A 110369-nucleotide genomic window follows, 5' to 3' on the forward strand; every position below is an offset into this window, starting at 1 on the left:
GTGCAGTCCGGCTACACCATCGGTGATCGCGTGCTGCGTCCGGCCATGGTCGGTGTCGCCAAGGGCGGCCCCAAGCATGTCGCCGAGGCTCCGGCGGAGCCCGGCCCGGTCAACGAGCAGGCCGAGAAGGACGCGTAGGCAGCGAATAGCGAATAGGGAGTAGCGAATAGGGAATTGGCGGGTAATGTGGCTGTAAAGCCGGGGTGCCTGCAATGTTCTTCTTTTATTCGCTACTCACTACTGCCTATTCGCTCCCTTCATGAATCCGCTGCTCTACCTCGACTATGCCGGCGTGGCGGTGTTTGCCGCCACGGGCGCGCTTGCCGCCTCGCGCAAAGAGCTCGACGTCATCGGCTTCCTGTTCCTGGCGAGTTTCACCGGAATCGGCGGCGGAACGGTCCGCGACGTCATCCTTGGCTTGCCGGTGTTCTGGGTGGTCAACCCGGCCTATGTGCTGGTCTGCGCCGCGATCGCGGTGCTTGTCTTCTTCACCGCTCATCTTGTCGAATCCCGCTACAAGCTGCTGCTCTGGCTCGATGCCCTGGGCATGGCCGCCTATGCCGCCATCGGTGCGGCGAAAGGCCTGGAAGCCACCGGCTCGCCGACGGTTGCCATCATCATGGGCATGCTGACGGCGACCTTTGGCGGCATCCTGCGCGACCTGCTCGCCGGCGAGCCGTCGGTCCTGCTCAAGCCCGAGATCTATGTCTCGGCGGCGATGGTGGGGGCAGGCATCTACACGCTGGCCGAGCTCGCCGACCTGCCGCCCGAGGTGTCGGCGGTCGTCGCCTTTGTCGCCGCCTTCATGGTGCGTGGCGGTGCGCTGAAATTCGGCTGGACCTTCCCGGCCTATCGCAGCCGCCCCGGGCGGAGGCCGGAAGACATTCCATGATCTTCGGAGCTATACCTGCCCGCGAGGCTGGCTCTACTATGCCTAGGGAAGGCAGAGGACAGCATCCATGCAGCATCGAGTAGTGGTCGTCGGCGCGGGCTTCGGCGGTCTGGAAGTCGTCAAGGCGCTGGCCGGCGCGCCTGTCGGCATCACCCTCATCGACCGGCGCAACCATCACCTGTTTCAGCCTCTGCTCTATCAGGTGGCCACCGCCTCGCTGGCGACATCGGAGATCGCCTGGCCGATCCGCTCGGTGGTGCGGGACAGGCCCGAGGTTACGACGGTGCTGGCGAATGTGACGGGCGTCGATGCCGCGCGCCGGCACGTGTTGCTCCAGGACGGCAAGACGGTGCCCTACGACACGCTGGTGCTGGCGACCGGTGCCCGCCACGCCTATTTCGGCCATGACGAATGGGAGCCTTTCGCCCTTGGCCTGAAGACCCTCGAGGATGCAACGACCATCCGGCGGCGCATCCTGATGGCGTTCGAGCAGGCCGAGCGCGAGACCGACCCAACCAGGCAGGCGGCGTTGCTGACCTTCGTCATCGTCGGCGCCGGTCCAACCGGCGTGGAAATGGCCGGAACGATCGCCGAGCTGGCGCGGGACACGCTGCGGCGGGAGTTTCGCAACATCGACACCGCCAGGGCCCGCGTCGTGCTGATCGAGGCCGGACCGCGGGTGCTGGCAGGCTTTCCCGACGATCTCTCGGACTACGCCCTTCGTTCGCTGCGCAAGCTCGGCGTCGAGGTCGAGCTCGGTCGCGCGGTTTCCGACTGCACGGCTGACAGCGTCGCCTATGGCGACGTTCGCCTGGCCACCAGAACCATCATCTGGGCCGCCGGCGTGCGCGCCTCGCCCGCCGCCGAGTGGCTGGATGCGCCGGCCGACAGGGCAGGGCGCCTCGAGGTGATGCCCGACTTGACGGTGACCGGTCATCCCGACATTTTCGCCATTGGCGACGTGGTGACGGTGGTAGGCCCGACCGGCAAGCCCGTGCCGGGCATTGCGCCTGCCGCCAAGCAGGAGGGCAAGCATGTCGCCGGCATCATCAAGGCACGGATGGGCGGCAAGACCGAGCCAATGCCGTTTCGCTATCGCCACCAGGGAAGTCTTGCCCAGATCGGCAAACGGCGCGCGGTGATCGACTTCGGTCGCATCAAGCTGCGCGGCGCATTGGCGTGGTGGTTATGGGGTGCCGCCCATATCTACTTCCTCATCGGCTCGCGCGCCCGGTTGAGTGTGGCAATCAACTGGCTCTGGATTCATGCCCGCAACCAGCGCAGCGCACGGCTGATCACCCAGGGCGAGGCCGCCGACCTGTCGCTTGGCAAGGAGGCCGAGCCGCCCGCGCCAGGCAGGATTAGCTGACGCTGCCCGCGCCGATCGTGAACCACGCCTCAAACGCCACAGTTTGCCAGCCGGGTTCCCGTCCTACGTTTCGGTAAAAGCGGCCAGGTTTTCGAGCGAAGAGGCGATGCCCTCGCGATGGTCGTCCTCGCCGATTCCCGGCGGCACATCCTCGCACCGGACAGTGACTTTTGTGCCGCCTTTGACGGGCTCCAGCAGGGTGACGATCCGCATGCTCCCGGCAAAGGCGGGGTCATCCGATTCGAACGCGATGAGCTCGACGACGTGGCTGTTGGGCACCAGCTCGACGAAGCGGCCCTCGAAGACGTCGGCGCTGTCGGTGGTCTTGCCGTGCGAACCGGCACCTTCGTAGATGAAAGCCATGCGAAAGGTGCCGTCTTGGCGGGGTTCGAAGGCCAGGATTTCGGCCCGCATGCCCTTTGGCGGACGCCAGCTTGCCACGGCTTCCGGGTCCACCAGCGCGCGATAGATAACCTCGGGCGGAGCCTTGATGATCCTTGACCCGATATCGGTCCGCCGGGTCTCCCGGGTATTCGTCATCCTTCGTCCCCTCCGTCTCCCCGGCCGTTCAGGCCGTCGCTTGCCGTGCCTTGACCAGGCTTTTGGGCGCCTGCATCAGCCAGGCGCGTTCAAGCCGTGTCCTCAACTGATCGAGCGGGATGTCGTGGACGCGGACCAGCATTGCCGGCCAGCCCTTGTAGTGGGCGGTCTCGAAATAGAGATGCGGATCGGCCTCCATCAGCATCTCCTTCTCTTCCAGCGCACACATCACCGCGACCGTGTCGGCATCCTTGACGCGGCAGAGGAATTTCTTGCGGACGTGAAGAGACGGCGTGCCGTAGGACGTGCCCTCAACCACCTCCGCCAGCCCCTCGGCCGCTGCGCGCAGCTTGTCGAAGGCGGGCTGGAGGTTGTCGGCCATGATGCTAAGCGGCGAAGCGCTGCGTTTCACCGCCATAGTAATTGATGTAGCGGGTGCCGATTTCCTTGACCGGCATGACGACAAAGACGTCGACGGTGCCGAAATCATGGTCGATGACGCAGCCGTCGCCGATCTTGGCGCCGACGCGCAGATAGCCCTTGACCAGCGGCGGCATGGCCGTGATCGCCGCCTTGGCATTGACCGCCTCGATCGGCATCAGGTCCATCTGGCAATAGCGCCCGGCGACCGCGCGCACGTCCCAGTCGGCGCTGGTGCGGCAGTGATGGGCGAGATAGGTCAGCGCCTCGGCATGTGCCGCCGGCACCGTGCCGTGGAACGAGGCGCAGCCGGTCATGACGTCGATGTCGTAACGGTTGAGATAGGCCCAGATGCCCTGCCACAACGCCTCGATGGTCCGCTTCGAGCGGTATTCCGGCAGCACGCAGGAGCGGCCGAGTTCCAGGAAGCGCTGGCCGGGATGGCGGGCGATCAGCTTGTTGAGCTCGAATTCGTCGTCGGAGTAGAAGCCGCCGGCTTCAGTAGCGCGTTCCTGGCGCAACAGGCGGTAGGTGCCGACGATACGGCGATGCTCGGGGCCGTTGATCGAGGTGTCGAAGACGAGAAGATGGTCGCAAATGTCGTCGAACCGGTCGGCATCGCGTCGGTCGATCGAGTGCAGCGCCTGCTTCCTTGCACCGAGTTCGTCGAAGAACACGCGATAGCGCACTTCCTGGGCCGCCGCGATCTCTGATTCGTTGCGGGCGAGGCGAACCTCCAGTGTTCCGATCCGTCCGAGCGGCGCTTCAGGCAACAGAGGTTTGGAAGGCACGGTCACCTTGGCGCCATTGGCTTTCTGAGTGTCACTGTCCGGCAAGGCTGTATGCACGGGTGATTCTCCTTCGAGCCATCCCTCCTGGCGCGGGGATACGGTGTCGGTGCTACAGGATTGTGACAGTATCGTGATCGACCCGCCCGGGCAAGACTTGGTCGGGCGGCAAGAGAGCCTAGCCGGCTAGGAAAATCAGGCAGTTGTAGTTCAGGCTGCCGCCCGTTGCTCGACAAGGTTGATCAGTACGTCGGGGTCGAGTGGCTTGGTGACAAAGCCGCTGGCGCCATGGGCAAGCACTGCATGGCGGGTCTTTTCCTGGCTGTCGGCCGACAGGACGAGGATCGGCACCGCGGCAAGGCCATGCTGTTCTTCATGCCTGCGGATGGCCGAAATCGCGTCCAGCCCGTCCATCACCGGCATGTGCATGTCCATCAGCACGACGTCATAGCGGCGCTTGCGGGCGGCCCCTGTCACGGCTTCGACGGCGGCCTTGCCGTTGCTGACGACGTCGACCCGGTGACCCGCCTTCAACAATGCCGCACGGGCCAGCATGGCATTGATCTCGTTATCTTCGGCGATCAGCACCGAAAGCCCCTGCAGGTGGCGGCTCGCAGCCGGCTTTGCCGCGGCGCGGCGGCTGGTCGGCTGCGGCTGCAGTCCATTTTGGTTCGCCAAGAGCACACGGAGCAAGGTCTCGGCGCGCACCGGCCTGGCAAGGAAGGTCGAGTAGCCGCTGGCGCGCAATTCGCCCAGCAGGCCGCGGTCGGTAGGCGCAATCAGCGTCACGGCCTCGCTCGCCGCGAAGCCGTTCTCGCGCAATTGCCTGAGCACCCGGCCGTCGTTTTCTTCCATCGCCGCATCGACGAGGATCGCATTGCAGCCGTCGGAAATGGCGGCTGCCTGTTCCGGGGTGACGACGACATTGGCGCGACCGCCATGGGCGCGGATGGTGTCGGCGATCGCTTCGGCCTCGGTGGCGTTCCTGGACAGGATCACGGCGCAGCGGCCGGCCAGGACATCGGTTTTGGCCGGCGTTCCGTCGGTGGCGCCATAGGCGGGCAGGTCGAAGAAGAACTCCGAGCCTTCGCCGGGCATGCTCCTGGCGGCGATGGTGCCGCCCATCGACATGACCAGCCGCTTGGAGATGGCAAGACCGAGGCCGGCGCCGCCATGCGAGCGGGTGGAGGTGCCGTCGCCCTGCTCGAACTCCTCGAAGATGCGCTCCATGTCCTCGGCGCGCAGGCCGGCGCCGGTGTCGGTGACAGTGAAGCGGATCCTGCCGGGGTGTTCGTCGCCGGTCCGCTCGACCGTGAGGCGCACGCCCCCGGCGTCGGTGAACTTGATGGCGTTGCCGATCAGGTTGAGCAGCACCTGGCGCACGCGGCCGGGATCGGCGGTGATCATCTGCGGCACGTCGGGTGCGACGTGGCAGCCAAGGCCGATGCCCTTGCCGTAGGCGCGCGCGGCCAGCAGTTCGACCACGTTGTCGGCGATCTCGCGCGGCGACATCGGCTGCGGCTCTGGGTCGAACCGGCCGGCCTCGATCTTGGAATAGTCGAGCAGGTCCTCGATCAGCGCGAGCAGGGCGCTTGCCGATGTCGAGATTGCGCCGACATAGGTGCGCTGCTCGGGCGAAAGCTCGGTGTCGTGGAGCAGCTTCGCCATGCCCATGATTCCGTTCATCGGCGTACGGATTTCGTGGCTGACGGTGGCGAGGAAGCGTGACTTGGCCTGGCTCGCATATTCGGCGCGCTCGCGTGCGCTGATCAGCGCCGTTTCGGCGCGCTTGCGGGCGGTGATGTCGCGGGCGATGGCCCGGTGCGACACGGCGTTGCTGGTCTTGTCGCGCACCGACAGCTCGATCCACGAGAACCAGCGCACCATGCCCGCCGAGCGGATGCCGACATCGGTCGAGCTCAGGCACTCCCCCTCCGAGAAGGCGGCATCCGGCACCACGCCGACATCTACGCCGATTTCAGACAGGGTGCGGCCGGCGAGGTCGCGCTGGTCCTGCCCGATAAGCTCGGCGAACACCTTGTTGGCGTAGACGATGCGGCCGTCGCGGTCGCGGTGCACGACCAGGTCGCCGAGCGCGTCGATGAGACCGCGGAAACGCTCCTCGCTTTCCTGCAATTCCCACATGCGGTCGGCGAGCGTTTCGATCTCGGCGCGGCTGCGCGAGGCGTTTTCGCTGATCGCTTCTGCGGCACGTTCACGCTCGCCCAGGCTACGGGCGAGCAGCACCAGGCCGCTGAGGCCGGCCGCAAGCAGGCCGATGCTGATGAACGCTGGCGCACCGGTCAGGTGGGAAAGGCCGGCAAGGACGAGCACGGCGACCAGGGTGGTGAAGTAGAGGCCGCGCGGCGGCTCCTTCAGCAGTTCCGGCGCCAGCGGTGGCGGCGAGATGATGCGACGGTGCGACATCGCGGCGCCGGCGCCGATATCGGCGGCACCTTGCGTCGTCGTTCCTTCCGCGGTCTTGGACTCCGTCATCATGGCGGAATGCTAGCGCGGAGAGCTTAGGGAAGATTTGGGCGGATAGTTCGAATTTTAGCGGTCGCGCTTTTTGGCTGTGACCGTGAGAACTACTGGACGTAGCTCTTGTAGACGTAGCCGCGCTTGCCGTTGAAAACGATTTCGCACCATTGCGTGCACGAGACCACTTCGACGGCGGTCTTGGCGGGTATGACGCCCAGGACCGCGCCACCTTTCTGGGGCTTGGCGCGCATGTTCACCGAGCGTTTGACCGTGCCGCCGCGCGTGCCCTCGGTGGTCTTTATCTCGGCCTGGAGCGCCTTGACGGCTGAGGTCTCGCCGGGATCGGTCTCGGCGTGGGTTTCGGCCAGCGCGAGTGGTGCGGTTTCGCTGAGATCCCTTGCGATCACCTTTTCGGCGCCGGGGATTGCCGGCATCGCCTCGAGCGGCTGGGTCGCGCCTGCGGCCACGACCTGCGCCCAGCGCGGATCGGCCGCCAGCGGCATGTCGGACGCTTCCGACGCGGACGCTTCCGAAACCAGGATCGAACTGCGCGAGGTGGCAACCCGCTCCTTGCGGCCGGTTGGTTCGGCTGTAATGGTTGTGATCTTTTCTTTTGCCGGCTCGGCAGCGGCCTGCTGGATCTCCTGCACCGCGTCGACGGACTGCTGGCCCATATGCGGGAGGATGAACAATGCAGAGACGGCGGTGACGCTCATCAGCGCGGTCATGGCCAGGACGCCGCAGACCAGGCCACGGTTAGGCGCGTTCTCGCGCCACGAGGCTGTCTCGGTCTTTGTGAACATCATAGCGGAGCGCGGCTGATTCGCTGCGCCCAACCCGAAGGGCATTTTCACAAGCAACTCTCCACTCAGGCCCCAAGCGCTCGCAATATCGAGCGTCCCCACCTGTCGTTTCGACCCGCAAATCTTCGCCACGTGGCCGCAAGACAGTTTAGGCGGTGCCTTTCGGCCCGTCCGCCGAACGCACCATGATCACCGATTGTGGCAGAGCTTGGACCCGATTGCGACCTTCGTCAAAAAATTCTTAACCGCTAAATGAAGTCTGTGGGAAAATTCCGTCTAACTTCACGTAGAGATAACTGAACGTAAGACAACTTGATCCGGCCCGGATTGGCGGTGCGACGGCAGAATTATTCGTCGGATGGGGCCGCCTGGTGGCGACTGCGCCGCCACGCCAGGAACTCGTCCAGCACGACCAGTGCTGCGCCGACCGAGATGAAAACGTCGGCAAGATTGAAGATGGCGAACGACCACACCGGCGTGTGGAACAGGATGTAGTCGATGACGTGGCCGTAGACGGTGCGGTCGATCAGATTGCCCAGTGCCCCGCCGACGATCAGCGCGAAACCGAAGCGGGATATGATCTGCGCCGGGGTCGTGCGGATGGCCAGGTAGCTCACGAAGGCGATGACGATGCCGGTCAGCACGATGAGGCCGGTATCGCCGACGTTTGAGAACATCGAAAAGGCGATGCCGGTATTGTAGGTGCGGTAGAGCGCCAGGAACGGCAGCACGTCCACTTTCTCGTGCATGACGAGCATGGTCTCGACGAGCAGCTTGATCCACTGGTCGAGTGCGACGGCGAGTATCGTCACGAGCCCATAGAATGCGGCTGGCTTCACATGGGGCTCCTAAAGCTTCAGGGCGTTGCGCCGGATCTCGAACAGCATGACGCCGGTGGCCACTGCCAGGTTGAGCGAATCGGCGCGGCCCGCCTGCGGGATGCGCAGCAGCTTGTCGCAGCCATTGGCCAGATTGTCGGGCAGGCCCTGCTGCTCGTTGCCCATCATCAGGAGCACCGGGCGGTTGCCGAAATCGACGGAACGATAGTCGACCGCGCCCTTGAGGTGTGTGCCGGCGACGGTACCGGGGAAATCCTTGCGCCAGGCGAGGAAGCCCTCGGGGGTGGTCTTGGCGACCGGCACGGCAAAGATCGACCCCATCGTCGCGCGCACGGTTTCGAGCGAGAACGGGTCGGTGGTTTCGCCGACCAGGATCACGCCTTTGGCGCCGACGGCATCGACGGTGCGGATGACGGTGCCGAGATTTCCCGGGTCGCGGACCCGGTCCAGCGCCACCCAGACGTCATTGCTGTGCGGGCGAATGTCCTTGAGCGGCACGAAGCGCTGCGTGAACACGCCGACCACCGCCTGCGGATTGTCGCGCCGGGTGATCGCCGTAAGCACCTTTTCGGAGACCTCGAGCACGTCGCCGCCCAAGGCGACGGTGCGCGCCGCGACTTTCTCGACGGCCTGGTTGCCCAGCGCCGACTTGGCGAAGATCAGCGTCTTGATCGTCCAGCCGAGATCGAGCGCGTCGATGACCAGCTTCAGGCCTTCGGCCATGAAGGCGTTCTGCTGGTCGCGGAATTTCTTGAGCGCCAGGGCCTTGATGTCCTTGACCAGCGGATTGGCCAGGCTCGTCACTTCCTTGACGCGGCCGGGCGCCCCGGTGCGGTGTTCGCTCATTGGGCTACCCAGCGCGAGAAAAGCGATGTGGACAGGGCTCGGCCGGCCGACTTCTCGCGGATGACCAGTTCGCCCGATTCGATGGTGCCGCCCATGCCGGCGAAGGTGTCGCGCATCAGGGCATGGATGGCGAAGAACGAGGCGCGGATCGAATAGGCCGTCAGCACCACTGCCAGCGGCTTCGGCGTCAGGATCGAGCGGCAGATGTCGGTCATGGCGGGCAAGCTCTCGAACAGTTGCCACACCTCGCCCTTGGGGCCGCGGCCATAGGCCGGCGGATCGAACAGGATGATGTCGTAGCGGCTGCCGCGGCGCTCCTCGCGCTCGACGAACTTCATCGCGTCCTCGCAGATCCAGCGGATCGGCTTGTTGGCGAGGCCTGCCATCTCCTGGTTCTCGCGGGCCCAGCCGATGGCCTTCTTGGAGGCGTCGACATGGGTGACTTCGGCGCCGGCGCGTGCCGCGACCAGCGAGGCCACACCGGTGTAGCCGAACAGGTTGAGCACCTTGACCGGGCGTTTGGCGTCCTCGATCAACCGCGCCATGTGGTCCCAGTGCCTCGCCTGCTCGGGAAACACGCCGACATGGCGGAACGAGGTGAAGCGGCCCTGATAGTGCAGCCCGTCATGGCGCATCGGCCAGGTCTCGCCGAGCGGTGCCTTCGGGAAACGCCAGCGGCCAAGGCCTTCTTCGTCGGTGTCGCCGGTGAAGACGGCGTCGGCGCGCTCCCATTCCTTGGCCGGCAGCGCACGTTGCCAGATAGCCTGGCCCTCGGGCCGGACGATGCGATAGGGGCCGTATTGTTCGAGCTTCTCGCCGTCGCCGCTGTCGAGCAGGGCATAATCGTCGTTGGGCGCGACCTCGAGGATCAGCGGCAGGCGTTCGGCCGGCAAGGCACCTTCGCGTCGCACCAGCTTGCGCGGTTCCGCCTTCGGCTCCGGCTGATGGTCCTGTCTTGGAGCCGGGCGCTGCTGTTCCGGCTTGCGCTCCGGCTGCCGTTCGACGCGGTCGCGCGCCTGCGCGGGCGCGGCACCGCCCTTGCGGGAGGGCTGCGGGCGGCTGTCGCGGCGTTTGTCACGCGGGTGCTTCAAGGAAAAATCTCTCCGGACGATTGGCCGCTTTTGACACAGGGCACCGCACGCCGCAACCTGACGGGAGGTCGCGCGCCCGGACAGGACGATTTCCGGCAGGGCCGTAGCTGCGCGTTCGGCAGCAGAAAGCCAGCTCTGTGATCGCCAGGGTTCGCGGGGCTATGCCTTAAGCGCCTTATAGACGGCGATGCCGGCGGCGAGGTCCTCGAGTGCGGCGCCCACCGACTTGAACAAGGTGATCTCGTCCGCCGACTGGCGGGCCGGCTTCTGGTCGCGGGCGAGTTCGTGCAGGTCGGCGACGATGTCGTCGGCCTTGAGCACGCCCGCGGCAATCGGCTGGACGATGTCGCCGGCTTCCTTGGTGGCGCCGGCGCGGGTGTCGACATAGACACGGGCCTTGGCGATTGCGTCGTCGTCGGCCTCGCGCATGCCCGGCGTGAAGCCGCCGACGAGGTCGACATGCGCTCCCGGCTTGAGCTTGGCGCCCTTGACCAACGGCACCGTCGAGATCGTGCCGGCGGTGATGATGTCGGCCCATCCGAGTTCGGCGTCGAGATCTGATACGGCTTTCGCCTCAAAACCGTCGCCGCGCAGCGAGGCGGCAAGCTTCTCGGCGTTGGCAAGTGTCCGGTTCCAGACGCGGATCTCCTTGATCGGCCGCACCGCGGCATGGGCGCGGGCAAGGAACTGGCACTGCGCGCCGGCGCCGATCACCAGCAGCTTCGAGGCATCCTCGCGCGCCAGGTAGCTTGCTGCCAGCGCCGAGGCGCAGGCCGTGCGCCATTGCGTCAGGCGCGGACCATCCATCAGCGCCTGCGGTTCGCCGGTGACCCCGTCGAGCAGCAGGTAGAGCCCGACCACGGCGGGCTTGGCGACGTCGTTGTTGTCGGGCGAGACGGTGACGATCTTGACGCCGATATGGCCCTCGGCGGCAGCGCCCGCAGCCTTGAAGTCGGTCCAGGCGGGCATCAGCAGCAGCGTCGAATCGGTGCCTTGGGCACGCTCGACGGTGTGATGGTGGCGCACCGGCTGCACCGCGCCCTCGCGGAAGGCGGTGCGCAATGTCTCGACCAATCCGGGAAAGGTCAGCGCCCGGTCGATGTCGCCGGCCGAAAAGTGCAGCATGGAATTCTCCTTGAAAAGGCGCTCACGCGCCGGAGCGGATCAGTTGGGGCGCGGCAGGGCCGGGCCTTGAGCAACCGGAGGCCGCTGGGCCGCTGCCTGGCGCAGGCTTTCGGCTTCGAGACCGCGCTGGCGCGCCACCTTGCGGTAGCGGCCCTGCTTGAACCAGGTCACCGCGCCGCCGAGGATGACGCCGAGCGCCAACGCCAGGAACAGCAGCACGAACAGCGGTGCCTGAACCGTCAGCGCCGGGTTGCCCGGGTTGAACGGATCGAGCGTGAAGGCGGTAGGGGCGCGGTTGGCCACGGCGAGTGCGATGAGCACGATCGCCACCGGCACGAACACCACGATGAGCATGAAGCGATTGAACATGAATCTTCCCGTTTGAGCCCCCGGGGCGGCCGCACGCCGGCCTATTTCGCCGAGTTCAGCCGCTCGCGCAGCTCCTTGCCGGTCTTGAAGAACGGCACCCACTTTTCCTCGACCTCGACGGATTCGCCGGTGCGCGGGTTGCGGCCGGTGCGGGCCGGACGGTTCTTGACCGAGAACGCACCGAAGCCGCGCAGTTCGACACGGTTGCCGTCGGCCAGCGCATCGGTGATTTCGTCGAAGATGGCGCTGACGATGTTCTCGACATCCCGCAGGAAAAGATGCGGATTGCGTGTCGCAATGATTTGCACCAGTTCAGACTTGATCATGAGCGCGGTCCCCGTCGAAATTATGATGATTTTGCTTGTTTTTCAGTCGCCTGACACGGCTTTTTCAGCCTGCCAGAGCGACAGCATACCGTCAAGGAACAAGCGTTCCGCGCCCATTTCCCTGAGCAGTTCGGCGGAGAAGTCGCCGACGCCGAGCGTGCGGCCCAGCGCCTGCGCCAGTGCGCGCGGCAGGAACATGCTGCCGCTGCCTGCCGGCTTCCATTCGACCACCGACAGCCTGGCGTCGACACCCTTGGTGCCGAGCCATGCGATGGCCTGGTCTTCGCCGCCGACCTCGTCGATCAGCTTCTTGGCAAGCGCCTGGCGCCCGGTGAATACCGAACCGTCGGCGAGCGCGGTGGCTTCCGCCTTCGACATCGAACGGCGCTCGGCGACGATGCCGACGAACCAGTCGTAGCTGTCGAGGATCATGTTGCGCATCATCGCGCGTTCTTCCTCGGTCGTCGGGTTGAAGGGCGAGGGCTCGGCCTTCAGCGGCGACGACTTCACTTCTTCCAGCTTGATGCCGAGCTTGTCCATGAGGCCGGTCAGGTCGGGAAACTGTACCAGCACGCCGATCGAGCCGACGATCGACGACTTTCGCGCGACGATGTGGTCGGAAGCCGAGGCGATCATGTAGCCGGCCGATGCTGCCAGCGTACCGACCTGGGCGACGACAGGCTTTTCGGCGGCCAGCTTGCGAACGGCATCGAAGATCGCCTCGCCGCCGGCGGTGGTGCCTCCGGGCAGAATCGATCGACAGGATCACGCCCTTGACCGAACTGGACTTGCGCACCTGGTCGAGCCGGTCGAGCAGGTCCTCGTCCTCGGTGATGGTGCCTTCGATCTTGACCTTGGCGATATGATCGCTGGCCACACCGGGAATTCTCTCGCCGGCAAGCCATGTCGACAGGCCGACAATGGCCAGTCCGGCGATGAGGAAGGCTGCGATACGCCAGAAAGTGAGCTTGCGCCGCAACCGGCGTCGGTCGATCAGATCGTCGGCTTTCATGGACATTGCGGGCCTCGCATGCTGTGCAAGCCTGCGCTTTTATCGCAACGGTTTGGCGAGAGCCACCGCTTTCCTGACGCAGCTGCCGTTGCGGGACCTTGGATTTGTAAGGTAAATAGCCATATTCGGGTTTGCATTTCGGCAGCCGGATGCGCGTCTATTGCGCGTCCGGCCGCAACTCTTTGACCTTATGGTCATATTTTTGTGGCTTTCATCCGTTTCACCGTGCCGGCCTGAAGGCGGCCTGGAATAGTTCGAAGAAGGACATTTGCGTTGGCGCGACCAATCGAGACGAGCGGCGGCGGAAGCGGCGTTGCGGTGGACACCGCGATCGCGCTTGCGACGTCGCGCGCCGATGCCTTCGATCTTGCCGCGCGGCATTCGCGCCGGGTCCGCGTCCTCAAGCGCGCCTTGCCGGCAGCCGCGGTGACGCTTGCCGTCCTGTTCGGCGGCTATTCCTATCTTGCCGCACCGCCCTCCCTCCAGGTCAAGGCCGAAGGGGCCGCCTTCTCGGAGGGCAAGCTGGTGATGGCCAAGCCCCAGCTCAGCGGTTTCACCCGGGACAATCTGCCCTATTCGATGACAGCCGAGCGCGCGGTTCAGGATCCGGCCAACCAGGGCGTCGTCGAATTGCATGGCATCGACGCCAATCTGCCGCTCTCCGCAGACAACGTCGCCGAGGTCGATGCGGCACGCGGCGTCTACGACCGCGTAGGCAATACGCTCAACCTGACCGAGCAAGTAACCGTAACGACCAGCGACGGCATGGTCGCCAAGCTTAAATCGGCGTATCTCGACATGGGCAGCGGTGCGATGAAGACCGACGAACCGGTCGAAATAACCCTTGACGGTTCGAAGATCACGTCCGATTCGATGTCGATGCTTGAGAACGGCAAGGTGGTCGTCTTCGAGAAGCGTGTGCGCATGGACATCGATCCGGCGCGAATGAAGGCGGCACAGAATGGCAGCGGAGGCGGGAGTGCGGCAAATTAGGTCTTGGCGGTCATTGGCCGCCCTAGCATGCGCAGGGGTGGCGCTTTGCGTGACGGGTGCTTACGCCCAGGACAGCCAGAGCAGGCTTTCGGGCCTCAAGCTGTCGGGCGACCAGCCGATCCAGATCGAGAGCGACAAGCTTGAGGTCCGCGAATCGGAGAATCTTGCGATCTTCACCGGCAATGTCAGCGTCACCCAGGGCCCGACGGTGATGAAGTCGGGCAAGATGACCGTCTACTACGCCAAGGATGGCGGCTCGGCGGCCACCGGTTCGGCCAACATCGATCGGCTCGAAGTCGACGACAAGGTCTATGTGAAGTCCGACAAGCAGGTTGCCACCGGCGATCGCGGCACCTTCGACATGAAGACCGAGGTGCTGGTGATGTCGGGCAAGGAAGTCGTCCTGTCCGAAGGCGACAACGTGCTCGTCGGCTGCAAGCTCACCGTCCAGATGAAGACCGGTCTCGCCCAGGTCGACGGCTGCAACAAGGGCGCCAAGGGCAACGGCCGCGTCATGATGTCGATCACGCCGGGTTCGCAGAAGAAATAATGACGGAGGCATCCCCGCTGTTGTCGCGTCTGAAGCCTGGCTCGGCGCAGGAACTTGCCGCGCCCGCGACGATGGGCAGTGCCAGGAACGGCAAGTTCAAGGGCACCCTGATCGCCAAGGGCCTGACCAAGAGCTACAAGGGCAGGCAGGTGGTGTCGGGCGTGACGCTGGGCGTGCGTGCCGGCGAAGCCGTCGGCCTGCTCGGTCCCAACGGCGCCGGCAAGACGACCTGCTTCTACATGGTCACCGGCCTCGTGCCGGTAGACCAGGGCACCATCGAGATCGACGGTTTCGACGTGACGGCGATGCCGATGTATCGCCGTGCACGCCTCGGCATTGGCTACCTGCCGCAGGAAGCCTCGATCTTCCGCGGCCTTTCGGTCGAAAACAACATCCGAGCCATCCTCGAAGTGGTCGAGAAGAGCCGCAAGGAGCGCGAGAAGTCGCTCGATGCGCTGCTCGAGGAATTCCACATCAGCCACCTGCGCAAGGCCCCGGCGATCGCCCTTTCGGGCGGCGAGCGGCGGCGGCTCGAGATTGCGCGGGCTCTCGCCAGCCGGCCTAACTACATGCTGCTCGACGAGCCCTTTGCCGGCATCGACCCGATCGCCGTCGCCGACATCCAGCAGCTCGTCCGCCACCTGACCAAGCGCGGAATCGGCGTCCTGATCACCGACCACAACGTCCGCGAGACGCTCGGCCTCATCGACCGCGCCTACATCATCCATGCCGGCGAGGTGCTGACCCACGGCCGCGCTGATGAGGTCGTCGCCAATCCCGACGTCCGCCGCCTCTATCTCGGCGAGGGTTTTACCCTCTAGCTGGCGATTGCACAGCCTGCGCGCGAACCGGGCAGCGGTTTGTTGCCATGGCGTGTCTGCTTGGCATGCCGAGGGTGTCCTGCGCCGCAAATAGCGTCGGCGAAGCCCCAATCTCCTTGACATGCAAAAGCTGGGCCAGTTCTATCTCGCTGGTAGGCGTGCCGGTTTTCGGCCGTCCTGGGTCGGGATCGGTTACCTCAGATAATGGCGCTGTCGGCAAAACTACAGCTACGGCAGTCGCAGTCCCTGGTGATGACGCCCCAGCTGATGCAGTCGATCCGGCTGCTGCAGTTCACGCACACCGAGCTTGAGCGTTTCATCGACGACGAGATCGAGCGCAATCCGCTGTTGGAACGCGCCGAAGCGCCCGAAGACGCGCCCGGCGACCAGTTTCCCAAGATTGAAACGCAAGGCGAGGCCAACGCTGCGCCGAGCGACGACTGGTTCGAAGGCGAGGCCGGCTGGAGTTCCGAGGCCATCTCCGAAAAGCTCGACACTTCGCTCGAGAACCTGTTTCCCGACGATCCCGGTGCCGTCGAGCGAATGGGCCCGGACCTTGCCATGCAGTGGAAGTCGGCCTCCTCTGGCACCGGCTCAGGCGGCGCGTCCGAAGGCTTCGACATGGAGGATATGGCCGCTGCAGCAGTGACACTGCGCGATCATGTCGGCGAGCAGATTTCATTCGGCTTTGTCGATCCGGCGGAGCGGCTGGTCGCTTCCGAATTGACCGACTGGCTCGACGAGGCGGGCTACTTCCGAGGCGAGCCTGTCGAGATCGCCGGCCGGTTCGGCGTCGACGAGGCATTTGTGCTGAGGGTACTTGCCGGCTGTCAAGGCTTCGATCCGGCTGGCCTGTTTGCGCGCGACCTTGCCGAGTGCCTGCGCATCCAGCTTGGGCGCCGCGACCGCCTCGATCCGGCGATGGCGGCACTGGTCGACAATCTCGAACTGTTGGCCAAGCGCGATTTCCAGAGCCTCAAGCGCATCTGTGGCGTCGACGAGGAGGATCTGCTCGCCATGCTGGCCGAGATCCGTGCCCTCGACCCCAGGCCGGGCGGCGGCTTTGTCGGAGGTGCAGCCGACACCATCGTGCCCGACGTCGAGGTGCGCCAGGCCGCCGACGGCAGCTGGGCCGTCGAACTCAACCCGGAGACCTTGCCGCGCGTGCTGGTCGACCAGGTCTATTTCGCCGAGGTGACGGGCCGCACCAAGGACCAAGGCGAGCGCAACTTCCTCTCCGAGTGCCTGCAGAATGCCAACTGGCTGACGCGCAGCCTCGACCAGCGCGCCAAGACCATCCTCAAGGTCGCCGCCGAGATCGTCCGCCAGCAGGACGCCTTCCTCGTCCATGGCGTGCGCCATCTCAGGCCTCTCAACCTGCGCACAGTCGCCGACGCCATCGGCATGCATGAATCGACGGTCAGCCGCGTCACGGCCAACAAATACATGCTGACGACGCGCGGCGTGTTCGAACTGCGCTACTTCTTCACCGCCTCGATCGCCTCTGCCGAGGGCGGCGACGCCCACTCTTCAGAGGCAGTCAGGGACCGGATTCGACAGATGATCGAGGAGGAGCAGGTCGCCGACGTGCTTTCGGACGATGCCATTGTGGATATCTTGAAGAAAAGTGGCGTGGACATCGCTCGCCGCACCGTCGCAAAATATCGTGAGGGCATGAACATCGCCTCGTCGGTGCAGCGCCGGCGCGAAAAGCGCGCTATAGCAGGTACTGCGAACTAGCCGAAAAGCGGTGTATTTGGGCCGATCCGGGCCCTTGATTGACAATCCCTAATGAAGTGTCTAGAAGCCCGCCCGCATGAAGAGGGCTGAGCCCGCCAAGGAAAGATGCGGCACAGGATGGCTTGCGACACGAGCCAGCGGCTGCCGGGTGGTGGCCCAAGATCAGCCGACAGGTTCGGACTTAAATTCGGTGTGGCAAGCGAGGCAACGCTTGTTTGCATCGGCCACGGGTATAAACTCGGACCAGTTTGAAGTCTGAACAGAAAAGGTCAGTTTTCAGATGAGCCTGCGTATTTCAGGAAAGCACATGGATGTCGGCGATGCGTTTCGTGCGCGCATCGAAGGACGTATCGGCGAAGCGATCGGCAAATATTTCGATCGTGGATTTTCCGGACACGTCAACGTCGTGAAGGCCGGCTCGCGCTACACCGCCGATTGCGTGGTGCGGCTCGATTCGGGCATGTCGTTGCAAGCGACCGGAGACGCCCAGGAACCGACTGCCGCGTTCGACGCGGCGGCCGACAAGCTCGAAACCCGCTTGAGGCGCTACAAGCGCCGGCTCAAGTCGCACAATATGGGTGCAGGCAACGGCGAGTTGACCGACATTGCCTACTCGGTGGTGGCAGCCCTCGTCGATGACGACGAAGACGTGCCCGAGGATTTCGCACCCGCCATCGTCGCCGAATCGACGATGGTACTGAAGACCATGTCGGTGGCTTCTGCGGTCATCGAGCTCGACACCAAGGACAGCCCCGTTGTGGTCTTCCGCAATGCCGGCAACGAGCAACTCAACATTGTCTACCGCCGGTCTGATGGAAACATCGGCTGGATAGATCCCTCGACCGCAAAGGTCGCTCAGGGATAGTCGCCGCCGACCGCATGTGGGGATTTGGGGTAATGCGGCGGTGAGCACAGCAAGGGAATTTCAGCATGGATCTGAGTGATCTGATCGAGGTACCGGCGATCATGCCGGCCTTGAAGGCGAACTCGAAGAAGCAGCTTTTGCAACTTCTCGCCGAAAGGGCCGCAGCGATTTCCGGCATCCCCGAGCGGGAGGTGTTCGACACCATCCTACAGCGCGAGCGTCTTGGCTCGACCGGTGTCGGAAATGGCATCGCCATCCCGCATGGAAAGCTCGCAGGGGTGAAGCGCATTACCGGCGTCTTCGCGCGCTTGGAAACGCCGGTCGATTTCGAGGCGCTGGACGACCAGCCGGTCGATCTCGTCTTCCTGCTTCTGGCTCCTGAAGGCGCCGGTGCCGATCATCTCAAGGCACTGTCGCGCATCGCGCGTGTGCTGCGCGATGCCGACACGGTTGCCAAGATTCGCGGCACCCGCGATTCGTCGGCCATACACGCGCTGCTGTCGGAAACGCCTGCGTCGCACGCCGCCTGATTTCGATTGTTGGAAAAAGCTTGGAAGGGCCGCGTCTTGCGGCCCTTTTCCGTTTCGCCTGTCACATCGGCCTGCCGGGCCGACAACCCCTGCAAGGTTAGTGGATGGCGACGGTCGTCAGATCGTTTTCCATGGCGCCGGCAAGGGCGCGGTCACGGGCATCGGACAGCAGGATCGGCTCGCCATTGGCGGCAAACAGCGCCCACAGCTCAAGGCCGGGATCGATCTGCGTCAGGCCTGGGAAACGGCCGCGCAGGTCGTCGCTGGAAACCTTCCGGAGATAGGCGACGGAGCCTTCGCCGAGATGGGCGAGTTCCCCCGTGGTCATGGTGTGTCTCTGGTCAGTATTGGGCATTTTCAGCCTCCTTCTAGCCTGGATGCCATGATGGCCATCCCGCATAAGAGCTTCGGCAGTGTTTATTCTGCTACCGATATGTTTATTTTTCGTACCAGGCGTTCGGCTTCCGGCCGGTCGAGATCGACCGACAACAAGCCGTTCTTCAGATCGGCCGCGATCACCCGCATCCCGTCGGCCAGCACGAAGCAGCGTTGGAACTGCCGCGAGGCAATGCCCCGATGCAGGAACTCGCGCTCCTTTTCGTCACCCTGTCGGCCACGCACGATGAGCTGGTTCTCCTCGACGGTGACTTCCAGGTCGTTTTCGGCAAAACCCGCCACCGCCAGCGTGATCCGCAGCCTTTCGCCCCGTTCGTCGGCATCCCGGATGCGTTCGATGTTGTAGGGCGGATAGCTGTCGCCCGACTTGGCAAGGCGCTCCAGCGTCTTTTCCATCGTGTCGAAGCCCAGAAGCAGCGGGCTCGAGAAGGGCGTCATACGGCTCATGTTACAGCTTGTCCTCCGAGAGCGACATAATGCGGAAAAACCCGGATGGCATTTTTCCGACAGTTGTTGATATGGTCCGCCCCGTCGGCAACTTCAAGACTGCAAAAACCTGCCCAACAAGGAAAGAAAATGCCCGTACCGCGCAAGATTATCATCGACACCGACCCCGGTCAGGACGATGCCGTCGCCATATTGCTGGCGCTCGGAAGCCCCGAACTCGATATCCTGGGAATCACCGCTGTTGCCGGCAACGTGCCGCTGAAGCTGACCGAAAAGAATGCCCGCAAGATCTGCGAACTGGCCGGCCGCCCCGACGTCAAGGTCTATTCCGGCGCCATCCGCCCGCTGATCCGCGAACTCGTCACCGCCGAGGAAGTTCATGGCAAGACCGGCCTCAACGGCCCCGACCTGCCCGAACCCACCATGAAGCTGCAGGAGCAGCACGCCGTCGACTACCTGGTCGAGACGCTGATGCGCGAGGAAGCCGGCACCATCACGCTGTGCCCGCTCGGCCCGCTGACCAACATCGCCCTCGCCATGATCCGCGAGCCCAGGATTGCGCCGCGTATCAAGGAAATCGTGCTGATGGGCGGTGGTTTCTTCGAAGGCGGCAACGTCACGCCTTCGGCCGAGTTCAACATTTATGTCGACCCGCACGCCGCCGACGTGGTGTTCCGCTCGGGCGTTCCGATCGTCGTGATGCCGCTCGACGTCACCCACAAGGCGCTGACCACGACCAAGCGCATCGACTCTTTCCGCAAGCTCGGAACCAAGGTCGGCCTTGCCACCGCACAGATGCTTGAATTCTTCGAGCGCTACGACGAAGGCAAATATGGCACCGACGGCGGTCCGCTGCACGATCCGTGCGTCATCGCTTACCTTATCAAGCCTGAGCTGTTCCAGGGCCGCTACTGCAACGTCACCGTCGAGACCGCCTCGGAACTGACCATGGGCATGACCGTCGTCGACTGGTGGGGCGTCACCAAGCGGCCGAAAAACGCCATCGTCATGCGCGACATCGACCATGACGGCTTCTTCGCGCTGCTGGTCGAGCGTCTGGGCAGGCTCTAGCCGTTTTCCCGCTCCGACATGGGCAGGCAAAGCGAAAAGGGGCGGCGCGAGCCGCCCCTTTTCATGTCTGACGGTGCCTTTGCCTTACTTGGCTCGCGAGAACGCCAGCCACACGCCGCCGCCGACAAGGAACGTGCCGCTGATGCGGGTCATCAGCTTCAGGCGCCGGGCCGAAAGGAACCTGCCGGCGCGCCCGGCGGCCACCGCATAGGTCGAATCCGACAGCGCGGCGAAGACCATCGCCGTGACGCCCATGATGACGATCTGTTGTGCGTAATTGGCGGTCGGGTCGATGAACTGCGGAATGAAGGCACCGAAGAAGATCAGCGTCTTGGGGTTGGAGATGGCAACGAGGAAACCCTGCAGGAAGAAGCCGCCGCGCGGCCGCCTGGGCAGACCGTCCGCTTCCAGCTTGCCGCTGGAGCGGAACATCTGGATGCCGAGCCAGATCAGGTAGGCGGCTCCCAGTAGCCTGACCCATTCGAACCAGTGGCCCATTGTCTCGATCATCGAGTTGAGGCCGATGCCGACGATGGCAATCATCATCGCCACGCCGATCTGGGTACCGGCGACGTTGGCGAGCCCGGCGCGCGTGCCGTGCCTGATGCTCGAGGCGATGATCAGCGTGACGGTCGGCCCCGGGATCAGCACGATGACGATACATGCAACGACATAGGCGACATAGAGTTCGAGCGACATTTTTCCGTTCCTTCGGCTGTCGCCCGCAAGTAAGCACGCGGAAATCCTGCGTGTCCAGCGGAGGGAAACTCAACCCTTCAGTGCTGCGTCCACCTCTGCGGCAAGCGGGATCGCCGGCTGGGCGCCTGGCTTGAGGCAGGCGAGGGAGCCGGCCGCGGCAGCGCGGCGAAGCGCCTCTTCCAGCTCAAGCCCGGCCGACAGTCCGGCGGCAAGATAGCCGCAGAAAGTGTCGCCGGCGCCCACGGTGTCGACCGGCGTGATCTTGAGCGCGTCGACCTGGACAAGTTCGTCGCCCTTGGCTGCCAGCACGCCGTCGCCGCCGAGCGTGACGATGACGGTCGCGCCGGTGCGGCGGGCGAACTCGCCCATGCGCTGCGGCCGTTCGCCGGCGGGCAGGGTCAGCGCTTCGGCATAGAGGTCGAATTCGGTTTCGTTGGCGACGACATAGTCGGCCTTGCCGACAAAACTCGCGGCCTCCGCGCGGAAGGGTGCGGTGTTGAGCATGGTTATGGCGCCCGCCTTGCGCGCCATATCAAGCGCTGCATCCACGGTGGGCAGCGGGATCTCATGCTGCAGCAGCACGACATCGCCTTTCTTGAACTGCGCCTTGTTCAGATCGCCCTGCACCACCGAACCGTTGGCGCCGGGCACCACGGCGATCATGTTCTCGCCGTCGCCGCCAACCAGGATCAGGGCGATGCCGGTGGCTGCCTGGATTTCGGCGACGCCGCCAAGGTCGACGCCGCCCGCCTTGAGATAGGCCGTGGCCTCGCCGGCAAAGGCGTCCTTGCCGACCGCGCCGACCATCCGCACCTGGGCGCCCGCACGCGCTGCCGCGAGCGCCTGGTTGGCGCCCTTGCCGCCGGGCGCCGACTTGAAATCGGCGCCGGGAACTGTCTCGCCGGGACCGGGAAGACGGCTTACGGTTGCGATGAGGTCGAGGTTAATGGATCCGACAACGGTGATCACGACAGTCTCCTGAAAACTCGGCGGAAACTATCCTGTGTCGCGGGCACTTGCCAGATGCCGTCTCGCCATTTGCCGGACGGCGAGACGGCGCGACGTCTTAGCGCGTCACCTGGCCGGCCTCCCAGCCGAGAATGGCGCGCTTGCGCGTCAGGCCCCAGTGATAGCCGGTGAGCGCGCCTGATTTGCCGAGCGCACGGTGGCAGGGCACCACGAAGGAAAGTGGGTTGGCGCCGACGGCGGCACCCACGGCCCGGCTGGCCTTCGGCGCGCCGATCTCGGAGGCGATCGACGAGTAGGTGCAGGCCCGGCCCATCGGGATCTTGAGCAGGGCCTCCCAGACGCGAACCTGGAAATCGGTGCCGATCATCACCACGCGCAACGGCTGGTCCTGCCGCCAGCGCGCCGGGTCGAAGACGCGTGCCGCGTAAGGTGCCGTGGCGCTCATGTCCTCGACATAGGTGGCGTTGGGCCAGCGGCCGGCCATGTCGGCAAAGGCTTCGCGTTCTTCGCCGGCGTCGTTGAAGGACAGGCCGGCAAGGCCGCGGTCGGTGACCATGACGAGCGCCACGCCGAAGGGCGAGATGTGGTAGCCGTAGCGGATGGTGAGCCCGGCGCCGCGCGTCTTGTAGTCGCCCGGCGACATCGCTTCGTGGGTGACGAAGAGGTCGTGCAGGCGTCCCGGACCGGACATGCCGAGTTCGAACGATGTTTCGAGCAGCGGCAGGCCGTCGTCGAGCAGCTTGCGCGCATGGTCGAGCGTCACCGCCTGCAGGAAGGCCTTCGGCGACAGGCCGGCCCAGCGGCTGAACAGCTTCTGCAGGCCGGTCGGCGTTTCGCCGACTTCGTCAGCCAATGCTTCGAGCGAAGGCTGGTCGCGATAGTCGAGGCTGATCTTTTCGATCACCCGTCGTACGGTTTCGTATTCGGCGCCGACGGGCGTGATGTCCTGTTGCAGCGTGGCGATGGGGCTCATTCTCGTCTGGGCGTTCATGGCAATGTCTCCTTGAACGCCAATATCGGCTGCCGGATTGGGAATTCCCACCCGATTCCTGCTCACCGCGACCGTGCCGTGGCCAAAGCGCGCGAAAACGCGGTGGCAAAGCTCTCGCGGTCGTCGGGATTGAGGAAACTGCCGATCGAAACGCTCTTCTCCCGCGACTCGACAGCCATGCCGGTGATGCCGATCTCGTCATGGCGGGATATGGCAAACCGCGCCCAGAACGGGTTGAAATGGAAGCGCTCCGACCTGCCGGACGGCGCGGTCTTGAGGATGTCGAGGCTGGTGCGCGACACGCTCACTTCCTCGCGGGCGCGGGCGGCGCGGTAGTTGAGGCGGAAGGCGATGTAAAGGGCTACGACATCAAGGCCGAAGAAACCGAATATCGGCCATGCGCCATTGCTGAGGAACACCACGCCGGTGACGATCCAGCCGAACAGCAATGCGCCCATCAGGATGATGAAGCCGGTGCGCCCGAGCGACCGGTGCGGCAGAAGCAGCGCCTTGAAGAAGGGCTCGTCGGCGGCGAAAGTGGCGTTTGTCTCGCTCATGCCGGTTAATTATAGAGAGGCCATGAAAAACCCCAAGACAAAAGATGTTGCGCGGACGGCACCTGCAGGCCTTGGCCAGGCTTCGAAGGCCAAGCCCAAGCCGCGCACGGCGCGCCGCCGGTCGCTCTACTCGTCGGATGAAATCCGGGAGATCTTCCGCCGTTTCGCGGTCCAGCGACCGGAACCGAAAGGCGAACTCGAGCACGTCAATGCCTTCACCCTGCTTGTGGCAGTGGTGCTGTCGGCCCAGGCGACCGATGCCGGCGTCAACAAGGCAACGCGGGCGCTCTTCGCCATTGCCGACACGCCACGGAAGATGCTTGCACTGGGCGAGGAGACGGTCGGCCAGCACATCCGCACCATCGGTCTGTGGCGCAACAAGGCCAAGAACGTGATTGCGCTCTCGGAAGCCTTGATCCGCGACCATGGCGGCGAAGTGCCCGACGACCGCGACCTGCTCGTCGAGCTGCCGGGCGTCGGCCGCAAGACCGCCAACGTGGTGCTCAACATGGCATTCGGCCACCACACCATGGCGGTCGACACCCATATCCTGCGTATCGGCAACCGCATCGGGCTGGCGCCCGGCAAGACGCCGGACCAGGTCGAGGCGCTGCTGGTCAAGATCATCCCCGACGAATTCATGCGCCACGCCCACCATTGGCTGATCCTGCACGGGCGCTACGTCTGCAAGGCGCGCAAGCCCGATTGCTGGCGCTGCGTCATCGCCGACATCTGCAAGTCACCGGAAAAGAGCACGAGCGAGCCGGCCCCGCTGGTGCCACTCGACGACATCGACCCGATCGAAGTCGCGGAAGCGGAGGTTGCGGCTCAGTAGCCGCCTTTTGTCTTGTAAGCAGAGCGATGCCCTCCCGGTTGACGGTCGGGCGCACAGCCCGCAGATTTCGCCGATGGCCCTGAGGCGCGACATCAACCCGATGCCGGACTGGATCCGCAGCGAGCTCGTTTCGCGCGGCGTGCTTGCGGCCTACGAGGCGCGGCCGGACTACCAGCGCAACGATTATCTCGGCTGGATCGAGCGCGCCGAGCGCGCGGAGACGCGACGCAAGCGGCTCGACCAGATGCTTGAAGAGCTTGAGCGCGGCGGCGTCTACATGCGGATGGCTTGGAAAGGCTAGCTGGCAGGCACTATCGGCGCGTTCTGGCCTGCTGCCTTATCCGTCATCCGTGATAGACCGCGTCCTGTTTCACGGAGCCTGATCGATGACCGCCTTTGCCCTTGCCGACATTCCTGTCATCGAGACAGAACGCACGATCCTGCGGTCGCACAAGCTTGATGATTTCGAGGCCTATGCCGCGATGTGGGCCGATCCTGTGGTCACGCGCTTCATCGCCAAGCCGCGCACGCGCGAGGAAAGCTGGCAGCGCTTCCTGCGCCACGCCGGGTCATGGTCGCTGATTGGCTATGGCTTCTGGGCCGTCGAGGAAAAGGCCACAGGCCGATTCATCGGCGAGGGCGGTTTCCACGACCTGAAGCGCGACATCGTGCCGTCGATCGAAGGCATCCCGGAAGCAGGCTGGGGGTTCGTCGCCGAGATGCACGGCAAGGGCATGGCCAGCGAAGCGGTCGGCGCCTTCGTGGCATGGGCGGACCGCCGGTTTGGCGGCCGGACGGTCTGCATCATCGATCCAGCCAATGGCGCTTCGCTGCGCGTTGCCGAGAAGAACGGCTATCGCGAGATCGGTCGGACCACCTATCACGGCGAGCCGACGATCCTGCTCGAACGTCAGGGCTGACGTTCGGAGAGCTAGCCGCCGAACGCCGTCGACAGGATCGGCTTGGCCGTGCCGATGCGCTCCCAGCGGCTGCCGTTGCCTTGTGCCTGGCGGGCGAAATAGCTGTAGGGCGTGCTCGACCAGTCGCGGATTGAACTCGTCAGATTGTCGAGGATCAGATCGCCTTCGCTGGTGCGCACGGTCAGGACCGTGTGGCCCTCGCCGCGATAGCGCGCAACGGTGAGCAGCAGCGCCGAGGCCGGCCAGCCGCGCTTGAGCAATTCGCGCTTCTTCAGGATCGCAAAGTCCTCGCAGTCGCCATAGGCGACCGGCACGCGCCAGTCGTCGCCGCTGTCATTGCGTTCCTTGATGCGCGAGTTGACGGCGCGGTTGACCTGCTTGAGCTCCGACTTCAGGTCGGCTTGCAGCGCAACGACCTTCTTACCGCCCGATGTGCTGCACAGGCCGGGTTCACGGCCGCAGAAGGAGGCGAATGCGGGCGGCGCGAAGGCCTTGCCCTTGGTTTCCATGGTGGTCCCGGCCTGGGCTGCCTGGATTCCGGCAAGCAAAGACGAGAATGCGATCAGCGCAATGAAGCGTTTCACAGCAGATATCCCCGATGTGTGGATTTCAGAATGACGTAGGGTGATTAATGAGGGGTTGCTAAAATAAAACTCTGTCAAAAGCGATAGCGGCGCGGCTGACAAATTGTTGCCGAGGTCATTACAATTTGAACTAACCGGACATCAGGTGGGCGCTTTTGTCGCCCGCCTAGCCGTTGACCACGAAGCAAAGCAGCAGTTCTGGCGTCTTTATCGGCGCACGGACGATGTTGAGCTGGCCGCGGTAACGCCGCTCAGCGGCGCTGATGACAAATCCGCTGGCGATCGGCACGCCGTCATTGGCGTCGAGCTTGGCGAAGATGTCGGCGACGTTGAGATCGAGCGAGAGCCTGAGATCGCGATGCGCGTCTTCGCCGAACCCGACGGGCAGCTGGCGCCTGACCAGGTGCTGGAAAGCGGGATTGAACGTCAGGATCTTCTTGGTCGATGAAAGCGCGAAGGCCGGCGCCGGGCAGGCGCCGAGAATGGCATTGATCGTGCGCAGCGAGGCCAGCTTGCCGAGCGCTGCACCTTGGTCGGACATCCAGCGCAGGCAGGCCACGCGGATCGCCGAGGCCAGGTTGGCGGTATCGCCATTGGCCTGCGCGATCACCTCCACCATCTCGCCGATGGTCAGGTGGTTGTGCTCGGCGAGTTGCCGCAGCGTGTTCCAGAACAGTCGCTCGAGCCTGATGCCGCGCCGGGTGCCTAGGCGGACGACGACGCGAAAATCGGTGGTCAGATCGTCGGTCGAAAAGACGTGGATTCCGTGGCTCTCGGGCGAGGTGGCGCTATCGTTCACGAAGCGCCTCGTCGCGTGCCTTGTTGATGGGCTTGAGCAGGTAGCTCAGGATGGTCTTCCGCCCAGTGATGATCTCCACCGTGCTGATCATGCCAGGAATGATCGAATAGGACTTGCCGTCCCTTTCCAGCGCCGAGCGGTCGGTCGAGACGCGAACCTGGTAATAGGGTTCGCCGGTATTCTGGTCGACCAAGCTGTCGGCGGTGATGGTCTGCACCTTGCCGTCGAGGCCGCCGAAGACCGAGAAATCATAGGCCGAGACCTTGATCAGCGCCTTCTGGTCGGGACGGATGAAGGCGACGTCGCGCGGCGAGACGCGGGCCTCCACCAGCAGGGTCTCGGAGGTCGGCACGATGCCTGCGACCACGGCACCGGGCTGCACGAAGGCGCCGAGCGTATTGACGTCGAGCGTGTTGACGATGCCATCGACCGGCGAGCGGATGTCGGTGCGGGCAACGCGGTCGGTGGCGCCGCGGATGGTTTCGTCGACGACCGAAAGCTCGGCCAGCGCCTGGGTCAGTTCGTCCAGGGCCTCCTGCTGGAGTTGCAGGCCGAATTCGTCGACCTGGAGCTTGGCTTCGACGATCGCTGCCGCGGTTCTCTTGATCGTCTCGTCGGCGAGATTGAGCTGGCCGCGCATTTCGGTCTGCTCGCGATCGACGCGGATCTGCTCAGTCTTGGCCATCAGGTTGCGCTTGACCATGGAGCTGACCAGCGCCGCCTCCCGGTCGCTGACCGCCAGGCTTTCCGTCAGCCTGGTTACGTTGACCTTGGCTTCGTTGAGTTCCTTTTCGCGCTGGTCGAGCCGCGATTTCAGCACGTTGAGCTTGGTGTCGAAATTCTGCCGGCGGGCCACCAGGAGCTTCTGTTCGTTCTCGCAGATCTGGGGCGCCGTCTGCATCAGGTTTTCCGGGCAGGCCAGCGGTTCGGCGATCCGGCCTTCCTGCTCCTGCTTGAGGCGGGCGATGCGTGCGCCGAGCGTGCGCGCCTTTGCCTGCTGTTCACCCAGGCTGGAAGTGCTGACGGTGTTGTCGAGGCGGACGATGAGGTCGTTCTTCTTGACCACCTGGCCGACCTGGACGGCTATTTCCTGGACCACGCCGGCTTCGCTCGCCTGCACGATCTGGGTCTTGGATGCCGGGATGACCTTGCCTTCGCCGCGTGCGATCTCGTCGACCTCGGCAAACGAGGCCCAGGCGACGAACGCCACGAACAATGCCGCGATGATCAGCACCGCTGCCGACGCGAAAAATGGCGGTCTATCTTCTCTGGCTATCATCAATGCCCCGTTATATTGAACGTGTTCAATATAATCACACTGTCAAACCGACTGCCTTCAGCTATTTGGCTTCTGCAGTGCCTGAATGACTTTTTCCTTGGGACCATCCGCAACTATACGGCCCTGTTCGACGACAATGAGGCGGTCGACGATCTCGAGCATACTGTAGCGGTGGGTCGAAATGATCAGCGTGGTCTTGTCGTTGAACGCGGTCTTCAGCTGTTTTATCAGCTGGCGCTCGGACGCCAGGTCCATCGAGCCGGACGGTTCGTCGAGGAACACGATCTTGGGTTTCGTCATCAGCAGCCGGGCGATCGCCACCGCCTGTCTCTGTCCGCCCGACAGGTTGGTGCCGCGCTCCCCGACATTCATGTCGTAGCCGCGCGGATGGCGTGAGACGAAGTCGTCGACGCCGGCCAGCTTGGCGGCATCGATGATTTCCTCGTCGGTGGCTTCGGGCCGCGCCATCAGGAGGTTTTCCTTGATCGTGCCGGAAAACAGGTCGCCGGCCTGGGCGACGATGCCGACGGCGGAGCGGACCTCCGAAGGGTGGTACTGGCGGATGTCGATGCCGTCGAGCAGCAGCTCGCCGGTCGTCGGCAAATAGAGCCGGCCGACCAGCCGCCCGAACGTCGTCTTGCCGGAGCCGATGCGGCCGATGATGCCGACGCGCTCGCCGGGATTGATCGTCAGGTTCACGCCCGTCAGGACCTCGGTCTCGGTACCGGGATAGACAAAGCCGACATTGCGCAGCGTCAGCGCACCGACCCGGATCGGGCGGTTGACGAAGCCGACCGTGTCGGGCCGGTCTTCCGGCTGCTGCATGATGGTGTTCAGCACCTTGAGCGACAGCGTCGCCTGGCGGAAGCGCGAAAGGGTCATGGCCAACTGGCCGAGCGGTGCCACAGCGCGGCCCGACAGCATGACGGCCGCGATGATGGCGCCAGTCGAGATGGCGCCGCTGTCGAAGGCATAGGCACCCGCGACCACCAGGGCCACGGTCACCATCTGCTGGATGAACTGCGTCATGTTGGCGGCCGCCGCCGACAGCTCCTTGATCTTTTCGGAGGTGTTGGCGGCATTCTTGGAATGCTCGCGCCACTTGCGCAGCAGGTAGGCTTCGGCGCGCAGCGACTTGATCGTCTCGATCGTCGAGATCGACTCGACCAGCAGCGATTGGCGCTGCGACGCTTCGTTCAGCGAGGCGGCGACCCGCTTGCCGATGCGCTGTTGCGCCACCAGCCCGATGATAACGGCCAGTATGAAAGCGATGACAGGGATGACCACCAGCCAGCTCGCCACGGCATAGATCACCAGCAGGAAGATGAAGACGAAGGCGGTGTCGATGAAGGTGCTGACCGTGTTCGAGGTGAAGAACTCGCGCACGAACTCATATTGCGTCACCCGGTTGGCATATTCGCCGGTGGAGGCGGGGCGCGCGCTGAGCGAGGTGTTCAGCACCTTCTCGAACAGCATGTAGGAGATGCGCAGGTCGGCCTTGCGCCCGGCATGGTCGATGAGCGCGGCGCGCGCCGTCTTCAACAGCAGGTCGAACAGGATGGCGGTTGCCACGCCGATCGCCAGTACCCACAGCGACGAGATCGACTTGTTGGGCAGGATGCGGTCGTAGACGTTCATCGTGAAGATGGGCGAGGCGATGGCCAGGAGGTTGATGAAGATCGCCGCCAGCGCCACGCGCGAATAGGACCGCCAGAACGCGCCGAGCGTGCCGTACAGCCAGTGCGGGCGCTCTATCTTCGCCGCGGTGCCGACGGTCATGTCCTCGGCGGCATTGGCGTAGGTGATGGAGAAGCCGACGCCGCCTGATATCGGCACGCCCATCAACTCGGCGCGCGAGATCGAGGTGCGACCATCTTCCTGCGGTCCCGTCAGGAACTCCGCACCATCCCTCTGCTCGGCCAGGATGGCGATGGGCAGCCGGTTGGAACGGAAGACGATGGCCGGCAGGTCGAAGCGGCCGCGCACGAAGTCGCGATGTTCGAACTCTTGCGTTTCCAGGCCGATGCGTTCGGCCAGGTGGCGGATTTCCTGGACTTCGACCCTCGTCTCCGAGATCGGCACGCCGGAAAACAGCACTGTCTCGGCACTGGGGCGGCCGAGATAGGCAGCCACAGCCGAAAAACAGGATTTGAACGCTTCGACCGGAGTCTGGATATGCGTCTGCTGGTTCATGACGGACGGGGCCTGCCGTCAGGCAGACACCCTACTTCTTTCTGACCGGGGCGAGCAGGTCGAATGGCATGTCGTTGACCTGTTCCGACGGCGTCCGTGCGTAGGTCTCGGTGTCGGCGGTCGCCGGCACGTTGAACTCGGTGCGGGCGTAGGCGGCAGCCTGCTTCGCCGGTGCGATGTTCATGGTCTTCAGCAACTGGCCGGTCGCTGCGAGCAGCCGGTATTCGGCGAACAACGACGCGAATGATGCGGTGTTTGCCAGGGTCTCGGTGTTGAAGCGCGTGTTCTGCGCGTCGAGCACGTCGAGCAGCGAACGCTGGCCGACCTTGAACTGCTCGCGATACGAGGTCACCAGCCTGTCATTGGCGACGGCCTGCTGGCGCAGTGTCTTGGCGAGGTCGGCCTGGCGGAAGCGGCGGTCCCAGGAGATGCGCACGGCTTCTTCGATCTCGCGCTGCACCTGATGCATGGCAAGGCGCTGCTCGCTGACGCGGCGGATCTGTTCCTGCTCGTTGGCCTTGTCGATGCCGCCGCGATAGAGGTTCCAGCGCAGCACCAGGCGGGCCTGCAGGTCGTTGGTCTCGTCGGCGGAGCCGTCGATGTCGTTGCCGACGCGGGCGCGGCCTTCCGCTACCACCTCGGGGCCGTATTTGGCGCGTGCTGCGTCGACCAGCGAAGCTGCGGCGTCGATGTCGCTGCTGGCCATGTGGATGCGCGGATTGTTGCGGCGGGCGAGGCCGATGGCATCATCGAGCGAACGCGGCAGGGCCTTGGCCACCGAACCGGGCTTGGACGGGCTGACCAGCGGCTTGCCCACGGTCTTGAAGAAACGGATCTTGGCCGCTTCCAGTTCCTCGGACGCTTCCTGCACGCGCGCCTTGGCGGCGAACAGGCGTTCTTCGGCCTGCTGGCGGTCGGCGTCGGTCAGCGCACCGCCCTGGATACCCTCGCGGATGTCGCCGAGGATCGACTGGTGGAAGCCGAGATTGCGCTTGGCCTCGCCCACGATCTGGGCCTGCAGTACGTATTCGAGGTAATCCTGGACGACCGAAAGGCCAATGAATTCCGAACGCTCGAGAACGCGGAAGGATGCGCCGTCGACGCGCGATGCCTGGCGGGTCAGTTCGGCGCGGCGTGCGCCGTTGTCGAACAGCTTCTGGGTGACGACGACGCCGGCTTCCGACGGATAGAGCGCATCGTCTTCGATCGACAGGGCGCGCCGCGACGGGTTGTCGAGTCGGCGCACGCCGGTCGAGGCTTCCAGGTCGACGCTGGGGAGATAGAGGCCCTTCGCCTGCCGCAGTTCGAATTCGATCGCTTCGCGGTTCTCGACGGCCTGACCGATCTCGGGGTTGGATTCGACGGCCACCGCCATCGCTTCCTTCAGCGACAGCGCGCTTGCGCCATTGCCCGATAGCATGGTCGCTGCCAACAAAACCGCCAGCCGCTGCGCAAAGCGCCCAAAATTCAACTGCATCTAAACTCTCCCCCACTCCATCCCGACATTGGTCACAGCCAGGATCCCTATACGTACCCGCCGTGAGCAATTATCCAGCAGCGCATGAAAATCGACAGCAATTTGATTGTCCATATGCTGAATCATGAGGATTTATGCTATTTGGTCAAAGCACTGGTGCAAAAATACTACATATCCAGTTGCTAAATCGGACTTTCGTAATAAACGCCGGGGTTGTGTACAGGGCTGCCGCGGGTGGGGCGGCTGGCGGTTTGGGGGCCAACCGGCAATTGCTGGAATCGGCCAAGCGATTCTAGCGCCTGCGCCTACTGCGGCTGGGGCCCCTCTCCGGGAGCAATTGCTGCGAAATTACCGCCTGCAGAAGCGATCTGCGCCGATCCAGGCCGCGCGCCGTGGATCCAGGCGCGGTCGGTGCTGAACGAATAGAGCGGAACATAGCTCCTGTAGGCGCCGTCGCTGGCCACCGTGTTGCTCAGATTGTCGAGGATGAAGTTTCCACTTTGGGTGGCAACCGACAGGACTGCGTGAAACACCCCCCGGCCGGTGTCCTGAAGTACAACCAGCGACATGCTGCGCGCCGGAACGCCGGCTTCGATCAGCGCCGCCATCTTGAGAATGACGTAGTCTTCGCAGTCGCCGACGCCACGCGACAGTATTTCCGCCGGCTTCGCCCAATAATCGAGGTTGCCGTAGACCGCATCGTCCTTGCGGTAGGCTATCATCGTGTTGACGGCGCGGTTGACGCTGGCAAGCTTGTCCATGAATTTCTTGTCGCGGGCGCCAGTTGCGGCGGCTGCGAATGCGGCACCGCGCTTGCCGCAGTTGGTCGCGTCGGCACAGTCGCCGATCTTGCTGTAGACCTTGGCCCAGCGGCCGGCGACGGGAAAGTTGCGCATCGGAATGGCGACCGAGCCGAACACGCCGGGCACGATGGCAGCCGTCTTGATCGGGTCGATGCCCTCGGGAGTGACGTCTGCCTGCGAAGCGGTGCGCACGGCCAGGCCGTAGCCGTCGAAGTCCTGGCCGAACTGGAAAGGCTTGTTTGCAACCGCGGCCGCAGTTGGTTCCGGCAGCATCAGGCCGCCGAGAAGCCGTGTGGCGTGTGGCTGATTGGCGGCGGAAGCATCGGCATCGGAATCCTGGTTGGCATGGGCGCCGTGCAGTGCCGCGGCAAGAAATGCCGTTGCCGCAAGGATATTCAACCCGAACTTCGAAGCGTTAGATTGTGTTGCTTTCATGTCGCCCACCTATTTTGGTGAAAGCTAGCAACATCATCTCAAATTATCGGAAAGGAACGCAGGTAATCGGAAGATAATCTTCGAGTTACACTTTGCATCGAATTTTACGAGAATTTTCTACTTCGCTTTGTCCGGGGCTGGCGCAGCCGCACGATCCATGGCCTTGTTGACCTTGAGCGGAGGAGTGCGAACAGCCGGGCGATGGCAAGCAGCAGATCTGAAACCTTGGCGGTCCGGTGCGGGCGAGGGCCGGTCTTATGACAATGGCGCGAAGGATGCTGGTTCACGCCGGAGCGGCTATGGCCATCAGCGCTGTCGCAGTGACGATCATGGCGGCGAAAAGCGTACATCTGCCGCCGCAGCCGGTACTTGAAAGCGTGCCGGCCGAAACGCTGTCGTTGCCGTCGCCTCGACATCAGGGCGCTGGAATAGCCGTCGCCGAGGTGCCGCCGAGCCCGGCGCGATCGATCGCACCCGACATTGTCGCGCCTCCCGAAGTCGCCAGGCTCCAATTGGAGCGTATCGAGGCAAGGCCACCTCTCGGGGATCTCGGGCTTGCCCCGCCGCCGAAGCGGGTCGGGCCTGACGACTGGGAGGGCACGCTGCTGTATCGTCCCGTGGTGACATCCTCGGCCTCGTTCGAGGCGATGGGCTACGTCATATTTGTTGCCGGCGCCGAGGCGATCGACCCTGGCCAGACCTGCCGGTTCGAGGGGGTTGCCTGGCGTTGCGGCGAGCGCGCCATGCTCGCCTTCAGGTACTGGCTTCGCGGCCGCGCACCTCTGTGCCAGGTGTTTCCGCCGGCCGAGCGGCAACCGGTGGCGGCCGCCTGCAGGATCGGCAAGCAGGATGTCGGCGCATGGCTCGTTTCCAATGGCTGGGCGCATGCGCTGCCCGGTGGTGGCTATGAAAAGGCCGAAGAGGTGGCGCGGAAGGCCGGCATGGGGGTGTTCGGCCCGCCGGATTGATCGGCACAAATCGACGCCGCAAAATGGCTTGGGCCTGTTCAAAAGCGCCAGCTTCGGCTACTTTCCGGCAAATCCGTCAAATTGTTCGTATTCACGGAGGGAATGTTTCATTCTCAACGGGTAGATCGATTCGACATGAGAGCGGAGGGATCTGGCGTGGACAATTCTGGTGCAGGGAATGCGGGTCGAAGCTGGGCGCCGGTTGCCCGCTATGCGCTGCTCGGCACGGCCGCTTGCGTGGCTGTTGCGGCAGGGGCCGCGGCAATCCTGTTTCAGGGCCAGGGCGACCAGGTATTCTGGCGCGGCGTGATTGGCGCCGGTGTCGTTGCCGGTCTGGTCGCTGCACCGCTGCTCACCATCGTTGCCAATGAACGGCGCAAGTTCGGCGCGCTGAAATCCGAGGTCAGCCGGCTGTCGTCGACCGACGCGCTCACCTCCTGCCTCAACAGCGGCGTCTTCGCCAATCTGATCGATGCTTTCCGCGGCAGCTCGGCATCAGGCGGTCGCCGTCAGGGTGCTCTGCTGGTCGTCGAGATCGATGATTTCCGCGCCATCAACGCCAAGTTCGGCCATGCCTGGGGCGACGAGGTGCTGAAGAGCGTCGCCGGAACGATCAAGGCCTCGGTGCGCGCGGGCGATCTGGTCGGTCGCATCGGCGGCGAGGAATTCGGCATCTTCCTGCCCGGTACCAGCCGCGAGAACGCCGAGCGCGTCGCCGAGCGTATCCGTGGCACTGTCTCCGACACGGTGCTCGAGCCGGGTGCTCGGCAACTGCCTCTGTCGGTCAGCGTCGGTGCCGTACTGTTCGAAGACCAGGTCGAGTTCGACGATATGTTCCGCCATGCCGACGACCGCCTCAGCGAGGCCAAGGCGCGCGGCCGCAATCGCATCGAGTTCGCCGACATGTCGGAAGACGGCGGCAAGCCCAGCCTCAATGCCTGAGGCTGGCGGAGCCGCGGTGGCTTCGCGACATGTATCGAGATCGTTGGCATTTTAACGATCCCGGCAATAATTCCTGAAATGTCAGCATGCCCTAATGTCCCGCAGCCGTGGGGCAGGCCATGTGGTTTTCTACACATCGGAGCATGAAATTTGGCGCGTGCGCCACAAAGCGTTTCACGCTGCAACACATAGTGGCTGGCGGGCATATGGCCGGAACCTAATGTGGCGTGGGCTTGATTCGATCTTTGCACCGAGAGAGGGAGAAAATCCGGTGAAATACAGCAGGAAGCTTCTTGTCAGCGCGGCCTCTGCGCTCGCGATCAGCGCTTTGCCGGTCAAGCTCGACCTTGGGGCCGGCGTCGGTATCGCCAAGACCTCAGCCTATGCCAAGAGCGAGAATGGTGGCGGTAACGGAGGTGGCAACGGTGGTGGCAACGATCGGGGCAACAGCGGTGGCAGGGGCGGTGGCTCGTCCAATGGCAAGTCGGCGTCCGCAGCCGGCAAGACCAGATCGGGCGGCAGTGTCCAGACTGCTTCCGCAGGTGGGCTGATGAAATCGTTGTTCGGCGGCGGGCAGACCAAGAAGGCGGCCGCCACCGGCGCAAAGCGCACGACGCCGAAGAATGCCAAGGCAAATCAGAAGCCGAAGTCTGTGGCCAAAGTCCTGCCGGCTTCCGTGGAGGTTCCGGCGGTGAAGCCGGTCAAGGAAAAGAACCTGAATGCCCGCCTGGCCGGCCTCAATTCCCTCAAGCGGAACTACCACGCCTATCTGAATTCGCAGTCGCCGCGCATGGCTCTCGTCAGGGAGTATGTGCTCAATTCCGCCAAGGCGGATCTGGCAGCGGAGGCGCTTGCCGCTGCGGCCGAAAAGGCAGCACTGGCGCAGACTGCCTTCGACGCGGCCATCGCTGCCATCGAGCCATTTGACGGCAGTGCTCCGATCGCCGATCCGACGACGGATGCGCTGCAGGCGCGCCTTGATGAGTTGAACGGTCTGGAGCTCCCGGCCGATCCGTCGGAGCTCGACGCGTTCAATGCCGAGAAGCAGGCCTTGGCCGATGCAATCGCCGCTGCCGATGACCTGGCAGCCGCCGATCAGGCCGCAGACGATGCCCAGGCTACCGCTGATGCGGCGGCCGAAGGGACGACGGAAGCGGATCTGAGGGAAGCCCTGCTGGCGGCAGCCAATCCCAACCGCGTTGCCGAATATGGCGACGACTATCTGAACGACGACGTGATGGATTGGGCCAAGGATGTTCTCGGCGTCGGCGAGGCTTACGGCAAGATCGATGAGATCAAGGCTACGCTGCCGACAGAGACTGCGGCTGCGGCGCCAGAGCCCGAGCTTGAGCCGGTGATAGTGGTCGAGCCGGCCCCGGAGCCTGTCCTAGTGCCGGCTAACTGAAGCGGTTCCCCAGGTACTGCCGGTCATAAGCGTCCAGCCGCCGCCGGTTCGCCCGGCGGCTGTCGTTTTCTAGGCTGCGAACGCGGCATCAGCGCACAGTTCAGGTGCCGCGCGACCCTTCGCTCATCGTGTGAAAAAGCAGATTTGCAGATCGCCCGGGCGTTGACATCGGGTTGGTCGTTTTGCAAAGTGAAACCGGTTTCACTCTTGGGAACGAGCCCCGCTTGAAGTTCGACCTGTCGATCCTCGCCAAGCACATCCCCTTCCTGCTGGAAGGGGCGTGGCTGACGCTGCAGGCCTGTACGCTTGCCGTCATCGGCTCGCTTGTGCTCGGCCTTGCCGTCGGTGCGATGCGGACATCGGCCTCGCCGCTGCTCAACAGGGTCGCTGCGATCTATGTCGATATCTTCCGCAATATCCCCTTCATCGTGCAGCTGTTTTTCTTCTATTTCGGCCTGCCCGAGATCGGCATCTACATCGATGCCTTCACCACCGGCGTCGTCGCCCTTTCAGTCGCGGGCGGCGCCTTCACCTCCGATGTCATCCGCTCGGGCATCCTGGCCATCGACCCTGGTATCATCGAGGCAGCGCAGGTCAGTGGGCTGAGGAAGAGTACAATCTTCCGCAAGATCATCCTGCCGATTGCCCTGCGCGCCTCGATCCGGCCGCTCGGATCGGTGTTCATCAACCTGATCCTGACCTCGTCGATCCTGTCGACGATCACGCTCAACGAGTTGACCGGCTCGGCCAAGATCGTGGCATCGAACACGTTCAGGCCGTTCGAGGTCTATTTCGTCTTGCTCGTCGCCTACGCCGCGCTGACCTATGCCGTATCGATCCTCATCGGCATGCTGCACCGCCACCTCAATCGCCACCAGCAAGAGGGAGCGGTCTGATGCGTTACGGGGACTTCACGCCGTTCGACATCATCCTTCTGTTGCAAGGCCTTGGTGTCTCGCTGGCATTGTTCGTCTCGACCACGCTGATCGGCCTCGTCATCGGCACGGCCTGGGCAGTGATCCGCTTCTACCGCGTGCCGGTGCTGATGCAGATCGTTACCTTCGTCGCCGAGCTGCTCAAGAACTCGCCGGTGCTGGTGCAGCTGTTTTTGGTGTTCTTCGGCCTGCCGGCCTTCTTCAAGATCAATGTCACACCGACCGAAGCCGCTGTCATCACGCTGTCCGGCAACAGTGCTGCCTTCATCTATGTCATCGCCGTTTCGGCCATCGAGTCCGTCGGCCGCGACCAGATCGAGGCCGCGCGTGTCTTTGGCCTGACGCGCTGGCAGACCCTGCGCCGGGTCATCGCACCGCAGGCCGCGGCCTTTGCCATCGGCCCGCTCACCGGCCTCCTGGTCAACCAGCTGCAGGTCACCTCGCTGATCTCGGTGATCGGCGTCATGGACCTGACCAAGGTCGGCAACATCCTCAACCTGCGCACGCTCAAGCCGTTCCTCGTCTGGACCGCCGTCGGCGCGCTCTACTACCTGACCGCAAAGCTGGTCGCCTACGCCGGAGGCCGTTTCGAAAAGCGGCTCAGGGCGCATACGGCATGGAGAGGTCTCTGATGATCAGCGTATCGGGCCTACGCAAATCTTTTGGCGCCGCCACCGTGCTCGACGGCGTCGACCTCGAAATCCGCCAGGGCGAAGTCGTTTCTGTGCTCGGTTCGTCCGGTTCGGGCAAGTCGACGCTGATCCGCTGCATCAACGGGCTGGAAAAGATCGATGCCGGCAAGATCACGGTCGACGGTTTCGATGTTTCGAAGCCGCGCGAGCTGAGCGAGGCGCGCAAGCGCTCGGGCACGGTGTTCCAGCTGTTCAATCTCTATCCGCACATGACCGCGGTGCAGAACATCGCGCTCGCCCCGGTCGAGGTGCTGAAGGTGCCGCGCAAGCAGGCCGAGACCGAAGCACGCGAGCTGTTGCAGTCGGTCGGGCTGACCGATCGTGCCGACGCCTTTCCCTCGCAGCTGTCCGGCGGCCAACGCCAGCGCGTCGGCATCTGCCGGGCGCTCGCCATGAAGCCGAGCTACCTCCTGCTCGACGAGGTCACCAGCGCGCTCGATCCCGAGATGACGTCAGAAGTGCTGTCGATCCTGGCCAAGCTCGCCAAGGGCGGCACGACGATGGTGTTCGTCACCCACGAGATCGAATTCGCGCGCTCCATTTCCTCGCGTATCGCCTTCCTCGACAAGGGCACGCTCATCGCCGACCTGCCGACCGAAGAATTCTTCTCCGACAAGGGCATGGCGCTGCCGCGCGTGGCTCAATTCCTCTCCAAGATGCGTAAAGACTGAAATGATCCTGCTTGCCAATTCCGAGGCCTGGCCCGGCTTCTCCAAGAGCGTCGAACTGCTGAAGGGCGGTAGCCATGGCATCGACGCCATGGTCGCCGGCATCGGCGAGGTCGAGCGCGAGGTCAAGGTCCGCAGCGTCGGCTTCGGCGGCTGGCCGAACATGCTTGGCCGGATGGAATTCGACGCCGGCGTCATGGACGGCACGACGCGCGAGGTCGGCTCGGTAGGTGCCGTGCCCGACACCATTCCGGTGGCAGCCCTTGCCCATGAAGTGATGAAGCGCTTGCCGCATGTCATGCTGACCGGCGAAGGCGCCCGCCGCTTCGCCACCGAGATAGGCTTCGCCCACGACGAGACGCTCTACGAAGAGAGCGAGCGCGTCTGGTGGAAGCGGCTGGAAAAGGAGCTTTCGCCGGAAGAACTGGCGAAGTTCCCCGACATTCCGCTTGCCCCGCTCAGCCGCACCATCACCGACCCGGAGCGCGTGCGCGACACCACCGTGTTCCTGTCGCAGGACAGCCTTGGCGGGCTCAATGTCGTGACCTCGACGTCAGGCTGGGCGTGGAAATATCCGGGCCGCCTCGGCGACTCCCCGATTCCCGGCGCCGGCTTCTATGCCGACAGCCGCTTCGGCGCCGCCGCCTGCACGCATACCGGCGAGATGACCATGCGCTGCGGCACCGCGCGCACCATCGTGCTCGCAATGCGGTTGGGCTATTCGCTCGACGCGGCCATTGCGCTCGCCATCGAGGAGTTGCGCGAGCTGAAGAGCGGCTTCCTTGCCGGCGTCGTCATCCATGCGCTTGACGCCAAGGGCAACCACAAGGTCGTCAGCCTGAATTGCGAAGAGCAGATCAAATACTGGTTCTGGGACACCGATCTGCCCGAGCCGGAACATCGCTTCGCCGAACCGTTCACATCCTAGAAACCCGAGGGAGAGGGAAAATGAAGAACCTGATTGCGAAATTGGCCGGCATGGCGCTTGCCATCGGCCTCGCGGCCACGGGCGCTGCCCAGGCCGGCAAGATCGACGAGATCCGCGAGCGCGGCACCGTCCGCATCGGCGTGTCGCTCGGCGGCGAGCCGATCGGCTTCCGCGATGACCAGAACAACCCGGTCGGCTATGACGTCGATGTCGCCACCATGCTCGCCGAAAAACTCGGCGTGCCGGTCGAGTTCGTAGACGTGTCGGGCGACGCCCGCATCTCGATGCTGGTTTCGGGCCAGATCGACATCGCGGTTGCCAACACCTCGGCGACGCTCGAGCGCGCCAAGTCGGTCGACTTCTCGATCCCCTACAACCGCGCCGGCTTGCGCATCATCGTCCAGAAGGACGCCGGCATCACCTCGCTGGAAGGCCTAGCCGGCAAGAAGATCGTCGTCGGCCGCGGCTCGACGGGCGAGACCTTCATCAAGAATGCGGCACCCCAGGCCGAGCTCGTCTACACCGACAACTTCTCGCCCGAAGGCGTGCTGCTGCTGCAGCAGAAGCGCGTCGATGCGGCCATCGAGGACTCCTCGCTGCTCGACTACCTCGCCACCAAGAACGAAAACCTGGTGACGCTGCCGGGCCTGCACTCCAACGACCCGATTGGCATCGCCGTTGCCAAGGGCGACGAGGGCTTCGTCCGCTGGATCGATATGTTCGTGTCCGATTACATCCAGAGCGGCGCCTACGAGACCAACTACAAGAAGTGGTGGGGCGAAACCGCCAACCCGCCGGCACTGACCCCGCTCTGGTAAAACAGGACTGAGGCAGCGGGCAGGCGGGGCGATCCGACCTGCCCGTTTGCTGTCAGGACGTCGCGCGCGGCACGAAAAAGGTCGGCACCGTCACGTCGGCATTGCCGTCGGCGAATTCGCCCGGTCGGGTGAGGAAACGCAGAATCTCACCGACATAGGCTTTCTTGTCGTAGCCGATGGACGAGATCGGATAGGCCTCGAAGTCGGTCAGCGACAGATTGTCGAAGCCATAGAGCCTGAAGCGACTGGGTTGGTTTTGCGGGAACGCATCGCGATGAACGTCCATCACGCCCATCGCCATGGCGTCCGAGGTGCAGAATACCGCGTCGATATCGGGCCAGTCGCCCGACTGCGCCATCTGCCGGCCGCTGGCGTAGGAATAGTCGCCGCGCAGTTCGGCAACGAGCCGGATGCCGTGGCGCTGCATCTCGGCCTTGTAGGCGGCAACGCGGATCTGTTCGACGGGCGAGGACACACGGCCGGTGACAAGCGCCGCCGTGCCGACCCCTTTGCCGGCGGCGTCGGCCACCGCTTCGGCGATGCCGATGGCCTCGTCGGGAACGACCGAGGGCGAAGAGCCGTCATGCATGCCGTTGAGCATCAAGACGTCGTCGCTGCGGAACATCTTGCGCACGCTTTCGGCGTCGGCGAAGTCGGAGAACACCAGTGCCGCATCGACATGGTAGGCGACGCCGTTGCGCAGGAATTCCTCGATGCGCTCGACCGAGCCGACGCGCAGGAAGATGACCTGCTTGCCGATCGACTGGATTTCGCCGATCAGAAGGTCGAACAGGTCGAAGTCGGAGAAATCGTGGATGTGGTTGACGATGACCGCGATGAGATTGACGGTCTTGGTGGTCAGGCTGCGCGCCAGCAGATTGGGCTTGAAGCCGAGCTTCTCTGCTGCTTCAAGCACACGCGCCCGCTTGTCGGCCGACACCGGGCGGCTTTCGCTCGACAGCGCCCGCGAGGCGATGGCGCGCGAGACGCCGGCAAGCTCGGCGACATCGGCGATGGTCGGCGAGGTGCGTCGTTTGCGCGAACTGTCCATTGCTGCCTTTGCGAAGTGTCGGTCTGGAAATCCAGGCGTCCCGGCCGGGGCGTCCCGCCGCAGAATTTCTTTCGGGAACTGATTTGATGATTACCTGCTTCGACATTGGCGGTTCAACGATAAAAAGCGCCCGCGCCCGCTCGGCCGGCGAAATCGAGATCATCGACAGGGTAGCGACGCCGCTCGACGACTTTCAGGCCTTCGCCTCCGTGCTCGCCGAGCGCGTTGCAGCGGATAGGGGCCGCACGAAGGGCGTCTCGATCTCCATCGCCGGCGTCGTCGACCCCGCCTCCGGCAGCCTGAAATGCGCCAACATCCCGTGCCTCGACGGCCGGCTGATCGCAGCCGATCTCGAGCGCGTCATCGGCCTGCCGGTCAGGATCGCCAATGATGCCGACTGCTTTGCGCTGGCCGAGGCGACCAGCGGCGCCGGCAAGGGCCACCGCAACGTCTTCGGCGTCATCCTGGGCACCGGCGTTGGCGGCGGGCTCGTCATCGATGGCCGCATCGTTGCTGGCGCCGGCGGCTATGCCGGCGAGTGGGGCCACGGCAAGGCGCTGCAGACGCGTGTCGGCCAGCCGCCGGTCGAGGTGCCGCATTTCGCCTGCGGCTGCGGCCAGTCCGGCTGCGTCGACACCATCGGCGGCGCGCGCGGCATGGAGAAGCTGCACCATTTGCTCTGCGGCGAGCTATTGTCGAGCACCGAGATCATCGACCGTTGGCTCTCAGGCGCGGCCAAGGCGAGCCGTACCATCGACATCTATCTCGAACTGGTCGGCGTGCCTTTGGCGCTGACGCTCAACATCATCGGCTCGTCCGTCGTTCCGGTCGGTGGCGGGCTTTCCAACGTGCCCGAACTGATCGCTGCACTCGACAATGAGGTGCGCGGACGGACGCTCAGGCGGGCCCAGAGCCCGCTGCTGGTCAAGGCAACACTGACCACGGAGCCGGGCCTGATCGGTGCTGCCGCCCTCGGCCTCCAGGAGATCGCCAATGTCTGAGAACATCCTGCTCGAAGTCTGCGTCGACAGCCCCGAGGGCCTCGCCTCAGCGATCGCTGGCGGCGCTGACCGCATCGAGCTTTGCGCGGCGCTGGAGACCGGTGGCCTCACCCCGTCGCCCGGCCTCATGGCGCTTGCGGCCAAGGCGCCGATCCCGGTCTACGCGATGATCCGCACGCGGCCCGGCGACTTCGTCTACGCCGACAACGACATGGCAGCACTGCTGGCCGACGTCGACGCCGTGCGTGCTGCCGGTCTGGCGGGCGTCGTACTTGGCGCCAACCATGTCGATGGCAGCCTCGACCGCGAGGTTCTGGCTAGGCTGGCTGCACATGCCCGGGGGCTGGGCATGACGCTGCATCGCGCTTTCGATCTCGCCGGTCCCGACTTTGCGCCGGCCATCGACCTCGCCGTCGAACTGGGCTTCGAGCGCATCCTCACCTCGGGTGGCGAAACGACGGCGCTGCAGGGGCTGGGCGCGCTGGCTGCTTGCTTTGCCCACGCCGGCGACCGCATTGCCATCATGCCGGGCTCGGGCGTCAATCTCGAAACCCTCGGCGCCATCAAGGCGCGGCTGCCCTTCCGCGAAATTCATTCGTCCTGCTCGGTGGTGGCAGATGGGCCAAGCGGCAAGGCGCTGGAACTCGGCTTCGTCTCGCCGCGGCCGAAGCACACGGATGCTGACATCGTGCGCAAGATGAGGGCTGCGCTGGACAGGATTTAGGTCTTCTCGCCCAAATCCTTGGTCGAGATTTCGTAGAGCGTCTTGTCGGTCGTATCGTCGATGCCGACCATGCTGACTTCGTGGCCCCAGAGCCGCTGGATATAGCGCAGCGTCTCGTTGCGCGTGTCTTCCTGCAGCGTGGTGCCGTGGTGGACCGTGTGCTTGATGCGCAGCTTGCGGTCGCCCTTGAGATCGGCGTCGATCGCCTGGATGTCTGGTTGCGTCACCCCGACATCGTAGTTGTCGGCGAGCCGCGAGCGCACGCGTTCGTAGCCGCGTTCGTCGTGGATCGCCGTTACCTCGTAATAGGGGTCCGAGGCTTCTTCCTGCAATGAGAACAGCCGCATGTCGCGGATCAGCGCCGGGCTCAGGAACTGCCGGATGAAGGACTCGTCGCGGTGTGTTGCCCATGCGTCCAGCAGCGTGCCGCACCAGTCGCCATTGCCGGCAAAGTCCGGGAACCAGTCGCGATCTTCGGCGGTAGGCGTCGTGCAGATGCGCTGGATGTCGCGCATCATGTTGAAGCCCAGCGTGTAGGGGTTGAGGCCGCCGTAGCGCGGATCGTCGAAGGAGGGCTGGAACACCACGTTGGAGTGGTTCTGCAGCACCTCCAGCATCGTGCCTTCGCTGATCTGGCCCTTGTCGAACAGGCGATTCATGATCGTGTAGTGCACGAAAGTGGCACAGCCTTCGTTCATCACCTTGGTCTGGCGCTGCGGGTAGAAATATTGCGCGATGACGCGGACGATGCGCAGGATCTCCCTTTGCCAGGCCTTGAGCACCGGGCTGTATTTCTCCAGGAAATAGAGAAGGTTTTCCTCGGGATACTCGATCGCCGACTGCCGTTCCGACATGTCGGTCTCGACCTCGCGCGGCGCTTCGGCTTCCGTCGCTTGCGGCAGTGTCCGCCACAGGTCGCTGAAGGTCCTTTCCTCATGCTCCAGCCGCTCGCGGATGCGCGCCTGCTCCCTTTCGACCGACAGGCGGGGGCGCCGGCGATAGCGGAACACCGCCTGCGGCATCAGCGAATGGGCGGCGTCCAGAACGGCTTCCACCGCGGCCGGACCATAGCGCTCTTCGCAACGCGCAATGTAGCTCTTGGCGAACTCCATATAGGCGAGGATGGCGCCAGCGTCGGTCCACTGCTGGAACAGGTAGTTATTCTTGAAGAAGTGGTTGTGGCCGAACGAGGCGTGCGCGATGACCAGCGTCTGCAGCGCCATGGTGTTCTCTTCCATGAGGTAGGTGATGCAGGGATTGGAATTGATCACCAGCTCATAGGCGAGCCCCATGCGCCCTTTGCGGTAGAGGTTCGATTCGTGGACGAAATGTTTGCCAAAGGACCAGTGCTGGTACATCAGCGGCATGCCGATCGAGGAATAGGCGTCGAGCATCTGCTCGGATGAGATCACCTCGATCTGGTTGGGGTAGAAGTCGAGGCGAAGCTCGTCGACCGCGATCTCCTTGATCGCGTCATAGGCGCGTGACAGGTCGTCGAAGTTCCAGTCGGAACTGGTGAAGAGCAGTTGGGAGCTTTTTGCGCGATTCTCCACGTGGTGTCCTCATCCGCGTTTTGCCGGCGCCGGTGCCTTGGCGAACAACTCATGAAAGACGGGATAGATGTCGGATGGCTTGGCGATGCGCGTCATCGCGAAATTCGGCCACTCGGCGCTGACCTCGCGATAGGCGTTCCATAGCGACGTGCCGTTGTCGGCATGGCGGAACATCTCGCTTTCGCGCTCGTCGATGATCTCGACATAGGCGTAGTACTGGCAGAGCCGCATCAATGTCTTGTCGAGTATCGACACGCAGCGCTCGGAGTCGTTGGGGATGTTGTCGCCGTCCGAAGCCTGGGCCGCGTAGATGTTCCAGTCCTTGCTCGGGTAGCGCTCGCGGATGACGCGCAGCATCTCCTCCAGCGCGGTGGAAACGACAGTGCCGCCGCTTTGGGTGCTGTAGAAGAAAGTGTCCTCGTCGACCTCCGAGGCTTCGTGCGTGTGGCGAATGAAGACGATGTCGGTCTTTTCGTAGCGGCGCTTGAGAAACAGGTGTAGCAGCACGAAGAAGCGCTTTGCGAGATCCTTCTCGCGTTCGCCCATCGAGCCCGAGACGTCCATCAGGCAGAACATCACCGCATTGGCGTTGGGTACCGGCTGTGGCTCGAACCGGTTGAAGCGGATGTCGATGGGATCGATGTAAGGGATCAGCTTGCGGCGCCGCGCCAGTGTCGCCAGATCCTCGCGCAGTATGGCGATACGTTGCTGAGTGGCGGCGCTTGGCCGCCTCTCACCCTCCAGCTTCTTGAGTTCCGCCGCGAGTTCGTCGATTTCGGCCTGTTTTGGCCGTCTCAGCGCGATACGCCGGCCGAAGCTGTTGAACATCGTGCGCCCGACGCTGATGCTGGTCGGGTTGCCGCTCATCGTAAAGCCGGCCCGGCGCGGCCGGAAGGTCACGACTTCCTTGAGGTTGTGCTTGACCAGGTCGGGCAGTTCGAGGTCCTCGAAGAACAGGTCGAGCACCTCCCCACGCGACAGGACGAACTGGAAATCGTCCTCGCCGTCGCCCGAGGATGAGGGGTCCGAGCCCTTGCCGCCGCCGGCTGCCGGGCGCGGGATTCGGTCGCCCGTGCCGAAGGTCTTGTTGCCGGGAAGCACGTCCTCCCGGTGGCCGGAATGCGGCGCGCGCTGGAACGTCGGCTCGCTGATGCCCTTGCGGGGGATCGGGATGATCTGGTCCTGGTCCGCCGTCTCGATCTTGCCGGACCTGACCCGGTCGTTGATCGCACGTTTCAGTTCGTCACGAGCGCGCCTCAGGAAACGCTGCCTGTTGCCAAGGCTCTTGTCCTTGGGGTTGAGGCGCCGATCGATGAAGTTCGGCATGTGTGTCCCCGATCAGCCCGCCTTGTTAACCCGCATGTACCAGTCGACGAGTCGCCGGACCTGGCGCTGCGTGTAGCCGCGCTCAGTCATGCGTTCGACGAATTCGGCATGCTGTTTCTCGGTCGTGCTGTCGCGCTTGGCGCCGAAGCTGATGACAGGCAAGAGGTCCTCGACCTGGCCGAACATGCGCTTCTCGATCACCTCCCGCAGCTTCTCGTAGCTGGTCCATGACGGGTTGCGGCCATTGTTCTTGGCGCGCGCCCTCAGCGTGAACTTCACCACCTCGTTGCGGAAGTCTTTCGGATTGGCGATGCCGGCAGGCTTCTCGATCTGCGACAGCTCGGAATCGAGGATGCCGCGATTGAGGATCTGGCCGGTGTCGGGGTCCTTGTAGTCCTGGTCCTCGATCCACGCGTCGGCATAGGCGATGTAGCGGTCGAACAGGTTCTGGCCGTACTCGCTGTAGGATTCGAGATAGGCCTTCTGGATCTCGTGGCCGATGAACTCGGCATAGCGCGTGGCGATCTCCGACTTGATGAAATCGAGATAGGACTGCTCGATCTCATTGGGGAACTGCTCGCGCTTGATCGCCTGTTCGAGCACGTACATCAGATGCACCGGGTCGGCGGCGATCTCCTTGGTGTCGTAGTTGAACGTCTCCGACAATACCTTGAAGGCAAAGCGCGTGCTGACGCCGTTCATGCCTTCGTCGACGCCGGCGGCGTCGCGATATTCCTGCATCGACTTGGCCTTGGGGTCGACGTCCTTGAGGTTCTCGCCGTCATAGACGCGCATCTTGGTGTAGAGCGGCGAGTTTTCGTGTTCGGCCAGCCGGGTCGACACCGTGAAGCGGCTCAATATGTCGAGCACTTCGGGCGCGCAGGGATTGCTCACCAGTTCGCTTTCGCGCAGCAGCTTCTCGTAGATCTGCCGCTCTTCGGTGACGCGCAGGCAGTAGGGCACCTTGACCACTAGGATGCGGTCGAGGAACGCCTCGTTGTTCCTGTTGCTCTTGAATTGCAGCCATTCGGATTCGTTGGAGTGCGCCAGTACGATGCCCTGGTAGGGGAAGGCGCCGAAGCTCTCCGTGCCGTTGTAGTTGCTTTCCTGGGTCGCCGTCAGCAGCGGATGCAGCACCTTGATCGGCGCCTTGAACATCTCGACGAATTCCAACAGTCCTTGCGTCGTGCGGTTCAGGCCGCCGCTGTAGGAATAGGCGTCGGGGTCGGCCTGGCTGAAATTCTCGAGCTTGCGGATATCGACCTTGCCGACCAGGGCCGACACGTCCTGGTTGTTCTCGTCGCCGGGCTCGGTCTTGGCTATGCCGATCTGGCGCAGCCGCGACGGCATCAGCTTGACCACGCTGAACTTGGAGACGTCGCCGCCGATTTCTTCGAGCCGCTTGGCCGCCCATGGCGAAATCAGGCCGGTCAGCCGGCGCCGGGCGATGCCATATTTGTCCTCAAGCAGGTCGGCCATGCGATCTGGATGGAACAGGCCAAGGGGTGATTCGAAGACCGGGCTGAGCTGGCCACCGATCTTGAGTGTGTAGATCGGCCGCTCTTCCATCAGCTTCTTCAGCCGTTCGGCGAGTGACGACTTGCCGCCGCCGACGGGGCCGAGCAGGTACAGGATCTGCTTGCGTTCTTCCAGACCTTGCGCGGCGTAGCGGAAGTAGCCGACGATCCGCTCGATCGTGTCTTCCATGCCGTAGAATTCGGCAAATGCCGGATAAAGCTTGATTGTTCGGTTTGCGAAGATGCGCCCCATGCGGGGGTCAGCACTTGTGTCGACCAGCGTGGGGGCGCCGATGGCGTCCACCATTCGCTCCGCTGCCGTGGCATACATGGCCGGCTGGTCGCGGCAGGCGAGCAGATATTGCTGGAGGCTCATCTCCTCGGTTGTCTGACTGCTGTAGATTTCCGAGAAGAGATTGAAGACGTCGGTTTCACGTGTTTGCATGGCACCCTCACAATGCCGAAGTCGGTGGGAGTGTAACACCACTTCGACCTTTTGCCTTCATCTCAACTTCGCTGGTCAGCCAAAGTTCCGCACAGAATGTCGTGATCGCAGATTTAGTTTGCATGCATGGAATTGTGGCGCGGCACTCCGCTTGACGAACCGCGGAGAGGGTCTGTCCATGACGGCGCTTTGCATGCGCCGAAGTTCAACTTTGGGCTGTTGTCGGCGATAGGGCGGGCCGCCCGGATATGGCCTGTCCAGTCGATGGATTTGTGAACGCGCCGCCGGTGCTTGGTGTTGAAATCTGCGCCGCGACACAAGGCAGCACTCGACGCTGCGACCTTCGCCCGGTTATGAACTGGGACCGCACGATGGCGGGCAGTTTTGCAGGGAAGGATGGCTGTCATGAAGGCACGCATCAAATGGGTTGAGGATCGCACCTTCGTTGGCCAATCCGGCAGCGGGCACAAGATCGTGCTCGGAACCTCCAAGGAACCGGGCGGCCAGACGCCGGGCCCGAGCCCGATGGAACTGATGCTGATCGGCGCCGGCGGCTGCTCTGCCTACGATGTCGTCCATATCCTGGAGAAGGGCCGCGAGGCGATCGAGGACTGCACCGTCGAGCTCGACGCCGACCGCGCCGACACCGACCCCAAGGTCTTCACCCGCATCCACATGCACTTCGTGGTCAAGGGCCGTGGCCTTGCGGCTGCCAAGGTAGAGCGTGCCGTCAGCCTCTCGATCGAGAAATACTGCTCGGCCTCGGCGATGCTCGCCAAGTCGGCGGTCATCACCCATGATTTCGAAGTCGTCGACACCTCGGCGCCGGCCAGCGCCGGCTGACGGCAACGCTGATCGCTGCCAGTTGCGGCAAAGAGTCGATCCGAGCAAATGCGCGATTGCCGGGCAATTGCGCATTTGCGAAAACCCTGCGAAACTGCCTCGGCAGATGATGAGGCACGACGCATGAGTTCCCGGAGCGAAAACCCAAGGCTCGATGACGCCGCCCGCGCCGGCTGGCTCTATTATGTTGCCGGCAACACCCAGGACCAGATCGCGACAAAGCTCGGTGTCTCGCGCCAGACAGCGCAGCGGCTGGTGTCGCTGGCCATGTCGGAAGGTCTGATCAAGGTTCGGGTCGACCATCCGATCGCCAATTGCCTGGATCTTGCCGCAAGGCTCCGGTCCCGTTTTGCGCTCGACCTTGTCGAGGTCACGCCCAGCGATCCGGATTCGTCGTCGACGACGATCGGCATTGCCCAGGCGGCGGCCGCCGAGATCGAGAAATGGCTGCGCTCGCCCGAGCCGATCGTCATGGCGATCGGCACCGGCCGCACGCTCAAGGCAGCGATCGAACAGCTGCCGCCGATGGAATGCCCGCAGCACAAGGTGGTCTCGCTGACCGGCAACATCTCGCCGGATGGTTCGGCGGCGTTCTACAACGTCATCTTCACCATGGCCGACACCATCAAGGCGCGCAGCTTCCCCATGCCTTTGCCGGCCATTGCCTCGTCGTCGGACGAGCGCCGCATGCTGCATGGCCAGCCCTTGATCCAGCCGACCCTGGCGCTTGCGGCGCAGGCCGACGTCACCTTCGTCGGTGTCGGCGACATGGGCCCCCAGGCGCCACTTTACGAGGACGGCTTCATCACCGAAACCGAACTCAAGGCGCTGCAGAAGGCCGGCGCTGTCGGTGAGATTGTCGGCTGGGCCTTCGACCGCGACGGCAAGCTCATCGACGGCATCACCAACGACCGCGTTGCCTCCGCGCCGCTGCCGTCGCGTGAGCGCTCGCTGGTGGTTGCGCTCGCCATGGGCGAGCGCAAGCTGCCCGGCATCCTGGCCGCCGTCACCCGGCGCCTCGTCAACGGCCTGATCACCGACGAGCGAACGGCAGCAGCTTTGCTGGCTGCTTGAGCCGAAGCTCCCCAGCCGCGCATTCTAGCGCATAGGCGCTGCGCGCGGCTGTGCGCCGTTTCCCTTCATCGCTTCCTGTATCTGCCGCCAATCCGGTGGCTGCGTAGCCGTGTCCAGATTCCTGCTTGACATAAATCACATCAGATGAATAATTGCCCATAGCTAAGGCAAATGCTCACCTTGGCTTTTGGGAGGAATTCGATGAAACTGAACACGCTCTTCCTGGGCCTGTGCGGAGCGAGCGCGCTTGCGTTTGCCGCTCATGCCGAGACCATCACCATCGCCACGGTCAACAATGGCGATATGGTCCGCATGCAGAAGCTGACGGACGACTTCACCGCCAAGAACCCCGACATCCAGCTCGAATGGGTCACGCTCGAAGAGAACGTGCTGCGCGAGCGCGTCACCACCGACATCGCCACAAAGGGTGGCCAGTATGACGTCATGACCATCGGCACCTACGAGGTTCCGATCTGGGCCAAGCAGCAATGGCTGCTGCCGCTCGACAATCTTGGCGCCGACTACGACGCCGCCGACATCATCCCGGCCATTGCCGGTGGCCTTTCGGCGGACGGCAAGCTCTATGCCGCGCCCTTCTACGGCGAGAGCTCCTTCGTCATGTACCGCAAGGATCTGATGGAGAAGGCCGGGCTCACCATGCCCGACGCCCCGACCTGGGAATTCATCGCCGACGCGGCCCGCAAGATGACCGACCGCGCCGCCGACATCAACGGCATCTGCCTGCGCGGCAAGGCCGGCTGGGGCGAGAACATGGCCTTCCTGACCGCCATGTCCAACTCGTTCGGTGCGCGCTGGTTCGACGAGAAATGGCAGCCGCAGTTCGACCAGCCCGAGTGGAAGAATACCCTCCAGTTCTACGTCGACCTGATGAAGGATGCCGGCCCGTCCGGCGCTTCCTCCAACGGCTTCAACGAGAACCTGGCGCTGTTCCAGCAGGGCAAGTGCGGCATGTGGATCGACGCCACGGTCGCGGCCTCCTTCGTCTCCAATCCGAAGGATTCGACCGTTGCCGACAAGGTCGGCTACGCACTGGCGCCAGACACCGGCCTGGGCAAGCGCGGCAATTGGCTGTGGGCATGGTCGCTCGGCATTCCGGCCGGCACGCAGAAGGCCGAAGCGGCGCAGAAGTTCGTCTCTTGGGCAACCGGCAAGGGCTATCTCGACCTCGTTGCCTCGAAGGAAGGCTGGGCCAACGTGCCGCCCGGCACGCGCACCTCGCTTTACAACAACCCCGAGTACCAGAAGGCCGCGCCCTTCGCCAAGATGACGCTGGATTCGATCAATTCCGCCGATCCGACCAAGCCCACCGTCAAGCCGGTGCCTTATGTCGGCGTCCAGTTCGTCGCCATTCCCGAGTTCCAGGGGTTGGGCACGACCGTCGGCCAGCTGTTCTCGGCGGCCCTCGCCGGACAGTCGAGCGTCGATGACGCGCTTGCCGGAGCACAGACCGCAGCGGTCCGCGAGATGACCCGCGCCGGCTACATCAAGTAGGCAGATCCTCCCTGCCTGGCCGTCCGGTCTCCCAGTCCGGACGGCCCCTTTCGGTGACCTGAAACCTCTTCCGTCCGAACCGGGGTGATCGCCATGGCTACTCGACAGACCACCACGCTGGCGCGCTTCATGATGGCGCCTTCGGTGATCCTGCTCTTCATCTGGATGATCGTCCCGCTGGCGATGACCTTGTGGTTCTCGTTCCTGAACTACAACCTGCTCAATCCGGCCAATGTCAGCTTCGCCGGCCTGTTCAACTACAAGTTCTTCTACACCGACCCGGCCTTCTTCCAGTCGATCTGGAACACGCTGGTGCTGGTCCTCGGCGTGCTCTTGATCACCGTCATAGGCGGCGTCGCGCTGGCGCTGCTGCTCGACCAGCCGATGTTCGGCCAGGGCATCGTGCGCATCCTGGTGATCTCGCCGTTCTTCGTCATGCCGCCGGTGGCAGCACTGGTGTGGAAGAACATGATCATGCACCCCGGCTACGGCGTCTTCGCCGACATCGCCAAGTTCTTCGGCGCCCAGCCGGTCGACTGGTTCGCGCAGTATCCGCTGTTTTCGATCATCATCATCGTGGCCTGGCAGTGGCTGCCATTCGCGACGTTGATCCTGCTCACCGCGCTGCAGTCGCTCGATGGCGAGCAGAAGGAAGCCGCCGAGATGGACGGCGCCGGCTTCGTCAGCCGCTTCATCTACCTGACCATCCCGCACATCTCGCGCGCCGTCACCGTGGTCATCCTGATCCAGACCATCTTCCTGCTCGGCGTCTATGCGGAAATCCTGGTCACCACCAATGGCGGCCCGGGCTACGCCTCGACCAACCTGCCGTTCCTGATCTACCGCACGGCGCTTCTTGGCTACGACGTCGGCGGCGCATCGGCCGGCGGCATCATTGCGGTCATCCTGGCCAACATCGTCGCCTTCTTCCTGATGCGCGCCGTCGGCAAGAACCTGGATAAGTGAGGAGCAACCCATGGCACGCGCAGTTTCGACCAATCGCAAGATCGGCTTCACCGTGGCCGCCTGGGTGGTTGCCCTGCTGATCTTCTTCCCGATCCTCTACACCATCATCACCAGCTTCAAGTCCGAGACCGAGGCGATCGCCGGCTTCAGCCTGATCCCGTCGGGCACGCTGGAGAGCTACGCCGAGGTCCAGGCGCAGAGCAACTATTTCAAGTTCTTCCTGAATTCGGTGATCATCGCCGTCGGCTCGACCATCCTCGCGCTGGTGGTCGCAGTCCCGGCTGCATGGTCGATGGCGTTTTCGCCGACCAAGCGCACCAAGGACATCCTGATGTGGATGCTCTCCACCAAGATGATGCCCGCGGTCGCCGTGCTGGTGCCGATCTACCTGATCTTCCGCGACACCAACCTGCTCGATACCCGCATCGGCCTGACCGTCATGCTGATGCTGATCAACCTGCCGATCGTCGTCTGGATGCTCTACACCTACTTCCGCGAAATCCCCGGCGAGATCCTCGAAGCCGCGCGCATGGACGGCGCCACCCTGTGGGGCGAGATCGTCTATGTGCTGACGCCGATGGCGGTGCCCGGCATCGCTTCCACCATGCTGCTCAACATCATCCTGGCGTGGAACGAGGCCTTCTGGACGATCCGCCTGACGACCACCAATGCCGCACCGCTGACCGCCTTCATCGCGTCCTTCTCCAGCCCGCAGGGGCTGTTCTGGGCGAAGCTCTCGGCGGCATCGACGCTGGCCATTGCACCGATCCTGATCATGGGCTGGTTCTCCCAACGCCAGCTCGTCCGCGGCCTGACTTTCGGCGCCGTGAAATAGTCGAACCCGCGGGAGGAAACCATGGGCAATATTGTTCTCAACAAGGTGTCGAAGTCCTTCGGCGCCACCACCATCATCCCCGAGATCGATCTTGAGATCGAAGACGGCGAGTTCGTCGTCTTCGTCGGGCCGTCCGGCTGCGGCAAGTCGACCCTGCTCAGGCTGATCGCCGGGCTGGAGGACACCAGCTCCGGCAAGATCAACATCGACGGCCGCGACGTCACCGGCGAGGCGCCGGCCAAGCGGCGGCTGGCGATGGTGTTCCAGTCCTATGCGCTCTATCCCCACATGACCGTCTACAAGAACATCGCGTTTCCGCTGAAGATGGCGGGCGAGGATGCGGCGGTCATCGACAGGAAGGTCAAGGACGCCGCCCGTGTCCTCAACCTGACCAACTATCTCGAGCGCCGCCCGGGTCAGCTGTCGGGCGGCCAGCGCCAGCGCGTCGCTATTGGCCGCGCCATCGTGCGCCAGCCCTCGGCCTTCCTGTTCGACGAGCCTCTGTCCAACCTCGACGCTGCCTTGCGCGGCACGATGCGCCTCGAGATCAGTGAACTGCATCACCAGCTCAAGACGACGATGATCTATGTCACCCACGACCAGGTCGAGGCGATGACCATGGCCGACAAGATCGTGGTGCTGAATGCCGGCAACATCGAGCAGGTAGGCTCGCCGATGGAACTCTATAAGACGCCGAAGAACCTGTTCGTCGCAGGTTTCATCGGCTCGCCCAAGATGAACCTGATCAACGGCACTGCTGCTGCCAAGCATGGCGCCACGACCATCGGTGTCAGGCCCGAGCATCTCGGCATCTCCACCACCGCAGGCGAATGGAAGGCGACTGTCGGTGTGGCCGAGCATCTCGGCTCCGACACCTTCCTGCATGTCCATGCGGATGACGTCGGTCCGCTGACCGTCCGTGCCGACGGCGAGATAGGCGTTCACCACGGCGAGACGATCTTCCTCACCCCCAGCCCGCCCAAGATCCACCGTTTCGGAACCGACGGGAGGGCCATGTGAGCGGCAGGCTCCAGGGCAAGTCGGCGCTGATCACGGGCGCTGCGCGCGGCATCGGCCGGACGTTCGCCGAGGCCTATGTCGGCGAGGGTGCGACAGTTGCCATCGGCGACATCAATGTCGAAGCGGCCGAAAAGACTGCCGCCGAGATCGGCGCGTCGGCCTATGCCGTCAAGCTCGACGTCACCGACCTGAACTCGATAGATCAGGCGATCAAGGCCGTCGAAGCGAGGGCAGGCGGTCTCGACATCCTGGTCAACAACGCAGCACTTTTCGACCTCGCGCCGATCGTCGAGATCGGCAAGGCGAGCTACGACAAGCTGTTTGCGGTCAATGTCGCCGGCACGCTGTTCACCATGCAGGCGGCTGCCCGCTCGATGATCGCTGCCGGACGGGGCGGAAAGATCATCAACATGGCGAGCCAGGCCGGCCGTCGCGGCGAAGCGCTCGTCGCCGTCTACTGCGCCACCAAGGCCGCGGTCATCAGCCTGACCCAGTCGGCCGGGCTCGACCTGATCAAGCACGGCATCAACGTCAACGCCATCGCCCCCGGCGTGGTCGAGGGCGAGCACTGGGAGCACGTCGACGAACTGTTCGCCAGGTACGAGAACCGGCCGCGAGGCGAAAAGAAGCGCCTTGTCGGCGAGGCCGTTCCCTTCGGCCGCATGGGCACGGCGGAAGACCTCGTTGGCATGGCGATTTTTCTCGCCGGGCCGGAGAGCCAATACATCGTCGCCCAGACCTACAACGTCGATGGCGGCAACTGGATGAGTTGAATTCAGCGCTCCTCTCCCCGTTCACGGGGAGAGGAGCCGGCAGGCAGGTGAGGGGCAGGGCTGACCTTCAAGATTGATGCCGCCCCTCATCCGGCCCTTCGGGCCACCTTCTCCCCGCAAACGGGGCGAAGGGATCGGAGGCGCTTGCGCCGAACCGTGAAAAAGAAAGCGTCGAACCATGCCCGTGAAACTCTCCCAAGCGAATCTCGGCAGTCTCCCCGCCAATGTCGCGCGCCCGAATTACGAGCGCGCCACGCTCACGCCCGGCATCGTCCATTTCGGCGTCGGTAACTTCCACCGCTCGCATCAGGCGGTCTATCTCGACGAGTTGTTCAACTCCGGTGTCGGCCATGATTGGGCGATTGTCGGCGCCGGCGTCTTCGACGGCGAAAAGGTTGGTCGCGCCAGGCTTGCCGAGCAGGACTGGCTCACCACTGTAGTCGAGCAGGACAGCGGCCACATGAGCGCGCGGGTCACCGCCGTCATGGTGGACTTCCTGATGCCCGGCGATGCGGCCGCCATCATCGAGCGCCTTGCCGATCCGGCGATCCGCATCGTTTCGCTGACCATCACCGAAGGCGGCTATTTCATCGATCCGGCCTCGGGGCTCTTCAATCCGACCCACCCCGACATTGTCGCCGATGCGCAGAACCTGGACACGCCTAGGACCGTGTTCGGCATCATCCTCGCCGGCCTGATCCGCCGCCGTGGGGACGGCATCGTGCCCTTCACCGTCATGTCCTGTGACAACATCCCCGGCAACGGCCATGTCACGTCGGATGCGACGATCGGTCTTGCCCGGCTGGTCAACGAGACGCTCGCTGACTGGGTCCGCGACAACGTTGCATTCCCCAACAGCATGGTCGACCGCATCACGCCCGCAACCACCGACCGCGAGCGCGGCATCCTTGCAGCCGCATTCGGCGTCGACGACAACTGGCCGGTGTTCTGCGAGCCGTTCAAGCAATGGGTGATGGAGGACCGTTTCACCGATGGCCGGCCGGCGCTGGAAAAGGTCGGCGTCCAGTTCGTCCATGACGTAGCACCCTTCGAACTGATGAAGATCCGTATCCTCAATGGCGGCCACGCCACCATCGCCTATCCGGCCGGGCTGATGGACATCCATTTCGTCCACGAGGCGATGGAGAACCCGCTCGTGCGCGCCTTCCTGGCCAAGCTCGAGCGCGAGGAGATCATGCCCACCGTCCCGCCGGTGCCGGGTGTCGTGCTCGAGGAATATTGCGAACTCATCGAGCGCCGCTTTTCCAACCCGAAGATCGGCGACACTGTGCGGCGGCTCTGTCTCGACGGCTCCAACCGGCAGCCGAAATTCATCATCCCGACCATCGCCGACCGGCTCAAGGCAGGCGGCGGCATAACCGGCCTGGCGCTCGAATCCGCGCTCTGGTGCCGCTACTGCTTCGGCACGACCGACTCCGGTGCTGTCATCGAGCCCAACGACCCCAATTGGACCCGCCTGCAGGCGACCGCCACGGCGGCGAAGGACATGCCCCAGGCTTGGCTCGCCATGGAAGACATCTATGGCGAGGTCGGCAACTCGGCACCCTTCGCCGCGGCCTTCGCCCATGGCCTCGAGGCGCTGTGGACGCTGGGGACCAGGGAGACCCTGACGCGTTACCTCGGCGACAGCCTCTGAGCCAGGCCGGGCCGCCGCTGCCCGCTGGCATTGGCCATGGCGCGCATATAGACTGCGCGTCATGGTTTTGATCTCGGCGTTTTCAGACCGGTTGACCTCGCGGCAAACGCCGCCAGTCGGCCGCACGCGTGCTGGCCGCAGCCGGACATTGTCGTCCTGATGGCGGCCCATCTTTGCGCCGTTGATGTTGGCACCGGCAGCGCCCGCGCCGGCATTTTCGATCAGCGCGGAAAGCTTCTCGCCCGTGCCGAATTCCCCATCGCCATGAACCGATCGGCGGTGGGCCATTGCGAGCACGATTCCGAAGACATCTGGCAGGCGGCTTGCGCCGCGGTGCGCGCGGCGCGCGTGTCCGCCGATGTCGAGCCGGCCGACGTCGCCGGCATCAGCTTCGACGCGACATGCTCGACCGTATTCAGGGGCAGGCGTGGCGAGCAGGTCGGCATTTCCGCCGGCGGCGGCGACCGCTGGGACACCATCGTCTGGCTCGACCATCGCGCCCTGGCCGAGGCCGACGAATGCACTGCAACCGGTCACGAGGTCCTCGGCTATGCCGGCGGCGTGATGTCGCCGGAAATGGCGACGCCCAAGTTGATGTGGGTCAAGCGTCATTTGCCGGAAAGCTGGGCCCGCACCGGACAGCTCTTCGATCTCGCCGATTTCCTTTGCCACAAGGCATCGGGCTCGCTCGCCCGCTCGCAATGCACGCTGACCGCCAAATGGACCTATCTCGCCCATGAGCGCGAGGCCTGGCGGCACGACTTCTTTGCCGCCGTCGGCCTCGGCGACATCTTCGAACATGCAGTCGTGCCGGAGCGTGCCAGCCCGGTCGGCACCGATCTCGGCCCGCTCATGCCCGCAGCCGCCGAAGCGCTCGGCCTGACCACCGCTTGCCGTGTCGGCGCAGGCATGATCGACGCCTTTGCCGGTGCGGTCGGCGTCATCGGCGGACTGCCCGGCATCGAACGTCATCTTGCGCTGATCGCCGGCACATCGAGCTGCGTCATGGCGATGTCGCCGGAGCCGCGCGCCTTTGCCGGAGTCTGGGGGCCGTATTTCGGCGCGGCCCTGCCTGGCCTCTGGCTGAGCGAGGGCGGACAGTCGGCGACAGGTGCGCTGCTCGACCACATCGTCCGCTGGCATGGCGCCGGCGGCCAGCCCGATGCCGCGCTGCACCGGAAGATCACCGAACGCATCATGCAACTGCGCGCCGGCGAAGGCCTCGACCTCGCCGGACGCCTGCACGTGTTGCCCGACTTCCACGGCAACCGCTCGCCGCTGGCCGACCCGCATGCGCTCGGCGTGATCAGCGGACTGACGCTCGATTCGTCCTTCGACAGCCTGTGCCGGCTCTACTGGCGCACCGCCGTGGCCATCGCCCTCGGCCTTCGCCATGTGCTCGATGCGCTCAACGCCAATGGCTACGGCATCGACACGCTGCACGTCACCGGCGGCCACACCCGCAACCCGTTGCTGATGGAGCTCTACGCCGACGCCACCGGCTGCACCGTCGTCGAGCCGGTCGGCGGTGACGCCGTGCTTCTGGGCACGGCCATGGCGGCGGCTGCAGCAGCCGGCCTTTACTCAAACCTCACCGAGGCCTGCGCCGCGATGCGCCAGGAGGGTCGCGCGCGCCGTCCAAATCCAGCCGCGTGGCCGCGCTTCGACCGCGACTACCGCGTGTTCCTCGAAATGCACTGCCAGCGCAGGGCGCTCGACGACATCGTCTGAGACCTATGCCGTTTCCCGGGGCAAGGCTTCGCGGCTAGCTGTCGTGCGGTTGTCTCATGGCGCGTGCACCATCTTGGTCGGCGTTTCCAGCAGGCTGTAATCGAAGCCGTCGCATGTCACGTCGGGGTTTGTCGGACTGAACATTCCCAGCGGGTTGTCCTTGAACAGCCAGGCGTGCAGGTCATAGTGGACGAAGTCCTTCGGGATCAGCGGTTCATGCCCCTCCATTGGACCCTGGAAGGGCTGGCCCAGCATGCTTGGCCGTTCCTTGGCTGCCGCAAGCGGGACGAGCCATTCGACCGCGACTAGGCGCAGCTTCTTGCCGTCGGGCTCGTAGATCAGCACGTTCGGACGCTTCGGATCCGGCGGGCCGCTGATGGTGACGTTGACGAAGTGGATCCCCATGGCTCCCTTCGGATACTCCATGTGCCCTTCGATCTTTTCGCCGCTGTAGTGAACGCACCCGACCGTCGACAGATAGAGGTCGCGGATCGCATTGTAGGGGTCCTGGTATTTCTCCAGCGCCTGGCGAATGGCGTCGATTTCAGCCTTGTTCGGCTCCTCTGCTGGGGCCTGTCCCACGCCCCAGAAACCAGCCAGAGCAATGACTACGCAACGCGCGAGACTTGCAGTCCTCATGGCAGTTCCTCCAATTTGTGTTTCGCGTAAAAGCTGTACAAATGGACGACGCCATGAATGTCGCTCCGTTCATTCCAATTGTAAATTCCTTGAAGTCGGTCGACGCAAGTGGCCGCACGGGCGGGCCGGGCGATCAGGCAGAAACGTGTCGCAGAACGCCAGCCTTTGAGGCTTCCCAACGACGCCTGCTGACATCGGGAAGTGAGCAGGCGCTGGCGGAGAGGGCGGGATTCGAACCCGCGTTACGGTCTCCCGTAAACACACTTTCCAGGCGTGCGCCTTCAACCACTCGGCCACCTCTCCGCATGCGCGCTTGGCGCCGGCTGGTTATGCCGGGCCGGTTGGGAGTGCACGCATCTCCTTGGCGTCGGCTCGTTGAGCCGTCATTCGGTGCAGCCAACCTGCGGGCACCCATCGCCTGCCACCGAACACATTGAGCATCCGACTGCGGGGCTCATCTAGTCGATCCTGCGCCACTTGCCAAGCGCTGACGTGGCAAATGTTATCAGGCAAAATGATCGGGGTCGCGCGCAGCACCCCGAACTGGGCGGGCCGCGACCGCAGGGCGATGGTCCAGGGCCGTGATCGGCCTTCTTGCAAGTGGCTGGCGCTCTGTCACAAAGTGCGGGGCAGGGGAGATTCGATGCCGTCCGAGAACGAACCGTCCGGCTGGGACATCTGGCGCTGGCTGCCGGTGGCCTGGCTTTGCCTTGTCATGGCGCTCAGCGCACGCGGCATCGACGCCAGCATCGGCATCATGCTGGATTTCTCGATGCCGGCGGCGGTGTTGTGCCTGATTTATGCCTCGGTCGGCTTCAGCGCGGTGACCATCGCCTGGGGGATTTATCTGCTTGTCCTTGCCTACAATCGCGATGTTCGCTTCCCGCGCAACTTCACCATCTGGCAATGGACGATCATCGCCTTCCTGGTGGCCAAGCAGATCTATGTCCTTGTCATGCCCGACTTCGCCTTTGGCCTTGTCGGTCTCGCCTGGGACGGCGGCGAGATCGCGATAGGCCTTGTTATGATCTGGCTGGTCAGCCGACAGGATCAACCGCGTGCCTTGGTAGGGAATGACGAACGCGCCCGTCCCGGCCTGCTGGTTTCGCTTTTCGCTGGTCTTATCGGCGTCATCGTCGGCGGGGCGGTCGGTGCAGTGGCCGGGCTTGCGGCCGGCACCGGCATTTCCGAGGTCACCGACATGAGCTGCTTCGAGGGCGCTTGCGGCTACTTCGTAGTGCTGGTCGGCCTGGTCGGCGGGCTGATCTGCGCGATAGGTGGCGGCATCTTCGCCGTCTGGCGCATCCATCGCCGCAGGCCCAAGGTCGCCGCCTAGCCATTTGCCTGTCAATTCGGCGTGTCCGTGATTGCGCCCGGGCGCCGCACACCCTATTTCTGCTGTCGAAACCGGTATCCTAGGGCCTCGCATGATCCGCTTCGTGTTCCGACTTGCCGCAGCGATCGCGCTTTCGGTGGCCGTCATCATGGCAGTGCTCGACGCCACCCGCACGGTGGCCGTGTCGCGGCTGGTGATGACCCCGCTCGACACCAGCTGGCAGACGGCCTCGCCGAGCACGCTTGCCGCGACCGAGGCTTTCGTCCGCGAAAAGACGAGCCCCGCATTGTGGGATGCGGCCATCGTGCCGGTGCTCAATCTTCCCGGCTTCGCGGTCTTCGCCGTCCTGGCTTTCCTGCTCTACGCGATAGGCCACAGGCGGCGCCCGGGCCGCTTCACTGCCGAGGTCTGACCGCCGGCCGCTGCCGCGGCGCGACAGGGTTTCGGCTCTATGAGAAAGGCAGACTCCCGATGTTTTTCCTGAGCGACATGCTGAACAAGAAGCTCAAGCTGCCGGTGCCCGGCGAGGCACTGCCCGGCCGCGAGCGACCGCTTCCGACCGCCAACAAGCATCATGTCTCCAAGCGCCCGCTCAAGGGGCCTTACCCCGAGGGGCTCGAGCAGGCGCTGTTCGGCCTCGGCTGCTTCTGGGGCGCCGAGCGGCTGTTCTGGCAGACGCCAGGCGTCTGGGTGACGGCTGTCGGCTATGCCGGCGGGCTCACCCCCAATCCGACCTACCAGGAGACCTGCACCGGCCTCACCGGCCATGCCGAGGTCGTGCTTGTCGTCTTCGACCCCAAGGAGGTCGCCTACGCCGATCTGCTGAAGATCTTCTGGGAGAGCCACGACCCGACGCAAGGCATGCGCCAGGGCAACGATGTCGGTACCACCTACCGCTCGGCGATCTACACCTTCTCCGACGCCCAGCAGGCGGAGGCGATCGCCTCGCGCGATGCCTATCAGGCGGCGCTCAAGGGGGCGGGGCGCGACAAGATCACCACCGAGATCGCAGCCGCGCCGGAGTTCTATTTCGCCGAAGAGGATCACCAGCAGTATCTGGCCAAGAATCCCTATGGCTATTGCGGCCTGAAGGGCACCGGCGTTGCTTGCGCGATCCCTCAGCGGGCCGCCATTTAGGCATTCGTTTCACACACCATTTGCGACGCCTGTGCATTTTTCCAAAAGGTCAAGATTCCGCGTGAATTTTGTCTTGGCCCGTGCAAGAAATGGCTATGCGTGGGGGGATAGGGCCCTCGCCATGTGCTGTGCGGCAACCGGAGGAACGGTGCGTGCGGCGATCGCAAAAAGACAACCGACAGGGTGTGGATCACATGAAACGTATCGTTCTCGGCCTTCTGGCGGCTACCGCCATGTGTCTTCCGGCGTTTGCCGCTGATGTCCAGCCGGCACTGCTCTACGATCTCGGCGGCAAGTTCGACAAGTCGTTCAACGAAGCGTCCTTCAACGGCGCGGAAAAGTTCAAGGCCGAGACCGGCATCTCCTATGTCGAGTTCGAAGTCTCCAATGCCTCGCAGCGCGACCAGGCGTTGCGCCGCTTTGCCGAGGACGGCCGCAATCCGATCGTCATGGCTGGCTTCGCCTGGTCCGAGGCGCTCGACAAGGTGGCGACCGACTATCCGGACCTCAAGTTCGCCATCATCGACATGGTCGTCGAAAAGCCCAACGTGAAGTCGATCGTCTTCAAGGAACATGAAGGTTCCTACCTCGTCGGCGTGATGGCGGCGCTCGCCTCGACCTCCAAGAAGGTCGGCTTCGTCGGCGGCATGGACGTTCCGCTGATCCGCAAGTTCGGCTGCGGTTACGTTGGCGGCGCCAAGGCTGCCGGTGCCACCGAAGTCATCCAGAACATGACCGGCGACACGCCGGCTGCATGGAACGACCCGACCAAGGGCGGTGAAATCACCAAGACGCAGATCTCGCAGGGCGCCGACGTGGTTTACGCCGCTGCCGGCGGCACTGGCGTCGGCGTGCTCCAGGCTGCGGCAGACGCCGGCAAGCTCGGCATCGGCGTCGATTCCAACCAGAACGGCCTGCAGCCCGGCAAGGTGCTGACCTCGATGCTCAAGCGCGTCGACGTTGCCGTCTACAACGCCTTCATGGATGCCAAGAACGACAAGTTCGAGGGTGGCATCAACAACCTCGGCCTCAAGGAAGGCGGCGTCGACTACGCCATGGACGACAACAACAAGGCGCTGGTCACTGACGAGATGAAGGCTGCGGTCGAAAAGGCCAAGGCCGACATCATCGCCGGCACCGTCCAGGTCCACGACTACACCTCGGACGACAAGTGCCCCTATTGATCGGCTGAAGATCGGAAATGCGAACCACCGGGCCTGTGCCTGGTGGTTCGTTTCGTTCAGGCAGGAGAATTTCACGGAGCTCGCCACCGGCGGGAGGATGTGATGGCCAAGGTCACCGGCATAGGCGGTTTCTTCTTTCGCGCCAGAGAGCCCCAGTCGCTCGCTGCCTGGTACGAGAAGCATCTCGGCATCCTCGACATCGCCAAGGAAGTCTGGAAGCAGCAGGCGGGTCCGACCGTGTTTGCACCCTTCAGCCACGACACCGACTATTTCGGGCGCGCCGAACAGCAATGGCTGATCAACCTGCGCGTCGACGATCTCGATGGCATGATGGCCGACCTCACGGCGGCGGGAATAGCAGTCGAGACGTGCGCCGAATGGGATTCCGAGGTCGGGCGCTTCTGCCGCATCCACGATCCCGAGGGCAACCCGATCGAGCTGTGGCAACCGTCTGATGCGGCCGGCCTGACCTGAAAGCCTTGGCAGCGTGCGGTTCTACCAGTGCGGAGGTTTCGTCACCGGCGTGTCGGGCAGGGTCTGCTCCTCGAGGACGAGGAAGCGGTCGGCCAGCGCGTCGAGCTTCTTCTGCAGGCGGTCGATCACCTTCCACTGCGCCGCGACCTGGCCCGAAAGCTCCTCGATCACGTGCTCCTGTTCGGCATTGCGGATTTCCAGCGTCGTCAGCCGATCCTGTGGCGTGGTCATGGTCAATGCTCCTTGGTCCGCAATGGTCGGACCAGTCGAAAGTGGGCATCCGCGCCCGGTTTGTCGAGTACGGGAGCCGAGCCGATTGGCAGGGCAGGGCGACCGTGCTAGCTCTTCGGACAAGCCATAACAAGAACATAAGAACCTGAGGTGGGACGGTCGAATGGCTGAAAATGCGATCGAGCTGATCGGCATCAACAAGAGTTTCGGCGCCGTGCGCGCCAACCGCGACATCGCGCTCGAAATTCCGCGCGGCACCATCCACGGCATCATCGGCGAGAACGGCGCCGGCAAGTCGACGCTGATGTCGATCCTGTACGGTTTCTACCAGGCCGACAGCGGCGAAATCCGCGTCAATGGCAAGCCGACGGCGATCAAGACACCGAACGACGCCATCGCCGCCGGCATCGGCATGGTCCACCAGCACTTCATGCTGGTCGAGAACTTCTCGGTGCTGGAGAACGTCATCCTTGGCGCCGAGGGCGAGGCCCTGCTGACGAAGTCGATCGCCAAGGCGCGCTCGGAACTGCGCCGCCTGGAGAAGGAATACGGCCTCGAGGTCGATCCCGACGCGCTCATCGAAGAACTGCCGGTCGGGCTCCAGCAACGCGTCGAAATCCTCAAGGCGCTTTATCGCGGCGCCGAGATACTGATCCTCGACGAGCCGACGGGCGTGCTGACCCCGGCCGAGGCCGACCACCTGTTCCGCATCCTCGAGCAGCTCAAGGAGCAGGGCAAGACGGTGGTGCTGATCACGCACAAGCTGCGCGAGATCATGGCCATCACCGACAATGTCTCGGTCATGCGCCAGGGCACGATGGTAGCGACCCGCAAGACCAGCGAGACCACGGTCGAGGAGCTGGCCGAGCTGATGGTCGGCCGCCGCGTCCTGCTGCGCGTCGAAAAGGGCGAGGCAAAGCCCGGCGCGGTCAAGCTTGCGGTCAAGAACCTGACGGTCAAGGACTCGCGCGGCGTCACCATGGTCGACGACGTCTCCTTCGACATTCGCGCCGGCGAGATCGTCGGCATTGCCGGCGTTGCCGGCAACGGCCAGTCCGAATTGATGGAAGCCGTCTCCGGCATCCGCAAGGCGGTGTCCGGTACGGTCATGCTCGATGGCACGCCGATCGACCTGACCGGCCAGGCAGACCCGGGCGAACTGCGCGACCGTGGCCTCGCCCATGTGCCGGAGGACCGGCATCACGTCGGCCTGGTGCTCGCCTTCGACGAAAGCGAGAACTCGATCCTCGGCTATCACGACAAGCCGCAATATCTGAAGGGCCCGTTCCTTAATCTCGAGGCGATCCAGAAGGACGCGCAGGACAAGATCGAGAAATACGACATCCGCCCGGCCAATCCCCGGCTCAAGACCGCCAATTTCTCCGGCGGCAACCAGCAGAAGATCGTGCTCGCCCGCGAGATCGAGCAGGACCCCGGTGTCCTGATCGTCGGCCAGCCAACCCGCGGCGTCGATGTCGGCGCCATCGAATTCATCCACAAGCGGCTGATCGCCATGCGCGACCAGGGCAAGGCGGTGCTGTTGATCTCCGTCGAACTCGACGAGATCCGCTCGCTGTCCGATCGCATCCTGGTGATGTTTGCCGGCCGCGTCGTCGGCGAGCGCGGACCTGAAACCAGCGAAGGCGAGCTTGGTCTGCTGATGGCCGGCGTCGAGCACAAGGAAGCCGCCGAATGAGCACGCCTTACGCAAAACTCCCGGCCTGGGCCGACTACGGGCTCATCCCCCTCATCAACCTGCTTGTTGCCTTTGCGGTGGCCGGCCTTGTGGTGCTGCTCGTCGGCGAAAACCCGCTGCGTGCCGCCGTCATCCTCGTCGAGGGTGCTTTCGGCAGCGGCCAGGGCATTGCCTACACGCTCTACTACGCCACCAACTTCATCTTCACCGGCCTTGCTGTGGCGGTCGCCTTCCATTGCGGCCTGTTCAATATCGGCGGCGAGGGCCAAGCCTATATCGCCGGCCTAGGCATCGCCATCGTTGTTCTGGCCTTCGACAGCACGCTGCCATGGTGGGTCGTCTTCCCGATGGCAATCATAGCCTCGGCGCTCTTCGGCGCGCTCTGGGCGCTGATCCCGGCCTATCTCCAGGCCAAGCGCGGTTCGCACATCGTCATCACCACCATCATGTTCAACTTCATCGCCGCCTCCGTGATGGTCTACATGCTGGTCAACGTGTTGAAGCCCGCCGGTTCGATGGCGCCGCAGACACGCCAATTCCTCGAAGGCGGGCAACTGCCCAAGCTCGGCTGGCTGCTTGCCGAATTCGGCCTTAAGGTCAGGCCGTCGGCGCCGCTCAACATCTCGTTCCTGCTGGCGCTGGCCATGGCCTTCCTGGTCTGGGTGCTGATCTGGCGCACCAAGCTCGGCTACGAGATCCGTACTTACGGCTTCAGCTCGAAAGCCGCGCGTTATGCCGGAATTTCGGAAACCCGCATCATCATCGTCACCATGCTGATCTCCGGCGCCCTGGCCGGCATGATGGCGCTCAACCCGATCATGGGCGACCAGCACAACGTTCCGCTCGACTTCGCCGGCGGGGCCGGTTTCGTCGGTATCGCGGTTGCGCTGATGGGCCGCTCGCATCCGGTCGGCATCGTGCCGGCGGCGATCCTGTTCGGCATGCTCTATCAGGGCGGTGCCGAACTCGCCTTCGAGATGCCGAACATCAGCCGCGACATGATCGTCATCATCCAGGGCTTGGTCATCCTGTTTGCCGGTGCGCTGGAAAACATGTTCCGCCCGACGATCCAGGGCATCTTCGCGAGCTTCAGTCCGCGATCGGTCGGCATCGCGGCCAAGGGGAGCGTGCCTGAAATGGAATTCGTCGACACGCTCATCAACATCCTGAACTCGACGATCCGGGTTTCGGTGCCGCTGCTGCTCGCCTGCCTGGCCGGCCTCTATTCCGAACGCGCCGGCGTCTTCGACATCGGCCTCGAGGGCAAGATGCTGGCCGGCGCCTTTGCCGGTGCTGCTGCCGCTGCCGTCTTTGCCTCGGCATGGATCGGCCTGCTCGTCGCCGTGCTGGTCTCGGTCGGCATGGCGCTGATCCACGGCTTTGCCTCGATCACCCATCGGGGCAACCAGATCGTCTCGGGCGTTGCCATCAATTTCATCGCCGCCGGCTCGACGATCATCCTCGGACAGGCCTGGTTCCAGCAGGGCGGCCGCACGCCCTCACTGCCGCCCGAAGGTCGCTTCGGCGCCATCCACCTGCCGGGTGCCGATGCCCTGCGCGATGTGCCGATCATCGGCCAGCTCTATTCCGGCCTGCTGTCGGGCCATTCGCTGCTGACCTACGTCGCCTTCCTGGCGGTGCCGTTCACCTGGTGGGTGCTGTTCCGCACGCGCTTCGGCTTGCGCCTGCGCGCCGTCGGCGAAAATCCGGCAGCTGTCGACACGGCGGGCATTTCTGTCGCCTGGCTGCGCTATCGTGCGGTCATCTGCACCGGCATCCTCACCGGTCTTGCCGGTTCCTACATGGCGCTCGCCCAGAACGCCGGCTTCGTCAAGGACATGACCGCCGGTCGCGGCTACATCGCGCTCGCCGCCCTGATCTTCGCCAAGTGGAAACCGGTGCCGGCGATGTTCGCCTGCCTGCTGTTCGGCTTTCTCGACGCGCTGTCGATCCGCCTGCAGGGCTCGCCGCTGCCGGTCATCGGCAAGGTGCCGGTGCAGCTGATGCAGGCGCTGCCCTATATCCTCACCGTCATCCTGCTCGCCGGTTTCATCGGCAAGGCCATCCCGCCCCGCGCCGGCGGCGTGCCTTATGTGAAGGAGCGCTGATCTTGTCGCACGACCTGTTCCAGGCGGCCCGCACCGCCATGGCCAAGGCCTACGCGCCCTATTCGAAATTCCCGGTTGGCGCGGCACTGCGCACCGAAGACGGCCAAGTATTTGCCGGCGCCAATATCGAGGTCGCCTCCTATCCCGAGGGCTGGTGCGCCGAGACCACGGCACTTGGCCACTACATCATGGCCGGCGGCGGCAAGATCACCGAGATCGCCGTCGTTGCCGAGCGCATGGCCCGCATCACCCCGTGCGGCGGCTGCCGCCAACGCCTCGCCGAATTCACCAGCCCCGACACCAAGCTCTATCTCTGCGACGATGCCGGCATCGTCGAAACCGTGACCATGGGCCAGATGCTGCCTTATGGCTTCGAAGGCGATATGCTCAAATGAAGGAAGCCGTCGATCGCCTTGTCGAGCAGCTCGACGGTCTCGCGCCTCAAACCGCCATGGTGCTGGGCTCCGGCCTCGGCGGTCTCGTCGATGAGGTCGAAAACGCCGTTCGCATTCCTTACGCCGCCTTGCCCGGTTTCCCCAGGAGCGGCGTCACCGGCCATGCCGGCGAATTGGTCGCCGGGCTGTTTGGTGGCCGGCCTGTGGTCATGATGGCCGGCCGTGCCCATTATTACGAGCATGGTGACGCCTCGGTGATGCGTCCGGCGCTCGAGACTCTCGCCGGTATCGGCGTCACCAAGCTGGTGCTGACCAATGCGGCGGGCTCTGTCGATCCCGAAATGCTGCCCGGTTCGATCATGCTGATCGAGGACCACATCAATTTCGCCGGCACCAACCCGCTGTTCGGCGAGCCCACCGACCGCCGCTTCGTCGGCCTGACCGAGGCTTATGACGGCCGCTTGCGCAAGGCCTTCGAGGCCGCCGCCGATGCCGCCGCGATCGAACTGCACAAGGGCGTCTACATGTGGTTCTCCGGCCCGTCTTTCGAGACCCCGGCCGAGATCCGCATGGCCCGCATGTTCGGCGCCAATGCAGTTGGCATGTCTACCGTGCCCGAAGCGATCATTGCCCGCTTCCTCGGCCTTCGTGTCGTCGCCTGCTCGGTCATCACCAACCTTGCCGCCGGCATGACCGGCGCCGAGCTGTCACATCGCGAGACCAAGGACATGGCGCCCATCGGCGGCGGTCGCCTCGCCACCGTGCTGCGCAAGGCCTTCGAGAAGGGCTCGTTTGATGAGTGAGCGGTGGGTGGCGCCGGCGAGGAACGCTGCGTTCCTTCACGCCCCCCTCTGGCCTGCCGGCCATCTCCCCCTCAAGGGGGGAGATCAGGCCTTAGCAGACGCCTCGCCCAATCGTCAGCGGCAGAATGGAATCTCCTTGTCGGCCAAAGCGCCCCAAGTTGCAGGAATTGGCGCGGCGTTGACGAGACTGATCTCCCCCCTTGAGGGGGAGATGGCCGGCAGGCCAGAGGGGGGCAACATGGAGCGCCAACCTTTGCCGACCGCGAGCGCCTTCTGATGCTCCCCCAGGAAATCATCCGCCGCAAGCGCGACGGCAAGCAACTGGCCGCCGACGAGATCGCAGCCTTCGTCGCCGGAATCACCTCGGGCACCGTCTCCGAAGGCCAGATCGCTGCCTTCGGCATGGCGATCTTCTTCAACGGCATGAGCCGCGACGAGGCTGTGGCGCTGACCATTGCCATGCGCGACTCCGGCGATGTGCTAGACTGGTCCGACCTGCCCGGTCCCGTCACCGACAAGCATTCCACCGGCGGCGTAGGCGACAATGTCTCCTTGATGCTCGCCCCCATCGTCGCTGCCTGTGGCGCCTATGTGCCGATGATCTCCGGCCGCGGCCTCGGCCACACCGGCGGCACGCTCGACAAGATGGATTCGATCCCGGGCTACGCCAGCCAGCCCGATCTCGCGCTTTTCCGCCGCACAGTGCGCGAGGCCGGCTGCGCCATCATCGGCCAGACCGCCGACCTCGCCCCCGCCGACAAGCGTTTCTACGGCGTCCGCGACGTCACCGCGACGGTCGAATCCGTGCCGCTCATCACTGCCTCTATCCTGTCCAAGAAACTGGCCGCCGGCCTCGGCTCGCTGGTGCTCGACGTCAAGATCGGCAACGGCGCCTTCATGGAAAAGACGCGCGACGCCTCGGCACTCGCCACCAGCCTCGTCGAGGTTGCCAACGGTGTGGGCCTCAGGACCACGGCGCTGATCACCGGCATGAGCGAGCCGCTGGCCTCCGCCGCCGGCAATGCCGTCGAGGTCCAGAACGCGGTCGATTTCCTCACCGGCCGCTTCCGCGATCCGCGCCTCGAAGAGGTCACGCTGGCGCTTGCCGCCGAGATGTTGCTGTCGGCTGGCCGTGCCAGTTCGCAGCGCGAGGGCCTGGAGCGGGCGCGCACTGCGCTCGACGATGGCACCGCCGCCGACATCTTCGGCCGCATGGTCTCAATTCTGGGCGGGCCGGCCGATTTCGTGGCGAATCCGCCCAAGTACCTGCCTAAGGCAGATGTAGAACTCGCCGTGACGGCCCCGCGCAACGGCTTCGTTGCCGCCATCGCCACCCGTAACGTCGGCCTTGCCGTGGTAGCGCTCGGTGGCGGGCGCACTCGGCCGCAGGACAAGGTCGACCACGCCGTCGGCATCACGCGGCTGCTGCCGGTGGGTGCGGAGGTCAACAAGGGCGACCCGCTGGCACTCGTCCATGCCCGCAGTGCTTCCGATGCCGAGGCCGCCGCAGCCGCCGTGCGCGCCGCCTACGCTCTTGGCGAGGCAAAGCCCGTTGCCGCCAAGGTCATCGCCAGGCGCATCGCGCCGCGCAGCTAAGTCTGGCCACGCGGCGCCAAAGGCACGTCCAGTATCATCAGCGTGCGTGCTTGCGGCCGAAGCAGGCGACGGCCAGTGCGGCCAGAAGTGTGGCTGCGGCGCTGTAGATGAAGGCGCTGTTGACGCCGGTATTGTCCACGAGCAGGCCGCCGAAGACAGCGCCCAGCGCGATCGCCACCTGGAACGTCGCCACCATCAGGCCGCCGGCGCTTTCAGCCTGGTCGGGCGCGGCACGTACCATCCACGTCTGCACGCCCACCGGCACGGCCCCGAAGGCAAAGCCCCAGGCAGCGATGGCGATGGTCGAGATAGTCGGCGACACGCCCGCGAGCAGGAGTGCGAGTGCGGCAATCGAGATGAGCAGGGGAGCCAGCGTCACTGCCGACTTCAGGCTGCGCTCGGCAAGGAACCCGCCGCCAAGATTGCCGAAGAAGCCGCCGATGCCGAACGCCAGCAGCACGAGCGAGATGGTCTCGATGCCGAGCGCCGGCACCTGTTCGAGGAAGGCACGGAAATAGGTGAAGCCGGCGAAGTGGCCCGACGCGGTCAGGACAACCAGGAGCAGGCCTACCCGGATCATCGGGTTTTTGCTCACGTCGAGCAAGGCGCCGAAGCTCGCAATGCCGATGGGCGGCAGCTTCGGCAGCGTGGCGAATTGCACGATCAGCGTGACCACGCCGACGCCTGCCGCGATGACGAAGGCGCTGCGCCAGCCCCAGACATCGCCGACATAGGCGCCCACGGGTGCGGCGCAGACAGTCGCGACCGACACGCCGGTCAGGATGATCGACATGGCGCGCGGCAGCACATCGCTGGGCACCAGCCGCATCGCAATTGCCGCCGACATCGACCAGAACCCGCCAAGCGCGATCCCGAGCAGCACGCGGGCGAACAGCAGCGACGGCATCGACCAGGCAGTGGCTGCAAGCAGGCTCGAGACGATCAGCAGCACCGACAGGCCGATCATCACATGCCGCCGGTCGATCCGTTTTGTCGCAATGGCCATGGTCGGTGCAGCAATGGCGCCGACGATTGCTGTTGCGGTCACCGCTTGCCCCGCTGTTCCCTCGCTGATGCCCAGATCCTGGGCCAGCGGCGTCAGCAGGCTTGCCGGAAGAAACTCGGCCGTGACCAGGCCGAACACGCCGAGCGACAGCGAAACCACAGCGCCCCACATGGGTTCCGCACGCTCCGCGGATCTCGATTGCTGGAGTGGGATACCGTCCAGTGTTGCGGCCGCGATATCGTTCATGGTGGGTCTCCGATTGTGATGCGGTGCAACATGGGGCTGACGATTTGGCGTTTCCATGCTAGAAACGCCAGCATGAATGATCATTCGTCCAAACTTTCCGGCGATCCTCTGACCGACATCCTGCGCGGCCTTCGTCTCGAAGGTGTCGAGTACGGCCGCTGGGAACTGAAGGAGCCGTGGAACATCGAATTCCCGGCCCAGGCCACGGCGCGGTTCTATTTCGTCGGCCAGAAGGCTTGCTGGCTGCGCCAGCCGTCGGGCGAATGGGTCGAACTTAAATGCGGCGACGCTGTGCTTTTGCCGCGGGGCGCCACCCATGCGCTGGCGAGCGAACCTGGCGCCAGATCCTCGCCGGTCAACGGCTACGAGATCCGGGAGGTCTGCAAGGACGTCTTTTGCCTGTCGACGCAAGGCTGCATGCCGGGCACCCTGCTCTTTTGCGGCAGCATGCATTTCAACCTCGACGGCCTCCATCCGCTGCTCGGCATGATGCCCGATGTCATGCGCACCACTGAACTCGTGGCCCACGATCCCGGCATCACGGACCTGCTGGAGGCCATGGCGCGTGAGGTCCGGCTCGAGCGCGTCGGCTCCGCCGGTATCGTCGCAAGGCTTGCCGACGTGCTCGCCGCTATCATCATCCGCTCGTGGGTCGAGCGCGGCTGTGGCGATTCGAGCGGCTGGATAGCGGCAGTCCGGGACCCCAAGGTCGGAAGGGTGCTCGCTGCCATCCATCTCGAACCGACCCGCAACTGGACGGTCGAGGCGCTGGCCCGGATCATGGGCGCTTCGCGCTCGGGCTTCGCCGATCGCTTTGCCGCCATCGTCGGCGAAACGCCGGCGCGCTACGTCACCCAGGTCAGGATGCATCAGGCCAGGCAGTGGCTGGTCCGCGACCGCCTCAGGATTTCGGTCGTCGCCTCACGGCTGGGCTACGATTCGGAGGCGGCGTTCAGTCGTGCCTTCAAGCGTGTCATCGGCCAGCCGCCCGGCCACTTCAGGACATCGGACCAGGCGTCCGGCGCCTAGCGTCCTACTGCACCAGCAGCAGGGAGCCGTCCTCGACCTGGTACTTCTTCAGCCGCGACAGGAAGCTCATGCCGATCAGCGTGCCTTCGAGCGCCTTGTCCTCGAGCACGATCACCGGAACGTCGTCGACGCTGATCCGCCCGATCTGCAGCCGCTCGATGCGCGCTACTGCCGCCTTGGCAACGCCGTTGGCGGTGTTCACTTCCCGGGTGAAGTCGCCGGCCGCGACCTTCACGCCGGCGCGCCGCGCCGTCGAAAGGTTGATGGCGACCAGCGTCGCACCTGTGTCGACCATGGCCTCCACAGTGCGGCCGTTGAGCTTGAAGCTTGCGGTGAAATGCCCACGCATGTCGGCGTCGATCGTGACGCGCCGGCCCGCCGTCGATGCGGTCGCCGCGCTGACGGCTATCGGCTGCGGCGCAGGGACGTTGCCCGCCGCACTCGTCCCCAGCAGCGTCTTCAGCGTATCGCCGTGCTTTTCGTAGAGCGACGGCAACGACGCAGACGCGCTGGCGCAAAGGCCGAATATGATGATCTTACGCAGCATGGTGACGCCTCGAATTCAGGCGTCACCCTAGGCCGTGGATGGTGATTGCGCCTTTAACGGCGCCACCCCAATGGCAAAGGCGGTAAACCGTGGGTTAAGCGCCTATTTGGTGCCGTACATGCGGTCGCCGGCGTCGCCGAGGCCGGGGATGATGTAGCCCTTGTCGTTGAGCTCGCGGTCGATCGAGGCGGTGAACACCGGCACGTCGGGATGCGCCTTGGTGAAGCGCTCGATGCCCTCGGGTGAAGCGAGCAGGCACAGGAAGCGCAAATTGGTGGCGCCGCGGCCCTTCAGCTTGTCGATGGCTGCGATCGCCGAATTGGCCGTCGCCAGCATCGGGTCGACGACGATCACCAGGCGGTCGCCGAGATCGCTCGGCGCCTTGAAGAAATACTCGACAGCTTCCAGCGTCTCGTGGTCGCGGTAGAGTCCGACATGGGCGACGCGCGCCGCCGGCACCAGGTCGAGCAGGCCTTCGAGCAGGCCGTTGCCGGCGCGCAGCACCGAGGCGAACACCAGCTTCTTGCCTTCGAGCGTCGGCGCTTCCATCGTCTCGATCGGCGTTTCGATCATCTTGGTGGTCAGTTCGAGGTCGCGCGTCACCTCATAGCCGAGCAGCAGCGAAATCTCGCGCAGCAGGCGGCGGAAGCCGGCCGTCGAGGTTTCCTTGTCGCGCATGATGGTCAGCTTGTGCTGGACAAGCGGATGGTCGACGACGGTCACGGTCATGGGTGTACGCTCCTGGAACTCGGAAAATTGACGCCATTCTATCGGCTGGCGCGCTGCCGACCAATGTCGCACCAGCCTTGAACCACAGTTTTGTCGGCCGAAATTCAGCGTTTATGGCCGTCCAGCCGGGCCAGCAGCGCCGATTTTGTCTTGCGGTCGACGAAGGCCGCCTCGATCGCCGTCCGTGTCGTCGCCATCAGCGCCTTCTCGTCCATGCCGAAATGCTCGGCGGCGAGGTCGTATTCGCGCTTCAGGTTGGTCCAGAAATAGGGCGGATCGTCGGAATTGAGCGTCACCTTGCAGCCGGCTTCTCGCAGCTTGCGGAACGGATGCTCGCCGAAACTATCGAACACCTTGAGCGCGATGTTCGAGCCCGGGCAGATCTCGAGCACCACGCCCTCGTCGGCAATGCGCTTGACCAGGTCGGGGTTCTCGATCGCCCGCACGCCATGGCCGATGCGCGACGGGCGGATGTGGTCGAGGGCTGCGGCCACGCTCTCCCAGCCCATCAGTTCGCCGGCATGGATGGTGATGCCGAGGCCGGCCTCGCGGGCGATCTCGAAGGCGCGGACATAGTCCTCGAAGTCGCCCATGCGCTCGTCGCCGGCAACACCGAAGCCGGTTACCAGCGGATGGTTGCACTTGGCCGCGAAGCGCGCGGCCGCCTCGATCGATTCGACGCCGACATGGCGCACGCCGGTGACGATCATGCGGCCTTCGATGCCGGTCTTGGCCTTGGCCCGTTCCATGCCTTCGCCGAGCGCGTCGGTATAGGCCTTGGGCGACAGCCCCGCCTTGATGGCGTGGTCCGGCGAGGTGAAAACTTCCGAATAGATGGCGCCGTCGCGGGCAAGGCTCGTCAGGTAGTGTTCCGATAGCCTGGCATAGTCCTCTTCGCTACGGAAAAGGTCGGCGGCGAAGTCGTAAGCCGCGAGAAAGGAGGTGAAGTCGTTCCAGACGAAGGAGCCGTTCTGGATGAAGGGCGAGACGTCCTTGCCGTATTTCTGCGCCTGGCGGATGACGAGTTCGGGTGCGGCCGCGCCTTCTATGTGGCAGTGCAGCTCGGCTTTCAAAGGCATTCGTTGTTCCTTGTCTGTCGGCGCGGGCGCGGCCTAAAACCGCGCCTCAAACAATAGCGCCCGCTGGTGTGATCGGCTATGGTCCCGCCGGATTTGATTGGACAACAAAATGTCAGAACAACGGACGACAGCTGTCGGCGGCATGGAAACTTCCTACGGTTTCCGCAATGTCGGTGCGGGCGACAAGCAGGGCCTGGTCAATGAGGTCTTCCACAAGGTCGCCAACCGCTACGACATGATGAACGACCTGATGTCGGGCGGACTGCATCGGGTGTGGAAAGACGCCATGGTCGCCTGGCTCAATCCGCCCAAGCGTCCCGGCTGGAAGGTGCTCGACGTGGCTGGCGGCACCGGCGACGTTGCCTTTCGCATCATCGATGCCTCGCATGGCAACGCGCATGCGACCGTGCTCGACATCAATGGCTCGATGCTTGGTGTCGGCCGCGAGCGCGCTGAAAAGCGCGGGCTCGCCGGCAAGACCGATTTCGTTGAGGCCAATGCGGAGGAATTGCCCTTCGCCGACGAGACTTTCGACGCCTATACGATCGCCTTCGGCATTCGCAACGTGCCGCGCATCGATGTCGCTCTGACGGAAGCCTGGCGCGTGCTCAAGCCTGGCGGACGCCTGCTGGTCCTCGAATTTTCCGAGGTCGACATGCCGCTGCTCGACAAGGTCTATGAGGCCTGGTCGTTCAACGCCATTCCCCGCATCGGCCAGGCCGTTACCGGCGATGGCGAGCCCTACGCCTATCTTGTCGAATCGATCCGTAAGTTCCCCAACCAGCAGAATTTTGCCGCGATGATTTCCCGCGCCGGATTCGATCGCGTCACCTTCCGCAATTATACCGGCGGCATCGCAGCGCTTCACTCGGGCTGGAAGCTTTGACGGACACCGCGCGATGAGCAGTATCGGGGCGTCTTTCCGGCTCGCGCGCGCGGGCTGGGTTCTGGTGCGCGAGGGTGTGGTCGCGGCTCTGCCGGGTGACCAACTGACCGGTTTGCCGAAATTCGGCTGGCGCGTGGCCAGGCTGCTGACCCGCCGGCGCGCGCTCAAGCGCGTCCGCAGCGACCGCCTCGCCAATGCCGTTGCCCGGCTTGGGCCGTCCTATGTCAAGCTTGGTCAGTTCCTGGCGACCCGTCCCGACGTCGTCGGCGACGACATCGCGCTCGACCTCGCCCTTCTCCAGGACAGCATGGCGACCTTCCCGATGTCGGAAGCCGTCGCCGCCATCGAAGACTCGCTCGGCCGCAAGGTCTCAGATCTCTACATCAGCATCGACGCGCCGGTCGCTGCGGCTTCCATCGCCCAGGTCCATCCGGCCGAGGTGGCGACGCAGGACGGCCCGCGCAAGGTCGCGGTCAAGGTCATCCGCCCCGGCGTCCGCAAGCGCTTCTTCCAGGACCTCGAGAGCTATTTCCTCGCCGCCCGGCTGCAGGAACGCTACGTCCCCTCGAGCCGTCGTCTGCGTCCGGTCGAGATCACCGAGACGATGGCCCAGACCACCAAGATCGAAATGGATTTCCGGCTCGAGGCGGCCGCCTATTCCGAGCTCGGCGAAAACACCAAGGACGATCCTGGCTTCCGCGTGCCGGCAGTCGACTGGGAGCGCACCGGCCGCGACGTGCTCACCATGGAGTGGATCGACGGGGTCAAGCTAAACGATATCGAGGGGCTCCGCGCCGCCGGCTTCGACCTCAAGGCGATTTCCGCAACGCTCGTCCAGTCGTTCCTGCGTCACACGCTGCGCGACGGCTTCTTCCATGCCGACATGCATCCCGGCAACATGTTCGTCGACGCCAAGGGTGACATCGTTGCCGTCGATCTCGGCATTTCCGGCCGACTCGGCAAGAAGGAGCAGCGCTTCCTCGCCGAGATCCTCTACGGCTTCATCACCCGCAACTACATGCGTGTCGCCGAAGTGCATTTCGAAGCCGGCTACGTGCCGCGCCACCACAACGTCGCGGCCTTCGCCCAGGCCATCCGCGCCATTGGCGAGCCGATCCACGGCCAGCCGGCCGAGACCATCTCGATGGCCAAGCTTTTGACGCTGCTGTTCGAGGTCACCGAACTGTTCGACATGGAAACGCGGCCCGAACTGGTGCTGCTGCAGAAGACCATGGTCGTAGTCGAAGGCGTTGCCCGCACGCTCGATCCCGCCTTCAACATGTGGAAGACCGCCGAGCCCGTGGTCGGTCACTGGATCGCCGGCAACCTCGGCCCGCAGGGCCTGCTCATCGACGCCCGCGATGGCCTCGGCGCGCTGATGTCGCTCGTCCGCCAGGCGCCCGATCTCGCCGCCCGCACCGAACGCCTGTCGCGTCAGATCGACGCCATGGCCGAGAACGGCCTGCGTTTCGATCCCGAGACTGCCAAGGCCATCGGCAAGGCCGAGGCGCACTACAACCGCTCCGGCCGCATCGCGCTCTGGATCATCGCGGCGACGCTGGTTTTCCTCGCCTGGCAAATCACCTGATCGGACAATGATAGCATTGCTAGCAGTGCTATCATTGAATGCAGCCGCCGCCGTCGCTATCTTTGGGCGGAGACTGGAGCCGTGCCATGGCCACGCTGGTGATCCGCAACCTCGATGACGATGTGAAGCAGGAGCTGCGCACGCGCGCCGCCGCCCGCGGCGTGTCGATGGAGCAGGAGGCGCGTGACGTCATCACCCGCGATGTCAGGAACGGCAATCGCCGCCTGCTCAAGGTCTCCTTCGACGACATCATGAGCCTGTCCCGCAAGCCCGCCGCGCCGATAGATTCCAAGAAGGCGCAGGACGAGGTCTGGGACTATCTCTACGAGTCCGAACGTTCCCGATGATCGTCATCGACACCTCGGCATTGTTCGCATTTCTTGCGGCCGAGCCTGAGGCCGAGGACGTGGCCCGTGTCATGTATGGTTCGCCGGTTCTGGTGTGTGCGCCGACCTGGGCCGAAACCGGCATTGTCGTTTCGAACCGGCTTGGGCCGGACGGCCTGGATCGCCTGCAACAGCTTGCCCAAGCGCTGCAGTTCGACGTTGTCGCCTTCGATCGCGGCCTCGCCGACGCTGCCGTCGATGCGCATCGCCGCTTCGGCCGGGACTCGGGGCATCCGGCCAATCTCAACTTCGGCGATTGCTTCGCCTATGCCCTGGCGAAAACCCGGAACGTCCCACTGCTTTTCAAGGGCGACGATTTCATCCATACCGACATCGTGCCGGCGCTGAAGCCGGCCTGAGGGCCAAGCATGATCCTTTCCGGCAAGCGCATCCTGCTCATCATCGGCGGCGGCATCGCGGCCTACAAGTCGCTCGACCTGATCCGGCGGCTGCGTGAGCGCGGCGCTTCGGTGCGGGCGGTCATGACCTCGGCTGCCCAGCAGTTCGTCACGCCGCTGTCGGTGGGTGCGCTGACCGCCGACCACGTCTTCACCGATCTCTTCGACCGCCAGGACGAGCAGGATGTCGGCCACATCAGGCTGTCGCGCGAGGCCGACCTGATCGTGGTCGCGCCCGCCACCGCCGACCTGATGGCCAAGCTCGCCAACGGCCATGCCGACGATCTCGCCTCCGCCGTGCTTCTTGCCACCGACAAGAAGGTGCTGCTGGCGCCGGCCATGAACCCCCGCATGTGGTCGAACCCGGCGACGCGCCGCAACCGCGCCACGCTGGAAAAAGATGGTATCCATTTCATCGGCCCGATGAAGGGCGAGATGGCTGAGAGCAACGAGGCCGGCGAGGGCCGCATGGCCGAGCCGCTGGAGATCGTGGCGGCCATCGAAGCGCTGCTCGATAGCAAGCCGAAGCCGCTGTCGGGCAAGAAGGTTATCGTCACCTCGGGGCCGACGCACGAACCCATCGATCCGGTGCGCTACATCGCCAACCGCTCGTCGGGCAAGCAGGGCCATGCGCTTGCCGCTGCCCTGGCCCGGCTCGGCGCCGACGTCCGCCTCGTCTCCGGCCCGGTCACCATTGCCGATCCTGCCGGCGTGAAGACCGTGCATGTCGAGAGCGCGCGCGAGATGCGTGACGCCGTCGAGCAGCTTCTGCCGGCTGATGCCGCGGTCTTTGTCGCCGCCGTTGCCGACTGGCGCACCGACAATGCCGCCGGCGAGAAGATCAAGAAGGTGGCGGGCGAGGGACCGCCCGCGCTGCAGATGGTCGAGAACCCCGACATCCTCGCCGGCGTCGGTCATCACGCCAGGCGACCATTCCTCGTCGTCGGTTTCGCTGCCGAGACCCAGGACGTGCTCAAGAACGCCCAGGCCAAGCTGGCAAAGAAAGGTGCGGATTTCATCGTCGCCAACGATGTCAGCCACGAGGGCGGAGTCATGGGCGGCGACCGCAACCGGGTCCGCATCGTCAGCAAGGGTGGCGTCGACGAATGGCCGGATCTTTCCAAGGAGGAGGTCGCAACGCGGCTGGCCGCACTCATTGCCGAGAGGCTGAAGACGATCACTGTGTAGCGGCGCGCGATTTCAAGATAGCGACCAGGTTGCAGCGGCAGACATAGTGTTCACCGATTGGGTGCTTTGCCCTCTCGCCCGCGCGTGCGACAGGAGGGCCCACCCATCCGGAGTTTTCTCGAAATGAAGCTTTTCTACATGCCCGGCGCTTGCTCGCTGGCACCCCACATCGTCGCCAACGAAGTCGGCATCGACCTTGATCTCGTCAAGGTCGACGGCAAGACCAAGACCACCGAAGCCCAGCAGGATTTCCTCGCCACCAACCCCAACGGTTATGTGCCGGCGCTCGTGCTCGGCGACGGAGAGCTGATGACCGAGGCCTCGGTGCTGGTCCAGTACCTTGCCGACCAGAAGCCCGAGAGCGGCCTGATGCCCAAGGCCGGCGACATGGCGCGCTACCGTGTCCAGCAGTGGCTGGCCTTCGTCGCCACCGAGTTGCACAAGGTCTTCGGCGCCTTCTTCAAGCCCAACACGCCCGAGGCCACCAAGGAGATCAACCGCGAGCTTCTCGCCAGGCGCCTCGCTTATGTCGACGCCAAGCTCGATGGCCGTTCCTACCTGATGGGCGATGCCTTCACTGCCGCCGACGCCTATCTCTGGACGATCCTCGGTTGGGCCAAGCATGTCGGCATCGACCTGTCGTCCTTCGCCAACATCCAGCGCTATCTCGGTACCGTGGCCGCCCGCCCAGCGGTGCAGAAGGCGCTGCGCGCCGAAGGCCTGGCCTGACTTATTGCTTGCCGCTCTACTGATGCGGCAATCACATGCTGTGACCACAGAAAACGGCCCCAGGCATCCGCCTTGGGGCCGTTTTCTTTATGAAATTCCTATTTCTTTCAGTGCGCCGCTCTCTCGAACCTTAATGCGGTTCTGCCCCAGATTCCCCCTGACATCGACAGCTCTGCCGACGACGCCCGCACCGCAGGCGTCGTCGCGCCGTGCATCGACCCAACGCCCGGCCTGCCGGGACGATTTCAGGAAAGGATTCCGGAGATGGACATCTTCGTACTCGCCATAGGCGCCGTCTTCTTCGCCATGTGCTTCGCCTACGTCAAAGCCTGCGACATCCTCTGAAGGAGCGCCCGATGTTGTTCGATTACATCCTCGGCGGTGCAGTGACCGTGTTCCTGCTCGCCTACCTGACCTACGCGCTCATTCGCCCTGAACGGTTCTGAAGACCGTCCCGCGCATGTTCGGAAAGCATTTGTCATGACAATCAATGGCTGGATACAGATCCTCGTCTTTTGCGGGGTCATCATTTTGCTCGTGAAGCCGCTCGGTGGCTACATGTACCGCGTCTTCAGCGGCGAGCGCACCTTCCTCTCCCCCATTCTCGGCCCTGTCGAGCGCTTGCTCTACAGCCTCGCCGGCACCAGCGAGCGCGAGGACCAGCACTGGACCGGCTATGCCGCGGCCATGCTCGCCTTCAACGTTGCCGGCTTCCTGCTGCTCTACCTGTTGCAGCGCGTGCAGGGCGACCTGCCGTTCAACCCGGCGGCCATGGGCGCGGTGCCGCCTGAACTCTCGTTCAACACCGCCGTCAGCTTCGTCACCAACACCAACTGGCAGAACTATGGCGGCGAAAGCACCATGTCCTACCTGGTGCAGATGGCAGGCCTGACGGTGCAGAACTTCGTCTCGGCGGCCACCGGCATCGCCATCGGCATGGCGCTGATCCGCGGCTTCGCCCGCGCCTCGGGCAAGTCGATCGGCAATTTCTGGGTCGATCTGACCCGCGCCACGCTCTACGTCCTGCTGCCGCTCTGCATCGTGTTGACGCTCGCCTATGTCTGGCTCGGCGTGCCGCAGACGATCGGCGCCTACGTCGCGGCCACCACGGTCGAGGGCGCCCAGCAGTCCATCGCCGTCGGCCCGGTCGCCTCGCAGCTCGCCATCAAGATGCTCGGCACCAATGGCGGCGGCTTCTTCAACGCCAACTCGGCGCATCCGTTCGAAAACCCCGACGCCATCTCCAACTTCATCCAGATGGTTTCGATCTTCGCGCTGGGTGCTGCCCTCACCAACGTCTTCGGCCGCATGGTCGGCAACCAGCGCCAGGGCTGGGCGATCCTCGCCACCATGGGCATCCTGTTTGTCGCCGGCGTCGCCGTCACCTATTGGGCCGAGGCTGCCGGCAACCCGCTCGTCCATGCCCTCGGTATCGACGGTGGCAACATGGAAGGCAAGGAAGTCCGTTTCGGCATCGTCCTGTCGTCGCTCTTTGCCGTGGTCACCACCGCCGCCTCCTGCGGCGCGGTCAACGCCATGCACGGCTCGTTCACAGCACTTGGCGGCTTGATCCCGCTCATCAACATGGAGCTCGGCGAAGTCATCGTCGGCGGCGTCGGCGCAGGCTTCTACGGCATCCTGATGTTCGTCATCATCGCCATCTTCGTCGCCGGCCTGATGGTTGGCCGCACGCCGGAGTATCTCGGCAAGAAGATCGAGGCTAAGGAGGTCAAGATGGCCGTGCTCGCCATCCTGTGCCTGCCGCTCGCCATGCTCGGCTTCACGGCCATCGCGGTGCTGATCCCCAGTGCCGTCGCCTCGGTCGGCACGCCCGGACCGCACGGTTTCTCCGAGATCCTCTATGCCTACACCTCGGGCGCGGCCAACAATGGCTCGGCCTTCGGCGGCCTCACCGGCAACACGCCCTGGTACAACATCACTATCGGCCTCGCCATGCTGATGGGCCGCTTCCTGGTCATCATCCCGGCGCTTGCCATTGCCGGCTCGCTGGTCGCCAAGAAGACCGTTCCCGCCTCGGCCGGCACCTTCCCGACCGACAGCACGCTGTTCGTCGGCCTGCTCGCCGGCGTCATCCTGATCGTCGGCGGCCTGACCTTCTTCCCGGCGCTCGCCGTCGGCCCGATCGTCGAGCACCTCGCCATGATCGTCGGCCAGACCTTCTGATGCAGCGCCGCAAAACGAAAGAATTGGAGTCTCTCACATGAGCACCCACAAATCCGCGAGCCTGCTCGACGCTCGTATCCTTCTCCCGGCGATCGGCGATGCCTTCAGGAAGCTCGACCCGCGCAGCCTTGCCCGGAACCCGGTCATGTTCGTCGTCGCCGTCGTTACGGCGCTGACCACCGTGCTGTTCCTCAAGGACCTGGCCACCGGCGCCAGCGGCCTCGGTTTCTCGTTCCAGATCATCCTGTGGCTCTGGTTCACCGTTCTGTTCGCCAACTTCGCCGAGGCTGTTGCCGAAGGCCGTGGCAAGGCCCAGGCCGACTCGCTGCGCAAGGCGCGCACCGAAACCCAGGCCAAGCTGCTCGAGGGCGAAAGCCGCACCGCCTGGAAGATGGTGCCGGGAACGGCCCTCAAGGTCGGCCAGGTCGTCCTGGTCGAAGCCGGCGACATTATCCCCTCCGATGGCGAAGTCATCGAGGGCGTCGCTTCGGTCAACGAGGCCGCCATCACGGGCGAATCCGCACCCGTCATCCGCGAATCCGGCGGCGACCGCTCGGCCGTGACAGGCGGCACGCAGGTGCTGTCCGACTGGATCCGCGTCCGCATCACCGCCGCTGCCGGCTCGACCTTCCTCGACCGCATGATCTCGCTGGTGGAGGGTGCCGAGCGCCACAAGACGCCGAACGAAATCGCGCTCAATATCCTGCTCGCCGGCATGACGTTGATCTTCGTGCTCGCCGTCGCCACCATCCCGAGCTTTGCCACCTATGCCGGCGGCTACATCCCGGTCATCGTGCTGGTCGCGCTGTTCGTGACGCTGATCCCCACCACCATCGGTGCGCTGCTGTCGGCCATCGGCATCGCCGGCATGGACCGTCTCGTCCGCTTCAACGTGCTGGCCATGTCGGGCCGCGCCGTCGAGGCCGCAGGCGACGTCGATACGCTGCTGCTCGACAAGACCGGCACCATCACCCTCGGCAACCGCCAGGCGACCGAGTTCCGCCCGGTCAAGGGCGTCACCGAGCAGGAACTGGCAGATGCCGCCCAGCTCGCCTCGCTCGCCGACGAGACCCCCGAGGGTCGCTCCATCGTCGTGCTGGCCAAGGAGCGCTACGGCATCCGCGCTCGCGACATGGGCTCGCTGCACGCGCATTTCGTGCCCTTCACCGCCCAGAGCCGGATGAGCGGCGTTGATTTCGACGGCTCCTCCATCCGCAAGGGCGCGGTGGATTCGGTGCTCGCCCATGTGAAGTCGATCGCGGCATCGGCTTCCGGCACGCCGGCCGATAGCGAGGCGGTGCGCAACATCCAGGCGATCTCGGACGAGATCGCCAAGCTCGGCGGTACCCCCTTGGCCGTTGTTCGCGATGCGCGCCTGCTCGGCGTCATCTACCTCAAGGACATCGTCAAGGGCGGCATCAAGGAACGCTTCACCGAGCTGCGCCGCATGGGCATCCGCACCGTCATGATCACCGGCGACAACCCGATGACGGCTGCCGCCATTGCCGCCGAGGCCGGCGTCGACGACTTCCTCGCCCAGGCGACGCCTGAGAACAAGCTCAGCCTGATCCGCGAGGAACAGGCCAAGGGCAAGCTGGTGGCGATGTGCGGCGACGGCACCAACGATGCCCCCGCCCTTGCCCAGGCCGACGTTGGCGTGGCCATGAACACCGGCACGGTCGCTGCGCGCGAGGCCGGCAACATGGTCGACCTTGACTCGGACCCGACCAAGCTCATCGAGATCGTCGAGATCGGCAAGCAGCTGCTGATGACCCGCGGCGCTCTCACTACCTTTTCGATCGCCAACGACATCGCCAAGTATTTCGCCATCATTCCGGCGATGTTCCTGGCCTTCTACCCGCAGCTCGGCGCGCTCAACATCATGGGGCTTACCACCCCGCAGAGTGCCATCCTGTCGGCCATCATCTTCAACGCACTGATCATCGTCGCGCTCATCCCGCTGTCGCTGCGCGGCGTGAAATACCGCGCCGTCGGTGCCGCAGCCCTGCTCCGCCGCAACATGCTGGTCTACGGCCTCGGCGGCATCGTCGTGCCCTTCATCGGCATCAAGGCCATCGACATGGCGATCACCGCTATCGGCCTCGTGTAAAAGGATAGTCTTCATGTTGAAGCAAATCAGACCCGCGCTCGTCATGATCCTGGCGCTGACCGCCATCACCGGCCTTGCCTATCCGCTCGGCATGACCGGCATCGCCCAGGCGCTGTTCCCCAGGCAGGCCAATGGCAGCCTGATCGAAAAGGATGGCGCGGTGATAGGCTCCGAGCTGATCGGCCAGGCCTTCGTCGGCGAGCGCTACTTCCATGGTCGCCCCTCGGCCGCCGGCGACGGCTACAATGCCGCCGCCTCATCCGGTTCGAACCTCGGACCGACCAGCGCCAAGCTGATCGACCGCATCAAGGCCGAGGCCGAAAAGCTGAAGCAGACCGATCCCGGCGTACCGGTGCCCATCGAGATGGTCACCACCTCGGGCAGCGGCCTCGATCCGCACATCTCGCCGGAGGCGGCCTATTTCCAGCTTGCCCGCGTCGCCAAGGCGCGGGGCGCCGATGCGGCCTTCGTCCGCAACCTCGTCGACCAGCATGTGGAGGGCCGCGAGCTGGGCTTCATGGGTGAGCCGGTGGTCAATGTGCTCAAGTTGAATTTGGCGCTCGACGCTGCGATTGCGCCCTGACAAGGTCGCGCCGGAGTTCTAACACTGTAAGAACTCCGGCGCGCATAGCGATACAAAGAATAGATGCCAGACGACATCAGAGACAAGGAAGGCAGGCCTTCGCCGGACGCGCTGCTGGAGACAGCCGAGCGTGAAGGACGCGGCCGTCTCAAGATATTCCTCGGCGCCGCACCTGGTGTTGGCAAGACCTACGAGATGCTGATGTCGGGCCGCGCCCGGCTTGCCGATGGCACCGACGTCGTCATCGGCGTCGTCGAGACCCACGGCCGCAGGGAAACCCAGGCGCTGGTCGAGGGCTTCGAGATCGTCCCGCGCAAGGCGGTCGACTACAAGAGCCGCTCCCTCGAGGAAATGGACCTCGACGCCATCATCGCCCGCCACCCGGCTTTGGTGCTGGTCGACGAACTTGCTCACACCAACGCCCCCGGCAGCCGCCATCCCAAGCGGTACCTCGACGTCCAGGAAATCCTCGGTCGGGGCATCGACGTTTACACCACGCTCAACATTCAGCATGTCGAGAGCCTCAACGACATCGTCGCGCAGATCACCCGCGTCACCGTGCGCGAGACGGTGCCTGACCTGATTATCGACCGCGCCGACGATGTCGAGATCATCGACCTCACGCCCGACGACCTGATCAAGCGCCTGCACGAAGGTAAGGTCTATGTCCCGACCACGGCGCGCCGCGCCATCGAGAACTACTTCTCGCCCGGCAACCTGACGGCACTGCGCGAACTCGCGTTGCGCCGCACCGCCCAGCGTGTCGACGAGCAGTTGCTCACCCACATGCAGGCCCACGCCATCGAGGGGCCTTGGGCCGCCGGCGACCGCGTGCTGGTTGCCGTCGACGAGCACCCGCGCAGCGCTTCGCTTGTTCGTTACGCCCGCCGCCAGGCCGATCGCCTGCGTTGTCCCTGGGCTGCCCTCCATGTCGAGACGTCGCGCTCGGCCAACCTGCCCGATGCCGACAAGGACCGGCTCGCCGCCACCATGCGCCTTGCCGAACAGCTCGGCGGCGAGGCGGTCACCATTCCCGGCCAGGCAGTCGCCGAAGACATCGTCCGCCATGCCGGCACCCACAACTTCACCCACATCGTCGTTGGCAGGCCGGGTAAGTCGCGCTGGCGCGAATATTTCGAGGGCTCGGTCACCCACGACCTGATCCGCCAGGCCGGCAACATCTCCGTCCACGTCGCCTCGGGCACGGATCAGGATGCGGCCCTCGCCTCGCAGGGCGTCAAGACCGCCGCCCCGCGCCGCAGCTTCGACCTGTGGCCCTACTTCATCGCGACGCTGCATGTCACCGGCGCGCTGGTGGTCGGCTTCCTGCTCGACCAGTTCCTCGACGTCCGTTCCATTGCACTCGTCTTCCTGATGGCGGTGCTGACCTCTGCCGTGACGCTCGGCCTGTGGCCGGCGCTGTTTGCCTCGCTGCTCAGCGCCGGCACCTACAACTTCTTCTTCCTGACGCCGCTCTACACGCTCGACATCGGCGATCCCGAGAGCGTGGTCGCATTCCTGTTTTTCCTCATTGTTGCTGTCATCGCTTCCAACCTGACCGGCCGCGTCCAGCGCCAGGCCGCCGCCGCGCGTGAACGTGCGCGCATGACCGAGGACCTCTACCTTTTCGCAAAGAAGCTCGCCGGCACAGGCACGCTCGACGACGTGCTCTGGGCCACCGCCTTCCAGATCGCCTCGATGCTCAAGGTCCGTGTCGTCCTGCTCCTGCCCGAGGAAGGCAGCATCGCCGTCAAGGCCGGCTATCCGCCCGACGATACGCTTGTCGACGCCGACATTGCCGCAGCCAAATGGGCCTGGGAGCACAACCGCGCCGCCGGCCGCGGCGCCGACACCTTGCCGGGCGCCAAGCGCCTCTATTTGCCGCTGCGTACCGGGCGCATGGCGGTCGGTGTCGTCGGCCTCGACAACGACCGTCAGGGTCCGTTGCTGACGCCGGAACAGCAGCGTCTGTTCGACGCGCTGGCCGACCAGGCAGCGGTTGCCATCGAGCGCATCCAGCTCGTCGCCGATGTCGATCGCGCCCGGCTCGCCGTCGAGGCCGACCGGCTGCGCTCGGCGCTGCTCACCTCGATCTCGCACGACCTCAAGACGCCGCTCGCCGGTATCATGGGCGCGGCAGGCGCGCTGCGCGAGTTCGGCACCTCGTTGCCGGAGGAGGACAGGGCGGAGCTCGTCACGACCGTGCTCGACGAGTCAGAACGTCTCAATCGATTCATCGCCAACCTGCTCGACATGACCAAGCTCGAGTCGGGCGCCATGGAGCCCAACTACGCGCTGCACTATGCCGGCGACATCGTCGGTTCGGCCTTGCGCCGCGCTGCCAAGATTACCGCCCAGCACAAGACCGAAGTCGACATGCCGGCCGATTTGCCGATGCTGAAGCTCGACCCGGTGCTGTTCGAACAGGTGCTGTTCAACCTGCTCGACAATGCCGCGAAATATGCCCCCGAGGGTTCGCTGATCCGCATCCGCGGCTGGGCCGACGGCACTTCGGTCGCGATCCAGATGATGGATGAAGGCCCCGGCATCCCGCAGGCGGATCTCGAACGCATCTTCGATACGTTCTACCGCGTCCGCAAGGGCGACCACGTCCGCGCCGGCACCGGGCTTGGCCTGTCGATCTGCCGTGGTTTCGTCGAGGCGATGGGCGGCACCATCGTTGCCTCCAACAGGGCCGATCGCCCCGGCGCGGTCTTCACCATCACCATGCCGGTGCCGGCCGAGCGGCCAAGCCTGGACGGACCGAACATGGATGGAATTGCATGACCAGCGCTTCGGTGAGAATCCTGATCGTCGATGACGAGCCGCCGATCCGCAAGCTGTTGCGCGTCGGCCTCGGTACCCAAGGCTATGCCATCAGCGAGGCGCCGAATGGCAAGACGGCGATGGCGTTGGTCAAGGAGGAAAAGCCGGATCTCATCCTGCTCGATCTCGGCTTGCCCGATATGGCCGGCCACGACCTGCTCGCCGCCTGGCGGGCGGAGGGGCTTGCGGTGCCCGTCATCATCCTGTCGAGCCGCACCGACGAGGCCGGCATCGTCAAGGCGCTGGAACTCGGCGCCGATGACTATGTCTCGAAACCCTTCGGCATGAACGAGCTTGCCGCCCGCATCCGCACCGCGCTTCGACACCGGTTGCAGCAGCAGGGCGAAAAGCCGGTGTTCCAGACCGGCGAGTTGTCGGTCGACCTGGTCAAGCGCATCGTCAGGCTGGCCGGGCAGGAGGTGAAGCTGTCGCCCAAGGAATACGACATCCTGCGCGTGCTCGTGCAGCACGCCGGCAAGGTTTTGACCCACCGCTTCCTGCTCGAACATGTCTGGGGCGGTTCGGCCGACGTGCAGTATCTCAGGGTCTATGTCCGGCAACTGCGCCAGAAGATCGAAAAGGCCCCCGACGAGCCGCAATTCATCACCACCGAGACCGGCGTCGGCTACCGGCTGCGCGAGGCCGATTGAGGCAACGGCGAGGGCTCCGCCGTCAGGGCAAAGCCGAACGCTGCATTTCGTCGGGCCGCAGCGTTAGCACCGACACGCCTGACGCCGTCACCGCAACCGTGTGCTCGAACTGCGCTGAAAGCGACCCGTCCCGCGTCACCACGGTCCAGCCGTCGTCCTCGGTCCGCACGCTGCGCCGGCCGCGATTGAGCATCGGCTCGATGGTGAACACCATGCCCTCGCGCAGCGTGAGCCCGGTGCCCGGCTTGCCGTAGTGCAGGACCTCGGGCTTCTCGTGCATCTCCCGGCCAATGCCGTGGCCGCAAAAGTCGCGCACCACCGAATAGCCGTTGCGCTTGGCATGACGTTCGATCGCCCAGCCGATGTCGCCGAGCGTGGCGCCGGGGCGAACCGCCCTGATGCCCTGCCACAGCGCCTCTTGGGTGATCTCGACCAGCCTCCGGGCGGCCGGGTGCACCTCGCCGACGAGATAGGTCTTGCTGGAATCGGCGATGTAGCCGTTCTTCTCCAGCGTGATGTCGAGATTGATGATGTCGCCGTTCTTGAGCACGTCCGATTGCGACGGAATGCCGTGGCAGACCACCTCGTTGATCGACGAATTCAGCACGAAGCCATAGCCGTACTGGCCCTTGCTCGCAGGGCGGGCCTGCAGGTCGTCGACGATGAAACGCTCGACCATGTCGTTGATCTCGATCGTCGACCTCCCTTCGAGCGGGGTGCGATCCAGAAGCGCGAACACAGACGCCAGAAGCCTGCCGGACTCGGCCAGCAACAGCAGTTCCTCGGGCTGCTTGGTCATGCGGTCGCAGCCAGGGACTGGGCCGACACGCCCGCGGAAATCAGCTCGCGCTCCATGATCTCGTTGAAGCTCCGCGTCGGATTGGTCTCGCACAGCATGCCGACCTTGATCCAGAAGCCGGCCTGCGCGTTGATCGAGCGGCACGACACCTTGCTCGCCCGGCGCAGCTGCTCGTGCAGCTCATCGTCGATGTTCACAATGCCCATGGGGGTTCTCCATATACGATTCATATATATAACGTATATGGAGAAGCCAAGCCCTGAAAACACGATCGCCCCCTCCGCTGAACGAAGGGGGCGAAATGAGCCTGCTTGGAAAAATCTGCGGTCAAACGTCCAGGTTGGCCACGCTCAGCGCGTTCTCCTGGATGAAGTCGCGGCGCGGTTCGACCTCGTCGCCCATCAGGCGTGCGAACAGCGCATCGGCGTCGGTGGCGTCGTTAACCTTCACCTGCAGCAGCGAGCGCACGTTCGGATCGAGCGTGGTTTCCCACAGCTGCTCGGCGTTCATTTCGCCCAGGCCCTTGTAGCGCTGCATGGTCAGGCCCTTGCGGCCCGAAGCGAACACCGCGTTCAGCAGCGCCAGCGGTCCCGCCAGGGCTTCCGAGGTCTCCTTGCGGCGCAGCACCGGCGGCTGGGCATAAAGCTCGGTGAGACGACCGGCATATCGGTCGAGCGCACGCGCGTCGGCCGAGTTGATCAGCGCCATGTCGAGATGCACGCTCTCCTTGACGCTGCGCAGCGTGCGTTCGAACACATAGCCGCCGGAGCCGTCATTGTCGGTCGAGATGTGGCCGGTCCAGCCGCGCTCGATGTCCTCCGAAATCAGGTCGAGGCGCTGGGCGATCGTTTCGGCCATCGCCTTGGCGCGGCCGAGGTCGTTGAAGATGTCTGGATTGAGCGCGCCGGCAATCGCCGCCTGCTCGACCACCGGGCGCGAGTAGCGGGTGTGCAGGCCGTCGATCAGCGTGCGCACCCCGAGCGCGTCTGCCACCGCCGCGCGCAGGTCCTGGCCGGTCCGCACTTCACCCGACGACAGCGTCAGCGAGGCCTCGTCGAGGCCGACGTCGACAAGATAGGCCTCGAAGGCACTTTCGTCCTTGAGGTACTGCGAACTCTTTCCGCGCATCACCTTGTAGAGCGGCGGCTGGGCGATATAGAGGTGCCCGCGCTCGATCAACTCCGGCATCTGGCGGAAGAAGAACGTCAACAGCAGCGTACGGATGTGGGCGCCGTCGACGTCGGCGTCGGTCATGATGATGATCTTGTGGTAGCGCAGCTTGTCGGCGTTGAACTCGTCCTTGCCGATCGACGTGCCCAGCGCGGTGATCAGCGTGCCGATCATTTCCGACGACAGCATGCGGTCGAAGCGCGCGCGCTCGACGTTGAGGATCTTGCCACGCAGCGGCAGGATCGCCTGGTTCTGGCGCGAGCGTCCGCTCTTGGCCGAGCCGCCGGCGGAGTCACCCTCGACGATGAAGATTTCCGACTTGGCTGGATCGCGCTCCTGGCAGTCGGCGAGCTTGCCGGGCAGCGAGGTGATGTCGAGCACGCCCTTGCGGCGGGTCAGCTCGCGCGCCTTGCGGGCGGCTTCGCGTGCCGCGGCGGCTTCCACCACCTTGGCGATCAGCGTCTTGGCTTCTGCCGGGTGTTCCTCGAACCAGGTGCCGAGCGCCTCGTTGACCAGGCTCTCCACCACCGGGCGGACTTCCGACGAAACCAGCTTGTCCTTGGTCTGCGACGAGAACTTCGGATCGGGAACCTTGACCGAAAGCACCGCCGTCAGGCCCTCGCGGGTGTCGTCGGCGGTAATCGATACCTTTTCTTTCTTGGCGATACCCGAGGTTTCGGCGTAGCCGGTCACCTGGCGCGTCAGCGCGCCGCGGAAGCCGGCCAGATGGGTGCCGCCGTCGCGCTGCGGGATGTTGTTGGTGAAGGCCAGTACGTTCTCGTGGTAGCTGTCGTTCCACCACATCGCCACCTCGACGGTGATGCCGTCGCGCTCCGCCCTGATCGCGATCGGAGCGCCGATGAGCGGCTTCTTGGCACGGTCGAGATACTTCACGAACTCGATCAGGCCGCCGTCATAAAGCAGTTCCTGGCTCTTGATGTCGGCGTGGCGCTTGTCGGACAACAGGATGCGGACACCCGAATTCAGGAAGGCGAGCTCGCGCAGCCGGTGCTCCAGCGTGCCGAAGTCGAATTCGGTCATGGTGAATGTTTCGGACGAGGGCAGGAACGTCACCTCGGTGCCGGTCTCGTCGCCGGCAACGCCCGTCACCTTCAGCGGCGCATCGGCATTGCCATGCGTGAAGCTCATCTCGTGGATCTGGCCCTTGCGGCGGATCTTGAGCTTCAGCCAGACCGACAGCGCGTTGACGACGGACACGCCGACGCCATGCAGGCCGCCCGAAACCTTGTAGGAATTCTGGTCGAACTTACCGCCGGCATGCAGCTGCGTCATGATGACCTCAGCCGCCGAGATGCCTTCGCCGGTGTGGATATCGGTAGGAATGCCGCGGCCGTTGTCGGTCACGGTCACCGAACCATCGGGATTGAGCGACACCGTGACCAGCGTCGCGTGGCCGGCCAGCGCCTCGTCGATGGCGTTGTCGACGACCTCGTAGACCATGTGGTGCAGGCCCGAGCCGTCATCGGTGTCACCGATATACATGCCCGGACGCTTGCGGACCGCATCCAACCCCTTCAAAACCTTGATGGAATCTGCGCCGTACTCGGCTTCGGCGCCGGGAAGGTTCTCGGACTGGTCGCTCATGAAAAACTTTCGTCTGACTGCCGCAGGAGGACGCGGCAGAATCGGCCCCGAATCGCACGTCCGTTGATCCCCAGATATAGGGGTTAAGTGTGGTTTTTCCAAGTTTTACGGGCCTGTTCGGCGTGGATAACGGCGCACGCCGGGGTGCTCCCGGCATGCCCATGGAGCGATGTTCTTGCGCCTCGAATTGCCGCCTGTTTGGAACTTCTGGCCGGCAGGTCTGTTGATGTCGGTCGTTTTGTGATCCTAACTGCCGGCCGCCACTTGTTTTCATCGTACGGCCCTCGTTTTTTAACTGAGAATTGCGCCCGCCCTATGCCAACAACCCTTCCGTCAAGAGCTGATTCCGCGGGTCTTCACCCCACCCTCGAGGGGGAGATGAACGGCCGCATCGCCGCATTGGATTGGGCTGCCACGCCGCTCGGCCCGATCAGCTCGTGGCCGGCCGTCATCCGCATGAGCGTCCGCATCATGCTGTCGTCGGCGGTGCCGATGTGTCTGATGGTCGGACGCGAAGGCATCATGATCTACAACGACGCCTACGCCCCGATCGCCGCGGGCCGACATCCCGCCTGCTTGGGCAGCTCCGTTTTCGACAGCTGGCCGGAAGTTGCGGAGTTCAACCGCGCCGTCGTGACGAAGGTCCTCGAAGGCGACACCGTGACCTTCGAGGACCAGGAGTTCGTGTTCCGCCGCAACGGCCTTCCCGAACGCGTCTGGCTCGACCTCGACTACAGTCCGTTGCTGGACGACGACGGCAGCGCGGTTGCAGCACTCGCCATCCTCGCCGAGACGACCAAGCGTGTCCGCGCCGAAAAGGCGCTTGCCCGCAGTGAGGAGCGGTTGTCGCTGGCGCTGGCGGCCTCGGGAATCGTCGGCGCGTGGGACATGGACATCTCCAGCCGTTGGATCACCGCCGATGCGCGTTTCGCCCAGATGTTTGATATCGATGTCGCCGATGCCGAGCGCGGCATTCCACAGGCACGCTTCCTTGAACGGATCCACGAAGCCGACCGCGACCGGGTGCTGAAAGCCATCGAACAGGCAATTGCCGAACGCGGCGAACTCAGCGTCGAGTACCGCCTCCCAGGTGCAGACGGCGCGTTCCGCTGGGTATTGGCCACCGGCCGGGTGGTCGGCGATGCGGAAGGTGGCGAGCGCCTGCCCGGCGTCGTCATCGACATCACCGAGCGCAAGGCGTTCGAGGCCGCGCTCGCGGCAAGCGAAGCCGGCTTCCGCACGCTTGCCGATACCATGCCGCAGATGGTCTGGTCGACGCGGCCCGACGGCCATCACGACTACTACAACGCCCGCTGGTACGATTTCACCGGCATGGCGGAAGGGACGACCGACGGTGCCGGCTGGAACGGCATGTTCCATCCCGACGACCAGGAGCGGGCCTGGAACCTCTGGCATCACTGCCTGGCAACGGGCGAGCCCTACCAGATCGAGTACCGCCTGCGGCACCACAGCGGCGAGTATCGCTGGACCCTCGGACGCGCCCTGCCAATCCGCAACAAGGCCGGCGATATCATCCGCTGGTTCGGCACCTGCACCGACATTCACGAAACAAAGCTGGTCGCCGAGGAGCGCGAGGTGGTTGCGCACGAGCTCAGCCACCGCATCAAGAACATCTTTTCGGTCCTCAACGGCATTATCGGCCTGTCGGCGCGTTCCTATCCCGATCTCAAGCCGCTAGCCGACGAATTGCGCCAGCGCATCGTCGCCATGGGCAAGGCGCATGATTTCGTCAGGCCGCACAGCGCGGCCTCCCGTCCGATCGCCAACAATTCGTCGCTGCAGGCGCTGGTTACGCTTCTGCTCGCGCCGCATGTCGGCGCCGATGCCGGCCGGTTTGCCTTCGAAGGCGACGATGCCATCATCGACGATGCGGCGGCCACGCCGCTGGCCCTGCTCATCCACGAACTCGCCACCAACGCTGCCAAATATGGTGCGCTCGCCAGCCCCGGCGGTCGGGTCGTGCTGAGTTCGGCCGAATCCGGGGACGATTACCGCCTGGTCTGGAAGGAGACCGGCGGGCGGCCGCTGGAAGGCGAGCCGCAAGCCGAAGGCTTTGGAAGCCGCCTGGTCAAGCTCAGCGTCGAAGGCCAGCTCGGCGGCAAGCTCGAGCGCAACTGGCAACGAGACGGCCTTGAGGTGTCGATAGTCGTGCCTAAGAGCCAGCTCAGCCGTTCGTCGACACTGCGCCGCTGATACAGGCAGCCGGTGCCGCTATCAGGGTTCGTCGGTAAGCTGGACGTTCGAATTGTCGGCGAAAAGCCTAAGCCGCACCGGTGGCTCGGCAGGGAGGCTATGGCGCCGCGCTACCGCATAGGCGATCGCCTGCCGCAATTCCTCGTCGATGACAGGTTTCGGCATCACCCCGAGCGTGCCGGGAATACCGTCGCCCAACTGCGAGGGATTGGCGGTCATGTAGAGCACCGTCACCCCGAACTGCTCGGCTAGGACGCGACCGACATGCGACCCCGTCGGTCCGTCGCGGAGATTGAGGTCGACAAGCGCGACCTCGGCCATGTGCGCGAGGTTGAGCGCCGCCGCGGCGTCCATGGCGATGCCGACGGGGTGATGCCCCAGTTCTTCGAGTACGCTTTCGATTTCGGTGGCGACGAAGATCTCGTCCTCGACCACCATCACTTTGCAGTTCGTCATTTTCCTACACGTGGGTTCCTGTTGGCTTTTGACCTGAGGGGCCAACGACCATGGCTGCAATAGGTTGCATTCTAGTTGCTGGAATCTGGTGCAGCGGCAGTTTGTCGCCCGCCTTTTCGGTCGGGCGACAAGGTTCGATCAGGCCGCACGCAACGGCTTCAGCGCTTCGCTCCAGCGGAACAGCTCTTCGAGCATCGTCTTGGCGCTGTCGTCGATCAGCGCGTTCGACTTGAACTCGCCATTCTCGTCGAGGTGCTGGGTGAAGGCCGGGATCGCGATTGCCTCGGGGATCGGCATGATCTTGACCGAGGTCAACAGCAGTTTTTCCGACTGCACGGCGCGCAGGCCGGCCGAAACGCCACCATAGCTCAGGAAGCTCGCCGGCTTGTAGTTCCATTCGCGGGACAGATAGTCGATGGCGTTCACCAGCGCCGGAGCGGCGAAGTAGTTGTACTCGGGCGTCACGAACACGAAAGCGTCGGCGGGCTTGATCGCCTCGGACCACTGCCTGGTGTGCTCGTTCTCGTACTGGCCGAGGCGCGGGTGCTTGGGTTCGTCGAAGATCGGCAGTCCGAAGGCGTCGATGTCGGTGATCACGGGGTCGAACTTGCCGTGCTCGCGTGCAAACGCTTCGAGCCAGCGGGCGAAAACGGGGCCGACGCGACCGGGGCGGGTGCTGGCCACGACGATATTGAGCTGGTGTTTCAAGATTTCAGTCCTTGGTGGGCAGGTATCAAATGGTGACCTGCGGGAGATAGTCGCCTAGACCCTCCAGTGACAAGAAGGCACCTTTTGGTAACCGGTCACATCTGGGTCATCTTGCGGCTCGGTCGCATGGACGCATGCCTCCGCCGCACCTACATTGGGCGGGTGAGGCAGAAAATTTGATGGATACCAGACCGGAACCCTTCGTCCCGCCGGCGCCGATACCGCGCACCAAGCCGCCTTCGACGCTGGAGATGATGCGGATCGTCTACCGCAACCCGCTCGAACTGTGGGGCGAGCCCTCCTATAACGAGCCGTGGATCTCGGTTTCGGGCGTCGGCGGCCCGCTGGTCATCGCCAACGATCCCGGCCTCATCCGCCACGTCTTGGTCGACAACGCCAAGAACTACAAGATGGCGACCGTCCGCCAGATGATCCTGCGACCGATCTTGCGCGACGGACTGCTGACCGCCGAAGGCGACGTCTGGAAGCGCTCGCGCAAGGCCATGGCGCCGGTCTTCACCCCGCGCCACATCTTCGGCTTTGCCCAGCCGATGCTCGCCCGCACGCTCGATTTCGTCAAACGCTACGAGGATGCCACCGGTACGGTCGATGTCGCCCAGGACATGACCATGCTGACCTACGAGATCCTTGCCGAGACGCTGTTTTCGGGCGAGATCGCCGGCGAGGCCGGCAGCTTCGCCCATGAGATCGACCGGCTGTTCGAGACCATGGGCCGGGTCGATCCGCTCGACCTGTTGCGCGCCCCCGAATGGCTGCCGCGCATCACCCGCATCCGCGGCCGCAAGACCATGGCCTATTTCCGCAAGATCGTCACCGACACGGTGGCGATGCGCAGCGACAGGCTGGCCCGCGCCCCCGCTGGCGTGCCGCAGGATTTTCTCACCCTGTTGCTGCGCGCAGAAGGCCCGGACGGATTGTCCCGACAGGAGATCGAGGACAACATCATCACCTTCATCGGCGCCGGCCACGAGACCACGGCGCGCGCGCTTGGCTGGACCATCTATTGCCTCGCCGAAGCCACCTGGGAGCGCGACCGCGTCGAACAGGAAATCGACGAGGTGCTGGCCCGCGAACCCGACCCGGTGAAGTGGCTCGACGCCATGCCTTACACCCGCGCTGTCTTCGAGGAAGCGCTCAGGCTCTACCCGCCGGCGCCCTCGATCAACCGCGAACCCATCGCCGACGACGATTACAAGGGGCTGAAAATCCCCAGGAAAGCCCAGGTGCTGGTCATGCCCTGGACGGTACACCGCCACCGCAAGCTGTGGGACCGCCCCAACGCCTTCATGCCAGAGCGCTTCCATCCCGAGAACAGGGACAAGATCGACCGCTACCAGTACCTGCCTTTCGGCGCGGGTCCACGTGTTTGCATCGGCATGAGTTTTGCCATGCAGGAAGCGATCATCGCCCTCGCCATTCTGCTCTCCCGCTTCCGCTTCGACACCGTCGCCGAAACCAAGCCGTGGCCGGTGCAGAAACTCACCACCCAGCCGCAGGGCGGCCTGCCGATGCGGGTGACCCGCCGCTAGGCGCCCCAGTCTGCACAATCGAGGGTCGATCTTCGGTCAGCACCCCCACCCCTAACCCCTCCCCACAAGGGGGAGGGGACGATTTCATCGCGGTTGCCACTAGGACAGTCAAAGATCAGCGCTGGCGACCGCGCCTCAGGGTCCCCCTCCCCCTTGTGGGGAGGGGTTAGGGGTGGGGGTAATCACAAGACGCCGCAGTACAGGCCGTCTTGCCCCTCAGACCAGCGCGAAGACGCGGGCCGGGCCGCCGGTGCCGCCGCGCACCTTGGGCGCGCCGACCACGATGGTCGCGCCTTTGGCCGGCAGCTTGTCGAGATTGGCGACGCCCTCGATGCCGTAGCGCCCAGCCGGCAGCCAGGTGTTGTGAACGGCGAAGTCGGGCGAGGGGCCATGGTCGAGCGACAGGGTGTCGACGGCGATCGCCTTGACCGTCGGCTTCTCGAGCAACAGCTGCGCCGTCTCGACATGAAAGCCCGGGAAATGCAGCGTCTTGCCGTCGGCGCCGACATTGCGGAATTTCTCGGTCGCCACATGCGCGCCCCAGCCCGACAGCAGCGCCACCACGGCGCCCTCCGGCAGCTCGCCATTTGCAGCCTCCCACGCCTTGATGTCATCGGGTGTCAGCTGCGCGTCGGGATTGTCGGCCGCCTTGGTGCGGATGTCGACCACGACAAGCGGCGCGATCAGGTCCTCGACCGGCAATTCCGCCACGGACTTTCCGTCGGCGCTGAAATGCAGGGGCGCGTCGATATGCGTGCCGGTGTGCTCGCTCACCCGCCATTCGTTCAGGTTGAACGTGTCCTTGGCATGGCTGAATTTCTGCTCGATAAACAGCTGTTGTCCGCCAAAATAGGTCGGGAACTGTTCCCACAGCTCATGGGTCAGGTCTTCGGCCTTGTGCGGTGGTTCGGCAGCGAACAGCGGCCTCGGCGGCAGGGCCGAGGCAAGCGCTGCGGCCCCGGCGGCAGTGATGGCTCCCTTGAACAGGCTGCGGCGGCTGAGCATGCCGCTCTTGACGGATTCGATGACGCAGTGATGGCACATGATCTCCTCCTGGGGTTGGGCGGGAGAGTGTGTGCCTGCACTGGCGCAGCGGCAAGTGGTGCGCTTTGCACCTGACGCTGTCGCCGTAGAAAAGCGTTTCGCGGAAGTTTCGAACGCCGAAATCGGCTGCCAGCCGGGTAGCGCGGCGTATACTGAGGTGCCAAGGGCGTGGCGGAAAACCGCCGCGCCGGTCAGGAGGCCCGAATGCCAGCTCCGTCCCGCGCGCTTCTAGTCCGCATCGCTGGCCGCGTCCAGGGCGTCAGCTTCCGCGTCTGGACACAGCGCGAGGCGCAGCGCCTCGGCCTGCGCGGCTGGGTGCGCAACGAGCGCGACGGTTCGGTCAGCGCTTTGATATCAGGCCCGGACGAAGCCGTGGCGTCGATGCTGGACGCGTTTTGGCAGGGGCCGCGCGGCGCCGATGTCCGAAGCGTCGTGCCGGAGCCGGCCGATCCGTTGGGCGTGCCGGCCGGCTTCGACATCACCGGCTGACAACTCGTCAGGAGCGAACCGAGCGCCTTACGGCTTGGGGAACGGCTCCACCGTGCCCTTGAGCTTGATGGTGATCGGCTCACCGAAGCGATCCTTCGACTTGCCGGCCGGCACGCGGATCCAGCCTTCGCTGACGCAATATTCGCTGACGTCCTGGCGCTCTTTGCCGTTGAACAGGATGCCGACGCCCTGCTCCAGCGCTTCCGCGTTGAAAAAGGGGCTGCGCGGGTCGTTGCTCAGGCGGTCGGGAAGGGTCATCGATATCTCCAGTATTTCAAGGCGTCCATGCCGACGCGAAACGCGATTGCCCGCGCCGCGGCAGGCTTTGCGAGCGCTGTTAAGGGCATTGGCCATCGGGGTAAAGGCCCGCGCTCAATTCCGTCCCTGGAATGCGTTCTCGACATGCACCGGCCATCGCCTCGGCAGCACCGCCACCATGTCGAAGCGTATCGAAAGTTTTCCATAGTCCGGCTGCCGCGCCAGCCACAGGTCGGCAGCGCCTTCGATGCGGCGCTCCGAGCCATAGGCCACGGCCTCCATCGCCTCGATCAGCGTCTTGCGTGCTTTCACTTCGACGATCAGCACAAGGTCGCCACGCCTCGCGATCAGGTCGATCTCGCCGAGCTTGGTCCTGTAGCGCCGGGCGACGATGCGATAGCCCTTGAGCATCAGCGCGAGCGCAGCCAGCCATTCGCCGCGATGGCCGCGGCCCAGTGCCTTCTGCCGGGCGAGCCGGTCAGTCACCGGCCCCTTCCTTGAGTTCCAGCAGCCGGCGGTAGAGCACGGGCTTCTGCTGCCCGGTCATGCGCGCGGCTTCCGCCGCCGCCTTCGACGCCGGCATCTCCTTGGCCAGCGAAACCAGCAGCTTGTCGATGTCCTCCACCGTCTCGGTTCGCTCCTCGGGCGGTGCCACGCAGATGACGACCTCGCCCTTCGGCGTGTCGGCCTCGGCATAATGCGCGGCGAGTTCCGCCAGCGTGCCGGTGCGGATTTCCTCGAAGGCCTTGGTCAGCTCGCGGCCGATCGCCGCCTGGCGCGTGCCGAGCACCTCAGTCATCGCTTCCAGCGTGTCGGCCAGCCGGCGCGGCGATTCGAAGAAGATCAGCGTGCCGGGCACCGCCTTGACCTCTCCAAGCCGGGTCCGCTTCTGCCCGTCCTTCACCGGCAGGAAGCCGGCGAAGAAGAACGCATCCGAAGGCAGGCCCGAGGCGGTCAGCGCCGCCAGCACGGCCGAAGCTCCGGGGATCGGCACCACGCGGATGCCATGCGCCTGCGCCTGCTCGACCAGCCGGAAGCCGGGATCGGAGACCAGCGGTGTGCCGGCATCCGACACCAGCGCCACGCTGCGGCCATTCTCCAGCGCCTCGATCAGCCGTGGCCCTGCCTCTGTGGCGTTATGTTCGTGATAGGCGGTCGGCCGCTGGCGGATGCCGTAGCGGTCGAGCAGAACGCGGGTCACCCGCGTGTCCTCGCAGGCGACATGGTCGGCGCCCGCCAGCGTTTCCAGCGCGCGCAGCGTGATGTCGCCGAGATTGCCGATCGGCGTCGCCACCAGATACAGCGCCGGATCGAGCGGCCGTGCCGCGATCTCGGTCTGCCCGATCACAAAAACCCGCTTGTTGTCGCCCGTCTGCACTCAACCCCGCTCGCCGCCCGGTTCAGGAATGGACGGCTTTCGCCCTGTTTGGCACGACGCGCCCCGGCTTGCAAAACATGTGATCGTTTCTGCCTTGGCTTTGCCACAGTGCGGGGCAGAAATCGCGGCCGCGGATCGGAACAGAGATTCGCGGAAAACGGCAAAAGCACCGGCCATGCCCCATCGCTTCGACGCCTTCATCTCCCGTCTCGACGCCGCCACCAAGGCAGCCCCGCCGTCACGACCTGGTGGCGACCAGAACCGCGCCCGCCGCGATCAGCGCGACGCCGAGCCAGTTCGCCGCGCTAAGTCGCTCGCCAAGGAAAATGACGCCAAACACCGCGACAAGAACGACGCTTAGCTTGTCGATCGGCGCCACCTGCGCCGCATTGCCCAGCTTCAGCGCGCGGAAATAGCACAGCCACGACGCGCCGGTCGCCAGCCCCGACAGGATCAGGAACGTGTAGGTCTTGGCCGAAATCGTGCCCAGCGCCTGCGCCTGGCCGGTGGCGGTCACGATGCCGGCCAGCACCAGCAGGATCACCACGGTGCGGATCAGCGTGGCGAAATCCGAATTGACGTTCTCGATGCCGACCTTGGCGAAGATCGCCGTCAGCGCGGCGAAAACGGCGGAAAGTATCGCCCAGAATTGCCAGGTAGAGAATGCCGTAGTCATGTCTGGCTCCGTGAATGTCATCTGTTGGCCACTGGAAAGTTGCTTGTTTGCCTTGTAGCAGTCGCCGGCTTTCCGAAAGTCCCAAAAAAGCAGCAGGCACGATGACGAACGCCCAGGTCCAGCCCTATTCCATCTCCGATCTTCGCGACAGGCCGGAATTCGCCGCCGACGTCGCCGACCGCATCTGGAATGCGTGGTGGCGCGCTGACGGCCATGAACTCGCCTTCATCCAGGGACTGGTGGAAGGGAATTTTTCCTCCGCCGGGCTGCCGCGGGCGCTCGTCGCTCATCGTGGCGCAACCTTCCTCGGCACGGCCCACCTGATCGACAACGATCTCGAATCGCGGCCGCAATATGCGCCATGGGTGGCGGCCGTCTGGGTCGATGAAGCCGCCAGGAAATCCGGCATCGGCGCAGCCCTTGTGCAGGCCGGGGCAGAGGCAGCGTTCGAGCAGGGTTTCGACACCGTCTATCTCTGCGCCAAGCCGGCGGTTTCCGCCTTCTACGAAAAGATGGGCTGGCAACGCATCGAGGAAGGCATCGAAGGCCTCAACGTGTTTTCTATGGAGAGGAAGGCCTGAGCGCAGGCTGGAAGTTGGATCGTTGTTGGCTCAGCGGTGTTGGCGTGGCTTTGTCGGCTTCGCGCTGGACAGAAAGGCATTCTGAACCGCCGAGGCCGGCCGTTCAGTCACGGCATGGATCCCCAGGTCTGCGCAGTTCGCTACGCTCCTGCTCCGCCCGAGGATGACGAGGGAGGCTTCGCGCCGCTAATCGTGGACGCTGGAGATCGAGAATACCTACAACAACTGGTCCAATTGGTGGCACCTGTGCCACCGTTGGGGATTGGCGGTGACTTCGTCATCCTCGGGCGGAGCAGGAGCGTAGCGAACTGCGCAGACCCGGGGATCCATGCCGTGACGTTGAAGCCGGCACTTCGGTCAAATGCTATCACGCTTGCTACCGCACCACGCTCAACGACAAGACCGGCCGCTACCGCGCCAAATCCGCCACCACCGCATCCAGCACGATCATGCCCTCAGGCGTGGCGCGCAGGCGCGAATTGCCGATCGGCGCGACCAACCCTTCGCCCTGCAGGATCGACAGCCGCGCCGAAGACAGCGACTTGCCCGAAAGCTGCTCGTAGCGGGCGAGGTCGATGCCCTCGACGAGCCGCAAGCCCATCAGCAGGAACTCGTCGGCCTCTTCGGAGCGGTTCAGCGTCTCGCCGCCGGTGATGCCGTGGCCCTTCTGCTCAACCAGTTCGGCCCAGCGTTCCGGCATCTTCTCGGCGATGGTGACGATGCGCCTGCCGTCCTCGATGAAGCGCCCATGCGCGCCTGGGCCGACGCCGACATATTCGCCGTAGCGCCAGTAGGTCAGGTTATGCCGGCTTTCGGCGCCTGGCATGGCGTGGTTGGAAATCTCATAGGCCGGCAGGCCGTGCGCCGCCGTGACATCTTGCGTGATCGCATACAGCTCGGCGGCGTGCTCGCCGTCGGGAATCTCGAACTTGCCGGCACTGTAGAGCTGGAAGAAGCGCGTGCCTTCCTCGATGGTCAGCTGGTACAGCGACAGGTGGTCGACGGCATAGCCGATCGCCTGCTTCAGCTCCGCCGCCCACGCATCCGGCTTCTGGCCGGGCCGGGCATAGATCAGGTCGAACGACAGGCGCGGGAAGATCTCGCGCGCCAGGCCGATGGCGTGCAGCGCCTCCTCGACGTTGTGCAACCGTCCGAGGAAGCGCAAATCTGCATCGTTCAGCGCCTGCACGCCCAGCGACACCCGGTTGACGCCGGCGGCTCGATAGCCGCGGAAGCGCTCGGCCTCCACCGAAGACGGGTTGGCCTCCAGCGTGATCTCGGCGTTGCCTGAAATCGTCCAGTTGGCGGCGATTGCCTCGAGCACCGCGCCCACCGTTTCGGGCCGCATCAGCGACGGCGTGCCGCCACCCAGGAAAATGCTCGTCACCTCGCGCGGGCCGGTGCGGGAGCGCATGGTCGCCAGCTCGGTGGCAAAGGCGCGCGCAAAACGCTCCTGGTCCACCGGCTGGTGGCGGACATGACTGTTGAAGTCGCAGTAGGGGCACTTGGCCGCGCAGAACGGCCAGTGCACATAGACGCCGAAGCCGGGGTCGCGGCTGAGCGACGCAAATGCCATCAGGCCGAACCGAGCTTGGCGCGGGCGAATTTCTGGAAGGCGCGGGCGCGGTGCGACAGCGCCTCGGCCTGGCCGGGCTTCCAGCCGTGCTTTTCGTCGGCGCTCATCTCGCCAAAGGTCTTGTCGAAGCCTTCTGGCAGGAACACCGGGTCGTAGCCAAAGCCCTTTTCGCCACGCGGCGGCCACACCAGCGTGCCCTCGGCCTCGCCGCGGAAATATTCGGCGTGGCCGTCGGGCCATGCCAGGCAGATGACGGCGACGAAGCGGCCGCTGCGCTGGTCCGGGCTGGCCGCGCCGCGCTCCTGCATGGCGTCTTCGGTGCGCTGCATGGCCATGGCAAAGTCGCGCGTGCCGTCGGGCTTCTCGGCCCAGTTGGCGGTGTAGACGCCCGGTGCGCCGTCGAGCGCATCGACCACAAGGCCGGAATCGTCCGACAGCGCCGGCAGTTCCGTCGCGGTCGCCGCTGCCAGCGCCTTGATGTAGGCGTTCTGCTCGAAGGTCGTGCCGGTTTCGTCGGGCTCGGGCAGGCCATATTCCTTGGCCGACTTCGCCTCGAAGCCGAACGGCGCCATCAGGTCGGCGAATTCACGCAGCTTGCCGGCATTGTGGCTGGCGATCACGATCTTCTTGTCGGCGAGTTCGCGCATCAGATACCCCATATTTTCGGTTCGGCGATCTCCAGCGAATTGCCTGATGGATCGCGGAAATAGATGGAGCGGCCGCCGTTTGGCCACTCGAAATCGGCTTCGATGGCGATGCCCTTGCCTTCGAGCCGCACCTTCCAGTCTTCGATTTCGTCAGCCGTGCCGGCAAAGCACAGGTGGCCCTGGCCTGTCGTGCCATGCGGCGGCACCGGCAGCCTGGCGTCCGGCTTTGGCGGTTGCCGCGTCGCGTCCGCGTTGAACAGGAGCAACACCCCCTGGCCACAGCGGAAAAACACATGCCGCCCCGGCACCTTGGCGATCCGCTCCAGCCCCATCACCTCGCCGTAGAACGTCTCCGCGGCATCGAGGTCGGCGACGTAGAGGGCGGATTCGAGGATGGCCGAGGGCTGCATGCCGCTTGCCTCAGCCCACCGCCATCTTCTGCAGGTCGACCAACCGGTTGATGCCCTTGCGGGCAAGGCCCATAAGCTGCAGGAATTCTTCCTCCGAGAACGGCACGCCTTCGGCGGTACCCTGGATCTCGACGATTCCGCCCTTGCCGGTCATCACGAAATTGGCGTCGGTGCCCGCTGCCGAATCCTCGACATAGTCGAGGTCGATCACCGGCTGGCCGTCATGGATGCCGCAGGAGATCGCCGCGATATGATCTTTCAGCACTTTCTCGACGCTGACCATCTGGCGCGCTTCCATCCAGCGCAGGCAGTCGTGCAGCGCGATCCATGCACCGGTGATCGAGGCGGTGCGGGTGCCGCCGTCAGCCTGGATCACGTCGCAGTCAACGGTGATCTGGCGCTCGCCCAGCGCCTGCATATCGACGACGGCGCGCAACGAGCGGCCGATCAGCCGCTGGATTTCCTGCGTGCGGCCGCCCTGCTTGCCGGCCGAAGCCTCGCGGCGCATGCGCTCGCCGGTGGAACGCGGCAGCATGCCGTATTCGGCCGTCACCCAGCCTTTGCCGGAATTGCGCATCCAGCCCGGCACCTTCTCTTCCAGGCTTGCCGTGCACAGCACATGTGTGTCGCCGAACTTGACCAGGCACGAACCTTCGGCGTGCTTGGACACGTTACGCTCGAAGGAGATGGCGCGCATTTCGTCGAATTGGCGTTTGGAGGGGCGCATTCGGGTGCTTTCTGTGGCGAAATCGGAAATTGTCGCCGGCTTGTAGCTCCATGGCTGCGGGAGCGCAAAGGAAAACAGGTTCGCTTGTGTCCTGACGCTGGACCCGGCGGTTGTGTTCGCGGCTGCGGGGTCTATATCATTTGAGGCGGAGACCACGAACAGACATGACCAAAGCGGTAACCGACCCCAGCCTGCAGTCGCTCGACATGCGCTCGCGCGACATCTTCCGGCGCATCGTCGATTCCTACCTGCGCGACGGCGAGCCTGTCGGCTCGCGCAACCTGTCGCGCATGCTGCCGTCGTCCTTGTCGCCGGCCACCGTGCGCAACGTCATGAGCGACCTCGAACATCTCGGGCTCGTCTACGCGCCACACATTTCCGCCGGGCGCCTGCCAACGCAGAAGGGCCTGCGCTTCTTCGTCGACGCTTTCATGGAACTCGGCGACCTCTCCGACGACGAGCGTCGTGTCATCGAGGCCCAGGTCAAGGCTTCGGGCGAGGGGGCCACGCTCGAGCACATGCTGACCGAGGCGAGCCAGATGCTGTCGGGCATGTCGCGCGGTGCCGGCCTCGTGCTTGCGGCCAAGAACGAGGTCGCCCTCAAGCACATCGAGTTCATCCAGCTCGAACCGACAAAGGCGCTGGCCGTGCTGGTGTCGCAGAATGGCGATGTCGAGAACCGCGTCGTCGAGCTGCCGCTCGGCGTTACCGTCTCCCAGTTGCACGAAGCCTCCAACTTCCTCAACGCCCATATCCGTGGCCGCACCCTGGCCGAGGCCCGACTTGAGATCGCCCGTATCAAGGACGAGACCAAGGCTGCCCTCGATACGCTGTCGCAGGATCTGGTCGAAAAGGGTCTTGCCGTCTGGGCCGGCGCCGACAGCGGCCTGCCGGCGCGCCTGATCGTACGCGGCCGCGCCAATTTGCTCGAAAACGTCACCGCCCAGGCCGACATCGAGCTGCTCAAGCACCTGTTCGAGGACATGGAAACCCAGGACGGGCTGATCCAGTTGCTCGACCTCGCCGAGGAAGGTTCGGGCGTGCGCATCTTCATCGGCTCGGAGAACCGGCTGTTTTCGCTGTCCGGATCGTCGCTGGTCGTCGCGCCCTATCGCGACAAGGATGCCCGCGTCGTCGGCGCGCTCGGCGTCATCGGCCCGACGCGGCTCAACTATGCCCGCATCGTGCCGATGGTCGACTATACGGCGCAGCTTATTTCGCGCATGCTGAGGTAAGCTGAAACCACGGAGGACGGACCATGGCGCTCGAACAGATCAAGGCCCAGATAGCTGTCCTGCTCCAGGAAATGGTCAACCAGCCCGAGGATTCCCACGAATTGCAGGAGCAGTTGCGCGAGAAGCTGAGCGAACTGCGCGCGCAAGGCTTGCCGCTGCCCAAGGACCTTGTCGATCTGGAAAAGCGCCTCGACGACGACTTCTCCGAGCCGGAGGAATAAGCAGCCAGTGCGCTGCGAACGGGATCGGCCGTTCGCTAGGCCTGGCCGTTCGCCGGGCCGATCGACAGGTTGCCGTTCTCGACCCTTGCGACGATCTCGCGCCCGGCCATGGCACCTGTAAACTTGACGGTCACGCTGTCGTTGCTGCCCTCGAAACGGACCGTGACCGTTCCGTCGTCATTGTGCGCGAGCGTGGCCTTTGCAGGATCGAGTTGCGCCGCGCCGTCGCTGCTGTAGCGAGCGATGTTCAGCGGAGCATTCGTCTCGACAATATCGTTGCCATCGCCTTCCACCATCCTCAGCGTCGCGGCCCGACCGGCGGTGCTGTCGAGCTTGATCAGGTCTTTGCCCTTGCCGCCCACCGCCATCAGGTCGCGGCCAGACAATTGCAGCACATCATTGCCGTCGCCCCCTCCCGCTCTGACCTCGAGGCCGGACAGGTGCAGCACGTCGTTGCCGCCACCGCCACTGGCAAACGCATCCCACCTGGCGGTGACCCGGATGGTGTCGTCGCCATCGCCGCCGTCGATGAAGCTGGTGCTGGCTGCGGTGACGGCAATGACGTCGTTGCCGGCGCCGCCGTAGAGGCCGGACACGCTGCCCTTGGCGGAAACGGCGATCGCGTCGCGCCCGTCGCCGCCGGAGACGTGGTCAACGCCGCCGGCCGTGGCGATGGCGATGGCATCGTCGCCCTCGCCACCATCGACCAGTCGCACCTCGCGTTGCGCGGAGATCGAGATCGCGTCGGCGCCACGGCCTCCATCGACGATCCAGATCGAACCTGCCGTGGTGATGGCTATACTGTCGTTGCCGTTGCCGCCATCGGTGCGTGTCACATCGCCCCGGCCTGCAATGGCGATCGTATCGTTGCCGTCACCGCCGTCGACGAGATCGACGGCCGGTTCGAAGCCTGCGTAGGGTTTGCTGCTCGCCAGTCCAAGCACGGAGATGTGGTCGTTGCCCTTTTCTCCGGAAACGCCCATCACCCGGTGTCCGGCCACCTGCATGATGTCGTTGCCGTCTGCGGCACCGGCGGAAATGTAGTCCTTGTTCGAGGATATGACCGACAGGTTGAGGTTGCCCGAACCTGTCGCTCTGACCTGCGTGATGTGGTTCATGTCCTCGCCGCCCGTGTCGAACTCATATCGCTCGACCTCCAGGCCGAGCGCGTTGCCGGACGAACTCACCGAAGCCCGGATGCCTTCCGACTCCACCAGGATGCGCATGATCGCCGATACCGCTGCGCTGGGCGAATATTTGAGGCCTGGCAGCGATTGGTTCTTTGCGGCGTCGGTGCCGGCAGGAAGCCCGCCGCGCGCATTCAGCTGCTGCAGCAGATTGACTGAAACGGACGTGTAGGAAATCGTCGGAGTGTGAATCTTCAGCACTGGCTAATTTCCCGGAAGTCTCACGGCACTCCAGGAATTGTCGTCGGTAGACGCTAACGGAAAGTGAAAGCCAAGTTGATCGGAAGACTTTCTTTTTGCGAAATCTATGCTGATCTTGAGTCTTCGCTCTTGTATTCCTCGCCCCATGTCACCTGCCTGTAGTCGAAACCGTATTCCAGCGTCGGCTTGACGATGCGGAAATAGGGCGACAGGTCGAAGTCGCGCGGCGTGTACAGCGAGTGGTGGCGGATATGCATGATCTCGCGCCGCATGTAGGTCGATTGCGCCGAGGCGCGGCCCGGCGCACGCGTGATTTCCGGCAGGATCGGGTAGCGGATCTCGCCATAGGCCTCGGCGATCATCGTCGAGCAGATGGCGCGCGTCGGGTCTCCCGAGCCGAAGGCGATCATCCGGCGGCGCCAGCGCACCGGCACCGGCGGCCGCGGGATGAAGTAGCGCAGCATGTCGGTGATGTTCTTGAGGTCGTATTTCAGCCCCAGGCGCTGGATCATGAACCTGACGACATGGTCGCGATCCTCCGGCGACAGGCCGTTGGCGCGGCAGATGCGGGTGTTGTAGGTCCGGTATTTCGACAGCGGCACGGCCACGCAGCCGTCGCCGAGGTTGACCTCGATCAGCCGTGGCCGCTCCGAGCCGTCTTCCGGCTCGGCCAGGGCGTCGCCCACGTAAAGGGCCGAATGCGACCAGGTCGACTGGGTCAGGTACTTGATGACGGCCGAAATGCGCTGGTTGCCCTCGATCAGCAGGATGTCGCCGGGTTCCAGCGTCCGGCGCAAGGTCTCCGGGTCGGACGGCGTATAGGGTTCGTAGCCGGAGGATGCGACCTGCAGGCGTGAGGCAAGCCAGCGGCCAATGCGGTCGAGCAATGTATCGGTCTTTTGCGTCATGACGCACAGGACGTAACATGAGCCGGCCCGGGGAGGCCAGCCGCAGCCGACGTCAGTCCGCTTCGCTCTCCGCCATGCTGTCGTTCAGGTCCTGGCGGGCCTTCTTGGCGAGCTTGCGCGCAGCGCGCCTGGGCTTTTCCTCGAACAGCTTGGTGGCATCTGCAAGACAGAGCTTGCGCAGCGCTTTTTCCGCGCGCCTGAGCAGCCGCACCAGCTGTTTCGGCTCGGGGCCGTCGAAGGGCGCTTCGCGTGCCTCGATTAGCGCGCGCATGACGAACACGTCGTGCAGTTCGCCCAGGCTTTCGCCCAGTTCTTCGGCGCGTTCGCGGCGCGGCTTGACGGGTGCGGGCCAGAGCTTGCGCAGCAGCGCCAGATGCGCGGCATGCGTCTTCACTGCCTTGCGCAGGTCGTGGAAATCGTTGGGCTCGCCGCGTTCGCGCGATTGCTGCAGCGCCTTGCGGGCAAAGCGCAAAGTTGCCAGCGCCCCGTCGGCAAGCACATCGGCCGCATTTTCCGGATGATCGGGGAGAATGAGCATTTCAAGTGCGACCATGCCGGCCTGGCATTCCGCGACGGCGTTGTCGAGCACTGCGCCGAGCCCTGCCTGGCCGTAGGCAGTTTCGGTGCGGTGGCGCGCCAGCATGGCGCGAATGCCGGCAAGGCCGGCGCCATCGGCGTCCTCGGGAAAATCCGCGATCAGCCGGTCGATCGTCTCGATCAGCGCCGTCGCCTGGCGCGGGCCGGCGATCGACAGCGAGATGTCGCGGTAGCGGTTGTTTTCGGCGCGGCAGAACGCTTCGTCGCCTGGGTGAACCAGGCGCAGCAGCGCGCGCAGCGCCTTGATGCGCTTGCGGGCGCTGTGCAGCGATTTTTCCGGATTGTCACGGGCAACGTTGAGATGCGCGACGATCTTGTCGATCTCCCCGCCGGCAATGCGGCGAACCTCTGCGGTAAGCGTCAGCCGGGGATCGATGCGAAAGCTCATGCGACGGCTTCCGGCACGTCGCTGAGGGCCAGCGACGCGTTGTAATAGCGCGCGTCGTCGGTGACTTCCTGGCCGATCCACGCCGGCAGGTCCGATGCCGGCACGTCGTCCGGCGTTTCCAGTTCCGCAATCACCAGGCCGCTCAGCTCCCCGCCGAATACATCGATCTCGTAGAGTCGCCCGCGATGGCTAACATGGTGACGTGTCTTCTCGATGACACGGCCGACGGCGAAACCGGCCATCTCCTCGGCTTCGGCCAGCGGCACCTGATATTCGAACTCGTCGCGCTCGCGGCCCCGGGAGCCGAATTTCAGCGTCAGCGTCGCGCGCTTGCCGTCGGAAATCCGAAGCCGGACCGAGCGGCCCGTATTCGAGGCGAGATAGAACTGCCGGATGCGGATCCTGTCTTCGACAAGGCTCCGCCATTCCGGTCCCTTCACCAGGAATTTGCGTTCGATTTCCTTTGCCATGGCGGCAGTAAAGCGCGCCCCGTCGTGCAGCGCAACAATTCACTTGACCTTAATCAATCGATTGATTAAATAGCGAGTATGAGCAAGACACAGACCCCGCAAACGACCACCGCAGCCGACGCCACCCGCATGGCGCTGGTGAAGGCGGCGCTTCAGCTTTTCGGCCGGCAGGGCTTTGACGGCACCTCGACCCGCGAGATCGCCGCCGCCGCCAATGCCAACATCGGCTCCATCGCCTATCATTTCGGCGGCAAAGAAGGGCTCCGGCTGGCCGCCGCCGATTACATCGTCGAGACGATCCAGACCATCGCCGCCCAGGCCTTCGGCAGTTCCGCTCCGGCCCTGCCGGATAATGCCGCGCAGGCCGAAGCGCAGCTCGACGCCACGGTCGAGCGCATGGTCGGCTTCATCGTCGCGCGTCCCGAGGCTGGCGAGATCGTCCAGTTCGTCCTGCGCGAACTGTCGACGCCGACCGACGCGCTCGATCGCATCTATAGCGGCGTCTTCGAGCCGGTTCACCGCAGGCTGTGCCAGCTCTGGGCGACGGCCACCGGCGAGCAAGCCGAAAGCGAGAAGACCCGCATCAGCGTGTTCATGATGATCGGCCAGGTCGTCTATTTCCGCATCGCCCGCGCCGCCGTCATGCGGCGCATGGATTGGGCCGACATCGGTCCCGCCGAAGCCGCCAAGGTCATCGGCATCGCCAAGGAAAACGTCGCGGCCATCGTTGCCGCGCGCAAGGCAGGAAAGCCATGAGTATCCTCTGTTCCATTCCCTTCGCCGCATCCTTGTTCACAGCCTGCGCTGCCCCCGCGCCGCTCGCCGTCGGTTACGTCGAGGGCGACTATGTCCTGCTCGCCCCCATCGAGGTC

Annotated in this window: 114 protein-coding genes, 1 tRNA gene and 2 pseudogenes (2 of these 117 cut by a window edge); 64 read left to right on the top strand and 53 right to left on the bottom strand. The window is 64.5% G+C overall.

Going from position 1 to position 110369, the window contains the following annotated elements; translation table 11 throughout:
• From grpE to WHT83_RS07020, 3 genes are all read left to right on the top strand, one after another.
• Nucleotides 1-138 carry the end of a nucleotide exchange factor GrpE gene (grpE, locus tag WHT83_RS07010; protein WP_108605578.1) on the top strand. Its footprint begins 495 nt before the window's first position, so only the last 138 of its 633 coding nucleotides appear in the window; its start codon lies off the left edge, out of view; its stop codon occupies nt 136-138.
• A gap of 121 nt (nt 139-259) precedes the next feature.
• Nucleotides 260-892: a trimeric intracellular cation channel family protein gene (locus WHT83_RS07015; protein ID WP_108605577.1), complete on the top strand. Its 633-nt coding sequence runs from the start codon at nt 260-262 to the stop codon at nt 890-892.
• A gap of 67 nt (nt 893-959) precedes the next feature.
• Complete coding sequence (locus tag WHT83_RS07020; protein ID WP_406873377.1) at nt 960-2261, top strand: NAD(P)/FAD-dependent oxidoreductase; 1302 nt, start codon at nt 960-962, stop codon at nt 2259-2261.
• A gap of 63 nt (nt 2262-2324) precedes the next feature.
• Here WHT83_RS07020 and WHT83_RS07025 read toward each other — a convergent pair whose 3' ends face one another.
• The 12 genes and pseudogenes from WHT83_RS07025 to sppA form a co-directional block, all read right to left on the bottom strand.
• Nucleotides 2325-2801 carry an SRPBCC domain-containing protein gene (locus WHT83_RS07025; RefSeq protein ID WP_406873378.1) on the bottom strand — a complete coding sequence of 159 codons (477 nt, stop codon included), beginning with the start codon at nt 2799-2801 and terminating at the stop codon, nt 2325-2327.
• Between the two features lie 28 nt (nt 2802-2829).
• Nucleotides 2830-3183 carry an MmcQ/YjbR family DNA-binding protein gene (locus tag WHT83_RS07030; RefSeq protein ID WP_183262993.1) on the bottom strand — a complete coding sequence of 118 codons (354 nt, stop codon included), beginning with the start codon at nt 3181-3183 and terminating at the stop codon, nt 2830-2832.
• A 4-nt stretch (nt 3184-3187) separates the two neighbouring features.
• Nucleotides 3188-4069: a GNAT family N-acetyltransferase gene (locus WHT83_RS07035; protein WP_183262992.1), complete on the bottom strand. Its 882-nt coding sequence runs from the start codon at nt 4067-4069 to the stop codon at nt 3188-3190.
• Nucleotides 4070-4219: 150 nt separating this feature from the next.
• Entirely contained in the window at nt 4220-6508 is a 2289-nt protein-coding gene (locus tag WHT83_RS07040; protein ID WP_406873379.1) for an ATP-binding protein, read from the bottom strand.
• A gap of 89 nt (nt 6509-6597) precedes the next feature.
• Nucleotides 6598-7296 (bottom strand): SH3 domain-containing protein, encoded by a 699-nt coding sequence (locus WHT83_RS07045; RefSeq protein WP_159091513.1) that lies wholly within the window; start codon nt 7294-7296, stop codon nt 6598-6600.
• Between the two features lie 344 nt (nt 7297-7640).
• Nucleotides 7641-8132 (bottom strand): signal peptidase II, encoded by a 492-nt coding sequence (gene lspA / locus WHT83_RS07050; RefSeq protein WP_406873380.1) that lies wholly within the window; start codon nt 8130-8132, stop codon nt 7641-7643.
• Nucleotides 8133-8141: 9 nt separating this feature from the next.
• Nucleotides 8142-8978 carry an RNA methyltransferase gene (locus WHT83_RS07055; protein ID WP_108605570.1) on the bottom strand — a complete coding sequence of 279 codons (837 nt, stop codon included), beginning with the start codon at nt 8976-8978 and terminating at the stop codon, nt 8142-8144.
• Nucleotides 8975-9892 (bottom strand): class I SAM-dependent methyltransferase, encoded by a 918-nt coding sequence (locus WHT83_RS07060; RefSeq protein WP_406873943.1) that lies wholly within the window; start codon nt 9890-9892, stop codon nt 8975-8977. The genes WHT83_RS07055 and WHT83_RS07060 overlap by 4 nt, the downstream gene beginning before the upstream one ends.
• Nucleotides 9893-10228: 336 nt before the next feature.
• A complete protein-coding gene (locus WHT83_RS07065) occupies nt 10229-11194 on the bottom strand; it encodes an ornithine cyclodeaminase family protein (protein ID WP_406873381.1) in 966 nt (321 codons plus the stop codon).
• A 39-nt stretch (nt 11195-11233) separates the two neighbouring features.
• Entirely contained in the window at nt 11234-11563 is a 330-nt protein-coding gene (locus WHT83_RS07070) for a lipopolysaccharide assembly protein LapA domain-containing protein (protein WP_108605567.1), read from the bottom strand.
• 41 nt (nt 11564-11604) lie between these two features.
• Nucleotides 11605-11889, bottom strand: a complete 285-nt coding sequence (locus WHT83_RS07075) for an integration host factor subunit beta (RefSeq protein ID WP_055981346.1) — start codon at nt 11887-11889, stop codon at nt 11605-11607.
• A gap of 42 nt (nt 11890-11931) precedes the next feature.
• Nucleotides 11932-12907 (bottom strand): annotated as a pseudogene (gene sppA / locus WHT83_RS07080) (signal peptide peptidase SppA).
• A 267-nt stretch (nt 12908-13174) separates the two neighbouring features.
• Here sppA and lptC point away from each other — a divergent pair.
• From lptC to ptsN, 6 genes are all read left to right on the top strand, one after another.
• The gene (lptC, locus tag WHT83_RS07085; protein WP_406873382.1) at nt 13175-13894 is read left to right on the top strand and encodes an LPS export ABC transporter periplasmic protein LptC; all 720 of its coding nucleotides are present in this window, start codon (nt 13175-13177) and stop codon (nt 13892-13894) included.
• A complete protein-coding gene (locus tag WHT83_RS07090; RefSeq protein WP_406873383.1) occupies nt 13863-14444 on the top strand; it encodes an LptA/OstA family protein in 582 nt (193 codons plus the stop codon). The genes lptC and WHT83_RS07090 overlap by 32 nt, the downstream gene beginning before the upstream one ends.
• On the top strand, nt 14444-15265 hold the full coding sequence (gene lptB, locus WHT83_RS07095) for an LPS export ABC transporter ATP-binding protein (protein ID WP_406873384.1): 822 nt from the start codon (nt 14444-14446) through the stop codon (nt 15263-15265). Before WHT83_RS07090 ends, lptB begins: the two co-directional genes overlap by 1 nt.
• A gap of 204 nt (nt 15266-15469) precedes the next feature.
• Nucleotides 15470-17005 (top strand): RNA polymerase factor sigma-54, encoded by a 1536-nt coding sequence (gene rpoN, locus WHT83_RS07100; RefSeq protein WP_406873385.1) that lies wholly within the window; start codon nt 15470-15472, stop codon nt 17003-17005.
• A 280-nt stretch (nt 17006-17285) separates the two neighbouring features.
• On the top strand, nt 17286-17870 hold the full coding sequence (gene hpf / locus WHT83_RS07105; protein WP_108605561.1) for a ribosome hibernation-promoting factor, HPF/YfiA family: 585 nt from the start codon (nt 17286-17288) through the stop codon (nt 17868-17870).
• Between the two features lie 65 nt (nt 17871-17935).
• Nucleotides 17936-18400, top strand: coding sequence for a PTS IIA-like nitrogen regulatory protein PtsN (ptsN, locus tag WHT83_RS07110; RefSeq protein WP_108605560.1), 465 nt, complete (start codon nt 17936-17938; stop codon nt 18398-18400).
• 97 nt (nt 18401-18497) lie between these two features.
• On the opposite strand, the gene WHT83_RS07115 is transcribed toward ptsN, so the two are convergent.
• Nucleotides 18498-18755, bottom strand: a complete 258-nt coding sequence (locus WHT83_RS07115; protein WP_183262986.1) for a DUF1150 family protein — start codon at nt 18753-18755, stop codon at nt 18498-18500.
• Nucleotides 18756-18817: 62 nt separating this feature from the next.
• On the bottom strand, nt 18818-19243 hold the full coding sequence (locus tag WHT83_RS07120; RefSeq protein WP_108605558.1) for an Hsp20 family protein: 426 nt from the start codon (nt 19241-19243) through the stop codon (nt 18818-18820).
• A gap of 129 nt (nt 19244-19372) precedes the next feature.
• Here WHT83_RS07120 and WHT83_RS07125 point away from each other — a divergent pair, with 129 nt between their 5' ends.
• Nucleotides 19373-20314, top strand: a complete 942-nt coding sequence (locus WHT83_RS07125) for a nucleoside hydrolase (protein ID WP_406873386.1) — start codon at nt 19373-19375, stop codon at nt 20312-20314.
• 84 nt (nt 20315-20398) lie between these two features.
• Here the strand turns inward: WHT83_RS07125 and WHT83_RS07130 are convergent, their stop codons facing one another.
• The 4 genes from WHT83_RS07130 to WHT83_RS07145 form a co-directional block, all read right to left on the bottom strand.
• Nucleotides 20399-21013, bottom strand: coding sequence for a LysE family translocator (locus WHT83_RS07130; protein WP_406873387.1), 615 nt, complete (start codon nt 21011-21013; stop codon nt 20399-20401).
• A gap of 69 nt (nt 21014-21082) precedes the next feature.
• Complete coding sequence (locus WHT83_RS07135) at nt 21083-21982, bottom strand: ribokinase (protein ID WP_406873388.1); 900 nt, start codon at nt 21980-21982, stop codon at nt 21083-21085.
• A 97-nt stretch (nt 21983-22079) separates the two neighbouring features.
• Nucleotides 22080-22973, bottom strand: coding sequence for a methylated-DNA--[protein]-cysteine S-methyltransferase (locus tag WHT83_RS07140; protein WP_183262983.1), 894 nt, complete (start codon nt 22971-22973; stop codon nt 22080-22082).
• Between the two features lie 62 nt (nt 22974-23035).
• Nucleotides 23036-23530 carry a DUF2244 domain-containing protein gene (locus WHT83_RS07145; RefSeq protein WP_406873389.1) on the bottom strand — a complete coding sequence of 165 codons (495 nt, stop codon included), beginning with the start codon at nt 23528-23530 and terminating at the stop codon, nt 23036-23038.
• A gap of 22 nt (nt 23531-23552) precedes the next feature.
• Between WHT83_RS07145 and nth the strand changes: the two genes are divergently transcribed.
• From nth to WHT83_RS07160, 3 genes are all read left to right on the top strand, one after another.
• A complete protein-coding gene (gene nth / locus WHT83_RS07150) occupies nt 23553-24365 on the top strand; it encodes an endonuclease III (protein ID WP_406873390.1) in 813 nt (270 codons plus the stop codon).
• 73 nt (nt 24366-24438) lie between these two features.
• Complete coding sequence (locus WHT83_RS07155) at nt 24439-24666, top strand: YdeI/OmpD-associated family protein (protein WP_406873391.1); 228 nt, start codon at nt 24439-24441, stop codon at nt 24664-24666.
• An 85-nt stretch (nt 24667-24751) separates the two neighbouring features.
• On the top strand, nt 24752-25285 hold the full coding sequence (locus tag WHT83_RS07160; RefSeq protein WP_406873392.1) for a GNAT family N-acetyltransferase: 534 nt from the start codon (nt 24752-24754) through the stop codon (nt 25283-25285).
• An 11-nt stretch (nt 25286-25296) separates the two neighbouring features.
• Here WHT83_RS07160 and WHT83_RS07165 read toward each other — a convergent pair whose 3' ends face one another.
• The 6 genes from WHT83_RS07165 to WHT83_RS07190 all read right to left on the bottom strand — a co-directional run bounded on the left by WHT83_RS07165 (nt 25297) and on the right by WHT83_RS07190 (nt 32855).
• Nucleotides 25297-25893 carry a transglutaminase-like cysteine peptidase gene (locus tag WHT83_RS07165; RefSeq protein ID WP_406873944.1) on the bottom strand — a complete coding sequence of 199 codons (597 nt, stop codon included), beginning with the start codon at nt 25891-25893 and terminating at the stop codon, nt 25297-25299.
• Between the two features lie 142 nt (nt 25894-26035).
• Complete coding sequence (locus tag WHT83_RS07170; protein WP_108605548.1) at nt 26036-26668, bottom strand: ribbon-helix-helix domain-containing protein; 633 nt, start codon at nt 26666-26668, stop codon at nt 26036-26038.
• Nucleotides 26658-27947 (bottom strand): HlyD family type I secretion periplasmic adaptor subunit, encoded by a 1290-nt coding sequence (locus tag WHT83_RS07175; protein ID WP_108605547.1) that lies wholly within the window; start codon nt 27945-27947, stop codon nt 26658-26660. The genes WHT83_RS07170 and WHT83_RS07175 overlap by 11 nt, the downstream gene beginning before the upstream one ends.
• 57 nt (nt 27948-28004) lie before the next feature.
• On the bottom strand, nt 28005-30140 hold the full coding sequence (locus WHT83_RS07180) for a type I secretion system permease/ATPase (RefSeq protein WP_406873393.1): 2136 nt from the start codon (nt 30138-30140) through the stop codon (nt 28005-28007).
• 31 nt (nt 30141-30171) lie between these two features.
• Nucleotides 30172-31560 carry a TolC family protein gene (locus WHT83_RS07185; protein ID WP_406873945.1) on the bottom strand — a complete coding sequence of 463 codons (1389 nt, stop codon included), beginning with the start codon at nt 31558-31560 and terminating at the stop codon, nt 30172-30174.
• Between the two features lie 362 nt (nt 31561-31922).
• On the bottom strand, nt 31923-32855 hold the full coding sequence (locus WHT83_RS07190; RefSeq protein ID WP_406873394.1) for a transglutaminase-like cysteine peptidase: 933 nt from the start codon (nt 32853-32855) through the stop codon (nt 31923-31925).
• Between the two features lie 299 nt (nt 32856-33154).
• Here WHT83_RS07190 and WHT83_RS07195 point away from each other — a divergent pair, with 299 nt between their 5' ends.
• From WHT83_RS07195 to WHT83_RS07230, 8 genes are all read left to right on the top strand, one after another.
• Nucleotides 33155-33823, top strand: coding sequence for a thermonuclease family protein (locus WHT83_RS07195; protein WP_406873395.1), 669 nt, complete (start codon nt 33155-33157; stop codon nt 33821-33823).
• Between the two features lie 156 nt (nt 33824-33979).
• Complete coding sequence (locus tag WHT83_RS07200; RefSeq protein WP_159091512.1) at nt 33980-34765, top strand: GGDEF domain-containing protein; 786 nt, start codon at nt 33980-33982, stop codon at nt 34763-34765.
• 271 nt (nt 34766-35036) lie between these two features.
• On the top strand, nt 35037-36170 hold the full coding sequence (locus WHT83_RS07205) for a hypothetical protein (protein ID WP_406873396.1): 1134 nt from the start codon (nt 35037-35039) through the stop codon (nt 36168-36170).
• 224 nt (nt 36171-36394) lie between these two features.
• Nucleotides 36395-37066, top strand: coding sequence for an amino acid ABC transporter permease (locus tag WHT83_RS07210; RefSeq protein ID WP_406873397.1), 672 nt, complete (start codon nt 36395-36397; stop codon nt 37064-37066).
• The gene (locus WHT83_RS07215) at nt 37066-37737 is read left to right on the top strand and encodes an amino acid ABC transporter permease (RefSeq protein WP_406873398.1); all 672 of its coding nucleotides are present in this window, start codon (nt 37066-37068) and stop codon (nt 37735-37737) included. The genes WHT83_RS07210 and WHT83_RS07215 overlap by 1 nt, the downstream gene beginning before the upstream one ends.
• The gene (locus WHT83_RS07220) at nt 37737-38468 is read left to right on the top strand and encodes an amino acid ABC transporter ATP-binding protein (protein WP_406873399.1); all 732 of its coding nucleotides are present in this window, start codon (nt 37737-37739) and stop codon (nt 38466-38468) included. Before WHT83_RS07215 ends, WHT83_RS07220 begins: the two co-directional genes overlap by 1 nt.
• Before the next feature lies 1 nt (nt 38469).
• A complete protein-coding gene (locus tag WHT83_RS07225) occupies nt 38470-39393 on the top strand; it encodes an isoaspartyl peptidase/L-asparaginase (protein WP_406873400.1) in 924 nt (307 codons plus the stop codon).
• Nucleotides 39394-39413: 20 nt separating this feature from the next.
• Nucleotides 39414-40211: a transporter substrate-binding domain-containing protein gene (locus WHT83_RS07230; protein WP_406873401.1), complete on the top strand. Its 798-nt coding sequence runs from the start codon at nt 39414-39416 to the stop codon at nt 40209-40211.
• Nucleotides 40212-40263: 52 nt separating this feature from the next.
• On the opposite strand, the gene WHT83_RS07235 is transcribed toward WHT83_RS07230, so the two are convergent.
• The gene (locus WHT83_RS07235) at nt 40264-41262 is read right to left on the bottom strand and encodes a LacI family DNA-binding transcriptional regulator (protein WP_406873402.1); all 999 of its coding nucleotides are present in this window, start codon (nt 41260-41262) and stop codon (nt 40264-40266) included.
• A gap of 86 nt (nt 41263-41348) precedes the next feature.
• Here WHT83_RS07235 and WHT83_RS07240 point away from each other — a divergent pair, with 86 nt between their 5' ends.
• Complete coding sequence (locus WHT83_RS07240; protein ID WP_406873403.1) at nt 41349-42263, top strand: ROK family protein; 915 nt, start codon at nt 41349-41351, stop codon at nt 42261-42263.
• On the top strand, nt 42256-42987 hold the full coding sequence (locus WHT83_RS07245) for a copper homeostasis protein CutC (protein ID WP_406873404.1): 732 nt from the start codon (nt 42256-42258) through the stop codon (nt 42985-42987). Before WHT83_RS07240 ends, WHT83_RS07245 begins: the two co-directional genes overlap by 8 nt.
• On the opposite strand, the gene WHT83_RS07250 is transcribed toward WHT83_RS07245, so the two are convergent.
• Genes WHT83_RS07250 through WHT83_RS07260 form a run of 3 tightly spaced genes read right to left on the bottom strand, consistent with a single transcriptional unit; the run spans nt 42984 to nt 47828 of the window.
• A complete protein-coding gene (locus WHT83_RS07250) occupies nt 42984-44540 on the bottom strand; it encodes a SpoVR family protein (RefSeq protein ID WP_183262967.1) in 1557 nt (518 codons plus the stop codon). The two genes, WHT83_RS07245 and WHT83_RS07250, sit on opposite strands and share 4 nt — an antisense overlap.
• A 9-nt stretch (nt 44541-44549) precedes the next feature.
• Entirely contained in the window at nt 44550-45866 is a 1317-nt protein-coding gene (locus WHT83_RS07255) for a YeaH/YhbH family protein (protein ID WP_108605531.1), read from the bottom strand.
• A 12-nt stretch (nt 45867-45878) separates the two neighbouring features.
• Nucleotides 45879-47828 (bottom strand): PrkA family serine protein kinase, encoded by a 1950-nt coding sequence (locus tag WHT83_RS07260; protein WP_108605530.1) that lies wholly within the window; start codon nt 47826-47828, stop codon nt 45879-45881.
• Between the two features lie 405 nt (nt 47829-48233).
• Between WHT83_RS07260 and WHT83_RS07265 the strand changes: the two genes are divergently transcribed.
• The 9 genes from WHT83_RS07265 to WHT83_RS07305 all read left to right on the top strand — a co-directional run bounded on the left by WHT83_RS07265 (nt 48234) and on the right by WHT83_RS07305 (nt 58239).
• Entirely contained in the window at nt 48234-48671 is a 438-nt protein-coding gene (locus WHT83_RS07265; RefSeq protein WP_183262965.1) for an OsmC family protein, read from the top strand.
• 123 nt (nt 48672-48794) lie between these two features.
• On the top strand, nt 48795-49745 hold the full coding sequence (locus WHT83_RS07270; protein ID WP_108605529.1) for a sugar-binding transcriptional regulator: 951 nt from the start codon (nt 48795-48797) through the stop codon (nt 49743-49745).
• A 201-nt stretch (nt 49746-49946) separates the two neighbouring features.
• Nucleotides 49947-51257: a sugar ABC transporter substrate-binding protein gene (locus WHT83_RS07275; protein ID WP_318762777.1), complete on the top strand. Its 1311-nt coding sequence runs from the start codon at nt 49947-49949 to the stop codon at nt 51255-51257.
• A 93-nt stretch (nt 51258-51350) separates the two neighbouring features.
• Complete coding sequence (locus WHT83_RS07280; protein WP_406873405.1) at nt 51351-52223, top strand: carbohydrate ABC transporter permease; 873 nt, start codon at nt 51351-51353, stop codon at nt 52221-52223.
• A 10-nt stretch (nt 52224-52233) separates the two neighbouring features.
• Nucleotides 52234-53058, top strand: a complete 825-nt coding sequence (locus WHT83_RS07285) for a carbohydrate ABC transporter permease (protein WP_183262963.1) — start codon at nt 52234-52236, stop codon at nt 53056-53058.
• A gap of 21 nt (nt 53059-53079) precedes the next feature.
• On the top strand, nt 53080-54078 hold the full coding sequence (locus WHT83_RS07290) for an ABC transporter ATP-binding protein (RefSeq protein ID WP_183262962.1): 999 nt from the start codon (nt 53080-53082) through the stop codon (nt 54076-54078).
• Nucleotides 54075-54851: an L-iditol 2-dehydrogenase gene (locus WHT83_RS07295; protein WP_406873406.1), complete on the top strand. Its 777-nt coding sequence runs from the start codon at nt 54075-54077 to the stop codon at nt 54849-54851. Before WHT83_RS07290 ends, WHT83_RS07295 begins: the two co-directional genes overlap by 4 nt.
• A gap of 178 nt (nt 54852-55029) precedes the next feature.
• Nucleotides 55030-56508 (top strand): mannitol dehydrogenase family protein, encoded by a 1479-nt coding sequence (locus WHT83_RS07300; RefSeq protein WP_406873407.1) that lies wholly within the window; start codon nt 55030-55032, stop codon nt 56506-56508.
• Between the two features lie 159 nt (nt 56509-56667).
• Nucleotides 56668-58239: an FGGY-family carbohydrate kinase gene (locus WHT83_RS07305; RefSeq protein ID WP_406873408.1), complete on the top strand. Its 1572-nt coding sequence runs from the start codon at nt 56668-56670 to the stop codon at nt 58237-58239.
• A 54-nt stretch (nt 58240-58293) separates the two neighbouring features.
• On the opposite strand, the gene WHT83_RS07310 is transcribed toward WHT83_RS07305, so the two are convergent.
• Nucleotides 58294-58878: a hypothetical protein gene (locus WHT83_RS07310; RefSeq protein WP_406873409.1), complete on the bottom strand. Its 585-nt coding sequence runs from the start codon at nt 58876-58878 to the stop codon at nt 58294-58296.
• 213 nt (nt 58879-59091) lie between these two features.
• Nucleotides 59092-59181 (bottom strand) — tRNA-Ser (locus tag WHT83_RS07315).
• A 340-nt stretch (nt 59182-59521) separates the two neighbouring features.
• Here WHT83_RS07315 and WHT83_RS07320 point away from each other — a divergent pair.
• The 5 genes from WHT83_RS07320 (at nt 59522) to WHT83_RS07340 (ending at nt 63009) form a co-directional block, all read left to right on the top strand.
• Nucleotides 59522-60214: a hypothetical protein gene (locus tag WHT83_RS07320; RefSeq protein ID WP_406873410.1), complete on the top strand. Its 693-nt coding sequence runs from the start codon at nt 59522-59524 to the stop codon at nt 60212-60214.
• A 91-nt stretch (nt 60215-60305) separates the two neighbouring features.
• On the top strand, nt 60306-60626 hold the full coding sequence (locus WHT83_RS07325) for a hypothetical protein (protein WP_406873411.1): 321 nt from the start codon (nt 60306-60308) through the stop codon (nt 60624-60626).
• Between the two features lie 59 nt (nt 60627-60685).
• Nucleotides 60686-61351 (top strand): peptide-methionine (S)-S-oxide reductase MsrA, encoded by a 666-nt coding sequence (gene msrA / locus WHT83_RS07330; RefSeq protein WP_406873412.1) that lies wholly within the window; start codon nt 60686-60688, stop codon nt 61349-61351.
• 194 nt (nt 61352-61545) lie between these two features.
• Nucleotides 61546-62535, top strand: coding sequence for a BMP family protein (locus tag WHT83_RS07335; RefSeq protein ID WP_406873413.1), 990 nt, complete (start codon nt 61546-61548; stop codon nt 62533-62535).
• A 102-nt stretch (nt 62536-62637) separates the two neighbouring features.
• Nucleotides 62638-63009 (top strand): VOC family protein, encoded by a 372-nt coding sequence (locus WHT83_RS07340; RefSeq protein ID WP_406873414.1) that lies wholly within the window; start codon nt 62638-62640, stop codon nt 63007-63009.
• Between the two features lie 21 nt (nt 63010-63030).
• Here the strand turns inward: WHT83_RS07340 and WHT83_RS07345 are convergent, their stop codons facing one another.
• Entirely contained in the window at nt 63031-63240 is a 210-nt protein-coding gene (locus WHT83_RS07345) for a SlyX family protein (protein WP_406873415.1), read from the bottom strand.
• A gap of 163 nt (nt 63241-63403) precedes the next feature.
• Here WHT83_RS07345 and WHT83_RS07350 point away from each other — a divergent pair, with 163 nt between their 5' ends.
• From WHT83_RS07350 to deoA, 6 genes and pseudogenes are all read left to right on the top strand, one after another.
• The gene (locus tag WHT83_RS07350; protein WP_183262938.1) at nt 63404-64936 is read left to right on the top strand and encodes an ABC transporter ATP-binding protein; all 1533 of its coding nucleotides are present in this window, start codon (nt 63404-63406) and stop codon (nt 64934-64936) included.
• Nucleotides 64933-66054 (top strand): annotated as a pseudogene (locus WHT83_RS07355) (ABC transporter permease); the annotation flags it as partial. The gene WHT83_RS07350 and the pseudogene WHT83_RS07355, both read left to right, overlap by 4 nt.
• An 18-nt stretch (nt 66055-66072) precedes the next feature.
• Entirely contained in the window at nt 66073-67044 is a 972-nt protein-coding gene (locus WHT83_RS07360; RefSeq protein WP_108605498.1) for an ABC transporter permease, read from the top strand.
• A gap of 2 nt (nt 67045-67046) precedes the next feature.
• Nucleotides 67047-67439: a cytidine deaminase gene (gene cdd, locus WHT83_RS07365; protein WP_406873416.1), complete on the top strand. Its 393-nt coding sequence runs from the start codon at nt 67047-67049 to the stop codon at nt 67437-67439.
• On the top strand, nt 67436-68242 hold the full coding sequence (locus tag WHT83_RS07370) for a purine-nucleoside phosphorylase (RefSeq protein ID WP_406873417.1): 807 nt from the start codon (nt 67436-67438) through the stop codon (nt 68240-68242). Before cdd ends, WHT83_RS07370 begins: the two co-directional genes overlap by 4 nt.
• 276 nt (nt 68243-68518) lie before the next feature.
• Entirely contained in the window at nt 68519-69838 is a 1320-nt protein-coding gene (gene deoA, locus WHT83_RS07375) for a thymidine phosphorylase (protein WP_406873418.1), read from the top strand.
• 37 nt (nt 69839-69875) lie between these two features.
• Here deoA and WHT83_RS07380 read toward each other — a convergent pair whose 3' ends face one another.
• Complete coding sequence (locus tag WHT83_RS07380) at nt 69876-71090, bottom strand: MFS transporter (protein ID WP_406873419.1); 1215 nt, start codon at nt 71088-71090, stop codon at nt 69876-69878.
• 72 nt (nt 71091-71162) lie between these two features.
• On the opposite strand from WHT83_RS07380, the gene WHT83_RS07385 reads away from it, so the two are divergent.
• Entirely contained in the window at nt 71163-72119 is a 957-nt protein-coding gene (locus WHT83_RS07385) for an AraC family transcriptional regulator (protein WP_406873420.1), read from the top strand.
• 4 nt (nt 72120-72123) lie between these two features.
• On the opposite strand, the gene WHT83_RS07390 is transcribed toward WHT83_RS07385, so the two are convergent.
• The 3 genes from WHT83_RS07390 to WHT83_RS07400 form a co-directional block, all read right to left on the bottom strand.
• Nucleotides 72124-72666 carry a TIGR02281 family clan AA aspartic protease gene (locus WHT83_RS07390; RefSeq protein ID WP_406873421.1) on the bottom strand — a complete coding sequence of 181 codons (543 nt, stop codon included), beginning with the start codon at nt 72664-72666 and terminating at the stop codon, nt 72124-72126.
• A 102-nt stretch (nt 72667-72768) separates the two neighbouring features.
• Nucleotides 72769-73395 carry a uracil phosphoribosyltransferase gene (gene upp, locus WHT83_RS07395; protein ID WP_055981536.1) on the bottom strand — a complete coding sequence of 209 codons (627 nt, stop codon included), beginning with the start codon at nt 73393-73395 and terminating at the stop codon, nt 72769-72771.
• A 104-nt stretch (nt 73396-73499) separates the two neighbouring features.
• On the bottom strand, nt 73500-74474 hold the full coding sequence (locus WHT83_RS07400; RefSeq protein ID WP_406873422.1) for an adenosine deaminase: 975 nt from the start codon (nt 74472-74474) through the stop codon (nt 73500-73502).
• Nucleotides 74475-74583: 109 nt separating this feature from the next.
• Here WHT83_RS07400 and ubiE point away from each other — a divergent pair, with 109 nt between their 5' ends.
• From ubiE to WHT83_RS07460, 12 genes are all read left to right on the top strand, one after another.
• Nucleotides 74584-75360 carry a bifunctional demethylmenaquinone methyltransferase/2-methoxy-6-polyprenyl-1,4-benzoquinol methylase UbiE gene (gene ubiE, locus WHT83_RS07405; RefSeq protein ID WP_108609549.1) on the top strand — a complete coding sequence of 259 codons (777 nt, stop codon included), beginning with the start codon at nt 74584-74586 and terminating at the stop codon, nt 75358-75360.
• 13 nt (nt 75361-75373) lie between these two features.
• Nucleotides 75374-76948, top strand: coding sequence for a 2-polyprenylphenol 6-hydroxylase (gene ubiB / locus WHT83_RS07410; RefSeq protein ID WP_406873423.1), 1575 nt, complete (start codon nt 75374-75376; stop codon nt 76946-76948).
• Between the two features lie 86 nt (nt 76949-77034).
• Nucleotides 77035-77295, top strand: coding sequence for a FitA-like ribbon-helix-helix domain-containing protein (locus tag WHT83_RS07415; RefSeq protein WP_406873424.1), 261 nt, complete (start codon nt 77035-77037; stop codon nt 77293-77295).
• Nucleotides 77292-77693 carry a type II toxin-antitoxin system VapC family toxin gene (locus WHT83_RS07420; RefSeq protein WP_406873425.1) on the top strand — a complete coding sequence of 134 codons (402 nt, stop codon included), beginning with the start codon at nt 77292-77294 and terminating at the stop codon, nt 77691-77693. Before WHT83_RS07415 ends, WHT83_RS07420 begins: the two co-directional genes overlap by 4 nt.
• Nucleotides 77694-77702: 9 nt before the next feature.
• The gene (gene coaBC, locus WHT83_RS07425; protein ID WP_108605485.1) at nt 77703-78920 is read left to right on the top strand and encodes a bifunctional phosphopantothenoylcysteine decarboxylase/phosphopantothenate--cysteine ligase CoaBC; all 1218 of its coding nucleotides are present in this window, start codon (nt 77703-77705) and stop codon (nt 78918-78920) included.
• Nucleotides 78921-79043: 123 nt separating this feature from the next.
• Complete coding sequence (gene gstA / locus WHT83_RS07430) at nt 79044-79649, top strand: glutathione transferase GstA (protein WP_406873426.1); 606 nt, start codon at nt 79044-79046, stop codon at nt 79647-79649.
• A 356-nt stretch (nt 79650-80005) separates the two neighbouring features.
• A complete protein-coding gene (locus WHT83_RS07435; RefSeq protein WP_040456474.1) occupies nt 80006-80095 on the top strand; it encodes a K(+)-transporting ATPase subunit F in 90 nt (29 codons plus the stop codon).
• Between the two features lie 34 nt (nt 80096-80129).
• Entirely contained in the window at nt 80130-81833 is a 1704-nt protein-coding gene (kdpA, locus tag WHT83_RS07440) for a potassium-transporting ATPase subunit KdpA (protein ID WP_406873427.1), read from the top strand.
• A gap of 37 nt (nt 81834-81870) precedes the next feature.
• A complete protein-coding gene (gene kdpB, locus WHT83_RS07445) occupies nt 81871-83943 on the top strand; it encodes a potassium-transporting ATPase subunit KdpB (protein WP_406873428.1) in 2073 nt (690 codons plus the stop codon).
• A gap of 13 nt (nt 83944-83956) precedes the next feature.
• Entirely contained in the window at nt 83957-84526 is a 570-nt protein-coding gene (gene kdpC, locus WHT83_RS07450; protein ID WP_406873429.1) for a potassium-transporting ATPase subunit KdpC, read from the top strand.
• A gap of 63 nt (nt 84527-84589) precedes the next feature.
• Complete coding sequence (locus tag WHT83_RS07455) at nt 84590-87313, top strand: DUF4118 domain-containing protein (protein WP_406873430.1); 2724 nt, start codon at nt 84590-84592, stop codon at nt 87311-87313.
• Nucleotides 87310-88002: a response regulator transcription factor gene (locus WHT83_RS07460; protein ID WP_406873431.1), complete on the top strand. Its 693-nt coding sequence runs from the start codon at nt 87310-87312 to the stop codon at nt 88000-88002. Before WHT83_RS07455 ends, WHT83_RS07460 begins: the two co-directional genes overlap by 4 nt.
• A 22-nt stretch (nt 88003-88024) precedes the next feature.
• On the opposite strand, the gene map is transcribed toward WHT83_RS07460, so the two are convergent.
• The 3 genes from map to gyrB all read right to left on the bottom strand — a co-directional run bounded on the left by map (nt 88025) and on the right by gyrB (nt 91576).
• Nucleotides 88025-88801: a type I methionyl aminopeptidase gene (gene map / locus WHT83_RS07465; protein WP_406873432.1), complete on the bottom strand. Its 777-nt coding sequence runs from the start codon at nt 88799-88801 to the stop codon at nt 88025-88027.
• A complete protein-coding gene (locus tag WHT83_RS07470) occupies nt 88798-89007 on the bottom strand; it encodes a ParD-like family protein (RefSeq protein ID WP_406873433.1) in 210 nt (69 codons plus the stop codon). The genes map and WHT83_RS07470 overlap by 4 nt, the downstream gene beginning before the upstream one ends.
• 121 nt (nt 89008-89128) lie before the next feature.
• Complete coding sequence (gyrB, locus tag WHT83_RS07475) at nt 89129-91576, bottom strand: DNA topoisomerase (ATP-hydrolyzing) subunit B (RefSeq protein ID WP_108605477.1); 2448 nt, start codon at nt 91574-91576, stop codon at nt 89129-89131.
• A gap of 378 nt (nt 91577-91954) precedes the next feature.
• Between gyrB and WHT83_RS07480 the strand changes: the two genes are divergently transcribed.
• Nucleotides 91955-93790: a PAS domain-containing protein gene (locus WHT83_RS07480; protein ID WP_406873434.1), complete on the top strand. Its 1836-nt coding sequence runs from the start codon at nt 91955-91957 to the stop codon at nt 93788-93790.
• 21 nt (nt 93791-93811) lie between these two features.
• Here the strand turns inward: WHT83_RS07480 and WHT83_RS07485 are convergent, their stop codons facing one another.
• Nucleotides 93812-94246, bottom strand: a complete 435-nt coding sequence (locus tag WHT83_RS07485) for a response regulator (RefSeq protein ID WP_406873435.1) — start codon at nt 94244-94246, stop codon at nt 93812-93814.
• 138 nt (nt 94247-94384) lie between these two features.
• The gene (locus WHT83_RS07490; protein WP_183262918.1) at nt 94385-94954 is read right to left on the bottom strand and encodes an NADPH-dependent FMN reductase; all 570 of its coding nucleotides are present in this window, start codon (nt 94952-94954) and stop codon (nt 94385-94387) included.
• A gap of 179 nt (nt 94955-95133) precedes the next feature.
• Between WHT83_RS07490 and WHT83_RS07495 the strand changes: the two genes are divergently transcribed.
• Nucleotides 95134-96504 carry a cytochrome P450 gene (locus WHT83_RS07495; protein WP_406873436.1) on the top strand — a complete coding sequence of 457 codons (1371 nt, stop codon included), beginning with the start codon at nt 95134-95136 and terminating at the stop codon, nt 96502-96504.
• Between the two features lie 216 nt (nt 96505-96720).
• Here the strand turns inward: WHT83_RS07495 and WHT83_RS07500 are convergent, their stop codons facing one another.
• A complete protein-coding gene (locus tag WHT83_RS07500; RefSeq protein WP_406873437.1) occupies nt 96721-97548 on the bottom strand; it encodes a cyclase family protein in 828 nt (275 codons plus the stop codon).
• A gap of 204 nt (nt 97549-97752) precedes the next feature.
• Here WHT83_RS07500 and WHT83_RS07505 point away from each other — a divergent pair, with 204 nt between their 5' ends.
• Nucleotides 97753-98037, top strand: a complete 285-nt coding sequence (locus tag WHT83_RS07505) for an acylphosphatase (protein ID WP_108605471.1) — start codon at nt 97753-97755, stop codon at nt 98035-98037.
• A 27-nt stretch (nt 98038-98064) separates the two neighbouring features.
• On the opposite strand, the gene WHT83_RS07510 is transcribed toward WHT83_RS07505, so the two are convergent.
• The 4 genes from WHT83_RS07510 to WHT83_RS07525 all read right to left on the bottom strand — a co-directional run bounded on the left by WHT83_RS07510 (nt 98065) and on the right by WHT83_RS07525 (nt 100349).
• The gene (locus WHT83_RS07510; protein ID WP_318762731.1) at nt 98065-98295 is read right to left on the bottom strand and encodes a DUF3297 family protein; all 231 of its coding nucleotides are present in this window, start codon (nt 98293-98295) and stop codon (nt 98065-98067) included.
• Nucleotides 98296-98409: 114 nt separating this feature from the next.
• A complete protein-coding gene (locus tag WHT83_RS07515) occupies nt 98410-98781 on the bottom strand; it encodes a YraN family protein (protein ID WP_108605470.1) in 372 nt (123 codons plus the stop codon).
• Nucleotides 98774-99673: a 16S rRNA (cytidine(1402)-2'-O)-methyltransferase gene (gene rsmI, locus WHT83_RS07520; protein WP_318762730.1), complete on the bottom strand. Its 900-nt coding sequence runs from the start codon at nt 99671-99673 to the stop codon at nt 98774-98776. Before rsmI ends, WHT83_RS07515 begins: the two co-directional genes overlap by 8 nt.
• A 238-nt stretch (nt 99674-99911) precedes the next feature.
• The gene (locus tag WHT83_RS07525) at nt 99912-100349 is read right to left on the bottom strand and encodes an EamA family transporter (RefSeq protein ID WP_406873438.1); all 438 of its coding nucleotides are present in this window, start codon (nt 100347-100349) and stop codon (nt 99912-99914) included.
• A gap of 101 nt (nt 100350-100450) precedes the next feature.
• Between WHT83_RS07525 and WHT83_RS07530 the strand changes: the two genes are divergently transcribed.
• Nucleotides 100451-100930, top strand: a complete 480-nt coding sequence (locus tag WHT83_RS07530; protein ID WP_406873439.1) for a GNAT family N-acetyltransferase — start codon at nt 100451-100453, stop codon at nt 100928-100930.
• Between the two features lie 409 nt (nt 100931-101339).
• Here the strand turns inward: WHT83_RS07530 and hemW are convergent, their stop codons facing one another.
• From hemW to rph, 4 genes are read right to left on the bottom strand one after another with little or no spacing between them, the layout of a single operon-like run.
• A complete protein-coding gene (gene hemW, locus WHT83_RS07535; protein ID WP_406873440.1) occupies nt 101340-102506 on the bottom strand; it encodes a radical SAM family heme chaperone HemW in 1167 nt (388 codons plus the stop codon).
• Nucleotides 102506-103153, bottom strand: a complete 648-nt coding sequence (gene rdgB / locus WHT83_RS07540; protein WP_318762726.1) for an RdgB/HAM1 family non-canonical purine NTP pyrophosphatase — start codon at nt 103151-103153, stop codon at nt 102506-102508. Before rdgB ends, hemW begins: the two co-directional genes overlap by 1 nt.
• Nucleotides 103153-103563, bottom strand: coding sequence for a VOC family protein (locus tag WHT83_RS07545; protein WP_406873441.1), 411 nt, complete (start codon nt 103561-103563; stop codon nt 103153-103155). The genes rdgB and WHT83_RS07545 overlap by 1 nt, the downstream gene beginning before the upstream one ends.
• Nucleotides 103564-103573: 10 nt before the next feature.
• Nucleotides 103574-104290 (bottom strand): ribonuclease PH, encoded by a 717-nt coding sequence (rph, locus tag WHT83_RS07550; protein WP_183262907.1) that lies wholly within the window; start codon nt 104288-104290, stop codon nt 103574-103576.
• A 164-nt stretch (nt 104291-104454) separates the two neighbouring features.
• On the opposite strand from rph, the gene hrcA reads away from it, so the two are divergent.
• Both hrcA and WHT83_RS07560 read left to right on the top strand, forming a co-directional pair.
• Entirely contained in the window at nt 104455-105525 is a 1071-nt protein-coding gene (hrcA, locus tag WHT83_RS07555) for a heat-inducible transcriptional repressor HrcA (RefSeq protein ID WP_183262906.1), read from the top strand.
• A gap of 23 nt (nt 105526-105548) precedes the next feature.
• Nucleotides 105549-105746: a hypothetical protein gene (locus WHT83_RS07560; protein ID WP_108605461.1), complete on the top strand. Its 198-nt coding sequence runs from the start codon at nt 105549-105551 to the stop codon at nt 105744-105746.
• 35 nt (nt 105747-105781) lie between these two features.
• Here WHT83_RS07560 and WHT83_RS07565 read toward each other — a convergent pair whose 3' ends face one another.
• The 4 genes from WHT83_RS07565 to WHT83_RS07580 form a co-directional block, all read right to left on the bottom strand.
• A complete protein-coding gene (locus WHT83_RS07565) occupies nt 105782-107134 on the bottom strand; it encodes a calcium-binding protein (RefSeq protein WP_406873442.1) in 1353 nt (450 codons plus the stop codon).
• Nucleotides 107135-107238: 104 nt separating this feature from the next.
• Nucleotides 107239-108042, bottom strand: coding sequence for a lipo-like protein (locus WHT83_RS07570; RefSeq protein WP_406873443.1), 804 nt, complete (start codon nt 108040-108042; stop codon nt 107239-107241).
• A 52-nt stretch (nt 108043-108094) separates the two neighbouring features.
• Entirely contained in the window at nt 108095-109027 is a 933-nt protein-coding gene (locus WHT83_RS07575; protein WP_406873444.1) for a CHAD domain-containing protein, read from the bottom strand.
• The gene (locus WHT83_RS07580) at nt 109024-109497 is read right to left on the bottom strand and encodes a CYTH domain-containing protein (RefSeq protein WP_108605457.1); all 474 of its coding nucleotides are present in this window, start codon (nt 109495-109497) and stop codon (nt 109024-109026) included. The genes WHT83_RS07575 and WHT83_RS07580 overlap by 4 nt, the downstream gene beginning before the upstream one ends.
• A 78-nt stretch (nt 109498-109575) precedes the next feature.
• Here WHT83_RS07580 and WHT83_RS07585 point away from each other — a divergent pair, with 78 nt between their 5' ends.
• Complete coding sequence (locus tag WHT83_RS07585) at nt 109576-110253, top strand: CerR family C-terminal domain-containing protein (RefSeq protein ID WP_406873445.1); 678 nt, start codon at nt 109576-109578, stop codon at nt 110251-110253.
• On the top strand, nt 110250-110369 hold the start of the coding sequence (locus WHT83_RS07590; RefSeq protein WP_406873446.1) for an HlyD family secretion protein. Its footprint extends 831 nt past the window's final position; the window shows 120 of its 951 coding nt (coding positions 1-120); the start codon lies at nt 110250-110252; the stop codon falls past the right edge of the window. The genes WHT83_RS07585 and WHT83_RS07590 overlap by 4 nt, the downstream gene beginning before the upstream one ends.

Origin of the sequence: Aminobacter sp. P9b, from assembly GCF_045345995.1 — a bacterium.
Lineage (GTDB): Bacteria > Pseudomonadota > Alphaproteobacteria > Rhizobiales > Rhizobiaceae > Aminobacter > Aminobacter niigataensis.

Excerpts from the sequence above, each read along its gene's own strand:
- WHT83_RS07340 (WP_406873414.1), top strand. The coding sequence starts at position 62,638 with ATGGCCAAGGTCACCGGCATAGGCGGTTTCTTCTTTCGCGCCAGAGAG.
- WHT83_RS07545 (WP_406873441.1), bottom strand. The coding sequence starts at position 103,563 with ATGCAGCCCTCGGCCATCCTCGAATCCGCCCTCTACGTCGCCGACCTC.
- WHT83_RS07305 (WP_406873408.1), top strand. The coding sequence starts at position 56,668 with ATGGCGGCCCATCTTTGCGCCGTTGATGTTGGCACCGGCAGCGCCCGC.
- WHT83_RS07460 (WP_406873431.1), top strand. The coding sequence starts at position 87,310 with ATGACCAGCGCTTCGGTGAGAATCCTGATCGTCGATGACGAGCCGCCG.
- rpoN (WP_406873385.1), top strand. The coding sequence starts at position 15,470 with ATGGCGCTGTCGGCAAAACTACAGCTACGGCAGTCGCAGTCCCTGGTG.
- lptB (WP_406873384.1), top strand. The coding sequence starts at position 14,444 with ATGACGGAGGCATCCCCGCTGTTGTCGCGTCTGAAGCCTGGCTCGGCG.
- WHT83_RS07045 (WP_159091513.1), bottom strand. The coding sequence starts at position 7,296 with ATGATGTTCACAAAGACCGAGACAGCCTCGTGGCGCGAGAACGCGCCT.
- WHT83_RS07570 (WP_406873443.1), bottom strand. The coding sequence starts at position 108,042 with ATGACGCAAAAGACCGATACATTGCTCGACCGCATTGGCCGCTGGCTT.
- WHT83_RS07510 (WP_318762731.1), bottom strand. The coding sequence starts at position 98,295 with ATGACCCTTCCCGACCGCCTGAGCAACGACCCGCGCAGCCCCTTTTTC.
- WHT83_RS07360 (WP_108605498.1), top strand. The coding sequence starts at position 66,073 with ATGGAATTCGTCGACACGCTCATCAACATCCTGAACTCGACGATCCGG.
- WHT83_RS07485 (WP_406873435.1), bottom strand. The coding sequence starts at position 94,246 with ATGACGAACTGCAAAGTGATGGTGGTCGAGGACGAGATCTTCGTCGCC.
- WHT83_RS07030 (WP_183262993.1), bottom strand. The coding sequence starts at position 3,183 with ATGGCCGACAACCTCCAGCCCGCCTTCGACAAGCTGCGCGCAGCGGCC.
- upp (WP_055981536.1), bottom strand. The coding sequence starts at position 73,395 with ATGACCGTGACCGTCGTCGACCATCCGCTTGTCCAGCACAAGCTGACC.
- gyrB (WP_108605477.1), bottom strand. The coding sequence starts at position 91,576 with ATGAGCGACCAGTCCGAGAACCTTCCCGGCGCCGAAGCCGAGTACGGC.
- kdpC (WP_406873429.1), top strand. The coding sequence starts at position 83,957 with ATGTTGAAGCAAATCAGACCCGCGCTCGTCATGATCCTGGCGCTGACC.
- WHT83_RS07285 (WP_183262963.1), top strand. The coding sequence starts at position 52,234 with ATGGCACGCGCAGTTTCGACCAATCGCAAGATCGGCTTCACCGTGGCC.
- WHT83_RS07275 (WP_318762777.1), top strand. The coding sequence starts at position 49,947 with ATGAAACTGAACACGCTCTTCCTGGGCCTGTGCGGAGCGAGCGCGCTT.
- WHT83_RS07455 (WP_406873430.1), top strand. The coding sequence starts at position 84,590 with ATGCCAGACGACATCAGAGACAAGGAAGGCAGGCCTTCGCCGGACGCG.
- hrcA (WP_183262906.1), top strand. The coding sequence starts at position 104,455 with ATGACCAAAGCGGTAACCGACCCCAGCCTGCAGTCGCTCGACATGCGC.
- WHT83_RS07495 (WP_406873436.1), top strand. The coding sequence starts at position 95,134 with ATGGATACCAGACCGGAACCCTTCGTCCCGCCGGCGCCGATACCGCGC.
- WHT83_RS07390 (WP_406873421.1), bottom strand. The coding sequence starts at position 72,666 with ATGCTGCGTAAGATCATCATATTCGGCCTTTGCGCCAGCGCGTCTGCG.
- WHT83_RS07120 (WP_108605558.1), bottom strand. The coding sequence starts at position 19,243 with ATGAGCCGTATGACGCCCTTCTCGAGCCCGCTGCTTCTGGGCTTCGAC.
- WHT83_RS07585 (WP_406873445.1), top strand. The coding sequence starts at position 109,576 with ATGAGCAAGACACAGACCCCGCAAACGACCACCGCAGCCGACGCCACC.
- WHT83_RS07020 (WP_406873377.1), top strand. The coding sequence starts at position 960 with ATGCAGCATCGAGTAGTGGTCGTCGGCGCGGGCTTCGGCGGTCTGGAA.
- ubiB (WP_406873423.1), top strand. The coding sequence starts at position 75,374 with ATGAGCAGTATCGGGGCGTCTTTCCGGCTCGCGCGCGCGGGCTGGGTT.
- map (WP_406873432.1), bottom strand. The coding sequence starts at position 88,801 with ATGACCAAGCAGCCCGAGGAACTGCTGTTGCTGGCCGAGTCCGGCAGG.
- WHT83_RS07195 (WP_406873395.1), top strand. The coding sequence starts at position 33,155 with ATGGCCATCAGCGCTGTCGCAGTGACGATCATGGCGGCGAAAAGCGTA.
- WHT83_RS07125 (WP_406873386.1), top strand. The coding sequence starts at position 19,373 with ATGCCCGTACCGCGCAAGATTATCATCGACACCGACCCCGGTCAGGAC.
- WHT83_RS07280 (WP_406873405.1), top strand. The coding sequence starts at position 51,351 with ATGGCTACTCGACAGACCACCACGCTGGCGCGCTTCATGATGGCGCCT.
- hpf (WP_108605561.1), top strand. The coding sequence starts at position 17,286 with ATGAGCCTGCGTATTTCAGGAAAGCACATGGATGTCGGCGATGCGTTT.
- hemW (WP_406873440.1), bottom strand. The coding sequence starts at position 102,506 with ATGGCATTTGCGTCGCTCAGCCGCGACCCCGGCTTCGGCGTCTATGTG.
- WHT83_RS07575 (WP_406873444.1), bottom strand. The coding sequence starts at position 109,027 with ATGAGCTTTCGCATCGATCCCCGGCTGACGCTTACCGCAGAGGTTCGC.
- WHT83_RS07140 (WP_183262983.1), bottom strand. The coding sequence starts at position 22,973 with ATGAACGCCCAGACGAGAATGAGCCCCATCGCCACGCTGCAACAGGAC.
- WHT83_RS07300 (WP_406873407.1), top strand. The coding sequence starts at position 55,030 with ATGCCCGTGAAACTCTCCCAAGCGAATCTCGGCAGTCTCCCCGCCAAT.
- coaBC (WP_108605485.1), top strand. The coding sequence starts at position 77,703 with ATGATCCTTTCCGGCAAGCGCATCCTGCTCATCATCGGCGGCGGCATC.
- WHT83_RS07525 (WP_406873438.1), bottom strand. The coding sequence starts at position 100,349 with ATGACTACGGCATTCTCTACCTGGCAATTCTGGGCGATACTTTCCGCC.
- WHT83_RS07245 (WP_406873404.1), top strand. The coding sequence starts at position 42,256 with ATGTCTGAGAACATCCTGCTCGAAGTCTGCGTCGACAGCCCCGAGGGC.
- WHT83_RS07325 (WP_406873411.1), top strand. The coding sequence starts at position 60,306 with ATGATCCGCTTCGTGTTCCGACTTGCCGCAGCGATCGCGCTTTCGGTG.
- WHT83_RS07015 (WP_108605577.1), top strand. The coding sequence starts at position 260 with ATGAATCCGCTGCTCTACCTCGACTATGCCGGCGTGGCGGTGTTTGCC.
- WHT83_RS07350 (WP_183262938.1), top strand. The coding sequence starts at position 63,404 with ATGGCTGAAAATGCGATCGAGCTGATCGGCATCAACAAGAGTTTCGGC.
- rph (WP_183262907.1), bottom strand. The coding sequence starts at position 104,290 with ATGCGCCCCTCCAAACGCCAATTCGACGAAATGCGCGCCATCTCCTTC.
- WHT83_RS07500 (WP_406873437.1), bottom strand. The coding sequence starts at position 97,548 with ATGTGCCATCACTGCGTCATCGAATCCGTCAAGAGCGGCATGCTCAGC.
- WHT83_RS07385 (WP_406873420.1), top strand. The coding sequence starts at position 71,163 with ATGAATGATCATTCGTCCAAACTTTCCGGCGATCCTCTGACCGACATC.
- WHT83_RS07185 (WP_406873945.1), bottom strand. The coding sequence starts at position 31,560 with ATGCTATCGGGCAATGGCGCAAGCGCGCTGTCGCTGAAGGAAGCGATG.
- WHT83_RS07240 (WP_406873403.1), top strand. The coding sequence starts at position 41,349 with ATGATTACCTGCTTCGACATTGGCGGTTCAACGATAAAAAGCGCCCGC.
- WHT83_RS07400 (WP_406873422.1), bottom strand. The coding sequence starts at position 74,474 with ATGCCTTTGAAAGCCGAGCTGCACTGCCACATAGAAGGCGCGGCCGCA.
- WHT83_RS07090 (WP_406873383.1), top strand. The coding sequence starts at position 13,863 with ATGGCAGCGGAGGCGGGAGTGCGGCAAATTAGGTCTTGGCGGTCATTG.
- msrA (WP_406873412.1), top strand. The coding sequence starts at position 60,686 with ATGTTTTTCCTGAGCGACATGCTGAACAAGAAGCTCAAGCTGCCGGTG.
- WHT83_RS07225 (WP_406873400.1), top strand. The coding sequence starts at position 38,470 with ATGATCCTGCTTGCCAATTCCGAGGCCTGGCCCGGCTTCTCCAAGAGC.
- WHT83_RS07580 (WP_108605457.1), bottom strand. The coding sequence starts at position 109,497 with ATGGCAAAGGAAATCGAACGCAAATTCCTGGTGAAGGGACCGGAATGG.
- WHT83_RS07065 (WP_406873381.1), bottom strand. The coding sequence starts at position 11,194 with ATGCTGCACTTTTCGGCCGGCGACATCGACCGGGCGCTGACCTTTCCC.
- WHT83_RS07370 (WP_406873417.1), top strand. The coding sequence starts at position 67,436 with ATGAAGGAAGCCGTCGATCGCCTTGTCGAGCAGCTCGACGGTCTCGCG.
- kdpB (WP_406873428.1), top strand. The coding sequence starts at position 81,871 with ATGAGCACCCACAAATCCGCGAGCCTGCTCGACGCTCGTATCCTTCTC.
- WHT83_RS07190 (WP_406873394.1), bottom strand. The coding sequence starts at position 32,855 with ATGAAAGCAACACAATCTAACGCTTCGAAGTTCGGGTTGAATATCCTT.
- WHT83_RS07180 (WP_406873393.1), bottom strand. The coding sequence starts at position 30,140 with ATGAACCAGCAGACGCATATCCAGACTCCGGTCGAAGCGTTCAAATCC.
- WHT83_RS07320 (WP_406873410.1), top strand. The coding sequence starts at position 59,522 with ATGCCGTCCGAGAACGAACCGTCCGGCTGGGACATCTGGCGCTGGCTG.
- kdpA (WP_406873427.1), top strand. The coding sequence starts at position 80,130 with ATGACAATCAATGGCTGGATACAGATCCTCGTCTTTTGCGGGGTCATC.
- WHT83_RS07435 (WP_040456474.1), top strand. The coding sequence starts at position 80,006 with ATGTTGTTCGATTACATCCTCGGCGGTGCAGTGACCGTGTTCCTGCTC.
- WHT83_RS07415 (WP_406873424.1), top strand. The coding sequence starts at position 77,035 with ATGGCCACGCTGGTGATCCGCAACCTCGATGACGATGTGAAGCAGGAG.
- WHT83_RS07215 (WP_406873398.1), top strand. The coding sequence starts at position 37,066 with ATGCGTTACGGGGACTTCACGCCGTTCGACATCATCCTTCTGTTGCAA.
- WHT83_RS07310 (WP_406873409.1), bottom strand. The coding sequence starts at position 58,878 with ATGAGGACTGCAAGTCTCGCGCGTTGCGTAGTCATTGCTCTGGCTGGT.
- WHT83_RS07380 (WP_406873419.1), bottom strand. The coding sequence starts at position 71,090 with ATGAACGATATCGCGGCCGCAACACTGGACGGTATCCCACTCCAGCAA.
- WHT83_RS07505 (WP_108605471.1), top strand. The coding sequence starts at position 97,753 with ATGCCAGCTCCGTCCCGCGCGCTTCTAGTCCGCATCGCTGGCCGCGTC.
- ubiE (WP_108609549.1), top strand. The coding sequence starts at position 74,584 with ATGTCAGAACAACGGACGACAGCTGTCGGCGGCATGGAAACTTCCTAC.
- WHT83_RS07160 (WP_406873392.1), top strand. The coding sequence starts at position 24,752 with ATGACCGCCTTTGCCCTTGCCGACATTCCTGTCATCGAGACAGAACGC.
- WHT83_RS07230 (WP_406873401.1), top strand. The coding sequence starts at position 39,414 with ATGAAGAACCTGATTGCGAAATTGGCCGGCATGGCGCTTGCCATCGGC.
- WHT83_RS07175 (WP_108605547.1), bottom strand. The coding sequence starts at position 27,947 with ATGATAGCCAGAGAAGATAGACCGCCATTTTTCGCGTCGGCAGCGGTG.
- WHT83_RS07470 (WP_406873433.1), bottom strand. The coding sequence starts at position 89,007 with ATGGGCATTGTGAACATCGACGATGAGCTGCACGAGCAGCTGCGCCGG.
- WHT83_RS07235 (WP_406873402.1), bottom strand. The coding sequence starts at position 41,262 with ATGGACAGTTCGCGCAAACGACGCACCTCGCCGACCATCGCCGATGTC.
- WHT83_RS07075 (WP_055981346.1), bottom strand. The coding sequence starts at position 11,889 with ATGATCAAGTCTGAACTGGTGCAAATCATTGCGACACGCAATCCGCAT.
- ptsN (WP_108605560.1), top strand. The coding sequence starts at position 17,936 with ATGGATCTGAGTGATCTGATCGAGGTACCGGCGATCATGCCGGCCTTG.
- WHT83_RS07070 (WP_108605567.1), bottom strand. The coding sequence starts at position 11,563 with ATGTTCAATCGCTTCATGCTCATCGTGGTGTTCGTGCCGGTGGCGATC.
- WHT83_RS07040 (WP_406873379.1), bottom strand. The coding sequence starts at position 6,508 with ATGATGACGGAGTCCAAGACCGCGGAAGGAACGACGACGCAAGGTGCC.
- WHT83_RS07255 (WP_108605531.1), bottom strand. The coding sequence starts at position 45,866 with ATGCCGAACTTCATCGATCGGCGCCTCAACCCCAAGGACAAGAGCCTT.
- WHT83_RS07480 (WP_406873434.1), top strand. The coding sequence starts at position 91,955 with ATGAACGGCCGCATCGCCGCATTGGATTGGGCTGCCACGCCGCTCGGC.
- WHT83_RS07220 (WP_406873399.1), top strand. The coding sequence starts at position 37,737 with ATGATCAGCGTATCGGGCCTACGCAAATCTTTTGGCGCCGCCACCGTG.
- WHT83_RS07420 (WP_406873425.1), top strand. The coding sequence starts at position 77,292 with ATGATCGTCATCGACACCTCGGCATTGTTCGCATTTCTTGCGGCCGAG.
- WHT83_RS07335 (WP_406873413.1), top strand. The coding sequence starts at position 61,546 with ATGAAACGTATCGTTCTCGGCCTTCTGGCGGCTACCGCCATGTGTCTT.
- nth (WP_406873390.1), top strand. The coding sequence starts at position 23,553 with ATGAAAAACCCCAAGACAAAAGATGTTGCGCGGACGGCACCTGCAGGC.
- rdgB (WP_318762726.1), bottom strand. The coding sequence starts at position 103,153 with ATGCGCGAACTCGCCGACAAGAAGATCGTGATCGCCAGCCACAATGCC.
- deoA (WP_406873418.1), top strand. The coding sequence starts at position 68,519 with ATGCTCCCCCAGGAAATCATCCGCCGCAAGCGCGACGGCAAGCAACTG.
- WHT83_RS07025 (WP_406873378.1), bottom strand. The coding sequence starts at position 2,801 with ATGACGAATACCCGGGAGACCCGGCGGACCGATATCGGGTCAAGGATC.
- WHT83_RS07560 (WP_108605461.1), top strand. The coding sequence starts at position 105,549 with ATGGCGCTCGAACAGATCAAGGCCCAGATAGCTGTCCTGCTCCAGGAA.
- WHT83_RS07530 (WP_406873439.1), top strand. The coding sequence starts at position 100,451 with ATGACGAACGCCCAGGTCCAGCCCTATTCCATCTCCGATCTTCGCGAC.
- WHT83_RS07055 (WP_108605570.1), bottom strand. The coding sequence starts at position 8,978 with ATGAGCGAACACCGCACCGGGGCGCCCGGCCGCGTCAAGGAAGTGACG.
- WHT83_RS07130 (WP_406873387.1), bottom strand. The coding sequence starts at position 21,013 with ATGTCGCTCGAACTCTATGTCGCCTATGTCGTTGCATGTATCGTCATC.
- gstA (WP_406873426.1), top strand. The coding sequence starts at position 79,044 with ATGAAGCTTTTCTACATGCCCGGCGCTTGCTCGCTGGCACCCCACATC.
- WHT83_RS07115 (WP_183262986.1), bottom strand. The coding sequence starts at position 18,755 with ATGCCCAATACTGACCAGAGACACACCATGACCACGGGGGAACTCGCC.
- WHT83_RS07270 (WP_108605529.1), top strand. The coding sequence starts at position 48,795 with ATGAGTTCCCGGAGCGAAAACCCAAGGCTCGATGACGCCGCCCGCGCC.
- WHT83_RS07290 (WP_183262962.1), top strand. The coding sequence starts at position 53,080 with ATGGGCAATATTGTTCTCAACAAGGTGTCGAAGTCCTTCGGCGCCACC.
- WHT83_RS07345 (WP_406873415.1), bottom strand. The coding sequence starts at position 63,240 with ATGACCACGCCACAGGATCGGCTGACGACGCTGGAAATCCGCAATGCC.
- WHT83_RS07155 (WP_406873391.1), top strand. The coding sequence starts at position 24,439 with ATGGCCCTGAGGCGCGACATCAACCCGATGCCGGACTGGATCCGCAGC.
- WHT83_RS07145 (WP_406873389.1), bottom strand. The coding sequence starts at position 23,530 with ATGAGCGAGACAAACGCCACTTTCGCCGCCGACGAGCCCTTCTTCAAG.
- WHT83_RS07260 (WP_108605530.1), bottom strand. The coding sequence starts at position 47,828 with ATGCAAACACGTGAAACCGACGTCTTCAATCTCTTCTCGGAAATCTAC.
- WHT83_RS07265 (WP_183262965.1), top strand. The coding sequence starts at position 48,234 with ATGAAGGCACGCATCAAATGGGTTGAGGATCGCACCTTCGTTGGCCAA.